This is a genomic window from Amycolatopsis orientalis DSM 40040 = KCTC 9412, from assembly GCF_000478275.1.
GTDB lineage: Bacteria > Actinomycetota > Actinomycetes > Mycobacteriales > Pseudonocardiaceae > Amycolatopsis > Amycolatopsis orientalis.
On sequence record NZ_ASJB01000017.1, the window covers coordinates 168,606 to 251,719 of the forward strand.

Genomic DNA, 83,114 nt, shown 5'->3' on the forward strand with positions numbered 1-83,114 from the left:
AGCGCCGTCTCGGGACGACCTCGCGCGCGCCGCGCTGGGCGATCGCCTACAAGTATCCGCCGGAAGAGGCGATCACCACCCTGCTGGACATCCAGGTCAACGTCGGCCGCACCGGGCGGGTCACCCCGTTCGCGGTGATGGAGCCGGTGAAGGTGGCCGGGTCGACGGTGTCGATGGCGACGTTGCACAACCAGGAAGAGGTCAAGCGCAAGGGCGTGCTGATCGGGGACAAGGTCGTGATCCGCAAGGCGGGCGACGTCATCCCCGAGGTGCTCGGCCCGGTGGCCGACGCGCGCACCGGCGAAGAGCGTGAGTTCATCATGCCGTTGCGCTGCCCCAACTGCGACACCGAACTGGCGTACCAGAAGGAGGGCGACATCGACATCCGTTGCCCGAATTCACGGTCCTGTCCCGCGCAGTTGCGGGAGCGGCTGTTCCACCTGGCCGGCCGGGGCGCGTTCGACATCGAGGTACTCGGCTACGAGGCCGCCGTCGCGCTGCTGGACGCCGGTGTCGTGCACGACGAAGGCGACATCTTCGATCTGGACGAGGAAAAGCTGCTCCAGGTGGACCTGTTCCGCACCAAGGCGGGCGAGTTGTCGGCCAACGGGCGCAAACTGCTGGACAACCTGGAGACGGTGAAGGACCGTCCACTGTGGAAGGTCATCGTCGGCCTGTCGATCCGGCACGTCGGCCCGACGGCGGCGCAGGCGCTCGCCCGCGAATTCGGCTCGCTGGAACGGATCGAGAACTCCTCGGAGGAGGAACTCTCCAGCGTCGACGGCGTCGGCCCGACCATCGCGCGCGCCGCGGTGGAGTGGTTCGCCGTCGACTGGCACCGCGAGATCGTCGAGAAGTGGCGCGCGGCGGGCGTGCGGATGGAGGAGGAGCGCGACGAGTCCATCCCGCGCAACCTCGAAGGCCTGTCGATCGTCGTCACCGGTTCGCTGAACGACTACTCCCGTGACGAGGCCAAGGAGTTCATCATGGTCCGCGGCGGCAAGGCGGCCGGTTCGGTGTCGAAGAAGACGGCGTTCGTCGTCGTCGGCGACGCGCCGGGGACGAAGTACGACAAGGCCGTCCAGCTGAAGGTGCCGGTGCTCGATGAGAACGGCTTCCGGGTGCTGCTGGAGAGCGGCCCCGAGGCCGCCGCCGAACTGGCGCTGCCGACCGACGAGGAGGACAGCGGTGAGTGACCTGGAGATCCGGCCCGCGCGCGTCGGCGAACTGAAGGCGGTCGGGGAACTCACCCTGGCCGCGTACTCCGCGGACCGGGTACTCGTCGAGGGCGTCGGCTACGCGGCCGAACTCCTCGACGCCGCCCGGCGCGCCGAGCTGGCCGAACTGCTCGTCGCGGTGGACGGCGACGGCACCCTGGTCGGCACGGTCACCATCGCGCGGCCGGGGACAGCGTTCGCCGAGCTGTCCCGCGAAGGCGAACTGGAGTTCCGCATGCTCGGCGTGCTGCCGTCGGCCACCGGGCGCGGTATCGGCGAGGCGCTGACCAGGGCGGTCATCGAGCGGGCGCGGGAGCTGGGCGTGGACCGGGTGGTGCTGTGCAGCATGGTCACGATGGAGCGGGCGCACCGGCTTTACGAGCGGCTCGGTTTCACGCGGCTGCCCGAACGGGACTGGGAGCCGCATCCCGGCGTCACGTTGGTCGCCTTCGGCCTGGAACTCGGCGTATGAGCCGGACCAACATCGATATCGACGACGAGTTGGTCGCCGCCGTGATGCAGCGCTATGGGTTCAAGACCAAGAAGGACGCGGTGGATTTCGCGTTGCGGAGAGCGGCGCCGGTGATCACCACCGCCGACATCCTGGCGCTGGAAGGGATCGGCCGCGAAGCGGATCTGGACGAGGTACGCGATGCCTCGTGAACAAACGCTGCCTGATCGACAGCTCGGTGTGGATCGATTCCTTCGCAAGTGGGGCGACGCGCGCGCGGGATCTGGTCGTCGAGCTTGCCGCGCAGCCGAAGATGATCGTCACCTCTGAGCCCATCGTGATGGAACTGCTCGCGGGAGCGAACGCCGAGGCGATCTTCGACTCGTGAGCCGCTCTGCCCGACGCGCCATGAAAGGTCCTTTCCTTGCAAAATTTGCAAGGAAAGGACCTTTCATGGCGCGTGTGTGAGGGGTTCAGGTAGTTGGCAGCGCGAACTACCGCATTCAGAGGACGAAACGCGAGGGTCAGCTGTCCAGCACGACGGCGACGATCCCCGCGAAGTGCGCCAACCGCGCCACCTCGGCGGCGCGGAAGTTCGGCCCACCCGGCCGAGCGACCAAGAGCGCCTTCCCCGGCTTCCCCAGCGGGGTGGCCGCGAGTTCGGTCCCCAGTTCCTTCCACGTCTCCGGGATCCACGCCTCCTCCGCGTCGAGGATGGTGGCGCGTTCCAGCGGAAGCCACGGCAGATCGGTGATCGGCGTCTCGGGCGCGGCGTTGGACGACGCCAGCCGGACAGCGCCGGATTCGGCGTGTTCGACGACGACGGCCCAGCCCGCCCGGATGATCCGCGGCACACCTTCGGCGAGGATCTCCAGGCCCGAAGCGGGCTTCGCGGCGATCTCCTCGACCAGTTCGAGTTCGCGATGGGTGTCCAGCACCCCGGCGTACGGGCGGACGGCGTCGACCTCCACGCCGTCGACGCTTTCGGCGGCGGTGATCAGCGCGTCCGGCAGCCTGCCGGAGGGGATTTCGACGACGAGGTCGTCGACGGCGATTCCACCGCCGCGTTCGACCACGTCCACGCTCAGGATGTCGGCGCCGACGGTGCCGAGCGCGGTGGCGACCGCGCCGAGGGTCCCCGGGGTGTCCGGTAATTGGACCCGGATCAGGAACGACACACGCGCCCCTCTCGCCTCAGGCGTTCCAGCCTCGCCGTGGAACGCGCTACGCCGGGCGCCGATTGTGACAGACCGGACGACGTCGTGGGACCCGACGTCCGTGACACGGGATAACGAACCAGCCACTCCTTACCCGAAGCGCCCGCCCGAGCCGGAGTGCAGGCCGCGGGCATAACCCAGTCGAGTCCGCCGACGCCGCCACCATAGACTTGCAGCTTCCGACAGAACCCGCACAGCACACCCCGGGAGTCACCCGCGTGCCCAACATTTCCCGCGACGAGGTCGCGCACCTCGCCAAGCTGGCCAGGCTTGCCGTCACCGAAGAGGAGCTGGACGTCTTCGCAGGCCAGCTCGACCAGATCCTGGACTCGGTGGCCAAGGTGAGCGAGGTCGCAGGCGAGGACGTCCCGCCCACGTCGCACGCCGTGCCGCTGACCAACGTCTTCCGTGAGGACGTCGTCCGACCGGGGCTGACCCAGCAGCAGGCGCTGGCCGGTGCGCCGGCCGCCGAAGAGGGTCGTTTCCGGGTGCCGCGGATTCTGGGAGAAGAGCAGTGACCGAACTCATCAAGCTGACCGCCGCCGAGCTGGCGGACAAGATCCAGGCCCGTGAGGTCTCGGCGGTCGAGGTCGCCCAGGCGCATCTGGACCGGATCGCCGAGGTCGACGAGCACATCAACGCGTTCCTGCACGTGGACACCGAGGGCGCGCTCGCCGCGGCCCGCGCGGTGGACGCCGACGTCGCCGAGGGCAACGCGCCGAAGTCGCCGCTCGCCGGGGTGCCGCTGGCGCTCAAGGACGTGCTGACCACCAAGGGCATCCCCACCACCGTCGGTTCCAAGACGCTGGAGAACTGGATCCCGCCGTACGACGCCACCGTGACGCGCAAGCTGCGCGAGGCCGGGGTCGTGGTGCTCGGCAAGACCAACATGGACGAGTTCGCGATGGGCTCCTCCACGGAGAACTCCGCGTTCGGACCGACGCACAACCCGTGGGACCACGCCCGCATCCCGGGCGGTTCCGGCGGTGGCTCCTCCGCGTCCATCGCGGCGTTCGAGGCCGCGATCGCGATCGGCACCGACACCGGCGGCTCGATCCGCCAGCCCGGCGCCGTCACCGGCACCGTCGGCGTGAAGCCGACGTACGGCGCTGTCTCCCGCTACGGCCTCGTCGCCTTCTCGTCGTCGCTGGACCAGGCGGGCCCGTGCGCGCGGACGGTGCTCGACGCCGCCCTGCTGCACGAGGTCATCGCCGGTCACGACCCGATGGACTCGACCTCGATCGACGCGCCGGTCCCGCCGGTGGTCGCCGCGGCCCGCCAGGGCCTGACCGGTGACCTCAAGGGCGTCCGCGTCGGCGTGGTGAAGGAATTCGCCGGCGACGGCTACCAGGCCGGCGTGCTGCGGTCCTTCGAGGCCGCCGTCGAGCAGCTGCGTGCGCTCGGTGCCGAGGTCGTCGAGGTCTCGTGCCCGAACTTCACCTACGCGCTGCCCGCGTACTACCTGATCGCGCCGAGCGAGTGCTCGTCGAACCTCGCCCGGTTCGACGCCATGCGCTACGGCCTGCGCGTCTCCGACGACGGCGCGCACAGCGCCGAAGAGGTCATGTCGCTGACGCGGGAGAAGGGTTTCGGCCCCGAGGTCAAGCGCCGCATCATGCTCGGCACGTACGCGCTGTCCTCCGGGTACTACGACGCCTACTACGGCTCGGCGCAGAAGGTCCGCACGCTCATCACGCGCGACTTCGAGGCCGCGTACGAAAAGGTGGACGTGCTGGTCTCGCCGACCACGCCGACAACGGCGTTCAAGATCGGCGAGCGGGTCGACGACCCGATGGCGATGTACCTGGCGGATCTGTGCACCATCCCGTCGAACCTCGCGGGCAACGCCGCCATGAGCGTCCCGAGTGGACTGTCGCATGAGGACGGCCTGCCGGTCGGCCTGCAGATCATGGCCCCGGCGATGGCCGACGACAGGCTGTACCGCGTCGGCGCCGCCTACGAGGTCGCGCGCGACGCCGCCAACGGTGGCTCGCTGGTGCACGAGGTTCCGGAGCTGGGAAAGGCGTGACTTGCTGACACGCATCGAGATCGACGGCTTCAAGTCGTTCGATCACTTCGGGTTGGACTTGCCGCCGTTCCTCGTTGTGCTCGGCCAGAACGCCAGCGGTAAGTCCAACCTGTTCGATGCGATCCAGCTGCTGAGCCGCCTCGCGACAGCACCGCGAGTGAAGGAAGCCTTCAACGACCAGCGTGGAGATCTGCTGGAGCAGTTCCGACGGCGTGGCGACGGCACGTTTCTCGGAGCGATGACCTTGGCGGTCGAGCTGACGCTCGAGCCGTCCGTCGTCGATTCCTTCGGTGAACATGCGGACATCCGCCACACCCGGGTTCGTTATGAGCTGCAGATCGTGCTGATGCAAGATGATGAGTACGTCTCCCCGATGGTGGTTCACGAGGCGGCGTACCCGATCGGACGTGATCAGGACAGGACGCCCGATTCCGCCGGTGCGAACTATGACGACTTGACTTCACCGCTGCTGGAGACGGTCCTCGGTGACGCGGAACGTACCTTCGTCCTGCACCGGCAAGGGGAAAAAGCCAGGTTCATCCGTGCCGACTTGGCCTTGTCCACCGTCTTGTCCACCATTACCTCCGTGGTGGACTTTCCCTACTTGTTCGCCATCCGCAGGGAGTTCGAGTCCTGGCGCTTTCTGCAGCTCGACCCAGTCGCGCTGCGGATGCCGAGCAGGATCGGCCTGTCCGACGAGCAGCTCGCGCCAAGTGGGGCAAACCTCGCAGCGGTGCTTCGCCGAATTGAGCGAGCTACCCGTGACGACTTCGGCAGTGGGCTCGATGAGATCGCGGTCGATCTGGTTCAGGTGATCCAGGGATTCAGCGGGGTCGAGGTCAAGGAGAACAAGGCGGCCGGTCAGTGGGAGATCGAGCTGACCACTGGCGACGAAGGCAAGGTCAGCGCCCGGGTCGCCTCGGACGGGACGCTCCGAGTGCTGGCCCTGCTCGCCGCCTTGTACGACCCGGAGCACCATGGGTTGCTCTGCTTCGAGGAACCGGAAAACGGCATTTTTCCGCAGCGTTTGCGGAAACTCATGCATGTGCTCAAGGCGCTGACCGCCGAACCTGAGCCGGGTGAGCCGCTGACACAGGTGATCTTGACCAGTCATTCGCCCCTGATGCTGGCGGTCCTCGAACCGGCGGACATTGTGGTCATGGATTGGGTGTCGCGTGTCTCGCCAGGTGGACCCTCCAGCCGTGTTTCGCGGGTTCGTGTGCTCGCGGATCAGGCGGGTTCCGGGCTGGAGCCCGTGTCCCGGTTCGAGCAGTGGGAACTGCTGGCGATCACCAAAGACGAAGCCCGCCGGCTGCTGGAGGGCTGATGCGGCAGTTGCGCACCGTCGTCGCCGTTGAGGGAGCGACCGACGACACATTCTTCAGCCAGTTGCTCGCCCGCGCCCTCGAGGAGATCGGCCGGGAGCGGCCAGGCAAAGGTTTCGACGTCGACCGCCCCTTGGTCTTCGAACGCCAAGCCGATACCTGGCGGATGTTCGCTCAGCAGGTCCTGGATCAAACACCCCGGTTGAACCTGGTCTTCTTCCATTACGACGGATCGGCCAATCCGGATCGAGAAGCCGCGAAAAGCTGGGCTCCGATGATGGACGCATGGGGCAAGGCCGCGAGCGGCATGGACGCTGCTCCTTGCTTTGTGCCGCTGGTACCGGTTCGGGAGATGGAAAGCTGGGCGCTGGCCGACGTCACGCTGGTCAACGAGCTCGCCGGGGTCGACGTCACGACGACCGGCGTTTTCGAAGTGGACCTGCTGTCGAAGGTGGAGAAACTCACGAATCCCAAACGCACGCTGGCCGAGGCCCTGCGATCCGGCACGAGGCGAAAGCGCCGGAGCAGGTCTGTGCACGACTATCTCGACACGATCGCCAGGCGGATCGAACTCGACAGGCTTCGAGCGGTGCCGTCTTTTCAAGCTTGGCAAACCGACACCGAGACGGCGCTACGGCGGATCGGATTCATAGAATGACTTCCAGCGCGACAGTAGGAGGAAAGAAGTGACCGCCGTGGTTGAGTTGATGGACTACGCCGACGTCATCGAGCGGTTCGACCCGGTGCTGGGCCTCGAGGTGCACGTCGAGCTGAACACGAACACCAAGATGTTCTGCGGCTGTGCCAACGAGTTCGGCGGCGAGCCCAACACCAAGGTGTGCCCGACCTGCCTCGGCATGCCCGGTTCGCTGCCGGTCGTGAACGGCAAGGCCGTCGAGGGCGCCATCCGCATCGGCCTCGCGCTCAACTGCGAGATCGCCGAGTGGTGCCGGTTCGCCCGGAAGAACTACTTCTATCCGGACATGCCGAAGAACTTCCAGACCTCCCAGTACGACGAGCCGATCGCCTTCAACGGCTACCTCGACGTGACGCTGGACGACGGCGAGGTCGTGCGCGTGGAGATCGAGCGCGCGCACATGGAGGAGGACACCGGCAAGTCGCTGCACGTCGGCGGCGCCACCGGGCGGATCCACGGCGCCGAGCACTCGCTGCTCGACTACAACCGCGCCGGCGTGCCGCTGATCGAGATCGTCACCAAGACGATCGAGCACACCGGCGGCCGCGCCCCCGAGGTCGCCAGGGCGTACGTGAGCGCGCTGCGGGATCTGCTGAGCGCGCTGGACGTCTCCGACGTCCGCATGGACCAGGGTTCCCTGCGCTGCGACGCGAACGTGTCGCTGATGGCCAAGGACGCGACCGAGTTCGGCACGCGCACCGAGACCAAGAACGTCAACTCGCTGCGCAGCGTCGAGCGCGCCGTGCGGTACGAGATGACGCGCCAGGCGGCGATCCTCGCCGAGGGCGGCTCGATCAAGCAGGAGACGCGGCACTTCCAGGAGGCCGACGGCACCACGTCGCCCGGCCGCACCAAGGAGACCGCCGAGGACTACCGGTACTTCCCGGAGCCCGACCTGGTGCCGATCGCGCCGTCGCGCGAATGGGTCGAGGAACTGCGCAAGACCCTGCCGGAGATGCCGTCGGAGCGCCGCAAGCGCATCCAGCGTGAGTGGAACCTGACCGACGAGGCGCTGCGCGACCTGCTCAACGTCGGCGCGGTCGATCTGGTCGCCGCGACCGTCGAGGCGGGCGCGACGCCGGACGAGGCCCGCAGCTGGTGGGTGAACACGCTGGCGCAGGAGGCCAACTCCCGCGAGGTCGAACTGGCCGAGCTGGCGATCACCCCGGCGCAGCTGGCCGAGGTCATCGGGCTGGTGAAATCGGGCGAGCTGACCAACAAGCTGGCCAAGGAGGTCGTGCAGGGCGTCCTCGCCGGCGAGGGTTCGCCGTCCGAGGTCGTCGAGAAGCGCGGTCTGAAGGTCGTTTCCGATGACTCCGCGCTCATCGCGGCCGTCGACGAGGCGCTGGCCGCGCAGCCGGACGTCGCCGAGAAGATCCGCGGTGGCAAGGTGGCCGCGGCCGGGGCGATCGTCGGCGCGGTCATGAAGGCCACCAAGGGTCAGGCCGACGCGAAGCGTGTCCGCGAGCTGATCGTCGAGCGAGTCGGTGCCTGAGCTCGCACTCAAGAAGGTCACCTGGCGTGAGTGGCTCGGCCTCGCGGCCGGGCTGCTCGCGCTGGTGGCCCTGTTCCTGCCGTGGACGACGCTGACCGCGTCACGCCCGGAGATCGAGGACGCGCTGACGTCGTTGCCCGCCAACGATGTCACGCGAGACGCGTGGCACGCGGGATTTCTCGCCTGGGCGCCGCTCTTCCTGCTGTTCCTGTCCGGTCTCGCCGTCGTGCTGTTCGGCCGTGTCGACGCGGTCCGCCGGGCGGGTCTGCCGCATCTCTGGCTGATGGCGGCCATCGGCGCGCTCCTGCTGATGGTGCTCGGCTGGGTCACCCTCGACTGGCAGTTCGACGCCGACCAGCGGGGCATCCTCTCCGCGGCGGGTATCGAGATCGGGACCGGCCTCGGCCGCTACCTCGGCCTGCTCGCCGCCGTCGTTTCGGCCGTCGTCGCCTTCTTCGACGTCCGGCTCTTGCGCGCCGAAACCCGCACCCGCCGCTGACCAACCTTCCGCATTCAGTCCTCTGGATGCGGAAGGGTTCGTCGCACCTTGATATGTGACCTTTTGGTCACATATCATGAGCTCATGAACCGCACGCTGAAGACTCTCGTCACCGTCCTCGTCACGCTCCTTCTCGGCAGCGTGCTGACCGCGGCCCCGGCCGCCGCGAAGGAGCCGTGGCGAACACACGAAGGAACGATCGACGGCGCGAGATACCTGGTCAAAGTGCCGAAACGGTGGAACGGCACGCTGGTGCTGTACAGCCACGGGCTCTATGTGAAGGAATGGCCGCCGGAGCGGATCCAGCTGGCCACCCGGCCGGAGACCGAGGCTTGGCTGCTCGATCAGGGTTACGCGCTCGCCGCGTCGAACTACAAGGGCGTGTTCGGGTACGTGATCGAGGAGGCGCTGACCGACCAGGTCGCGTTGCTGGACTGGTTCCAGGCCAACGTGGGGAAGCCGCGGCGGACCATCACCAGCGGGATGTCCATGGGCGCGGTGATCTCGCTGAAGCTGGCCGAGGACAACCCCGGCCGTTTCGACGGCGTGCTGACGCAGTGCGGCGAATACGACGCGAACGGCACCTGGAACAGCGCGCTGGACATGCTCTTCGCCCTCAAGACCCTCCTGGCGCCGGACGCGGACATCGACCTGGTCAGGCCGCGCGATCCCGAAGCCGCCCAGGCCGCGCTGTCGGCGATCGTGGCGGAAGCACAGAAGACCGACTCGGGGCGCGCCCGGATCGCGCTGGCCGGGGCACTCGGCAACATCCCGGGCTGGGTCTTCGCGCATCAGCCGGAGCCGTCCGCGCCGTCGGACCGGCTCGCCCAGCAGGCGATGTGGGTCACCGCGGCCTACGTGAACGGATACGGCCCCGTGGCACGTGCCGAAATCGAGCGCCGGGCCGGCGGGAACCCGTCGTGGAACACCGGGATCGACTACCGCCGCATGCTCGACGGCTCCGCCCGGCGTGACCTGGTCCGGCACGCCTATCGGCAGGCCGGTGGCGTGGAGCTGGCGGCCGACCTCGACCGGCTCGCCGCGGCGCCGAGGATCTCCGCGGATCCGGCGGCGGAGGCCTATCTGCGGCGCCACGCCGTGGCCGCGGGCACCACGCCGTCACCCGTGCTGACCGTGCACACCACCGGTGACGGCGGCGCCGTTTCGGACCAGACCCGCTGGTACGCCGACCAGGTCCGCCGGAACGGTGATCCGGAGCGGCTGCGCCGGACCTACGTCGAGCGGGGCGGACACTGCTCGTTCAACGCCGCCGAGGAGATCGTCCTGCTGCGCACCCTGGTGTCCCGTGTGGACAGTGGGCGTTGGGCGTCCACCGGCCCGCGTCCGCTCAACGCCGCGGCGAACGGGCTCGGCCCCGAGTACCGGCTGGTCCCGGAGCTGTTCAGCGAGAACTTCGACGAGAAGCCGATGGCACCGGCGTTCGTGCGGTTCACCCCGCCGGAGTTCCCGCGGCCGACCACCTGACCACCCTTCCGCATTCAGTCCTCTGGATGCGCGGGGGAGGGCCACTCAGTCCTTGCCGCCGCCGTTGCCGCCGATGGTCGGCGAGATGAGGACCACGCGGTCGTCACTCGACACCGGTGCGCCGCCGTTCTTGTTGACGGTTCCGGCCACCGCGAGCTGCGGGCTGATCATGCTCATACCGGCCAGGCGGCCGAAGGTCTTCGGCGGCTTCCCGGTCTTGCCGTCCAGCGTGAGGCCGGGTTTGCCGGTCACCGCGCCGTCCGGGGTGACCGGCAGGTTCTGCAGGTTCCCCGCGATCGACGTCGTCACGTACAGATAGCCGACGGCGCCGACGAAGTCCGCGCAGCCCGCCACACCGGGCTTGTCGGTCCAGCTCCACGCCGGGGTGGTGAGCGGCTGGCCGGCAGTCAGGCGGTAGACGACGTCCTTGTCCGCCAGGCTGTCGGTCAGCCAAAGGCGGGAACCTGCCTGGTCGCGGCACAATCCGCCGGGGGAGTGCACACCGGTCGAGAAGACCGCCGAACCCGCCGTCGGGTTGCCCGGCGCCGGTTTGCCGGAGGTGTCGATGCGCAGGACCTTCCCGGCGAGCGACGCGGGATCGGCCGCCAGCCCGGGGTTGCCCGCGTCACCGGTGGCGACCAGGAGCGCGCCCTTGCCGTCGGTGCCGATCGCGCCGCGGTTGCCGGTGGCGCCCTTGGGAATGCCGGTCAGCACCGGTTTCGGCGCCTGTCCCTTCGCCAGCCGGACGACCCGGTTGTCGGTCGGGGTGGTGATGTAGGCGAAGACGAGCTGGTCCTCCGCGAAACCAGGGGACACCGCGAGCGAGGTGAGCCCGCCGTCGCCGGAGCCGTCCACGGGGATCGTCGCCCAGGCCGCCGGTTCCTTCTCCGCGGCCGCGAGCAGGATCCGGCCGCTCTTGCGCTCGCCGGCGAGGGCGCTGGGCGCGCTGCCGTCACCGGGAATCCCGGCGACGGCGGCGACGGTGTCCAGGCAGGTCGCGATGACCGACTTGTCGAAGTCCTTGCAGCCCTGCGGCGGCGGGACCGGTGTCGGGGGCTGGTTGGAGCCGCCGCTGCCGCGGCCTGGGCCGGAATCGCCCGCCTCGCCACCGGGGCCGACCTGCGGCGGGACCTCGGGGGACGGCGGGTTCACCGGGGTGAAGTTCTGCCCGGCTGCCGTATTGTCGAATTTGGCGCAGCCGGAAAGCAGAAGCGCGCCGCAGGCCAGCAGAGCCAGCGGCGAAGTCCATTTCCGCCGGTACCGGGTACGCACGGGCCCAGCCTAGGTGGGCACGCGTGAGCCACGGGTAAGAGCCAGTCGGCGGTGCTGCGACGCGATCGCGGACGCGGGTTCACCAACAGGTACTCGGAGGCACTGGATACCGTGGTGATCATGACCGTTACCGTCCTGGTGCCCGACGAAGAGGGTGTGGCCGCGCTTTCGGAGATCGAGGGCGTGCGTCCGGTGGTGTACCGCCGGGGAGAGCCCGCGCCCGCCGAAGCCGCCGAGGCCGAGGTCCTCGTGACCGGTGACCGGCCCAGCGAGGAACTCTGGCAGGCCCTGCCCAACGTCAAACTCGTGCAGTTGCTGGTGGCCGGTGCCGAGGACTGGATCGGCAAGATGCCGGACGGTGTCCTGCTGTCGACCTGCCGCGGTGCGCACGGCGGAAGTTCGGCCGAGTGGGTCGTCGCCGTCCTCCTGGCGATCTACCGCGGTCTCCACGATTTCTCCGACGGCCAGCGACAGCGCCGGTGGGAACGCCGGACCACCGACACCCTGCAGGGTAAGCGGGCGCTCATCGTCGGGGCAGGCGATCTCGGCAGGCATCTGCGCCGTCGGCTGGAGACGTTCGACGTGCGTTGCACGATGGTCGGCGCGACCGCCCGCGAGGGTGTGCACGGCGTCGCCGAACTTCCCGGCCTGCTGCCCGAGCACGACGTCACGGCCCTGATGGTGCCGCTCACCCAGCACACCCGCGGCCTGGTCGACGCGGAGTTCCTGGCCGCGATGCCGGACGGGGCGATCCTGGTCAACGTGTCCAGGGGGCCGGTCGTGGAGACCGACGCGCTCGTCGCGGAACTGGCTTCCGGCCGCCTTCGCGCCGCGCTCGACGTCACCGAGCCCGAGCCGCTGCCCGAGGACCATCCGCTCTGGGAGGTGCCGGGACTGCTGCTGACGCCGCATGTCGGCGGCGCGGTGAGCGGGGTGCGGCAGCGCGCCTACGCGGTGGTGGCCCGGGAACTGAGCCACTATCTGAGTGGAGAGCTACCGAAGAACCTGGTCCACGGCGAGTACTGAACAGGGGGTGACGGGCGTGGCGGATCTTCATGTCGGCTGCGCGATGTGGACGCACAAGGCGTGGGCCGGGCGGTTCCTGCCGCGATCGCTGCCCGCCGCGGAGCGGCTGCGGGCTTACGCCGGCTGGTGCAACGCGGTCGAGGGCAACACCACCTTCTACGCGACCCCGGCCCGGGACACCGTCGCGACGTGGGCGCGGCAGACCGGCCCCGGCTTCCGGTTCGTGGTCAAGCTGCCCAAGATCGTCACGCACGAGCGGCGGCTCGCCGGTGTCGAGACCGAGATGCGGGCGTTCCTGGACGCAGTCGAACCGCTCGGCGATCGGGCGGTCCTGTGGACCCAGTTGCCCGGCTCGTTCGGCCCGTCGGACGTGGACACGCTCGGCCGTTTCTTACGCCGTCTCCCCGCGGGCGTCCGGCGTGCCGTGGAGGTGCGCCATCCCGCCTTTTACAGCGACGCCCAGTCGACTTCGATGCTCGAGCGGACCCTTACCGCCGTGAGCACCGAGTGGGTGCCGTTCGACACCACGGTCTTCTTCCGGAGCCCGCCGGTCAGCGAGGCCGAACAGGACGCCTGGGCCAAGAAACCCCGGCTGCCGCGCCGGACGCGGGGGCTGACCGACCGGCCGATCGTCCGCTACCTGGGCCGGGACTCGGTCGAGGAGACCGTCGAAGGGTGGCGGCCGTGGACCGAGGTGGCCGCCGGATGGCTGCGCGAGGGCCGGTCGCCGACGATCTTCGTGCACACCCCCGACAACGACGACGCCCCGGCGCTCGCCCGCCGGTTCCACGACGACGTGCGGGCCCTGGTCCCCGGCCTCGACCCGCTGCCCGAGCCCGAACCGGTCGGACCGGCGACCCTGTTCTGAGTCGTCACGCCGGATCGCGCCGCGTCTCGGTCGCCTGACGGGCCTGTTTCCCCTACCCTTCGCGCGTGAGCGATGACTACCAGACCAGCATGATCTCGGACGTGGCCGACCCCGACGGGGGCCCGAACCCGGTGGAGACCAGGGGCGGGATCGATCTCGGTCTGCTCGTCCTGCGGGTCGTGCTCGGCGTGACCATGGGCGCGCACGGGCTCCAGCACCTCTTCGGCGCCTTCGGCGGGCCCGGGGTCGGCGGCTTCGCCAGGGTGCTCGGCAACTTCGGATACACCAGCCAGACCACGCTGCTTTCGTGGATCACCGGGATCAGCGAGGTGCTCGGCGGCGCGCTCGTCCTGGTGGGCCTGTTCACCCCGGTCGGTGCCGCCGCGCTGCTCGGGGTGTGCGCGAACATCGTGTACGTGAAGTTCGGCGGCGGGTTCTTCCAGAAGGAAGGGCAGGGCTTCGAGTTCGAACTCCTGCTGGCCGCGGCTTCGCTGACCGTCCTGCTCGCGGGCGCGGGGCGGATCTCGCTGGACGTCAACACCCCGTGGCGGAAGCGGCCGCTTTCGTTCGGGCTGATCGGGCTCCTGCTGACGGCCGCGGCTTCGGTCGTGGTGATCGTCCTCTGCCGCTGAGGGTTCCGAACGAGCCGCGTCCAGAGGACTAAATGCGCTCGTTCGGCCCACCGCGCGTGCTATGAAAGGTCCTTTCCTTGCAAAATTTGCAAGGAAAGGACCTTTCATAGCAGCCGGATGTACCGAGTACCGGCTTACTTGTTCGGGTCGCGCACGGCGCCGGTGTCGGCGGAAGTCGCCATCCGCGCGTAGGCCCGCAGCGCGGCGGTGATCGGCCGGTTCCGGGAGACCGGCTGCCAAGGCCGCTCGCTCGCCTCCATCTTCGCGCGCCGCTCGGCGAGGACGTCCGCGTCGACGAGCAGTTCGAGACGGCGCTCGTGGACGTCGAGCAGGATCCGGTCGCCGTTCTGGACCAGGCCGATCGCCCCGCCCGCGGCGGCCTCGGGGGAGATGTGCCCGACCGAGATGCCCGACGAACCGCCGGAGAACCGGCCGTCGGTGATCAGCGCGCATTTCTTGCCGAGGCCCGAGCCCTTGAGGAACGCGGTCGGGTGCAGCATCTCCTGCATCCCGGGGCCGCCCGCCGGGCCTTCGTAGCGGATCACCAGCACCTCACCGGGCTGGATCTCCTTCTTGAGGATGGCCGAAACCGCCTCTTCCTGGCTTTCCAGCACCCGCGCCGGGCCCTCGAAGTGCCAGAGTTCCTCGTCGATGCCCGCGGATTTGATGACCGCGCCGTTCTCGGCGAGGTTCCCGCGCAGGATCGCGAGCCCGCCGTCCTTGGTGTAGGCGTGCTCGACGTCGTGGATGCAGCCGCCCGCGGCGTCGGTGTCCAAAGAGGACCATCGGTTCTCGGTGGAGAACGCCTCCGTGGTCCGGACCCCGCCGGGGGCCGCGTGGAACAGCTCGATCGCCCGTGCCGACGGTTCCTTCGCGCGGATGTCCCAAGTGGACAGCCAGGACTCGAGGTCCGGCGAGTGCACGGAGTGGACGTCGGTGTTCAGCAGCCCGCCGCGGTACAGCTCGCCCAGGATGGCCGGGATGCCGCCGGCGCGGTGGACGTCCTCCATGTGGTAGTCCGAGTTCGGCGCGACCTTCGACAGGCACGGCACCCGGCGGCCGATGGCGTCGATGTCGTCGATGGTGAAGTCGACCTCGCCCTCCTGCGCGGCGGCGAGGATGTGCAGCACCGTGTTGGTCGAACCGCCCATCGCCATGTCGAGGGCCATCGCGTTCTCGAACGCCTTCTTCGACGCGATCGAGCGCGGGAGCGCGGATTCGTCGTCCTGTTCGTACCAGCGCTTGCAGAGTTCGACGACCGTGCGTCCCGCGTCCTCGAACAGCGCCCGGCGGGCGGCGTGCGTGGCGAGGGTGGAACCGTTGCCCGGCAGGGAGAGGCCGAGCGCCTCGGTCAGGCAGTTCATCGAGTTCGCGGTGAACATCCCCGAACACGAACCGCAGGTCGGGCAGGCCGAACGCTCCACAATGGACAGACCGTCCTCGTCGACCTCGCTGCTGGCCGACGCGGCGATCGCGGTGATCAGGTCGGTGGGCGCCTGCGCCACCCCGCCGACGACCACGGCCTTGCCCGCCTCCATCGGCCCGCCGGAGACGAACACCACCGGGATGTTCAGCCGCATGGCCGCGTTCAGCATGCCGGGGGTGATCTTGTCGCAGTTGGAGATGCAGACCAGCGCGTCGGCCTGGTGCGCGTTCACCATGTACTCGACGGAGTCCGCGATGATCTCGCGCGAGGGCAGCGAGTAGAGCATTCCGCTGTGCCCCATGGCGATCCCGTCGTCGACGGCGATCGTGTGGAACTCGCGGGCGACACCGCCCGCCTCCTTCACCGCGCCCGCCACGATCTCGCCGAGATCCTTGAGGTGCACGTGCCCCGGCACGAACTGGGTGTACGAGTTCGCGATGGCGACGATCGGCTTGCCGAAGTCGCTGTCGGTCATCCCGGTGGCGCGCCAGAGCGAGCGCGCGCCCGCCGCGTTGCGGCCGTGGGTGGTGGTCCGGGAACGGAGTTGAGGCACGGCTGACTCCAAGGTTGTGAGAGGGGACCAGGCGCTGCCGGGCGAACCGGCGCCAAACTGGTCCTACCAATCCTACTCCCCGGAACCCTCGCTCTTTTCCGGAGCCTTCTCCCCGGCCTCGGCGACGTCGTCCGTCAGCCCGGAAGGATCGGCCATCCGGCCCGCGCTGACCAGCGAGATCACCGGAAGATGGCGAGTGCGCACGGCGGGGAGGGCGACCTTGGTCTCGTCCTTCAGCACCGCCTGCACCTTCGCCTTGTCGGTGATGGCGAGGCCCTTGAGGGACGTCCAGGGCAAGTCCCGCCGCCCGAACATCGTGCGGACTTCCAGTCCCTTCGCCGTCGCTGTCGTGCGGGTCCGGATCACGAACACCGCCAGCGCGATCGGGAAGAGGTAGAGCCATTGGAGGTACGGCACGTCGCCGAACGCGACAGGCGTCACACAGACCACGAGGAAAGCGATCGCCAGCAACGCCGTGTTCGGGATCTTGAAGACGGCCTTGCGGTCCTCGTTCGCCTGTTCCCGCTGCTTTTCTTCTGCCACGTCAAAGATGGTGCACCGCCGCCTCGGAGGCCCCGAACGCGGGTCGCGCGACGCACCGATGGTGTCCAGTATGCGGAATCGCCGTCCCGCAGAGTTGACACTCTTGACGGCGACCGACTAGCTTCATTCTCGTGACAACGCAGACCGGCCTCGTACTTCCCAAGCGCGTCGACGCTTAGGGAAGTCTCCGCTGCGTCGACGCGCGACCCTCGTGCGACCACTCCGGTCGGCGGGGGTTTTTTGTTGCCTGGAACAATTTCAATCGCCGAACCAGCCAATGAATACCCGAACGAGTGACTAGACAAGACGAGGCAAACAGCGATGACCAGTGCCACCTCGCGAGCTGAAGCGAACTCCGGTACGCCCGGAGCCCGACCCAAGCCGGCGCCGCCTGCCGGGACCCCCGTGCGGGTCACCGGTGCGCAGTCGCTCGTCCGTTCGCTCGAGGCGGTGGGCGCCGAAGTCGTGTTCGGTATTCCCGGCGGCACCATTCTCCCGGCGTACGACCCGTTGCTCGACTCGACGAAGGTCCGCCACGTCCTGGTCCGCCACGAACAGGGCGCCGGCCACGCCGCCACCGGCTACGCGCAGGCCACCGGCAAGGTCGGGGTGTGCATGGCCACGTCGGGCCCCGGCGCCACCAACCTGGTCACCCCGCTGGCCGACGCGAACATGGACTCGGTCCCGGTGGTCGCCATCACCGGTCAGCAGTCCCGCGCGCTGATCGGCACGGACGCCTTCCAGGAAGCCGACATCTGCGGCATCACCATGCCGATCACCAAGCACAACTTCCTGGTCACCGACCCCATCGACATCCCGCGCACCATCGCGGAGGCCTTCCACCTCGCCTCGACCGGCCGCCCCGGCCCGGTCCTGGTGGACATCCCCAAGGATGTCCTCCAGGAGATGACCTCCTTCTCGTGGCCGACGGAGATGCGGCTGCCGGGCTACCGGCCCACGCTGCGCCCGCACGGCAAGCAGGTCCGCGAGGCCGCCCGCCTGATCAGCAAGTCGCGGCGCCCCGTCCTCTACGTCGGCGGTGGCGTGATCAAGGCCGACGCCTCGCGTCAGCTGATGGAACTGGCCGAGCTGACCGGGATCCCGGTCGTCACCACGCTGATGGCGCGCGGCGCGTTCCCCGACTCGCATCCGCAGCACCTCGGCATGCCGGGGATGCACGGTTCGGTCGCCGCCGTCGCCGCGATGCAGCGGGCGGATCTGCTGATCGCCCTCGGCGCCCGCTTCGACGACCGCGTCACCGGGCAGCTGTCCTCCTTCGCGCCGGACGCCGCCATCGTCCACGCCGACATCGACCCGGCGGAGATCTCCAAGAACCGCAAGGCGGACGTGCCGATCGTCGGCGACTGCGCGGAGATCATCACCGAGCTGATCGAGGCCGTCCGCGCCGAGACCGACAAGTCCGCGAAGCCGGATCTGAAGGATTGGTGGACCCAGGTCGGTTCCTGGCGTGACGACTACCCGGCCGGTTACGAATGGCCCGAGGACGGAACCCTTTCGCCGCAGTACGTCATCGAGCGCATCGGTTCGCTCGTCGGCCCGGACGCGGTCTACACCGCGGGCGTCGGCCAGCACCAGATGTGGGCCGCGCAGTTCGTGAAGTACGAGAACCCGCGCACCTGGATCAACTCCGGCGGGCTCGGCACGATGGGCTTCGCCGTCCCGGCCGCGATGGGCGCCAAATTCGGTGTCCCGGACAAGCAGGTCTGGGCGATCGACGGCGACGGCTGCTTCCAGATGACGAACCAGGAACTGGCCACCTGCGCCATCGAGGGCGCGCCGATCAAGGTCGCCGTCATCAACAACGGCAACCTGGGCATGGTCCGCCAGTGGCAGAACCTCTTCTACTCGGAGCGGTACTCCAACACCGATCTCGGTACCCACAAGCACCGCATCCCCGACTTCACCCTGCTCGCGGAGGCGCTCGGCTGCGCCGGGCTCCGCTGCGAGACCAAGGAGGACGTCGACGCCACCATCCGGCGCGCCATGGAGATCAACGACCGCCCCGTCGTGATCGATTTCGTGGTGGGGAAGGATGCCCAGGTGTGGCCCATGGTGGCCGCGGGCACCGGTAACGACGAAATCATGGCCGTGCGCGGAATCCGCCCGCTCTTCGACGACGACGAGGTCGCCGCCGCTGGTGAAATCGACGCAGCGGAGCTGAACGCGGCCACAGCTGAAGGAGACGCCCGATGAGCGTGCACACCCTGAGCGTTCTGGTCGAGAACAAACCCGGTGTCCTCGCACGGGTTTCCGGACTGTTCTCCCGGCGTGGTTTCAACATCGAATCCCTCGCCGTCGGGCCCACGGAGAATCCCGAGGTGTCCCGGATGACGATCGTGGTCGCCGTTGAGGAGCTACCGCTCGAACAGGTGACCAAACAGCTCAACAAGTTGGTCAACGTCATCAAGATCGTGGAATTGGAAAAGTCCACAGCCGTGCAGCGTGAACTGCTGCTCGTCAAGGTCCGCGCCGACAACACCGTGCGCAGCCAGGTCCTCGAGACGGTTCAGCTCTTCCGCGCGAAAGTGGTGGATGTGTCCCCGGAGGCGCTCACCGTCGAAGCCACCGGCACTTCGGACAAGATCGGTGCCCTGCTGCGGATGCTGGAGCCCTATGGCATCCGCGAACTGGTCCAGTCCGGAATGGTCGCGGTCGGCCGGGGCGCCCGGTCCATCACCGCCACCTCCGCCCGTTAATCCATCCATGCCCCCGCCACCACCCTCAACGGAGAAGCTTCGCTTCGCTGAGCCCAATCTTTAAGTCAGTAAGTCAGGAAAGGAAGTAGTACCCCTCATGGCAGTGGAAATCTTTTACGACGACGACGCGGACCTTTCGATCATCCAGGGTCGCAAGGTCGCCGTGATCGGCTACGGCAGCCAGGGTCACGCGCACTCGCTGAGCCTGCGCGACTCCGGCGTCGACGTCCGCATCGGCCTGCCCGAGGGCTCGAAGTCGCGGGCCAAGGCCGAGGAGCAGGGTCTCCGCGTGCTCACCCCGGCCGAGGCCAGCGCCGAAGCCGACCTGATCATGATCCTCGCGCCGGACACCAAGCAGCGCGCCATCTACGAGAAGGACATCGAGCCGCACCTCAAGGACGGCGACGCGCTGTTCTTCGGCCACGGCTTCAACATCCGCTACGACCTGATCAAGCCGCCCGCGAACGTCGACGTCGCCATGGTCGCCCCGAAGGGCCCGGGCCACCTGGTCCGCCGTCAGTTCGTCGACGGCAAGGGCGTCCCGGCGCTCATCGCGGTCGAGCAGGACGCCTCCGGCAACGCCCAGGCGCTCGCGCTGTCCTACGCCGCCGCCATCGGTGGCGCCCGCGCGGGGGTCATCAAGACGACCTTCACCGAAGAGACCGAGACCGACCTCTTCGGCGAGCAGGCCGTTCTCTGCGGTGGCGCCTCCGCGCTGGTGCAGACCGGTTTCGAGGTGCTCACCGAGGCGGGCTACGCCCCGGAGATCGCCTACTTCGAGGTGCTGCACGAGCTGAAGCTGATCGTCGACCTCATGTACGAGGGCGGCATCGCGCGTCAGCGCTACTCGATCTCCGACACCGCCGAGTACGGCGACCTGACCCGCGGCCCGCGCGTCATCTCGCCGGCGGTCAAGGAGGAGATGAAGAAGATCCTCGGTGAGATCCAGGACGGCACGTTCGCCCGCGAATGGGTCGCCGAGGACGAGGCCGGACGGCCGAACTTCACCAAGCTCGAGGAGCAGGGCAACCAGCACCCGATCGAGGAGACCGGCAAGAAGCTGCGCGACCTGATGTCGTGGGTGGACCGGCCGATCACCGAAACCGCCTAGTCGTCACCGCGAAGGGGCCCTTCATCGTGAAGGGCCCCTTCGTTTTGCGCAGCGGAAAGCGATACTGTGGGCACCATGAGTGAGCAGCCGGTGGACGACAAGGCCCATATCCGGCACGAACTGGATATGAGCGACGCGAAGTGGATCCGGGCGGAACCGGAAGGCGCGGACCTCGACGACTGCGTCGAGTACGCCTTCGTGCCGCACACCGACGGCGTCACCTACACCGCGATGCGCCAGTCCTCGAATCCGGACGGCACCGTCCTGGTGTTCACGCCCGCCGAATGGGACGCCTTCGTGAAAGGCGTCCGGGACGGCGAATTCAACCTCCCCGGCTGAAGCGCGCCACGGCTCAAACGAGGGCGAACAGTTCCTTCAGGCGTCCGCCGGCGGCCGCGACGGCGATATGGTCGGCGTAGTCACGGGATTCGACGATCAGCCCGTCGCGTACGCGCAGTACGAAGATGCTGGAAACGCGGAATTCCGGGCTGCCGCCCGCTGTGCCCTGATAGTCGAACTCGCCGATCACCACTTCGGGGTCGAGGGTTTCGTGGATCACCAGATCACGGACCTGGAAGCGGACGTCGTGCTTCGCGCCGAACGTGAAATGCTCGCGCAGGTCTTCCCGCGTCTCCAGTGTCTTCGCCCCGGGCAGGAACGGGTGCGTGACATGGGTCTTCTCGGCGTACAGATCCGGTAGCCCGGCCCAATCGCCGTCCGCGACACCGTAGACGAGCCGCTCGAAGACGCCGCGCGGGCTCTTCGGATCCGCCGTCGAGGCAGGCCGCGGCGGGACCGGTGTCAGCTCCCGTTCCGCGGTTTCGAAGCTCTTCTCCAGTTCCTCCAGGCCATCGCGCGCCGCGGTGAGGCGCAGGTAGTCGTGATAGTCCCGCGAGTGGGCGATGAGTCCGTCGCGCACGCGGAGGACCTGGACATTGGCGATGTCGAGGGACTTCCCGGTGTCGAGCACCTCGCCGACGTTGCGGTACTCGGCGATGATCACCTCCGGGTCGGTTGTCCCGTGAATCAGGACATCGGCCCGCTCCATGCGGACGTTGAATCCTCCTGAGAAGATCTTCCGCAGCGTCTCGCGACCTTCGAACCGGGACGGCACGGGCGGGCGCTGGGGATTCTCGACGACGGCGTCTTCCGCGTAGAGCTCGAACAGTTCGTCCCACCGTCGGGCGGTGACGAGTTCGGAAAGCTCGTCGAAGACGTCGCGGGGTGTGGTCATGGATCCTCCCAGTCAGACAAAACGGAGTCTGTAGTCCGCCTTGACGATACGGACTACGGACTCCACTTGTCTACCTGGGTTCCGCTGGCTGGAGGACGGGTTCTGGGGCATGTCCCCAATCCTGTGTTGATCAAGCTGCGCAACCAGGTGACCCCCCCGCGACGATGAAGGAATTGGGACACTCAACGTCCCAATTCCTTCATCGTCGGCCTGCGCCATGACGAAGAGGTGCCTGACCCGCACGATGCCGACTTTGCCGGTGCCCTGGCGCTGGACGTAGTGAAGGGGTCCTTCATGTACCTGGGGAGCGCTTGATCGTGATGCGGGATGTCCCGCGTGATGTCCGCCCCAGGACGGTGAGTCACAACGGGGACCAAATGGCGAAGGCAGGGGTGGCTGGGGCCGACGCGACCTACGTCCGGAAGCCATCAGAGGACTAAACGCGGAGACCGGCCAACCTGAATCGCCACGCATGACCCGCCGCCGCACGAAGCCTTACCGCCGGGTCACTCCGCGACGGCGAGTACGACCTTGCCTGTGGTCCGGCCCGCGGCCACGAGTTCTTGCGCCTTCGCCGCCTCTTCCAGCGAGAACACGGTGTCGATCGTCGGCTTGAGCCGTCCGCTTTCGACGAGGTCCGTCAGTGCCAGCAGGCCGGTGCGGTCCGGCTCGGCGAGGGTGAACGCGGTGGTGACGCCCGCGGCCGCGGCCAGTTCGGGCAGCCGCTCGTCGTTGGTGCGGGTCAGCTGGATCAGCCTCCCGCCGCGGCGAAGCGTCTTGAGCGACCGCGGCCCGTACTCCAGGCCGATCGTGTCGAGGACGACGTCGACGTCACGGACCTCCTCGGCGAAATCCGCGGTGCGGTAGTCGATGAGTTCGTCCGCGCCGAGGCCGTGCAGGAAATCGTGCTTGGCCGCGCTGGCCGTGCCGATCACGTACGCCCCGCGTGCCTTGGCGATCTGGACCGCGAGGTGGCCGACCCCGCCCGCCGCCGCGTGGATCAGGATCCGTTGTCCCGGCTGGATGTCCGCCGTGTCGACGAGGCTCTGCCAGACGGTGAGCCCCGCGAGCGGGACCGCGGCCGCGTGCACGTGGTCCAAAGTGGACGGTTTGCGCGCGAAATGGCGGCTCGGCGCGGCGACGTACTCGGCGTAGGCCCCGGCCTGGAACGGGAACGACGGCATGCCGAAGACCTCGTCGCCGGGGGAGAACAGGGACGCGCCCGCGCCGACCTCCTCGACCACGCCGGAAACGTCCCAGCCGAGGATGAACGGCGGGTCGCCCATCGGGCCGATCCCGCCGGTCTCGCGGGTCTTCCAGTCGACCGGGTTGACGCCGGCGGCGTGCACCCGGACCAGGATCTGGGTCGGGCCGGGGACGGGTTTCTCGACGTCGACGAGTTCGAGGACTTCGGGGCCGCCGAGGCGGTTCTGGCTGATCGCTCGCATGGGTCCATTGTTCGGCGAGCGTCGTACTTCCGGCGAGGCTCGGGAGAGCCAAGCGTCGTCAGGATCGGGACAGCTGCAACGCCTCGTGAGTGGTAATGACGGTTCTAACCGCCATTACCACTCACGAGGCCCAAGATCTCCCGCTGCCCGAAATGCTCGGCCCAGCCCACGGCCGACGACGAGTACAACGAGTCTTCGAGCGAAGGATCCGCCCCGGCCGCCAGCAGGGCCCGAACGGCGTCCACATGCCCGCCCTGCACGGCCAGATGCAGCGCCGTGACGCCCTCGCCGTGGGAAAGCGCGCCGAAGGTGCCCTGACGGTTCACGTCCGCGCCCAGTTCCGCGAGCGTCCCGATCACCTCGGCCTTCCCCTGGGCGGCGGCCCAGGTCAGCGCGGTCCCGCGGTAGACGTCGGCATCCACCTTCGCGCCGCGCTCCACCAGCGTCCGCACCGCGTCGGAGCGGTCGTTCCGCGCGGCCCACGCGAGCGCCTCGTCGACGATCTCGGCGGGATCGTCACTCGGCCGCCATTCCGGGAAACCGCTGTGCGGCCGGTGGAATTCGCGATGCGCGCCCGCCGCCGGGGAGAGCGTGCCGTCCGGCGCGAGCACCGTGTCGAGCAGGCCGGCCCGGCCGAGACCGGCGGCGACGCGCAGGTTGCCGGGGGCGAGGTCACGCGCGGCCAGCAGTTCCGCCGCCTCGCGATGGCCCCAGAACAGCGCGACCACGAGCGGCGTCCCGCCGTCGCCGCGGGCCGGGACGCCGACCGGGGCGCCCGCGTCGAGCAGCATCGTGACCAGCAGCTGCGAGCCGACGTACCCGGCCTGGTGCAACGCCGTCCAGCCGTGCACGTTGGCCGACGCCGGATCGGCCCCGTGGTCGAGCAGGATCCGGCACAGCCGCTCGTCACGGGTCGCGGCGGCCATGCCGAGCAGGTCGTTCCCGTTCTTCCCGTGCGCGTGGACGAGGGTGGGCAGGTCGCCGATCAGGCGCGCGAGCCCGGCGAGGTCTCGCGCGTCGATCAGTTGCCGTGCCTGTTCGAAGGCGAGTTCAGCCGGTGACGTCACGCTTCCGCACGCTACCGCCCACCCCCGACAGAATCCGCCATTCCGCCAGTGGGATCCGGTCGTCCCCGGTCAGCACCTGAAGGCAGACGTGGTCGGCGCCCGCGTCCAGATGGGCCTGGATCCGCGCGGAGATCGCTTCTTCGCCCACGGCGACCAACGCGTCCACGAGTGCGTCCGAGCCGTAATCCTCCTCGGTGAAGCCGAACCGCCGCAGGTTCGCCTGATGGTGGGCCGCCAGTTCCAGGTACATCGACACGTGCTGGCGTGCGAGTTCCCGGTCCGAACCCAGTACGACCGCCTGCTCGACGGCCAGGAAAGCCGACGGTCCCATGACCTCCCGCGCCCGCGCGGTGTGCTCGACCGGGACGAAGTACGGATGTGCCCCGTCGGCGCGTTCCGCCGCCAGGGCGAGCATCTTCGGTCCCAGCGCGGCCAGCAGCCGCCGATGCGGGGAGTCCGGTGTGGACAGTTCGGCAGCGTCCATGCCGTCGAGGTAGCCGCGCATGGCTTCCAGTGGTTTCGTACCCCGCCGGTGCCCGCCCAGCCCGAGGACGAACCGGCCGGGATAGGCCTCGGCGAGAGTCCGCCCGGCGGCCGCGGCGGTGGCCGGTTCGCGCTGGTCGAACCGCGCGATCCCGGTGGCGACCTTCAGCCGGGAGGTCGCCGCCAGCAGCAGACCCGCCTGCGTGAAGGCCTCGCGTCCCAGGTACTCCCCGAACCACAACGTGTCGAACCCCAGCTCTTCGACCTCCGAGGCGGCGTCGCGGACTTCGCCGATTTCCTTGCCGTCGAACGAGAATGTCCAGATCCCGACGCTCATCGCGTCACCGCCGTCAAGGCAGGGGCGAGCCGTTCCAGCTGGTCCACGACGGCAGCGAGGTCGTCCCCTTGGGGAGTGACGAGCACGGTATCTGCGCCGGCGTCGACGAGTTCCTTGATCCGCCGAGCGATCCTCTCCTCGTCACCCCAGGCGACCAGCCCGTCCACAAGCCGGTCGCTGACGCCGTCGATGTCCGCGTCGGTATAGCCCAGTCGCTTCCAGCCCTTGAAGTAGTGCGGGACGTCGTACCGCTTCATCAACGCGATGTCGTTCGCGACATTCGCTCGCGCCTGCTCCCGGTTGCCGAGCAGGACCGAATGGGTCGGGATGAGCAGCTTGTCCGGTCCGAGGATCTCGCGGGAGTACGGCGTGTGCTCGAAGGGCTGGGCGAACGGATGCGCTCCGTCTGTCAGGTCCCGGGCGAGTCCGAGCATCTTCGGGCCGACGGCGGCGAGGATCCGCGGGAACGGCACGGGCGCCGGGAACTCGGCCGCGGCCTCGTCCATTTTCGCGAGGTACTCACGGGTCTGTTCGAGGGGCCGGTAGTCCGCCCCGGACTTCGCGGCCTGGAAAGCGTGCCCGATCCCGACGCCGAGGACGAACCGGCCGGGAAAGGCGTGCGCGAGCGTCCGCGCGCCGCTGTGGGCGGTGCGTCCGGTGCGCGACCAGATATTGGCGATCCCGGTGCCGATCACCACCCGCGCGGTGGACGCGAGCGTGATGCCGCTGTGCGCGAACAGCTCCCGGCTGCCGGGACCTTCACCGGCCCACACCGTGCGATAGCCCAGCTCTTCCAGCCGCCGGATCGCCGCCAGTTCCTCCTCGGGGGCCGGATGGGCCATGCCGAGCGGTAGCCAGACGCCCACCGGCCCCAGCCGGTCCCGGGTCTCTTCGATCAGGTTCATTCTTGTCACTCCAGCTAACATGAGGCAGCCTCCGGTTATATCGCCGACTATACGGAGGCTGCCTCCGATTTGTCGAGACTAGGCTCGGGAGCGCGATGGACACCGACAAGAAGCCGATGCGGGCGGACGCCCGGCGCAACTACGAGCGCCTACTCGAAGAGGCGAAGCATGCCTTCGCCGCGCACGGGGTCGAGGCCTCGCTGGAGGAGGTCGCACGCCGGGCCGGTGTCGGAATCGGGACGCTTTACCGGCACTTCCCCACGCGGGAAGCCCTGATCGAGACGGTGCTCCGTGAAGGGTTCGACACGCAGGCCGCGGTGGCCCGTGAACTCCTGGACTCCCCGGAGCCGCTGAACGCGCTGAAGGCCTGGCTCACCGGGATGGGCGAGCAGTCGGCGCGCTACCGCGGGCTGCCCGAGCTGATGGTCGACGTCCTCAACGACGAGACGTCGCCGCTGTACGCCTCCTGTCACACCATGCGTGATCAGGTGTCCCAGCTGGTGGAACGTGCGAAGGCCGCGGGGGAGCTTCGGGCGGACGTCACAGTCAGCGAAATCCTGGTGGTGCTGCACGCGCTTTCCTGGGCCAGCGAACACCTTTCGGGTGACAACCGCCTCGAACGGCTCCTCGATCTCGTTTTCGCCGGATTACGGGCGAGTTAACAATCCCCTGTCACCAGGTCTAAACTGCGGCGCAACCGGGCACAACGGCGTGACCGTCAACAGTGAGTCGCAGGCACAGACCAGATAGTGGGAGCCGTATCGTGACCAAGCCGAACAAGCCCGTCGTCCTCATCGCCGAGAAGCTCGCGCCTTCCGTGCTGAGTGTCTTCTCCGATGAGGTCGAGGTCCAGCATGTGGACGGCACGGACCGCCCCGCGCTGCTCGAAGCCGTGAAGACGGCGGACGCGCTGCTCGTGCGGTCCGCCACCAAGGTCGACGCCGAGGTCCTCGCCGCCACCACCTCGCTCAAGGTGGTCGCCCGCGCCGGCGTCGGACTGGACAACGTCGAGGTCCCCGCCGCCACCGAACGCGGTGTGCTGGTGGTCAACGCGCCGACGTCGAACATCGTCTCCGCCGCCGAGCACGCGGTCGCGCTGCTGCTCGCGGTCGCCCGCCGCGTCCCGGCCGCCGACCAGAGCCTCCAGGGCGGCGCGTGGAAGCGCAGCGCCTACTCCGGCGTCGAGATCCAGGGCAAGACCATCGGCGTGGTCGGCCTCGGCAAGATCGGCCAGCTGTTCGCGCAGCGGCTCGCCGCCTTCGATACCAAGCTCATCGCGTACGACCCCTACGTCTCGGCCGCCCGCGCCGCGCAGCTCGGCATCGAGCTGGTCACGCTGGACGAGCTGCTGGAGCGCGCCGACGCGATCTCCATCCACCTCCCGAAGACCCCGGAGACCAAGGGCCTGATCGGCGCCGAGGCGCTCAAGAAGGTCAAGCCGGGTGTCATCATCGTCAACGCCGCGCGCGGTGGCCTGATCGACGAGCAGGCACTGGCGGACGCGGTCAGCTCCGGCCACGTCGGCGGCGCCGGTATCGACGTGTTCGTCACCGAGCCCACCACCGAGAGCCCGCTGTTCGGCCTGCCGAACGTCGTCGTCACGCCGCACCTGGGCGCGTCGACCGCCGAGGCGCAGGACCGCGCGGGCACCGACGTCGCGAAGTCCGTGCTGCTGGCGCTGCGCGGCGATTTCGTGCCGGACGCGGTGAACGTCGCGGGCGGCGGCACGGTCGGCGAGCACGTGCGGCCGTACCTCTCGCTCACCCAGAAGCTCGGCACGGTGCTGACCGCGCTCAACCCGAAGGCCCCGGCCTCGGTGACCGTCGTGGTCAAGGGCGAGTTGTCCACTGAGGACGTCAGCGTGCTGCCGCTCGCGGCCGAGCGCGGCGTGTTCTCCGGCGTCGTCGAGGACCAGGTCACCTTCGTGAACGCGCCGCGGGTGGCGGAGGAACTGGGTGTCCAGGTCGAACTGGTCATCGAGCCCGAAAGCCCCAAGTTCCGCAGCCTGGTCACCGTCCGCGCGGTCTACCCCGACGGCGCGACCCTTTCGGTGTCCGGTTCGGTCACCGGCAAGGACGAGGTCGAGAAGCTGGTCGAGGTCAACGGCCGTCACTTCGACCTGCGCGCCGAGGGCAACGTGCTGCTGCTCGAGTACCCGGACCGCCCGGGCATCATGGGCCGCGTCGGCACGCTGCTCGGCGAGGCGGGCATCAACATCGAGGCCGCGCAGATCAGCCAGACCACCGACGGCGCGGACGCGGTCATGCTGCTGCGCGTGGACCGCTCGGTGGACTCGCACCTGCTGGAGCCGATCGGCGCCACCGTGGGCGCGCACACCATCCGCGCGGTGTCTCTTTGATCGCGCGCTGACGTAAACGTGCCGAAGGGGCGCCGTTTCGTACACAACTCGCGTTGTGTGCGGAGGGCGCCCCTTCATCACGTTTCCGTGGGCCTCCGGCCCAAAAGAGGGCGCGCGACGGGTGAAGTCTCCGTCGGGCGCGGTGCGCCCTTTGGGAGACCCTTGGGCTGAGTCGGCTCTGGTCGCGTTGAGAGTCGCGATTAGTCGACCAACTGCGGTCGTTGTCGGTGCAGGGTTCGCGAACGCGAGCAAGATTCAATAACGGTGAAAAATGCCTACTGAAGTCGGGCGGATGGGCCGATAGGTTCTTGCGGCGAGGCCGAACCATCGCGTCGTCAAGGGCACGGCGCGGCGCCGGGGCTCACCGTCGGGGGTGTGTTCGAGCGGCAGGCAGGTTCCGAGTCAAGGCCTCGAGTGAGGGCACATACTCATGAACAGATCCCGCGTTCCCCGATGGGCCATCCGCTCATCGGCCGCGGTCTTCGCCGCACTGCTCGCGACATCCGTGACCGGGGCCACCGCCTCCGCGCAGGATGTCCCCCTCGCGGACGGTGTCAAGCCGGCGAAGATCGACCGTAACGGATTCCAGGGCAAGGTCGAACCGAAGCTCAAGGCCGCTCAGGGCCAGATCACCGCCTTCGTCGAACTGGCCAAGCAGCCCGCCGTCGACGCCTTCAACGCCGAGCAGAACAAGGGCGCCGGCAAGGAGAAGGCCAAGCAGGCCGCGAAGGTCGCCAAGGCCGACGCCGCCGCCACGGTGAACTCGGTCGTCGGCCAGCTCAAGGCCGCCGACGCCGGCACCCAGCTGGTCACCCAGACCGCCAACGCGGTCGCGGGCGCGGTCGTCACGGCCGACGCGGCGAAGATCCGCGAGCTGGCGAAGCGCCCGGACGTCGTCTCGGTCAAGAAGGTGGTGCCGAAGACCCGCACCAACTCCAGCGCGGTCCAACTGACCAACACGCTCGCCTCGTGGCAGCAGACCGGCCGCTACGGCGACGGCATCCGCGTCGGCGTGATCGACGACGGCATCGACTACACCCACGCCGACTTCGGCGGTCCGGGCACCGCCGAGGCGTACAAGGCGATCAACCGCGACCAGGCCACCCCGGCGTTCCCGACCGACAAGGTCGTCGGCGGCGTGGACCTCGTCGGCGACGCCTACGACTCGGGCAGCGACGACCCGGCCCTCAAGATCCCGAAGCCGGACCCCAACCCGCTCGCCTGCGGCCACCACGGCACGCACGTCGCGGGCACGGTCGCCGGATTCGGTGTGGACGAAGCCGGGAAGACCTTCACCGGTGACTACAAGAAGCTGAACAAGAAGAAGCTCGAAGCGATGCAGATCGGCCCGGGCACCGCGCCCAAGGCCTTGCTGTACGCGATCAAGGTCTTCGGCTGCGACGGCTCGACCAACGTCACCTCACAGGCGCTGGACTGGTCGCTCGACCCGGACGGTGACGGCGACTTCACCGACCACCTCGACGTGGTCAACCTGTCGCTGGGCGGCGACTTCGCCACCCCGGACGACCCGGACTCGCTGTTCGTGCGCAAGATCGCCGCGAACAACGTCGTCCCGGTGTTCTCCGCGGGCAACGGCGGCGACCTCAACGACGTCGGTGGCGCGCCGGGCAACACGCCCGAGGCGCTGACCGTCGCCAGCAGCCGTGACGCGTCCGTCCTGCGCGACGCCGTCGAGGCCGTCGCTCCCGACGGCGTCAAGGGTGCGAAGACCGGGCAGTTCAGCCAGAACTACGCGACCTACGAGACGCTCGACGTCACCGCGCCGGTGGTCACCATCTCCGCCGAGAACGCCGCCGGCTGCAAGCCGTACTCCGCGGCGGACAAGGCGAAGGCCGCGGGCAAGATCGTCCTGCTCGAATGGGACGACAACGACGCGACCCGCGCCTGTGGTTCGGGCGCCCGCTCGAACAACGCGCAGGCGGCCGGCGCCAAGGGCGCGCTGTTCACCTCGACGCTGGAGCACTTCTCGGCCGGGATCGCCGGTAACGCGGCCCTGCCGACCTTCCAGTTCACCGGCAGCGCGACCGCTTCGATCCGCCCGGCGGCCACCGCCGGCACGCTGCAGATCCGCATGACCGGCAAGGGCCGCGTGTCCGTGCCGACCTTCGATCAGTCCATTGTGGATACCCCGAGCTCGTTCACCTCGCGTGGCGGGCGTGGCCCGGCCGTCAAGCCGGACGTCGCGGCGCCCGGTGACTCGATCTCGTCCGCGCTGTCAGGCAGCGGAGCGGGCCGTCTGGTCATCTCCGGGACGTCGATGGCGGCTCCGCACACCTCGGGTATCACCGCCCTGATCCGTCAGGCGCACCCGGACTGGTCGGTCGAGGAAGTCAAGGCCTCGGTCATCAACACCGCCGGTCACGACATCCATGACGCTTCGGGCCGGGTCTACGGTCCGCAGCGCGTCGGCAGCGGCCGGATCGACGCGAAGGCCGCGCTGGACAACCAGGTCCTGGCCTACGTCGTCGACAACCCCGGCTTCGTCACGGTCAACTTCGGCACCGTGGAAGCGGGCGGCCCGGTCACCCTGACCAAGACGGTCAAGGTGGTCAACAAGGGCATCAAGCCGGTCGAGTACTCGGTGGGCTACGAAGCCGTGAACTCGCTCCCCGGTGTCGAGTACACAGTGGACAAGCCGACCGTGAAGCTGAGCCCGCGCGGTGTCGCGCTGGTGAAGGTGACCCTGAAGATCGCCGACCCCAAGGCGCTCCGCAAGGTCATGGACCCGACCATGATGGCGACCCAGGTCGGCCTCGCCCGGCAGTTCGTGGCGGACGCCTCCGGCCGGATCGCGTTCACGCCGAAGAGCGGCACCACCGTTCCGCTGCGGCTCTCGGTGTACTCCGCGCCGAAGCCCGTCTCGTCCATCAACACCCCGGGCAACGTGAACTTCGGCGCGGGCCAGGACCAGGCCGTGCTGAACCTGACCGGCAAGGGCGTGGACCAGGGCACCGGCCCGCAGCGGTACCGCTCGCTGATCAGCGTGCTCGAACTGCAGGCGGAATCCCCGCAGCTGCCCGAGTGCGACGGCGACGTCACCACCGACTGCACGCTGAACCAGACCGCCAAGGGCGGCGACCTGCGCTACGTCGGCGCGGCGTCGACGGCTCCGCTGGCCAAGGCGCAGGGCACGCCCGAGAACGCGCTGCTGGCCTTCGGTCTCACCACCTGGAGCGACCTGGCGAACATGGGCAGCAACACCTCGCCGTTCGTGGACATCGACACCACGGGCGACGGGCAGCCGGACTTCGAGACCTACGTGACCAAGGTGACGTCCACCGACGTCCTCGTGGCGGTCACCGTGGCGCTCAAGCCGGGCTTCCCGCAGGTGGACATCCAGCCGGTCAACGGCCAGCTCGGCGACGTCGACACGAACGTGTACGACACCAACGTCGTCGTGCTGCCGGTGAGCATCGCGGCACTGGGCATCGACCCGAACGCCGCGTCGCACAAGATCAGCTACACCGTCGGGACCTCCGGGTTCTACGCGGCGCCGGGTGCGGGCTCGTCGACGATCGACTACGTCGGCACGCCGCTTTCGTTCGACGCCTTGGCTCCCGCGTACTCGGTCCAGGGCGGTGGCGACTCCGCGCTGGGCTACGTCGCGAAGCCGGGCACGGCGCTGGTGGTCAACCGCAACGCGGCCGCGCAGGACACCGTCCTGGGCCTGCTGGCGATCGAGCACCACAACGCCTCGGGCAACCGGGCGAACGTGGTGAAGATCCAGGCGAACGCCGGTGGCGGCAACGCCGGTGTCGACCGGCCGGGCAACGGCGGCAGGCACACCGGACGTCAGCCGATCGGGGTCGGCTGATCCACGGTGCGGTAATCCGCGTTCGATGAGGTGAGGGACGCCCTGGCGGCAGGCATTTCGCCAGGGCGTCCCTTCTTGTTTTCACCCTTTCGGCTGTCTCGCTCTGTGGGAGGTTCCGGCATAAGGGTGGTGCGGCTACGGCTACCGGGCTACAGCCGGTAACCTTCCGCTGCTGGCGTTTTCTTGCGGATGGGCCATCCGGACTGCCGGTGGCCTGGTCTACGGAGGTGTGTGGATGCGGCTCGCGGTGATCCCAGGAGACGGGATCGGGCCCGAAGTGGTCTCCGAGGCGCTCAAGGTGCTCGGTGAGGTCGTCCCGGCGGCGGAGATCACGAACTACGACCTCGGCGCCGCCCGGTGGCACTCCACCGGCGAGCTGCTCCCGGAGTCCGTACTCGGTGAACTCCGGCAGCACGACGCGATCCTGCTGGGCGCGGTGGGCGACCCGACGGTGCCGAGCGGCATTCTGGAGCGCGGGCTGCTGCTGCGTCTCCGGTTCGAGCTCGACCACCATGTGAACCTCCGCCCCGCGCGGTTGTACCCGGGTGTGCGCGGCCCGCTCGCCGACTCGGGCGAGATCGACATGGTCGTCGTGCGCGAAGGCACCGAAGGCCCGTACGCGGGCAACGGTGGCTTGCTGCGCAAGGACACCGAGCACGAGATCGCGACGGAGGTCAGCGTCAACACGGCGTTCGGCGTCCGGCGCGTCGTGACCGACGCGTTCAACCGGGCCGAGGCCCGGCCGCGTAAGCACCTGACGCTGCTGCACAAGACGAACGTGCTGGAGTACGCGGGTTCGCTGTGGTCGCGGATCGTCGAAGAGGTCTCGCTGGAGCACCCGGAGGTGACGGTCGCTTACTCCCATGTGGACGCCGCGACCATCCACCTGGTGACCGACCCGTCCCGGTTCGACGTCGTGGTGACGGACAACCTGTTCGGCGACATCATCACCGACCTCGCGGCGGCGGTGACCGGCGGCATCGGGCTCGCGGCGAGCGGGAACCTCGACATCACGCGGCGGAACCCGAGCATGTTCGAGCCGGTGCACGGCAGCGCCCCGGACATCGCGGGGCAGGGTCTCGCCGACCCGACCGCCGCGGTGCTTTCGGTCGCGTTGCTGCTGGACCACTTGGGACAGAAGGAAGCGGCGCGGCGGATCGAGGCCTCGGTGGCCTTCGACCTCGCCACCCGCGACCAGGCGTCGCCCGGTGCGACGCACGCGATCGGTGACCGGCTGGCGGCGCTCGTGTCGTCCAACGTGCGCACGGTCACGCAGTAACGACCGCTCGACTTCGGCCGGAAGGCCTGAAGGAGCCGAAGGGGCCCTTCACCGCATGCGACGCGGTGAAGGGCCCCTTCGTCGCATGTGATGAGGGGAAAGCGTCCTTCAGCTCCCGCCCGCCGCTCCCAGCACGTGGGAATACCAGCCCGGCTTGTGGACGCCCGGGCGGAGCGTGTGCCATGATGCGTTCGTGACCTCCTGCACCATCATTATCGCCGAGCGCGCCGGATAACAGCTCCACAAGAGCCCCCGGCGCGCAACCTCTCGCACCCATGCGGGAGGTTTTTTTGTTGCCTGAACACGTTTCGCCACCACCATGAGGAGTTCCCCGTGACTCGCACGGAGCCCGCCGACACCCCGCTCGGCGACGCATTCCACCTCTACGACACGACGTTGCGCGACGGCGCGCAGCGTGAGGGGATCTCCTACTCCGTCACGGACAAACTGGCGGTGGCGAGGCTGCTCGACGACCTCGGGGTCGGGTTCATCGAAGGCGGATGGCCGGGCGCGCTGCCCAAGGACACGGAATTCTTCGCCCGCGCCGCTTCCGGCGAAGTGAAACTCCGTCACGCCGCGCTCGTGGCCTTCGGGGCGACGCGGAAGGCGGGTACGAAGGCGGAGCAGGACACGCAGGTGCGGGCCCTGCTCGACTCCCAGGCACCGGTGATCACGCTGGTGGCCAAATCGGACCTTCGTCATATCGAGCGCGCGTTGCGGGTCGATGTCGACGAAGCCTGCGCGATGGTGCGGGACACCGTCGCGTTCCTTGTCGGCGAAGGACGTCGCGTCTTCCTTGACGCGGAACACTTTTTCGACGGCTACGCGTTTTCCCCGGACACCGCTCTGAAGGTGCTCGACGCGGGGGTGAACGCCGGTGCCGACGTCGCCGTGCTGTGTGACACCAACGGCGGCCAGTTGCCGCTCGGCCTCGCGGAAACCGTCCGCGAGGTCAAGGAAAGGACGGGATTCCGGCTCGGAATCCATTGTCAGGACGACACTTCCTGCGCGGTGGCGAACTCCGTCGCCGCCGTGCAGGCCGGCGTGACGCACGTCCAGTGCACCGCCAATGGTTACGGCGAACGGGCGGGTAACGCCGATCTGTTCGCCGTGACGGGAAATCTGGTGGCCAAGCTCGGCATGGAGGTGCTCCCGACCGGAGGCGCCGCCGAGCTCACCCGGGTCTCCCATGCTCTTGCCGAAATCGCGAACATCGCCCCCTACACCCACCAGGCTTATGTGGGGGCGTCGGCCTTCGCCCACAAGGCGGGACTGCACGCGAGCGCGATCAAGGTGGATCCGTTGCTGTACAACCACATCGATCCAGCTTCGGTCGGCAATGACATGCGGGTACTGGTCACCGAGATGGCCGGCAGGGCCAGCCTGGAGCTCAAGGGACGTGAGCTCGGGGTCGACCTTGCCGGCCAGCCCGAAGCGCTGACGAGCGCCATCCGCAAGGTGAAGCAGCTCGAATCCGAGGGCTGGTCCTTCGAAGCCGCGGACGCCTCACTGGAACTGTTGCTGCGGCGGGAGGCTGACGGCCCGCAAAGCGATGTCCTCGACGAACCGCCGTTCGAACTCGAGTCGTACCGGGTCGTACTGGACCACCGCTCCGACGGCGAGGTCGTCTCGGAGGCGACGGTGAAGGTGCACGTCGCCGGGCGGCGCGTGATCGCCACCGCCGAAGGCAACGGTCCCGTGCACGCGCTCGACGCCGCCCTGCGCGAGGCACTCAGCCCGCATCTGTCCTGGTTGGACAGTGTCGAGCTGGCCGATTACAAGGTGCGGATCCTGCCCGGGCATCCGGGCACCGACGCCGTCACGCGCGTGCTCGTCGAGACCAGCGACGGTGAACGGGAATGGACCACGGTCGGCGTGCACGGCAACATCGTCGAGGCGAGCTGGCTCGCGCTGTGCGACGCGCTCGTGCACAAGTCACTCACCCAAGCGTGAGCGCGGCATGCGATCGAGTGGCGACAGTAGGTGAAAATCCGCCTGTCGGCGGTGTTTGACGATCACGCTCCGCCGCTAACCTGAACGGTGGCCTGCAAGGGGACAGGTACCGTCTCGCCTGCGACCCGGTCGAGCGTGCCTGCCGAGGATCGGGGGCACATGTGGCGTCGTGGGATGACCGGCTGCCGGCGGAAACCGATTTCGCGCGGCTGACGTGGGTGAAGAGTTCATACAGCAACGACGACAAGGACTGTGTCGAGGTCGCCGTCGCGCGTGCCATGGTCTTCGTCCGGGATTCGAAGGCCCCGGAACCGATGCTCGGCTTCGCCCCTGTCGCTTGGAAAACCTTCATCGACGGCTCGCTCGGCAGCTGAATCGGTTTCGCCCTCTGGCGGCCCCTCCTTGTCCGGTGGGGCCGCTTCGTCGTGTCCTGGGGTGAACCGGAACTCATGCAGGTAGCTGCATGCGATGCGGCATAGTGCAGCTCACTTTATGGCAGGTCGCGGTATGCGCCGGTCAATGTGACTCTGGTCATAAAGAATGGTACCGTTCTGCCAGGTGGCAGATTGCGAGAACTCAGGAGGACTGTAAATCATGACGAGGGCCCAAACTCCGGTGACCAGCCAGCGGCGCCTGCTGGCGGCTGTGCGGGAGGCCCGCGACACGCTGAGGCTCACGCAGAAGGAGGTCGCGGAGGCACTCGACTGGTCGGTTTCGAAGATCATCCGGATCGAGAACGGCTCGGTGGGCCTGTCCACGACCGATCTGAAGGCCCTGCTCTTGCACTACGGCATCACTGACCGGGATCGCGTCGAGACCTACGTCCGGCTGGCGAGGGAAAGCAAGCAGCCCGGTTGGTGGGACGAGTACCGGCGGGCGTTCAAACCGGAGTTCGTCCGGTTCCTGGGGCTGGAGGCCTCGGCGGTGACCGTCCGGCAGTTCCAGCTGCTCCTCGTGCCCGGGCTGCTCCAGGCCCCCGAGTACATCCGATCCCTGATGGAGAAGGGGCGGAACACACCGGAAGAGACCGAACGTGGAATCGAAGTCCGCCTCATCCGGCAGCGCCGACTGAAGGACCTTGAATTCACGCACCACTTCATCATCGACGAGTCGGTGCTGTACCGACGGGTCACCGACGTGGACGGCTGGCGGAAGCAGCTCGCGCACCTGCGGGAAGTGGCCGAGCAGCCCAACGTCACCTTGCAGGTGTTCCCGTTCACGGCGGGCTACCTGCGGGGCCTGCGGAGCTCGTTCCAGCTCATGGAGCTGTCCGACCAGATGAACGACTACTTCCTCACCGTCGAGCAACCCTCGGGCGACGTCTACTTCGACGAAGCCGCCGGGGCCGACAAGAGCGAAGAGTATCTGAAGATCTTCTACCAGCTCGAAGAGGCGGCCCTGCCGCCGGAAGAGACCCCGCGCATGATCGACAAGGCGCTGGCGAGGCTGGAGGAAGAATGAGATAGCCCGAACGTGAAAGGGCGGCTTCTGCTGGCACAGAAGCCGCCCGAGTGGCAATACCCACAGGACTCACCGCGTAGCGAGGCGTGGACGTACTGCCGGATCGTCAGCATACGACCTCATCGCCTCCGGAGGCTGCCCCCGTCCCGGTGGCCGTCGGCGTTCACCTGTCCGAGCGGACCGGGAACACCGCGGCGCCGAAGGACCCTGCGGGCCGCGAATGGCCTTGTCCGACGAAGCGGCAGGACGTCGCCTCGTTCCAGGAGGATCCAGATGAGGGTCTTTATCAGCTATGCCCACGACACCGAGGGCAGGAAGGTCGCTCAAGCGCTGGCCGAAGCCCTGCGGAAGCGCGGGGTCGACGTTCTCTGGGACCGGGATCTCCCCGAGGGGAATCCCGTCTCCCTGCCGGAGTGGATAGTCACCTCGGTGACGGCCTATCCGGTGCTCTGTGTCTTGTCACCCGATTACGTGCTGAGGTTCGGCGCCGGTGACGGCACGGCCGCGCGCAAGGGTGTCCTGTTCGAAAGCCGGGTCCTGCAGCGCAGGATCTACGACCACACCGAGTCGGGTGGCTGCCCGGTCATCCCGGTCGCCGATCTCGGCTTTTCCGCCGATCTCGCCCCCGTCGTGCTGAAGAACCTGGTGATCTCCCGGTTCGACGCGGACACCGAGGACGGCCTGGAGCAGATCGTCCGCCGGTTGCTCGCCTTGGGCCCGGTGCCGCCGGTGACACGGCCGCCGGTCCCGCCGCCCGAAGTCGGCGAGGAGCTGGCGCTCGTGCAGGACCTCGAGGCGGCCGCGCCGTCCTCGGCCGCGGGGCCCGCGCTGGTGCACGACTGGCTCGGCGTCGTCGCCGACTTGAGCCGTACGGATCTCGTCCGTGCGCTGCCCGCGGTCGAGCGGATCGTCAAGGCCGCGGGGGACGCGGAGGCGATGAGACGGGTGGCCGAATGCTGCCTGCGGGCGCTGCCCGACGGCACGCTCGTGGCCGACGACCGGCGGACCAGGGCCTGGCTGCTCCTGCACTGTCAGGCCTGGTATCTGCACCGCATGCACCAACTCGCCGCGGCCATGTCCACTGTGGACGAAGGCATCCGGCTGGCCAAGGAGTGCGGTGACGGCTGGATGGTCGCCTTCGGCAAGCGGCTGCTGGCGACCCTGCACGGCGAGCTGGCCGAGGTCTCCCGGGCGGACGCCCGCAGGCACCACCTGGTCCAGGCGGTGGACTGTGCCAAGGCCGCGAGCGCGATGTTCCACGCGCTGGATCCCGCCGGCGACGAATACGGGGCCTGCCGCACCGTCCTCGCCTGTGTCTGGTTCACCCAGTACCGCCTCGACCGGCGGCGCTCGGCCTTGAAACGGGCGAACAAGCTGGCGGGCCAGGCCGTCACCTATCTTCCCCAGGACCGCACCCGCGAGTATCACGAACTCCTGATCCTCCGGGTCCGGATCTCCATCGCCCGCGGTGAACTCCCCAGGGCGAGGGAGCTGGTGGACAAGGCGCTCACGTCGCTGGCCTGCCATGCCGACGACGGCGCCTCCTACACCGAACTCCTCGGTTCCGCGCATCTGGCCCGGGCCGAACTGAGGCTGAAGGAGGGCGGCCGCGACGCTCCGGTGAACGCGGCGAGGGACGTCAGCCTGGCGTTGAAGTTCTTCGACGAGATCTCGCTTCCCTACGCCTCCGCGACCTGCCGGTGGCTGCTGGCCAGCCTCCTCCCGGAGACGGCCGGGGTCGAACGCGGCGACGTCCGGATCTGCGAGCGGCTCTTCGCCGACCCCCGGGTCCGGCTGCGCGGCCTGGAGGAGCGGAGCCGCCGGATCGGCGAATGCGTCGGCGGCCGCTGGACCCGGCGCTCCGAATGGAAGGAGATCGCCCGCAAACTGCGCAGCCAGGTCTGAGCGGGGCCTCGGTTCACGAAGGCAGCTCGGCCAGCCGCTCCCGGACCCGCTCCGCGTCGGGGAGGCGGTGCTGGGCGACGTAAAGCTCGTAGGCCCGCTTGAAGTACTCCGCCGCTTCGTCGAGCTTGCCGCTGGAGAACTGGATTTCCGCGAGGTGCTCGATCACCTCCGCGGCGAAGAACCTGTTGTCCTGCCTCAGACTGAGTTCCAGCGCACGCAGGTAGAAGCGCTCCGCCTCGCGGGGAAGTCCGGCGCCACCGGCGATGGAACCCAGGTTGTCCAGGGTCACCGCGACACCGCTGCCGTTGCCGTGTCTTTCGTGCAGGGACAGGGCGGTGGTCGCGTACTCGCGGGCCCGCTCGTACTCGCCCAGTTCCGCGTACTGCCGGGCGACCGCGTTCAGCGCGTGCGCCTCGCCCACCTGGTTACCCGCCCGCCGGTAGAGGTCGAGCGCCTGTTCGGCATGCCACAGGGTGTTTTCGTGATCCGCCCGCCGCGCGTGGGCGCGGGCGAGGTCATGGTGGGTATGCGCCTGTTCCTCGGGCCCGGCCGCCCCGGCCAGCGCACGGACCAGCCAGGTCAGCGCCTCCTCCAGCTCACCCGCCCTGGTGCAGGCCCGGCCCAGCTGCCGCTGCGCGAGGACGCGCATCACCGGTGAATCCAGCCGCTCGGCCGCGTCGACGCCCAGCCGCGAGGTCTCGACGTTGTCGTGGATCAAGCCTTGCCGGTGCTGGTAGGTGTCGAGGGCCCGGGCGAACCACCACACCCGCTCCGGGAGATCTTCGGCGGCCGCCAGTCGCTGCATCGCGGGCAGGGTGCGGTGCTCGGCGGCGAACCACTCCAGCGCGGCCGCCTCACCGGCGAATTCGAGGGGTTTGACCCCGCGTTCGGGTACGGGCTCGGCGAGTCTGGCGCGATGCGGGTAGAGCAGGCGATCGGCGTGCAACGCGCTGTGGAGGTAGAAGTCCACCGCGCGCCGCCTCGCCCCGATGAGCTCGGCCGTCGGATCGAGTCGCTCGGCGAGTTCGCCCGCGTACCGGTGCACGAGGTCGTGCATCCGGTAGCGCTTCGGAAGGTGTTGGTGCAGAAGGCTTTTGAGGTCGAGGGAGCGCAGCAGGGCTGTCGTCCGCGCGGTACCCAACGCCAGCAGGCTCGCGACGGCGGCCTCGTCGAATTCAGGCTGTGGCAGCAGGCCGAGCAGCCGGAACCCGCCGGCCTCGTCGAGTCCCAGGCCGCGATACGACCACGAAAGGACGGTCCGCAGGTCGGCCGATCCGTCACCGGCGTCGAAGGCGTCCAGCCGGTTGCCGAAGCCACGCAGTTCCTCGGCCGTCACGGCCAGGGGCAGGTCCGGCCTGCTCGCCGAGCGCGCGGCGATCAGCGACACGGCCAGCGGCAGCCCCGCCGCATGGGCGAGCAGGAGATCCACCGCCTCCGGTTCGGCCAGCACCCGGTCCGCGCCGACCTGGTGCGCGAGCAGGTCACGGGCCTCCGGCTTCGACAGCGCGCCGAGCCGGAGCGACGTCGCGCCGCGCAGCCGGAGGCCTGCCAGGTTCGTCCTGCTGGTCACCAGGACCGCGCAGGTGCGCGTGCCGGGCAGCAGCGGCGCCACCTGGGCGAGGTCCGCGGCGTTGTCGAGGACGATGAGCGTCCGTTTCCCGGCCAGGACGCTGCGGTAGAGCGCCGAGGCGGAGCGTTCGTCCGTCGGGAGCGCGGCGGGCGCGACCCCGAAGGCCCCGAGGAAGGAGTGCAGCACCGACAGCGCGGACGGCGGTTCGGCGGGCCGGTCGAACCCGCCGAGGTCGGTGTAGAGCTGGCCGTCGGGGAACCGGTTCAGGTGATGGTGCGCCCAGTGCAGCGCGAGGGTCGATTTCCCCACCCCGCCCGGCCCTTCGATGACCACGACGGACGCCGGATCGGCGAGCGGGCCCAGCGTCTCGGTCAGGACGGCGGTCTCCCGCTCGCGGCCGACCAGCCACGGCGGCGGGAAGGGCAGCTGCCGCGGGACGATCACCGGGTTCGGGGGATACGCGTCGGCGGTCATCTCGCGGCCTTCCCTCGCCCGGCGTGCCTCGGCCTGCCTTCCGATGGTCGCGCTTGCCGGGCGGGCACACAGCACCTGGACGGGTGCACTTTCGGTGGCTTTCGGTGTATCCACTCGGAGCCGGTCGTGATCGGCACCCGTAAGGTGGAGGGCGTGCGTCTAGCTCGAATTGCTCATCCCGGTGGTGTCGCGTTCGCTTCGATCGAAGGGGACGGCGACGACGCCCAGGTACTGGAAATCGCCGAGCACCCCTTCGGCAACCCCAACTTCACCGGCAAGCGCTGGCCGCTCGCCGACGTCCGGCTGCTCGCGCCGATCCTCCCGTCGAAGGTGATCGCGGTCGGCCGCAACTACGCCAAACACGCCGCCGAGTTCGGCAACGAGGTCCCGGCGGACCCGATGCTGTTCATCAAGCCGTCGACCACGGTGATCGGCCCGCACGCGCCCATCCGCCGTCCCGACGGCATCGGCCGCGTCGATTTCGAGGGTGAACTGGCGATCGTCATCGGTCAGCCGGTGAAGAACGTGCCCGCCGCCCGCGCGGCGAGCGTGATCCTCGGCTACACCGTCGCGAACGACGTCAGCGCGCGTGACCTGCAGAAGGCCGACGGCCAGTGGGGCCGGGCGAAGGGTTTCGACACCTTCTGCCCGCTCGGGCCGTGGATCGAGACCTCGATCGACGCCGCCGACCTCGCGCTCCGGTCCGAGGTGGACGGTGTGCTGAAACAGGACGGCCGTACTTCGGACCTGGTGCACAAGATCCCCGAGCTGGTCGAGTTCGTGTCCGGGGTGATGACGCTGCTGCCCGGCGACGTCATCCTGACCGGGACTCCCGAGGGCGTCGGCCCGATCGAGGACGGCCAGTCGGTTTCGATCACCATCGACGGTATCGGCACCCTGACGAACCCGGTGCAGGCCGTCTAGCCTCACGTGCCATGAAAGGTCCTTTCCTTGCGAATTTCGCAAGGAAAGGACCTTTCATGGCGTTCGGGGCACTCAGCTCCCGGCCGGCTCCATCGCCCGCCGCGCGAAGGCCGGGGCGTGCTCGGGCCGCAGACCGAGCCCCAGCAGCCGGGCGGGGAAGTAGGACAGCACCGGGAAGCGGCGGAACAGCTTCACCATCGGCGCGGGCGGGCCGTTGCGCCTGCCCTCCATGACCGGCCGCATGACGTTCTTGTGCAGCATCCGTTGCAGCCCCTGCACCAGCATCGTCGGCGCGAGACGGCGCCTGCGCACCTTCGCCAGGTCGGCCACCGACGGCCTGCCCCGGCGCAGCGGTTCGGCGAGCAGGGTGGCGGCCGCGACCGCGTCCTGCACCGCGAGGTTGATGCCGACCCCGCCGACCGGCGACATCGCGTGTGCCGCGTCACCGATGCACAGCAGCCCGTCAAGATGCCATTTCCGCAGCAGGTTCAGCTTGACGTCGAGGAATTTGATGTCGTCGGTCGTCTTCAGTTCGTCCACGCGATCGGCGAATTCGGGGCAGACGTCGGCCACGTTCTCCCGGAACCAATCGATGCCCTTGGTCCGCAGGTCCTCGCCCTTGGGGCCGAGGTAGGCGACCTGGAAGTAGCCCTTCCTCGGCAGCGGCACGGCGAACCGGCGATTCCGCATCCTCGGGGTCAGCCCGCCCTCCATCTCGCCCTCTCTCCGCGAGATCCGGAACCACCACGCGTCGAAGGGGGTGTTGTACTCCTTCGGCACCAGCCCGGCTTCCCGCCGGGCCAGCGACCAGCGGCCGTCGGCGGCGATCACCAGGTCGGCGCGTAGTTCGCCGGTCTTCCCTTCGACGTCGCGGTAGCGGACGCCGGTCACCCGGCCCCCTTCCCGGATCAGCCCGGTCATCTCGGTGCTCTGCCGCAGCGTGAACGCGGATTCCTTCGCGCCCGCGTCGGCGAGCAGGTCCAGGAAGTCCCACTGCGGGACCATCGCGACGAAGGGATGCGCCACCTTCAGCCGGGTCAGGTCGGCCAGCCGCATCATCGTGCCGTCTTCGGCCGGGAAGCCGGCGTAGGAGATCTGGCTGTGCGGCAGGCTGAGGAATTTCTCGCCGAGCCCCAGCTCGTCGAGCAACGTCAACGTCGACGGGTGCACGGTGTCGCCGCGGAAGTCCCGCAGGAAGTCCTTGTGCTTCTCCAGCACTGTGACCTCGACCCCGGCCCTGGCCAGCAGCAACCCGGCGACCATCCCCGCGGGGCCACCGCCGACGATCACGCAGCTCGTGTGTTCGTGCATTCGTCCCACCCCTTCGAACCCTTATTCATCACTTGTTGAATAAGCTCAGCATGCACCTGCCCCGCCGTCGTGTCAAGCGCCATCCGGACAGATCCGCCGACGAGGTCACCGTCCGGCCGCGGTGACCCGTGAGCGACCCGGTGTGACTGTCCAAACAGGACTCGGTCGCGCCGGAACGGTCCTCGAAGGACGGTCGAAGGGGAGGTGCGGGGCGTGTGCCCATGTGGACGGTCCGGGTTTCAAGTCCCGCAAGGCTTTCGCCGCCGTCACGGGGCGTGTGACACGGCGAGCCGGAAGTGTCGCCGAACGGTGACCTTTCACTCGGTCGCCCGTCGTTCGGCGTTGCCTGGTAACTAAAACACGTCATCTCACCAACTGGGAGTAGACTGCCCGCGCCGGAACAGACCAGCCTTAATCACCTCATCGGCAGAGTCGCGATCGCGCTGAGTGCCCTAGCCTCACTTGGTGGATTTCGCTCTCGTGCCCCGGACCCCGTCACGAACCACCCCGACCGTGCCGGACGAGGCCCCTTGGGAGCCCCCGGAGTTGCGGCTGGTGTGTCTCGACATCGACGACACCTTGATCGACTGCACGGCGGCGATCCGGCTCAGCCTGCGCGCTCTCACCGGCCAAAACGACCTTTGGCCACTGTGGGATCTCATCACCGAAGAGCATGTCGCGCTGGTGGTCGCGGGCGAAATCGATTACGCGACGATGCATCACAAGCGTACTGAATGCTTCCTCGCGGAGATCGGCATTCTGGCCGACGAAGACCAGGTCACCGGCTTCGAAAGACGTCGTCGTGAAATCCTCACCCGTTCGTGGCAATTGTTCGAAGATGTCCTCCCATGCCTGGAATGGCTGCGGGCCGCCGGTGTCCTGGTGGCGGCCGTCACGAACGCGTCGGGCACGCATCAGCGCAAGAAGATCGCCGATCTCGGTCTCGCCCGGTTCTTCGACCATGTGGCGATCGCCGGTGAACTCGGAGTAGCCAAACCGGACCCGGCGATGTTCCACTCGGTCTGCCTCGGTCTCGGCTGCGACCCGGCGCAAGCCGTCCACGTCGGGGACAAGCTCGACACCGACGCCATCGGCGCCCGTGACGCCGGCCTGGGCGCCGTCTGGCTCGATCGGGACGGCATCGCCGAGCGCGCCCCGGCGGGCGTGCACACCATCTCCGGCCTCGATGAGCTGCCTGAGCTGCTCGTTTCCGAGTTCGCGAAGCTCGGTGTCCCTGCTCAGCGCGCTACGGCGACCCCCGCTTTCACGGTGCGGAACAGCGTGCTCTAGTATTCTTTCTCGTGCGGCACCGAGCCGGTCAAGATCGGAACGGTACCTCACTGGGGTATGGTGTAATTGGCAGCACGACTGGTTCTGGTCCAGTTAGTCTAGGTTCGAGTCCTGGTACCCCAGCTGGAGAAACTCTCCGGAGTGAAACACAGAGTGACCCCCCTGCGAAGGTGGGAAACCCGGTCTGGTAAGTTTCTCCGCAGCAACACAGCAGGTGAACAACTGAAAATCTCCTCCCAGAGGAGAAATTTCCTAGCCCCCGTCGTCTAGCGGCCTAGGACGCCGGCCTCTCACGCCGGTAGCGTGGGTTCGAATCCCATCGGGGGTACGTACAGCTACCACGCAAAGAGCGTCGATCATTCCGATCGGCGCTTTTTGCTATTTCAGTAGCCGACATGGCGTCTGTGATCCTTTCTCCTGCTTCCGCTATCGCGGGCACTTGATCTGCTGGCAGTTTAACCCCGATCGTCACGACATCGCCGAGGCCGTTCAGCTGCACGGTGAGCTGTGTCACCTCGAATAGCGTCTGAAGCAGGGCCTGCGGAGCCCTGGCCAAGTTGACCCGCAAGTAGGGGACGGCGTCCAGAAGGCTGAGGTCCGAGGGTGTGGGTGGTGCTGGAGTCTCGATGTCTTGCGCGTCCAGCTGAACCATCTCGGCTTGAACGGTGTTCTTGTTCGCCGCCAGTTCGTTGTAGTTCTGCCTCAGCGCCTTCGCGAACGGGTCGTCGGGTGCGCCGTCTTGGGCTTGGCGGAGCAGGGCGTCCTGTTTGCGTTCGATCTCGACAAGCTGTCGTTGTAGACGCTCTCGGTCCTCCTCCCGTGCTCGTGCGGCAGTGTCGTCCACAGTGGCCAGATCGGCTTCCAGAATGGACGTACGGTCAGGACCGAAGATGCGTTCGGCGAAGAAGCGCCCGACGGCATCCAGGAGTTCGTCTTCGCGGATGCGGACCGCGGTGGGCAGATCGGCATGAGGGTCGGCGACGCCGCGGTTGTTCTTGCGGGGCCAGCACAGGTAGTAGGTCGGGCGCCCCTTCCGGAAGTCCCCGATCATACGTCGCCCGCAGCTGTGGACGACCCGTCCGCGGAACAGGTACGTGCGATTGGTCTGAGGGTGCTGGTTGGTGGTCCCGTCGGCCCGCGAACCGCGTCGTGCCGTCCGACGGCCGGTGAGTTCGTCGAACATCCACTTGGGCGCCAGCGGTTCGTGAACAGGCTTGGGGGACCAGACCCACTTGTACGGCTCGTTGACCTTGCCGCGTCGCGACTTCGTGGCTCGGCGGTTGAAGACCTGGTAGCCGGTGTACTTGGGGTTGGTCGTGATGCCGTGCACCGAGCTTTTGCCCCAGAAGCCGCGAGTGCGTGCCTTGCTGGGCGCGGTTGGTGGCGGGTAACGCTCGAGATCGGCGTTCAGCAGGTCCGCGATGGTCGCGCAGCCGAGACCGTCGTAGTACCGCCAGTGGAAGATCTGCGTGACGGTCTCGGCGCACCGGCCGTCCGGTTCGAGACGAGACTTGGTCTTGCCCTTGTCGGCCTTCGTCGGGTTGGGGTGCGGAAGCACCTTGGCCTTGTAGCCGTACGGTGGCTTGCCGATGTTCCAACCGTCTCGGACGTGTGTGCAGAGCCCGCCCCAGGACTGTTCCAGGGTGTTGAGGACCTCATACTCGGCGATGGACTGGTTGATACGGCGCTGGAGGACGCGCTGCGCGCGGCTGCCGGACAAGGTGATCGGCTCGTTCGACGCGAAAAGCGGCACATCCGCGCGCTCAAGTTCACGCTCGATGGACAGTCCCTCGAACGCCCGGCGCGCGACACGGGAAATCCCCTCGCAGATGACCACGTCGAACGCCCGTGTGTGCGCAGGTGCTTCCTTGAGCAGGTCGCTCACGCCACCTGCTCGAGGGACCGGGATGTCGAAGCGCTCATAGTCTGTACCGCGGCCTCGGTTGTCCAGGGCAAGCCGGCCGGACTCGACGTCGTAGAAGTGGGCCACGATCACCCATGAGTCGGGTATCGCTGCCTTGCAATTGGCGAGCTGGCGCAGCATCGACTGGCGAGGATCCTGCAGATCCTCGGTGGATGTCCGGCCGAGGAAGGCCACCCGGACTTCGTCGCGGAGCAAGGCGGCGGGCATGCCCAGGGGCGATACGGCGTAGTCGGACAGCCCGGAAGGCCCGGAGACGTAACTGCCGGGGACCGGGGGATTGTTCGCTTGCTCGAAGGTCGTCATGTCGGCGGTTCGTCCTTGGGGCTTGCTTGGCCGGATTGGTGCGCGGCCCACCGGATTAGCTCGCTTATCGCGGCGTTGAGCCGTCCGCGAAGACGATCGCCCTGGCTACCGGAAACCGTTGTGACGTAAGCAGAGTAGCGGCGATCGCCAGATCTGAGGCGTTGATCGTAACACCAAACTAGCCTGCCGCATGGCCCTTCGGGCGGCTCAGGAACGACCGCGCTGTCCCCAGAAGTATTCATCCAGTCCATCCCGAACTGCCGAGACCTGCCTCAGTCAACGGCGAGACTTCGCCGCCGCAGAGAGACGGAACGACGAATCGAAAGAGATCGACCGAGACATGTATTTTCGGTCGCCGCTCGAATTCACCGATCGGTCGACGTCCAGGTTTACGCCGCGCAAGACGCCTATCGAGACTGGCCGAGACCTCGTCTCGTTCGGCTGGAAGAGCAGCGAGACCCAGCGGTGGATCTCGTCTCGCGAAGTTGGGCCGAGGTCGCCCTCTCCGTTGGCGGCCCTAGCACGGAAGTGTTCGGCGCACTCCGATCAGGTGAAGGTCGGCTTGCCCCAGAGCCGGGGCAAGGATCTGAGCCAGGGAAAGGGCGAGGGGTGGCTTCGAGCCTCGTGGCGATCTTGCCGCCACTCGAAGGGCCACCGCGATGTCCGCCACCTCCAACCCGCTCACCGCGCTCCAACGCCAGCTCGCTGACCCGAAGTCGCGCTCGCGATTCGACACCGCCCTCTGTTCCTGGGCGGCGCAGGATCCGGCGTTGGCAGACCTTGGTGCTCACGAGCGGCTTTCGGAAGTCCTCGCCAGCCGTGACTACGCGCGTCACGACGAAGTTCTGTACGCGCTGTTGCAGCGGGCTGCGCTCGCCGGAGCCGAAGGGGTCGTCGCCGGGGAAGTCGTGCTGAACGCCATGTTGCCCGCGGTGCCGGGCATCGTTGGACGCGTCATCCGGGCGAGCCGGGCTGCCATCGGCACTTTCGGAGCCCGCCGCGGCATAACGGGAGGCGGAGTCTCGGCGAACGAAGCCAATGCCGATGTCCAGGCCGCGGTCATCGGTCACCTCTGGGAGCAGATTCGCTGCTACCCACTTCGACGACGACACCACGTCGCGGCCAACCTGGTCTTCGACACCCAGAGGGCCGCGCTGCGCGCACTCGGTGTTGACATCACGCAGGCCGCCGCCGAGGTCGTGACCATGGACGGCGTTGCGGCGAACCAGCCGTTGGTCGAGAAGGACGCGTCGGAGGAGTTGCTGGAGCTGCTGTCGTGGGCGGTCGAGCAGCGATGGCTCGACGAACAGGAAGCGGCGATCCTGAGCGCTCGGTACTTCGGGGAGCAGATGGGCCGGGACGGGGTCGCGACCGACCGGCAGCTTGGGGCGCTGTTCGGCGTGAGCCAGCCGACGGCGACGCGGAGGCGGAATCGAGCGCTCGGCGCGTTGGCTGAGGCTGGAAGCCGCCATCGCCGGCTACCTCCGCTGGCGCAACCGTCACTGCCACCCCTAACGCCACTTCGCCGTCAACTCCACAACCCGCCGCCCCAATTACCTACCCAACGTTGCTTGATGCGGCACAAGGAGGCTTTCACCGATCAGGGCCATGTCGCCTCCTGTTTCGGACAGTGCCAGCAGCGTCGGCGGAAGGTCTTCCCGGATCTTGCGTACTTTGTCCGGGCTTGCCCCTGCCACCACCGTGACTTGCGCCCCCAAGTCCAGCGCCACCTCCGCGTCCTCTTCGTCGTAAATCTCGAACACCGGGGTCATCCGCAATGCTTCGGCGAGTGCCGCGAACTGGGCCAACTGCACCGGCTCGGCCAGCGCCGGCAGCAAGGTGACGGCGTCCGCGCCGAAGGCCCGCGCCTCCCAAACCTGATACTCGGCGACGACCAGATCGCGCTGTAGCACCGGAGCATCCGTCGCGGAGCGAACGTCCAGCAAATCCGCGAACAGGTCCCCATCCTGATCCGACCACGTGCGAACAGCGACCGCTGGACATCCGTGGGCCGCTGCCACCCGAGCTTTCTCTGCTGAATTGACTTCGCAGACCGCCGATCGCCGGTGCGATTGGCAGATCTGCCGGAAGTTCCGGCTCGGCTGGCTGTCCCCGGCCAGCGCCCGGATGCTGGCGATACCGCAAGCACGACGCCGGGCGTGAGTCCGTGCTTTCGCCTTGCTCGAGCAGTGAGGCATTTTCATCGGTAATCCTTCCTCTGTCGGTGCTCGTGTCCCAGGGCATCGATGATCTGCTCGGCGACGTGCGCCATGCCTGCTGCTCCGAGCGTCACTACGAGGTCGCCGGGCCGGGCGAACCCGGTAACCGCGCGAGCCGCGGCCGCGGGCGTACGCGCCATGCACTTGTCCTTGTCGGGGAGATCTACCAGCGTGGTCAGTGCCTCCGCTGGGACGATGCCGTCAAAGGCCTCGTCCGAGTCGAAGACCGGCAGAACGACCACTTTGTCGGCAGCGCTCAACGCGGCGGCGAGCTCGCCCTTGAACGCGTCGACCCGGTACTGCCGGCACGGTTCGACGACCGCGACGAGACGGCCGTTCGTCGCGGTACTCCGCAGCGCGGTGAGAGAAGCTCGAATGGACGTGTGATGACATGCGTAGTCGTCGTAGACCCGTATACCGGCCGGTGAGCCCTTCAGCTCGAACCGCCTGGACACCCCGGAGTATTGCGTGATCCCGAGGACAGCACCTGCCTCGGAAGCACCCATGCACATCGAGGTCAGCATCGCGGCTGCGGCGTTCATTGCCATGTGCCTGCCGGGGACCGGTACCGTGACTTCAGTTCTGTTGCCATCGCGATATCGGGCGACGCCGCGCACAGCGGTGGGCAGCTCGCGCTCGATCCGCATCGACAGGTCGGCAGATGCGCTCTCGCCGAAGGTGTACACCGGAATTCTCTTGGCACGGAGATCGACAGCGACCTGCTGCGAGTTCTCGTCGTCGGCCGGCAGCACCACGAAGCCTCGTTCGCCGACCTTGGACGCGAACTGGGTGAACGCTTGCCGCAGACCGTGGATGTCTTTGTAGACGTTGAGATGGTCGGTGTCGATATTCGTGATCACGACCACGTCGGGTCGATAGGCGAGGAATGATCCGTCGCTTTCGTCAGCCTCGAAGACGACGGCGCGTGTATCGCCGCGCCCAGCGCCTGACTCTCCGCCGAGTTGTCCGCCGATGACGTAGTCGGGGGAAAGTCCCGCCCCGTGGAGTGCGCTGATCAGCATGGCCGCGGTGGAGGTCTTGCCGTGCGTTCCGGTGACGGCAACCGAGAGCCGCCCCTTCAACAGTTCGGCGAGCGCGGCCGACCGGTGCAGCACCCGAATGCCGCGTTTCATGGCAGCCCGAAGCTCGACATTGGTGGGCGAGACAGCAGTGGAGTAGACGACGGTGTCGACGTCCTTGACGTTCTTCTCGCTATGAACGGAGTAGATTGTGCAGCCCAGTTCTCGTAGCCGCTGCAACTCGAACCGATCCTCGATTTCACTCCCGCTCACCTGCAGCCCGCGCAGGCGGAAGGCTTCCGCCACACTGGCCATGCCGACACCGCCGCAGCCGACCAAATGGACCCTGCCCAGCGCTGCGAGATCGGTGGGACTCTTTTCCGGATAGCCGGTTTCCTGTGCAGAGATGTTCACCCCACCGAGAGTACTGGTGTCTCTTTCATTGGCGTGTCCGTATTTCGTCACCGTCGTGTCATCGCCCGGTTCGGACGAATGGGTTAACCTGGCAATTCACGACGGATCGGTGAACATTTCAACCAATGAGTCGTGAAATATTGTTCCGGTTGCCCGTAGTGCACCGGGATAAAGAAGGTCGCGGGAGCGTCGCAAGCATTGACGGCGCAGATGCTGCGTCGAATGTAGGCGGATGGTCCCCCGTTACCTTCTTCGTAGCTCTTGATCAAGGAGTTCGTGGTCGCCAGGCCCGGCATGACTTATGCCCCAGTCGAACCCATGCTCCGGGGAGTGTCACCGGGTTTGGTGGCATCGAGGGGCCGCTGGATCGGCGACCCCGCCGCGGTGCGCGGTCGTCCAAGGTAAGCACGCCGTCGACGCCCGTCCGTCGGCGTCCACCGCGGCAGCCGGCCCCGCACCTGCGCCCTCCAGCGACGCTGTCATATGCGTCGACTGACGCGGACTCTCGACGAGTGGGAACACTGTGGAGGCCTGACAACGCCTCTTCGCGGGCGCTGGGGCGTCTCGCCGCGCGTTACGCGGCAGGTTGCGGTCAAACCTTGGCTTCGTTCGTCGGGGTGACGGCCAGCACGGCGTCGCGGAATGCCCTACCACGCTCCATATAGTTCGCGAAGAGGTCGAACGACGCTGCCGCGGGCGCCAGCAGCACCACGTCGCCGCGGTGCGCCATCGCGCCGGCCTCGCGCACCACCATTGCCATGTCCCGTGCGTTTCCCCCGACCAGCATCCGGACGGGAACGTCGGGCGCGTGTCGTGCTATCGCTGTAGCGATCGCCTCTTGATCCTCCCCGATGAGCACTGCTCCGCGCAGCCGGTGCGCGGTCTCAGCGACGAGGCTGTCCACTGACGCGCCTTTAAGCTGGCCTCCAGCCACCCACACCACGCGCTCGTGGGCGCGAAGTGAAGCCAGCGCCGCGTGCGGATTGGTGGCCTTGGAATCATCGATGTACCGTACGCCTCCGACCTCGGCCACAAACTCCGCGCGGTGTGGGGCGGGCCGGAACTCCGCCAGCCCCGCGCTCACGGCTCGCGTTGTCACGCCGTAAGCGCGGGCGACGGCGGCAGCGGCCAGCGCATCGAGCAGCCCGGACTGGCCGGGCGGGCGTATGTCGGCGACCTTGGCCAGCTGCTCGTCTACGCCAAAGGCCCGGTCCACCAATACGCCGTCCCGCACGCCGAGCTGTCCCGGTGCGGGATCGGCAAGGGTGAAGCCAACTCTGCGACGGGCAGGTGCCCGGGCCAGCAGGTCGGCCACCAAGTGGTCATCGACTCCACCTACGGCGATGGAGCCGGTCAAGGCACGTGCCTTGGCCGCGGAGTAGGCGGCCATGTCGCCGTGCCAGTCCAGATGGTCCTCTGCCAGGTTGAGCAGCGCCCCGACCGCCGGCCGAACGGAGGGTGACCAGTGCAACTGGAGACTCGACGCCTCCACGGCCAGTACCCGGTGCCCGGCACCTACCACCTCCACCACCGGCAACCCGATGTTGCCGCACGCGATCGCTTCAAGGCCGGCGGCCCGCAGGATCGCCTCCAACATGCCCACCGTCGTGGTCTTGCCGTTGGTACCGGTCACCACCAACCAAGTCGGAGGGGCGGCCAATCTCGCGGCGATACGCCAGGCCAGTTCGACTTCGCCGATCACCTCGATGCCGCGCGCGACAGCTGCGGTGAAAAGCGGGCTGTCGAGCCGCCAGCCCGGACTGGTGACCATCAGTTCCGTTCCCTCTGGGGGCTCGGTGAGTCCGGCAGCAAGGTCGACGCCTGGGATGTCGGCAAGGGTGGCAAGCCGATGGGCAGCGTCGTCGGTAACGGTGATCCGCGCACCGGCCGCGGTCAGCACACGTGCGACCGACCGGCCAGTGACGCCCGCACCGGCTACCAATACTGCCCGGCCTGCCAACCATCGGACATCTGCCGGTCGCCTGCGCGGCCAGGAGAGTGATTCGCTGTCGACGTTCTCGGCGGGGGCCGGTACTCGCGGACGAGAATCCTGATTCATTGCGCTTTCCTCGCGGTATCGTCAATCAGGCTTCTGTGGAGCCGAATGGCCTCGTCAAGCCTGAAGCGTTGCCGGCTGCGGCAACGCCGCCGATCCGGCCTGCGTGATCGGCTCGATAATGTCGAGAACGATCGCCGCTGCCCCAAGCTGTCCTGCGACGACACGTGGGTTGCCTTGTATTTCCGCTACCGGGCAGGGATCGCCTCCTCGAATCGATCCCGGGCTTGGTCGTGGGAGGCCCCGAATGCTCGAAGCGCAGACGCCGGTGCGCGTGTTCGGAATGCCGACATGAGGGTGTTTGGTGGCGCACCACAGTATTCTACTCCGTCCGTATCCGCCCGAAAACCTCGGAATCAAACTCATCGCCGATGAACTATTACCTAAAGTGCGAGTGAAAAATTACATCGGACCCTAGCGTGAGAACGATTTTCTGGTGCCCAAGGTGGCGCCTTCGGGACGCACGCGACCCGGCTGAATTAAGTTTCTGCTACATTCGAACAGGACTACATGTTGGCGTTGACGTCTTCTGCGGGTGACGTCGGGGAAGATCTGGCTGAGGAGATCGGCGCGCACCCTGCGCGAGCGCCGACTTGGTTAAGTCGGGCTGATTTCTGTCTCGTCTCACCGGTTGGTGCCTGTCGAATCAACTACTCGGCGGACCAACCTTGGATCACTACTATGCACACGGGAGTCTCATCATGCGCCGCACCAGGCGGGCGCCTTCCCGGTCAATTACGGAGAGGCATCGCATCGTCAATGCGAAACCCGGCAGGGCCGTGCCCTATGCCGCCACAGGCTCGAACAGGCGCTACATGGTGGTACGACTGGTGTTTGTGGCGGCGATCTTCGTCGTTGGCGCGAGGCTGGTGCAGGTGCAGGTGTTCGAGGCGGATACGCTCTCGGCAGCCGCCGAACGACAACGTACCGCAGTCACCGACATTCCCGCCCCACGCGGGTCCATTTTGGACCGCAACGGCGCGAAGCTCGCGTTCAGCGTGGAGACTCAGACACTTTCGGTGAACCTCAAAGTGCTGCACAAGAGGATGGACGAGTTCGCCGCGAAGCATCCCGCGAGCGGGCGGAACTTCGAGAACGAGGTCGCTGGGGCGGCGAAGTACATCGCCGCGAAGCTGCCCAGCGTGATCAGTGAACAGCAGCTGCTCACGCTGTTCCACAAGCCTGCGGCGTTCACCTATCTGCTACACGACATCGAGCCTTCGGTGGCGACGGATATCGTCAAGAAGTACACGTGGATCCAGACGGAGAAGCGCGCCAGGCGGGAGTACCCAGGCGACTCGCTGGCCTCGAACGTTGTCGGACTGGCGAATTGGCGCATGGAAGGCCCGGACGTGTCCAAGCACAACATCCACGGCGTGGCCGGGCTGGAGGCTGCGCGAGACGGTGACCTCGCCGGGACTCCGGGACGCCGGGTAGCGAACACGCGGAACGGCAACGACAACCTAGTCATCCCCGGTACAGAACGGGACATCCAGGCGGCGATCCCGGGATCGAGTCTGGAGCTGACCATCGATTCCGACGTCCAGTACGAGCTGCAGCAGAAGCTGGGCGCCTATGTCACGCAGTCACGCGCCAAGGGAGGCCAGGCCATAGTCATGGACGCGAAGACCGGCGAGGTCTACGCACTGGCCGACGCGAAAACGTTCAACCCCAACGACTCGTCGACGCGGCAGGACGCGGAGAATCTCAACAATCGGCCGGTCACCACACCGTTCGAACCCGGCTCTGTGAACAAGATTGTCACCGCGACCGCGGCAATCGATTCCGGCATGGCCACCCCGACGTCGACCCTCAAGGTCCCCGGCGCACTGAAGGTCGCCAACCAAACGATATTCGACGCGTGGAACCACGGCACGCAGACGTTCACCACGACCGGCGTCTTCGCGAAGTCATCCAACGTCGGGACAATGCTGCTGGCGCGGAAGGTCGGCGAGGAACGCTGGCTCGACCTGGCGAAGAAGTTCGGCGTCGGTCAGAAGACCGGGATCGGCCTGCCCGGCGAGAGCGGCGGGTACGTGCCGCCGCGCAAGGAGTGGCACACCTCGACCTTCGGCAATCTGCCGATCGGGCAAGGCCTGTCGATGACCGTCGTGCAGATGACCGGGATGTACCAGGCCATCGCCAATGACGGGCTCCGCGTGGAACCGCGGATCGTCAAGGCGAAGGTCAGTCCGGACGGGACGGTGGTGCCGGAACCGGCGCCGAAAACCGTACAGGTCGTCAGCCCGCAGACCGCGAAGACAGTGCGTGACATGATGCGCGCGGTCGTACAGAACGGCAAGGGCCAGAACAGCGGCACCGCGCCCAGCGCGGCCGTCACCGGCTACCAGATCTCCGGCAAGACCGGCACCGGCCAGCAGGTCGACCCGAAGACGAAAGCGTACAGCGACACGCTGAACAACATCACCTTCGCGGGGATCTTTCCCGCCGACCACCCTCGATTCGTGGTGGGAATCCGCCTCGACGCGCCGGATTCCACCTTGCCATCCGGGAGCTCGGCAGGTCCACTGTTCCACTCGATCGCATCCTATTTGAGCCGACGGTACCAGATTCCGCTCTCCGACGGCCCTGCTCCGGTGGTCCCCCTGGTCATAGAGTGACTGAGCTGATATCCCTAGGTAACTGTTCAGGCTATTCTGATTCCTGTTGGCGGCCAGGGGTTTCCGGTGATCGTGCCGCGGAGTGCGGTGAGGGATGTGGATGTGGTTCTCGCGCAGGGTGGAGATCTAGGCGTGGACGTGGAGCCAGGTGTGGGCGCCGTGTCGGGTGCGCCAGCCGCCGGAGTCTTCATCTGGGCTTTGATCACGAGTAGGTCGCGTTCGGCTCGGCTATTGGTGAACGGGACGGCGAGGTCGTGTGCGAAGCGCAGCACGTCGTGCTGGTAGTCACGTAGACCTACCAGCAAGCGGCGGGCTTTGCCTTTGTGGCCTTTCCCGGGCGGGTGCAGGAACAGGCCGACGTTGACCGTGCGGATGAATCGTGAGAGCAAGAGGGTCCGCGATGTCGGATGAGATGGCGGTCAGGCTGGCGTCGGGGGCCGAAGCCTGTGAACAGCGAAGGCGTATCGCCCTTGACCGCTGTCGGCGCCGATCAGTGTGGACAGGACCTGACATGCGTGACCCCGGCCACTGTGACCGCCGATCGTGGTCGTGTGTTGCTCATGTCTCTCCTCCTGCTCCCCTCTTCGTGGCGCTGTCGGCCATGGATGAAAGGCGCGTGCGAGCAGCCGGTTTCCCTCACGGCTTCCTCACGGTGCCATGCGCCTGCCAGCCATGAAAGGGAAAGTATCCACGCAATACTCCGTATCAGACGGACTCCGCGTCACCGTGAGACATACCGGCTGCACGAGCACTGATCGCGCTGTTCAGCTCCGCCGGGAGCAAGCCGTCGTTGTCCGTAACCTCGGCTCCGTCCGGTTGTCCCAGTTTACTCGGGGAGTTCTCTCATTTTCGGAACCGGACCGTTCCCGACGTGCCGAAACCATTGCTCTGTCTTCCGAAAGCTGGGGCGGCACGCACCCTGTGTACATCAAACCGGGAACGGCCCAGTCTGCAGGTGTCTTGCCGCACCCTGTCTAGAACTGACCTAGCTGATCAAGAATTCGTCACCATGGCCTAGTGAGAATTTACACTTATGTCGGCGCGGTGCTCATGTTGCAGGCTTAACGACCCGATGTCCCTGGTATGTGATGGTTTCCCAGTCGCGAGCATTGGCGAGAGCTGTGTTCGGCAGATCCTCCACCTTCGAGGGGTGGCTGGCTGATGCTCGAGATACGGAGGTGTGCATCATCGTGATGGCAAAAGCCAACGCCGTCGTTCAGTGGGAGTGCCGGACACGCATCTACGCCGGTCATGATGCATGGAAACTAGTCGCATCGGAGCAGCAGCCTTCATGGTCGCGAAGTGTTCTGGTTCTCGGCAGCGGATTCGCCGCCGCCAACTTCCGACTCGTGGAGGAGGTGCGGCGCAGACTCGATGTCCCGATGGGTAAGACCCAACTGGTCCAAGCGCCTGCGACGGTAGAGCAGGTCGAGTCGCTCGTCACACTGCTGGCGGGTAGCGATGCGGAGACCGTTGTAGCCATCGGCGGGACCGCCACGCTGGACGTTACGAAGATTGCCTGTCACGAGTTCGCCGACGACCGGACCCTGACAACGATCCGTGCACGCGGTACGCGACAGGGTGTGATCACGCTGCCCTTCGGCTCGCCTGGGCGAGTTCGACAGGTTCTCGTGCCGACGACGATCGGTCCTGCCGCCGAGATCCGTCCGTACGCCGCGGTGCAGCTTCGCGGCCAACAGCGCCTCATCTACGGCGCCGGACTCCAGCCCCTGTTGGCGGTCATCGACAGCGAGTTCACCGACTCACTGCCGCAGCACGCTCTTCTGGGTGGAATCCTGGCTTCCTTGATCCGATTCGTGGATCCGCACATCGATGGGAGCAGCCATGGCCTGCTGACGGTCGCGGCAATCAGGAACGCTGTGAGTGTGCTGGTATCACTGGGAAACCGGGCGCAAGATAATGGTCTAGCGGCGTCCGATCGGCTACGCGCCAGTTATCTGAATGCCGCACAGACTGGGCTGACGTTCGCGGAACGGCATCCTTATGTCAGCACGACCTGCGCCATCGCAGCTGAGATGACCGGAGCGCTGAAGCTTCGTCCGGTCACCGCTATGGCTGCAGTGCTGCCGCACCTCTGGCGGCGAATCGAGAACGGTGACAGCCGATTCGGCGACGGCGGTCGACTGCGGCAGGCCTGGGGTTGGATACGCGCTGCCGGATACCCGGATCTGCCTGATGATCCAGCTGAGGGTATCGCCGAGCTGATTAGGTTCTGGGGCATTGATATCGGCGTCCCAAGAGGTGACCAGGCCGTGAACTTGGCCGCTTCGCGGACAGCCCGGTTCTGGGGCGGCAAGGCATCCCCGCTCGCTGGAGTATCGGTCGCAGATCTCAGGGACCTGATCTCCGACACGGTGTCCCGTGACGATGACTCTGCCGGGTCTGCAACCTGACGCGGTACGTTCGGCCGTCGCAGGGGGTAACGGCTGCTCCCCCCTTCAGGTCAGGGTGGACGTTTCACTCGGTGAAGGCGTCGGACCACCGTGGAAGACTCGCCGGAGTAGGTCGTTTCATCAAAAGAAGGCATCGCCAGGGGGAACATTCAATTCTTCACTGTTCGACCATTAATTTGAGTACGCCCCATTCGGGGGGCAATCGTCAGATTTCTTGTCGCGTCCGTCAGTCTTGGTCATAGTAATCCGTGATCCCCACAGTGAGGGGGCTGTCGAATACAGGGCGGAAGACTACAGATGACGAACAAGGAACGGAAGCATCGAGGTCTGAGGCCTCTCGCGCGTGCCGCAGTACTCACCACGCTTAGCGCCGCGCTAGTGGGCGGGGTTGTCACGCCGGGGATCGCGGCGGCCGGCAACGACAGCTGGGTGCCGCTGGCGAGCACGCCGGGTACGCCGGAACGCATGCACTTCACGGTAGACAGGGAAAGGGGCGTCACCTACCCCGGTGAACGGACCACGGTCGCAGTCGAATGGGACCTCTGGAACATTTGGAACCAGTTCCAGGCTGACAAGGCCGGAAATGGGACCTTCAGCTTCTGGCAGGATCTGGTAAAGGTGGGTGCCTGGCAGACAGCGAGTCTGACGCTGAACGGCATGCCGTGCGCCAGCTTCGGTGACCGGAACGATGGAACCGGCGAGCAGAAGTTCCAGCTTGCGAAGGAGTCGGGCGGCACCAACGTCGATCCCGTCGACGTGGGCGGTTTGGTCGCCATGATCCGAAATACACTGTCCGACGTAATCAACGGCGTGGTCACCCAAGACGTCGTTCCGGATATCTTCAAATCGAAGGTTCGCGCGACGTGCGAATTCACCGTGCCGAAGAGCCCAGGCGACAAGATCGTCGTCGGCGGAGACGTGGGTATGAGGAACCTCTTCGGCATCGTGCGATCGAATCAGAATGGACGCGCCGTTCTGCCTGTGGAGCTGCCCGCGGCGCCGGGCAAGCCGACGATCACGGCTGTCGGCCCCAACCTGGAGGTTCGAGAAGGTGGCAACCTGACCGGGACCGCCGACGCAGGGGCCGTCGTGCAGTTCAAGGTGAACGGCACTGTCTTCCCCGAACCCAGCGTGCGCGCGGACGCGCAAGGAACATGGAAACTGAAGCTGCCGGCCGACGTGAAAGCCGGTCAGGGATATCAGATCCAGGCAGTCGCCCAGAAGGACGGCGGCGGCCTCACCTCCGAGTCGGATCCGAAGTGGGTCAACGTCAAGTCCGACGACGCACCAGCCCCGGTCGTGGAGAAGCCGGTGATCACCTCGCCCGCGGGTGACGTGCGGCCAGGTGATGAGCTGAAGGTCACAGGTACCGAGGGTAGCGAGCTTACCGTCGTAGACCAGAACGGCAAAAAGATCGCCGGTCCTGTCGAGGTCAAGGAAGGAAAGGCCGTGATCAAGCTGCCGGCCGACCTGGCAGATGGCAGCCAGATCAAGGTGGTCGCGAAGCCGAAGGACGGCAACGGTCTCCCCGTGGAGTCCGACCCGAAGTCCGTCCGGATCGAAAAGCCGGAGTTCTACCAGAACGTGACGCCTACGGCGAAGCCAGGCGCGGAGGACTACCTCGACGTCAACTTCGAGCCGAAGAACGGCGACCTGCTCAGCATCGCGAACAAGACCTTGACCTTGAAGGCGCCGGACGGCTTCACCTTCAAGGACCACGTGTCCTATGTAGTCGTGGGGAAAGACCGCGGTCAAGGTGCCTTTGACTGGATCGGCGACCGGGTAAAGAAGAACGACGACGGCACCATTGTTGTGACCCTGCCGCCGGCCGAGGAGATCAAGGCGACCTTTGGGGATGACATCAAAGCGTTCAAGATCTCCGTTACGACCATCGCCCTGGCAGGTGACAGTGCGGCACCAGGAGACAAGACCGACGGCGAAGCCAAGCTTGAAGGATTCCCCCCGGTAAAGTTGAAGGGTACTATTATCAAGCCGTAACAGGACGAATCTCTGCCTGAGATAAGTTCATCTTGTTTAAGTATTTCACCGACGCGGCCGGGGCAGTTGGCTTCCGGCCGCGTCGGCGAAACTGCAGAGACGGGTCAATCTCGTAAACAGTCCATTGCGGACAAGGCTCTACTTTCGTGGCTGGTCCTGCCGGCCGGCTCTCATTCAGAAATCCTCAGGAGAGATCATGCCTGCACTGGGTAACCCAGTGGCGGCCCAGGCCGGAGACCTGGAGCAGCCACAGCCAGTCGACCGAGTTCTGTCCCCGGCGGCGGCCATCGCGGCAGCCGGCGGACGCCTGCTGGTCGACGTTGTCGACGATCTTGCGAAGACCGGCGGATCGGGCGAGCTTCACCAGCTCTTCGCTTTGACGCCGGGCAATTCGGCGACTGAGCTGGCAGTGGACGAAGATGGCACCGATGCCCCGAAGGTGTTCGATCAGCCAGAGCAGGCTTGGATCGCCTTTCGCGAAGGTGTGCCGGGCACCAGGCTGCTCGCGGTCGGGGACCAGCTGAGCCGTGTGATCGCAGTCGTCCAGTCGAGTGACGATGTCGACTTTCGTCCGGTAGACGCCGAATCCGTGACTGGCGCCGGAGCCCCAGATGCGTTACGCGTCTGGAGGGAGTACCTGGATCGCCAACCCGATGACTTGGACGGCGCGCCCGGGGAAGTGCAGGGACGAGGCATGTGGCGCCTCGCCTATGCAATGCTGGGTGCGGTGGCGATGGTCCTGGCATTCCTGTTCGTCCGGGTGACGATGGACGATTCGTTCATTACCTGGAGATACGGTCAGAACTTAGTGAAGCACGGCATCTGGAATTGGAACAGTGAGGGACCTCTGGTAGAGGCGTATACGAACCCTCTGTACGCGGCCCTGTCGATAGTTCCAGCGCTGCTGGGGGTTTCAGCCGAGCTGTTCTTCAAGGTGCTGGCGGTCTGTATCGCGGTCCTCTATATTGTCGTAATTCTCCGGGCCCGGTTGCCGAGGGCGCAGGAATTCGTCTTGTTGGCGGTGGCGCTGGCCACCCCGATCTTCCATCTCCAGCTCTTCATGGGGTTGGAGACAGTGTCCTTCGCACTGTCGATCGGCTGGCTGTTCGCGATCGTCTATCGAAGGGGGGCGTTGGGAACCGGCGGGTTCGTACTGGCCGGCGTGGTGGCACTCAGCAGGCCGGAAGGCATCGTGCTGGCCGCCGTGGCGATCGCCTGTTCGTTGCTTGTCGACCGCAGCACGGCCAACCGGCACGGTGCGTACGCCGTGCTTGGCGGCTGGGCCCTCTATTGGGGCGCCCGATGGTGGTACTTCGGTTCCTTTTTCCCCAACACGTTCTACAAGAAGACCGGTGGAGACGAACCACTACTGATCAGGATTATGCAGGTTCTGCCAGTGGCCGGACCGATCGTGTTGCCCGTCCTTATCGGCCTGGTGTTGGGCTTCGCGATGTATCGCAGGGTCACTGGAATCTCGCTGTTGTCCCGGACCGAGATGCTGCGGGACGCGGTGCCGGTGATACTGGCGGTCGTCTCCGGTGCCGTGGTGCTCGGGGTGTACCGGCAGTCTGATCTGGTGATGGACATCGGTCACCGATTCTGGTGGCAGTTGTTGTTGCCCGTGGTGCTGGTGGTGTTGAGCAGGCCAGTTCGCTTGGCGTCCGATTCCGACGTGCCGGAGACGGGGAGGCAGCGCGGTATGGCGCTGGCAGCGGTCGCCGTGGCGACCGGCGCCGTGCTTGCGTGGGAACCTGGGCAGATTTCGGCTGGCATCGCCATCGGGACCGGGGTTGTCGTGATCGCGGTGGTGGGAGGCGCCGTGCGCAAGATCGTCGCGGCCACCGCGCTCGCAGCGGTGGGATTCTCGACGGTAATCGGTTTCGGTGAGGCCACGGAGATGACCAGCATGCTGGCCTATCGATACCGCTTGGCGGCGGCGCACGAAGCAGTCGGCAAGGCCATCCGCGAAACTCGCCTACCCGACGGTGCGCTCGCGGTAGCGGACGCCGGGGTGCTGCCCTACCAGGCCGATCGCCGCGCTATCGATATCGGTGGGCTTGCGACGAGCGAGTCGGTCGATGGCACCCTCGACAGTGCCTTTTTGGAGAAGCAGAACCTGCAGCTCGCGATCCTTCTGTCCAGTTCGGATGACGCTGGATCGGCGTGGAGCACTGATGCCGCCCAGTCGGTCAGGTCCTATGTGACCGATCCCGGGCGCGACTTCTGGTCGGCGCCGGCGGCTGAGTTCGCGCCGAACTATTACCTGAACTACTGGATCGGACCGGAGTGGCGGAAGAGTGATCTGTCGCAGCGGCTCAACGAGGTGTTCCAGAGGTCTTGGGCGCGGAACGACAGGTCTGACACGGACATCGTCATGGACAACCTGTGGAACTTCTCGGTCCTGAGTAGGTAGTGATCATGTTCAGCACAGTAATCGAGGTCTTCACCTACATCAGTAGCGCTGTGTTCATCACGTACGTATGCGCGATCGTGGTGCCATTCGTGAACCGGAGGAAGTATGCCGAAGGCAACGCCGACGAGTTCGAGTGGCACATCTTCGTTCCGTGTCGAGACGAGGAAGCCGTTATCGGTGACACGATCTTTCGGCTGCGGGCGACTTTTCCCGACGCACACGTATGGGTCATCGACGACGACTCGCACGATGGCACCGCGCGAGTGGTGACCGCGCTCATGTACGCCGCGGGTGACCCCGATCCACAGCTCCATTTGGTGCGCAGGCGCCCTCCACAAGCGCGCACCGGGAAAGGCGACGCGCTCAACGCCGCCTACCAGGAACTCGACGCCTGGCTGGGCAAGCATCTGTCCCGGGAGAAGATCATCGTCGGCGTCGTCGACGCGGACGGGGTGCTCGCCCCGAACTGCCTTGACGTGTGCGCCGCTGATCACCTGTTCGGCAATGGCGCTGTGGGTGCCGTACAGATCGAGGTCCAAATGCTGAACCAGAACGTCGAACCGGACTGGCCAAGCCGCCCTAAGCGATGGGCTGCGCTGAAACTCGTCCAACTACAGGACATGGAGTTCCGTACCGCGATCTCTGCCGTCCAGCATTCGCGGGCATACGCCGGGACGGTGGCGATGGGCGGTAACGGCCAGTTCACGCGGATGTCCGCGTTGCACAGCATCGCACGGGGAACCGGCCAGCCCTGGCGTGGCCTGCTACTGGAGGACTACGAACTCGGGCTGCACCTGCTGATGGCCGGCTGGCGTACGGCTGCCACCTCGGACACCCATGTCTCCCAAGAGGGTCTGTACAGCCTACGCCGATTCATCACCCAGAGAACCCGTTGGGGTCAGGGAACGATGCAATGCATCCGCTACCTCCCCGCGGTCTGGCGGTCGTCATATTTCGGAGCGGTCGGTGTCGCCGAAGTTGGCTACTACCTGGTCCAACCTTGGCTGCAACTGGTTGGCATAGCCGTTTACCCCATTCCCTTCATGCTCCTGCTCTGGCAGGTGATCAGTGACCCATCTGCAAAGGTGACCGCGGTGAGCGGAGGCGGCTGGCTGATGCTGGTGCTGTTCGCGGTGCTGGCCACAGGCCCCTTCGTGATCTGGGGCTTCATCTACCAGTTCCAATGTCGCCGACAACGCGGTCTTTTCACGGGGCTGGGTATGGGCCTTGGGTTCGCGCTGTATGTCTGCACCTTCTACGTGACGTCCTTGCGCGCGGTCTGGCGGATCATCCGCGGGCAGCATGGCTGGGCCAAGACCCGGCGCAACGCCGAGGCGGTAAGCGGTCGGGAAATCGCCATCGAAGTTTGATCGAGTATCGCAGTGTTTCAAATATCCAGCTATTTAACAGTGAAAGAAGGAAGCAAATGTACAAGCCTGGAATCGGCGGCGTCACTGGTGGAGTGGGCGGGCTCGCAGTGACCGGCGCCAATTTGAGCTGGTGGATCTCGCTCGCCGTGGCGTCCATCATCGCCGGCACGCTGATCGCGTTGTTCGCCCACCGTCGCAGGCGACTGTCCCGAGAGGACGGAAACTGATCATGCCACACGAGATCTTGCTGTTCGCGGGAACGAGGCCGGAAGCGATCAAGGTCGCGCCGGTCGCGCTGGCGGCTTCGAGGGCCGGCTTCTTGACCACGCTGGTCGCGACCGGACAACATCCCGACATGGTGGAACAGGGGCTGGCTCCATTCGGCCTGTTCCCTGATGTCGAACTGAAGCTCTCCCGAGTGGATGGATCGTTGAGCGAGTTGTGCGCGCTGATGATGCCCGCCGTGGACAAGCTGCTAGCCGACCGAAGTCCGGACGTGGTGCTGGTGCAAGGGGATACCGCGACCGCTTTGATCTGCGCGCTCGCAGCGTTCTGGCGGCGGATTCCGGTAGTCCACCTGGAAGCCGGATTGCGCACCGGGGACCTGTCCTCACCTTTTCCAGAGGAAGCGAACCGGCAACTGGTATCCCGCATCGCCTCACTACATCTCGCGCCAACACCGGCAGCGGCCAAGGCACTCGTGGCGGAAGGCGTTCCCCCTGAGCTGGTCGAAATCACCGGCAATACCGTGGTGGACGCGGCACGATACGTCGCAGCTCAGGATATGCCGCCCCGCGACCAGGGGCTCGAGGCAGCCGGAAACGCCGCCGGTCCCTTGGTGCTGGTGACGGTGCATCGCCGGGAGTCCTGGGGGCATGGCATCGCGCATGTCCTCGATGCGGTGCGTCGTATCACCCAGGAGTTCCCAGACGCCACCGTCGCGTTGCCCGCCCATCCCAATCCCAATGTCCGCACGCAGGTGGAGCTAACTCTCGGCGACTGTCCCAACGTCACGATCACTGAGCCGCTCGACTATCCGGACCTGATCTGGACGTTGAGCAGGTCGGCACTCGTGATCACCGACTCCGGGGGCATCCAGGAGGAGGCACCGACCTTCCGGGTGCCTGTGCTGGTCGTGCGCGAGACGACGGAACGTCGCGAGGCAGTGGAGGCGGGTCTCGCGTACTTGGTCGGTACCGAGTGCCAGCGAATCGTCGCGGCGGCCCGGGGCATTCTGAAGGGCAGGAGCAGGCTTCCGAATGTCGCCAACCCATTCGGTGCGGGTGACGCCGCGTACCGCTCGATCGACGCGATCGGCCGAATGCTTGATGTGAATACCCAAAAGGTGATCGGCGACCCGACCGCCACGGCCTCCTGGGCATCGTGGAACACGCAGCAATCGGTCGGCCTGCCGTGACGACCACGAGCCGAGCATCACCGCACCGACCGGTCCGACACAGTGCACGCGCACCGGTGATATGGCGGGTCATCGGCTTCACTGGGGAGTTGTTGGCAATCCTCGGCCTGGTCCTCGGCGGCTTTCTCGCATACCAGAAATGGGGAAAGCTGAGGGAGGTCGAGGATACCCAGGTGAGCCTTGGCCAGCAACTCTCCGAGTCCTGGCAGCAGGAACCTCCTGCGGGGGAGCGGACCGTTCCCGAGGGAAGTCCGCTGACTCACCTCTCGATTCCCCGCCTTGGCTTGCGATGGACAGTTGTCGAAGGCACGGACCAGCGGAGCCTCCGAGCGGCACCCGGTCACTACCGGGGTAGCCAATTGCCTGGTGCACTCGGGAACTTCGCGGTCGCGGCACACCGGAGTCCCGGATTGTTCTGGGATTTGGACAAAGTCCAACCGGGTGACGAGATACTTATTGAAGACAAGAGCGCACGGTATGTGTACCTAGCCGAGAGAACTAGCATCACGAGCCCAGGGGATTCCGCGGTTCTCGCAGCGGTTCCTGGCGAGCCCGGCGCAGCGCCCAGCGCTGCGCAGGTCACCCTGACAACATGTAATCCAAAATGGGACAACTACGAGCGGCTGATTGTAGTCGGACGGCTTCACTCAACGGCCCCGAAGACTCCAAGTTCGACTGCGGGGGCACCGGGAGGCACTTCGTGATCAGGTTCGTGTGGCAGCTACTTCCAGGTCCTCACGCGATTCGGCTGGTGATATTGGTCGGTGTGCTGATCGCGATCGCGGCGACGCTCTGGTATGGGGTATTTCCCCTGCTTTCCGATCTGATTCCACTCGGAGAGCCAACCGTGGGGTAAAGGGCGAGCGGCTGAGGAGTATCTATGGTGGGTCGCCGGCGAAGGTAACCAGTCGAACGTCTTTGCGATGGCCAGGGTGGAGCGTCGGCGAATGCCAAACGCGCGTGAGCATGAGCCTCGGAGTGGTGAACTGGCAGGCTCCGTAGCCCGTCTCGACGGGTAGCGATTCGTGCTCGAAGGTGTGCTCGCTGTCCTATTGGTGGCAGCCAGACCAGAGTGGTCAGGGTCTTGGACGAGGTCGGCTCGGATTGAGGTCTGACGGCCTCGCTCGTTCATAATTATGAACACTAGCCGAGTATGAGTTATTGAATGTAATGATTGTCGATTGGCGTGATTGTTTGTAATCTGCTTGCAGATGATGTTCGATAGCTTGACTTTCGAGTCGGTCGCACAATGTGGTGGGAGTGGCGAATGCTGTTGAGGCGCATGGTCCGGTATGCATTGATAATAATTGTTCTGTTAATGAACTGGGGTGCTCACGCGGTCGGCGCGAGTGAACTCACTTCGTCGTCTCAGGCGTGTTCTGAGCCTGGAATAAGATGGCAGCGGGCCACACCTGCGAGCGTGGGCTTGAATCAGACCGAGATCGACAAGGCGATCGAGTTCGCGAAAGCGAATAGTTCCGAAACCGTGCGAGTGTATCGGAACGGTTGCCTTGTCGCGGAAAATTCAGACGTGCCAGAGGATGCGTATCAGAAGGCGCAGAGTTGGTCGGTGGCCAAGTCGGTGACTTCCTTGGCCTTCGGTCGGGCGTGGACACTGGGCTTGATCAGTCCGGACGATCCGATCGGTGCTCTCTTCCCTGAGGCGGATATCCAGCATGGTGCATTGACGATGCGGCATCTGCTCACCATGACAGCCGGAAACGATCAGCAAGTCATGCGAGATTTCAACACCACCCTCCTCGACCGGATTGTCGACGGCCTGACCACAAGTCTGATCGATGAACCCGGCAAACGTTGGAATTACTGGCAGTCGGGTGTTGCACTGGTCGCCGAGGCGATAGGGCGTGCGGCTCGGGTAGATTTTCAGGTCTTTTTGCAAGAGCAATTGTTTACACCGATCGGCATCGACCCTGGAACGTGGTCCTGGGGACGAGATTACAGGGGTCATACTCTGGGGTTCTATGATCTGCACATGACTGCCGATGCTTACGGCCGGCTCGGTGAGCTCATGCGCCGTGGTGGCATTTGGAACAGTAATCAAGTCTTGTCGAATGACTATGTAAAGCTCGCGTTGCAGCCGATAGAAGCATATCCATGCTATGGATTCCTGATTTGGCGTACTGCCGTCAAGGAATGTAACAACGAGAATATGCTCGGCCTTCCGGAGGACATGTTTCAATACGCGGGCATGAAGGGGCAGTTGGTCACGGTTTTCCCATCTCAGGGGGTGGTTACGGTACGTACTGGCGGCAGCGGTTTCGGCGCCAGTAGTGTCAGTGGTTCCGGTAGCGGCGGTGCGGCCGAGCGAAGGTTTCACGACCTCGTTCTTGGCGCGATCGAGGATGATCCCGTTGCGACACCGACCCTCTCGTCCAGGCCAGACATCAAGCACCAGTTGTACGGGTCCGAGTTCATCTGGCCGGAGTTCGGTGGCGCCCTGCGTTCCTATTTGCAGGCTGGACTCCCACCTGCCGGGCCATGGCGGTCCCGCGCGACAGTGATTGGAGCTGGCAAAGTCACACCTGATGGTCGTAGCGTCTATGTCGAGCTGAAATGTCCACTGTTGGTAAATGGCGCCTCGCCGTCGTGTGAGGGCAAGGTGAACCTGGACCGCAGCACGGAGCGGTCGTATAACATAGGCGCTGGTGAAAGAACCGAGATCTGGTTTCCGGTCGACCCGCCGGTGACGAGCGAGGTTCAGCTCGCGGTGCGCGCTCGCACCTTCGACGCGACCGATAAAGGAACGATCTCGACAAGCCTGCTCACGGTGAGGCCGTCGTGAGCCGCAGATTCCCGAAGAAGCGGACAGCTCTCGTCGCAGTGAGCGCTATCGTCGGTTCGGCTGGCGCGCTAGGTTTCGGGGTCGGGTGGTATTACAGCGGCGAGATCCTGAGCACATCCGATGGCGGTCAAGTGTCGTACGACCAGATGGTGCTCGGGTCCACCGCAGATACGGTCATCTTGGCGGCCTCCGAAGCTACCGCTCGTCCTGGCACGTTCAACCTACTGTGGAAGGCCGGTTCGCACGCCGAGGTGGGTGCGGTCGTCCGCAATGACTCCGAGCGAGTCGAGCGAACACTCCTGTCGGGCACTCCGCCTCCGGATGGGACCGAGGTGGCTGTGGCCAACCGAGTGCCGACGGCCGACCCGGCCACGATCGGCCTGACCTTCGAGGAAGTCCAGATTCCGACCGAGCTCGGTGAGGCGCCAGCCTGGTACGTCCCAGGTCGGGGTGACACCTGGGCAATCGAAGTACACGGCCGGATCCATACGCCGGATGCTCGTAGCGAAGGTCTCCGGGCGATGACTACCCTGCACCGTCTAGGGCTGCCTATCCTGGACATTACCTATCGCAACGACTATAATGCGCCCGCCTCGCCCGATGGCTTCAGTCATCTGGGCGAGTCCGAGTGGCGCGACCTCGAGGCGGCGATGGAGTTCGCCAGGGTTAGAGGTGCGCGTGCCTTCGTCCTGATCGGATGGTCTATGGGTGGGATGGTCGTGACCCAGCTGCTCACGAACTCGAAGCTTGCTGATTCCGTGGTCGCGGTGGCATTGGACTCGCCCGCCCTCGATCTGCATGCGGCGGTCAACCTGGAGGCCGCTCGTCGCGGAGTGCCGACGTTCCTTTCGCCTCTAGCGGAGGCCTTTGTCGACGCTCGGGCGGGGGTCGACTTCAGCAAGATGAAGCCAATTGACCATCCGCCGCGGGTCAGGCCACCGACTCTGTTGATTCACGGTGACAAAGACTCCGTCGTGCCTGTCGAGGGTTCCCGTGCCCTCGCGGGCGCGGCGGGACGGCTAAATTGGCCTATCCAGTACGAGGAGTTTGCCGACGCTGAGCACACCGGCTCCTGGAACGTCGACCAGAGTCGTTACGAGCGTTTACTCTCGACCTTCTTGGCTGATTTCGGCCCTTTCGCTAGCCGCTAAAGATGGCACTGTGAAAGCCTCTTCAAGTCTGGGTTCTATCGGTCGGTAAGTGGGTTCGCCGGATGCGGTATGGCGATTACGTCACTCCCGTGCCGTTGACTGGATATACTATTAGCCATGGCAGTTTGGTTGCCGCCGCCCTACGTGATGTTGTCGAATATGGCACTGGAGATCGAGCGTGCGCAAGCAAGTGGCACAATCCCCGAACGCGTGATAGGAAATGCTGAGGATTCGAAGTTGCCCGCCACCGATTCATAGCCAGCCTCGCTGAGCGGCTATACGTACGGACTCAGTGGCGTTTCTCGCTGAGAGCTTGCCGATAGCCCTGGTGATGTGGTTGCGTACCGTTCCTTCGGCAAGGTACAGCTTCCGCGCGATCTCGGGAGGAGGTGTGCCATCTGCGACAAATCCGAGAATCTCTCGCTCGCGTGCGGTCAACGGGTTGTCGCCGACTGACAGCGCGTTGGACATCAACTCCGGAGAAATGATGCGCTGACCGGCGTGGATGTGGCGTATCGCTGTGATCAACTCGCGGCTCGACACTCCTTTCGGGAGGAACCCGTTCACCTCCAGGGTGAGTGCTTCTCGCACCGTTCCCGGTTTGTCCAATGAGGTCAAAAGCAGGATCCGCGCGGTGGGGTAGCGGTCCCTGAGTCGAGCCACCACCGTAAGTCCGTTAACATCTGGGAGCCCGATGTCGAGGAGCACCACGTGCGGGTCGGTGGTGGCGACCAGGTCGAGCACTTCGTCACCCCGCTCAGTGGTGCCGACTACCTTGATGTCGTTCTCCAGCGACAGCAAAGCGACCAGGGCTTCCCTGAGCACCCGTTGATCTTCCACGATCAGAATTCTGATCATGCTACCGTCCCCTCCTGTCAGCCGGATCCTCGCGAGTCCAGTTACAGTGAACGATCGTGCAGTGGCCCCGGACTGCTGGGCCGGGTGGTTCGTTGAACCTTGCGGCGACCTCGAGCCCCGTGGGCGTCCACAGTCGATCACTCTTCCATAGTGCTGCGAGAACTGCACCAGGTCGTGTGTAGTTCGCTTAGTTGCAGAGTAGGTATCATGGTGGCGAGGTTGGCGTCTTGGGTCACGGTTCCACCCGATCGGGCACCTCGCGTCTTATGGCGTGTCGTCCCTGGGGCAATTCTGCCGGCCTGAGACCACGCACAAAGGCCATGTTGTTCACGGCACTGTAAATGTACAGGTGAATATGAACGTGGGCCAGGTGAAATTTTACACAATGTCGGGACTTTGACCTGATCGGCATCTGTTTGATCTATGTCGCGCAGGCAGCATCTTCTGTGTGTGCATAGGCTGAGCGTCGATCAGGTGCGGACCGGGAATGACTCTGTCGTTAACGAGAATCTGCCGGCCGGCTCCGCAGTGCCTCATGTCCCGTCGGCCGTGTCTCGCCGTGTCTCGTTGGCTCACCCGGTCGGGGGTTTTACCTCGGAGCGCCGACGCGCCTAGTGAACTTTTTCATGCCGGAGCGTATCATCGCTGGATGAGTCGCCTTCGCGTCGAGTTTGGGGAACGTCGTGTACCGCTCGTCTCTGGTTAAAGGTTGGCGTAGGCGTACCTGGTCCAACAGCTTCCCCAGCCAGGCGGCCATTGTGGGCATTGTCCTGGCCTCGCAGGTCTTTCCAGTGACCCAGTTGACAATCGGGCTCTACGGGTGGACGCGAGCAGTTCTGACGCTTGTGGTCCTCCTGCTCATGCTCGGCGTTCTGCTTTTGGCCTTGACGGAGAAGGCGGCCGCTGGCAATCGGTGGCTGCAGGTGTCTTTGATCGGTGCTCAGATCCTGCTGCTGGCCGTTGTAAAGATGTGGTTGTATCCGTACGCTCATCCTCTCGAACTCATGGTGGGATGGCTATTCCTGTTGCTGTGGCCAGGTCTTCGTCCATGGCTTGGATATATCGCAGTCCTTGTTGTCTACTGCTTCAATTACGTCAATGGACTGGACGCGCCAGAGCATCATATTTTTATCATTGATATCAATCATATGTCGACCTTGAGTGTGGTTGCTTTTACCACACTTATGTGGTTCGTCGTCGGAGTCGCCGTACATGCGCTAGCTGGTGTCATTGCTTTAACTCGTGAGCTGCACGCAGCCCGCACCGAGGTGGCACGTCTCAGTGCGGCCGAAGAACGTCGTAAGATGTCTCAGCTCCTCCACGACGAGGTCGGCCATACGATGGTCGCGATCATGCTCCGCACCGAACTCGCGCAACGACTCATGTCGACGGCTCAGGAGCGCGCGAATGTGGAACTGTGCGGCGTCTACGATGCAGCCAAAAAGACGCTGCAAAACATACGCGCAATCGCGCACAACAATCTCGGTACTGAATTCGAGCGTGAACTGTGTGGTGCGATGAACCTGCTGAAAACGGCGGGTGTAAATTGTGATCTGCACACCACTGTGGCGCCATTAGGGCCGGCGGCCGAGATCCTTGCCTGGAACCTCCGCGAAGCGACGACGAACATCCTGAAACACAGTAACGCAACTACCTGTGAGATCGTCCTGCGGGACGATGGTAAGCAATATCACCTTAGCATCCGTAACAACTGCAGTAGGCAAAGTGAGAGTACCGGCGGCGGCTCGGGTCTTGCCATGATCCACGAGCGGACCGCAAGGGAGGGCGGAAAGGTAACCGTGGATCGGACCGGAGACGTATTTACGCTCGCCTTGTCCGTTCCTCATGGCCTAGTGGGTAAAAGGGTGCAGACTTCGTCGGCTGATCCGAGGGAGACAACGTCGTGAACGCGGGCGGAATGTGTTTCTGTCGCGACGAGGACGCTTGATGACGTACCGGCACCTGATTGGACTCAGATGCAGCTTGCCCTGGGCCGTGGGGTATTCGGTGATGTCGATCATCTGCTTGACGTTCGGCCGCCAGCGGTGATAAACCGGCGCGCCGGATCCGTTGCGCTCTGGCGGCCCAGCCTAGTTGAGTATATCCCGTCTTATCGCGTGCGACGAAGGAATACAAGCGCGGCGTTGTCGGACGGACAACGATTCCGGGATCAGCAGGATTGACCCGAAGTAGGTGCCGGCAGGCAAGGTGATGTCGAGATCGTCCACATTGGCCGCTACGGTCAGGGTGAATCCCGCATCTTCGAGTGATGCTCGCAGGCGATCGGCTTTCGCGTCGATGTGCAGGACGCGAGGGTCCTGTGCCATGAGTACAGGACCTGCGCGAGATGGCTTCGGTTCGGCGTGCAGATCCGGAGCGCGTGACGCGACGTCGATCACCTGTCGTCCGAGTCGGGAGAGATCTACGGCAAGTAGTACTAGATGTAATAGTACCTACTGGCGAGGGATGCAGCCGAGACCCGGCGAGTGCCGCCGGGCGCGGCGGCAGCGAATCAGCCCTGCGGGAGCGGGCCTTGCATTTCGCGGATCTCGGCCTCCTGAGCGTCGATGATCTTCTGGGCTAGTGCCTTGGCGTCGGCGTTGGAACCCTTGGCGAGTTCGGTCTTCGCCATGTCGACCGCGCCCTGGTGGTGCCTGATCATCATGCCGAGCCACATCTTGTCGAAGTCGGCACCCTTGGCCTGCTCGTTCCTTCATTTCGGCCTCGGTCATCATGCCGGACATCGAGCCGTGATCCGTCGTCGGCGCGCTGGGGGTCGCCGACATCGAACCGTGGTCCATGGGCATGCTCGGACTCGCCGCGGGGCTCGCGCCCTAGGCGGTCAGCCAGCCCTGCATCTGCTGGGCGAACGCGACGTCATCCGCGTTGTGTCCAGCCTGCTGACCGGCCGACGGAGCCGCCGACGAGTTGTGATCCATACTGGACATTCCGGCGTCGTTGCCGCTGCAGCCCGCGAGAACAAGTGCGGCGGCCATGGCGACACCGCTGACGATCAATGATTTGCGTATGGTGAATACATCCTTGTTTGTCTTGCTGAAATGAGTGTGATCGACGAAAGCGGTCCATCACACGCGCAATACGCACAAGGAGTTCAAGATCAGTCGGCCTTGCCGGTCCGGAGGTCTGGACGGTGCCGGCGGGGCGTGAGGGCCGGCTGGTTCGGCTGCCAGGTGCACCGGATCGGCTCGGCGTAACCGGAAAAGCAGTCCCAGCCCGGCGATCAGGGCGCCGATCGCACCGAGTACGGCGAGGCACAGGTGCAGAAAGCCGTGGTCGTCGTGCGGTGAGGTGGGATGGCTGCCGTCCTGCTTGGCGACTGTTCCTTCACCGTGTCCAGACTGGTGACCTGCGCCGCCGGGGACATCTCCGGCATGCCGGTCGACGTCGTGAGGTGATGCATCGTGGTGAGGCAAAAGGCGAGCACGCCCAGCAGGACAACCCGCTGAGTTCTGCTGAGCGCGCTCGCCGTCATGACCCAAGGTTACCCATCTGCTTCGGCATTGGCGCCGTCATGGCTTTCACACCGTCACCGGGGTGAGGCGTTCGGCGTTGTCGAGGGCGCGCAGGCACCAGGCGCAACCGGCGCCGATCACGGCGAGGGTGGCCCATGGTGCCGCTGGGACACCGGCATTTCTCGCGACGTCCAAGGCAGTCCCGGTGAGGAGGTTGCCGAGGAGGATGCCCACGCCGACCACGGTGTTGTAAAGCCCATAGTGCGTCGCGACCAGCTTGCCGCCGGACAGGGCGACGATCGTGTCCATTTCGAACGGGAAGACCACGATGGTCCCGAGTGCCAGCAGGGCCGCGGACAGAATGAGCGATACCCAGCTCACCGCCGGATCGCCCGTCGCGCCCGCGGTGAGCATGGGCGGCAGAAACGCCGCCCCCATGAACAGGAGACCGACCGCGAGACATCGTCCCGGTCCCCACCGATGCCGGCACCACGCGGTGATCCGCAGCTGTCCGGCGATCGCCAGTCCGCCGGACACCGCGAACAGCAGCGCCACCAGTGTGGTGCCCGCCACTCCGGGCCCGCCGACCCGGCGAGCCTCGAGGGGGAGTGCGAGATAGACCTGGAACGACAGCACGTACGAGCCGATCATCGCGAGCGCGAACAGCACGAACGAGCGATTGCCGAACGCGGTCGCCCAGTCCTGCCGGATCGAGGTCCGCGCGGCAGGGTCGCTCTTGGCGCGCGAACGAGGGGGCAGGGACCGGATCTGCAGCACGGTCAGGACCGCGAACACCGCGGCTGCCACGAGGCAGGTCACCTGGAAGGCGACGCTCGTCAGGACGAGTCCGACCACTGGGCCCAGCAGGATGCCGGCCTGGTAGAACACGTTGAACAACGCGAAGGCTTCGACCCGCCGCTCTTCACCGGCGTCTTCGGCGAGGTAGGCCCGCACCGCGGGATTGAACAGCGCGCCCGCGAACCCGGTGGCCGCCGAGGCGATGATCAGGGCCGGAACCGAATCGACCAGGCCGAGCAGGGCGAACCCGCCCGTTCGGAGCGCGCATCCGGCGACGATCAGCGGCTTGTAACCGAGCCTGTCGGCCAGCGTGCCACCAATGAGGAACATCCCCTGCTGGGAGAAGTTCCGTACGCCCAGGATCAGCCCCACTGCCCAGCCTGCCAGCGCCAGATTCGCCGACAGGTGCCCGGCGAGATAAGGCATCAGCATGTAGAAGCCCAGGTTGATGGTGAACTGGTTCAGCATCAACAGCTGGGAAGGCCGGTCAAACGACCGGAACTTGACGGCCAGATCCTTCACGCCCGCACTCCGGACGGGTCGACGACGTGCGCGCACCGTGTCCACCGCTCGACGACCTGCGCGGCGGGATCGTCGACGACATCGGGCTCAGCCGCGGGGACCTGCCCGAGCAGGTCGTTCGCAGCGCAGTAGTCGTCGTTGTAGACGGTGTCGAAGTAGCGGTGAGGGCCGTCGGGGAAGATCGTGACGATCCGCGTGTCGACCTCTTCCGTCCTCGCCAGCCAACCGGCTACGAGCGCTACCGCTCCGACGCTCCAGCCCCCGGTCGCGTGGTGTGACGCGGCGAGACGACGGCAGTTCCACACCGCCTCGGCCGGGGCGACCCAGTGGACCTCGTCGAAGCCGCCGTAATCCACATTGCGGGGGTAGATGCTGGATCCGAGCCCTCGCATCAGCCGTGGGCGCGCCGGCTGCCCGAAGATCGTGGACCCGACGGTGTCGACACCGATGACCTTCAACTGCGGGTAGTGCGTGCGCAGGACTCGCGAAACGCCTGCCGAATGGCCGCCGGTACCGACCGAGCACACCAGGATGTCGACGCGGTCGAGCTGCGCCACCAGCTCGAGCGCGAGCGGCGCGTAGGCGTCCACGTTGTCCGGGTTGTTGTACTGGTCGGGGCAATACGCGCCGGGTTCTTCGGCGAGGAGCTGCCGCACTCGTTCCCGGCGTGCCTGCTGCCAGCCCCCGCTGGGGTGCGGGGTGGTGACGAGCTCGACGCGAGCTCCGTGAGCGGCCAGCATCCGGTGCACGATCGGCTCGAGGCCCGGGTCGGTGACCACGGTGACCGGATGGCCGTAGACGATCCCGGCGAGCGCCAAGCCGAGCCCCAGTGTTCCGCTTGTCGACTCGACGATCCGCGCTCCCGGAGCCAGGTCGCCCCGTTCCCGTGCCCGGGAAATCATGTGCAGGGCCGGGCGGTCTTTCATGCCGCCGGGATTGAATCCTTCGAGCTTCGCCCAGAAGCCGCGGCCGGGCTCGGTATCCGGCTCATCGATCCACAGCACCGGGGTATTGCCCACAGCACTCGCCGGATTCCGGCCGTGTGTGATGGTCCGTTGGCCCGGGAGGATGTTCCCGGGCAGGGTCGAGCCGTCGGCGGACAAGGGTGTCCTCATCGAGATCTCTTTCACTGAATCGTCGCGAGGCGCGACGATTGGACGGACGTGAACGGCTGAGGTGTTCAGCCCGATCACGTTCGCGTGACACAGATCTCGATAAGTAAGGCGCGCCCGGGTCTGCAAGGATCCCGCCCCGCGCTCTCAAAGCCGGAGCAGTGGACCGATGACCGGAATAATCCGGTAAACGAATTCTCGGGAGGGATCGCCGACCACGTGGTATCCGTCGCTCCTCGCGTACCGCGGTTAATGACGTCCGTGGTCTCAGGTTGCTTGTGCGCGTGGTGGTCCGGCTCGCAGTCGTCGGTCGGCGGTGCATGCGTCGCGAGGCTGGTGGTGACATGCTCGTCCGCGTGGGCGTGTGCTTGCGGGAAACATTGCCCCAGCTGCAGAGAGAGAAGGCAAAAGAGCAGAGCGATGAGCCACAGCATGGACATCACTCTGCGACGCGGCGTAGTCGGATAGCCCCTCACAGTTATCGAACCGTATCAGCAAAGAACTCGCTTCTGCCACCTTTGGGCGCGCTGGTTCTGCTATTCGTGAAGAATTCACTCGGTTTCGCGGCCGACTACTACCGTAGGTAGTTGAGGCCGCATGGTATTTGAACACACTGTGATCGAATGCGGATCGGGTCACCATGGCGTTCCGGGATCCGGGAAAGTCGGCACTCGACCGACGGCACGTTGTTTGGTTTTGCGATTAATCGCTTCGGTGAGGTGAAAAAGGCGGGTGCGGAGTCATGTGGGACCCCGCACGCGCCTGCTCGCGCCGTCAACGGGGAGGGGCGGCGCGAGCGGCGTGGAATGCTTCGAGAGCGCCCTATCATGGGTGATACTAATTTCGCTAGTAGTTGCTTGGCAAGCCTGCTGCCCATGTTCAGTCGTGGCGGAGGAGACCGTCCAGGGTGACTTGGACAAGTCGCCGGATCGTGCGCCGTCGGCGATCAGTGCCTGGATGAAACCCTTGAGATGCTCTTTTGGCGTGTTCGACGTGCTCGCCCTGGTGGAGCAAGGCGGACAGTTCGGTGCCGTGGTGTTCGTGGGAGATCAGGTCGTAGGTCTCCAGTGCAGCGGTGAGGCGGCCCAGCGGTTCGGCGGCGCGATCTTTCACCGCGGTGAGCAGGCTCAGGTGGCGGGAGATCTGGCGCTGGCGCCAGGCGATCAGGCCACGTTCTCCGGCCAGTGTGGCAGCGGTGTCCAAGGCCGCGTCCGGCACCGCTTGCCGGTGCGTCTCGACCGACTCGATCCAGAGCTTGGGCACTTGATCAGCTTACCTGTGACCTGGGATACGGCTGCGCACGCTGCTTCGGTTTGCGCTGTCCGTAACGAGTCAGGCCCTGTGGTTTTGCAGACGGCCACGACGGTGGTCACCAGCAGAATCAGGATCGCGGCGGCGTCGACGATCGGTTGGACCCGCATTCCGGACAACGGCTCCAGTGGCAGGGAGGGCAGCGCGGCTGTTGTCGCGATGTGGCCGATCACCTGCGTGTGCACCAGCAGGACGATCGTGGCCAAAGTGGTGAGCAGAAGTTCGATCGTCACCCAGTAGCGCCGCAGCAGTCTCCATGCGGTTCCCCGGGACTGGACTAGCTCGGAGAGTGGGGCGGCGAAGCTCAGAGGCACGATCACGAATTTCGACACCATCTCTGTCGCGAGATAGGCCGGCGCGTGCCGGATGGCTGCCGCTCGGAGGCCGAGGCACGGATCGGGAGCTATCGTCGGCTAAGACGAGGCGGGGTCCACTCCCGACCCGTGCGACGACCAGATTTCCATGTCCGTGCCTGGACGAACAGTGCAAAGAATCACGACAAGCGTGATCATTTCGTGCTTGATTGCCAAGGTCGCAACGCTTCCCAGGCGACGGGAACAGTGCGCGTAGTTTCGGCCGAGTATGCCAATTCATCATCGGAGGCACCTGAAGTATTACACGAAACTGCACGATGATCTCGCCGATCAACCAGGTGGAACATACATTTAGAGCCGCCGCTCAAGCGCCTTGGAGAAACACGTATGCATAGTCGTGCAAACTTACACGTACCGCAGCTTGCACCGTCAAAGACCAAGCCGATCACAGTCGCATTGCTGGATCGGATTCCGCTGGTTCATCTGTCAGTTAAGGTTCTCGTCGCTGGCGTCGACGACCTGTGCTGGACGTGGTCCTCCACGAACCGCGAGGCGGCGTCCCGCGAGGCGGCGACCCGCCGCCCGGACATCCTGCTGATCGAGTCGGGAATCGCGGTCGGCTGGGCCAGGCACACAGCCGGCGCTACGTCGAAGCTGGCCGGCACCGTGGTCGCACTGGTCGGCGCAGTGGATCACGTCGATCGGCTTGCCGACGTAGGTATCCGGCATATGATTCCGCGCACAGTGCATCCGAAAGATTTCGCCAACTTGGTGAGGCGTGCACACTGCGGGGATCCGCTAATTCCGGCGGAGATGCGCACTCCGTCGGGCAACGATCCATGTGCTCCGCAAGTCGACTGGACTCCGGCGTCTTTGACCGAACAGCAGCTGAGAGTATTACAGCTTATCGGCGGCGGCCTCAATAACAACGAGATCGCCAAACGATTGTCAGTATCGCAAGAGACTGTCCGCACTCACACGAAGAACATCTACCGTACACTACATGTCAGGAACAGAGCGCACGCGATTACTGTCGCATATGCGCAGGGGATCATGCGTCCAGTGCTGCGGTGACCTTGCTTCTCGCCGCCGGCGGAACCTATTGATCGCCCGTTGTAAAGTGCAAGAGGAATGCAGATGTCGAATGACCGGTCGGTGTTGGTGCATTGGGTGACTCGCGAGTTGGCTGTCGATCGCGATGGTGCACCTGAATCTGTGGCTTGCACCGGTGTCGAGTTCACCTACTGGATCGACGATCAGGTTCTCGGCACAACTTGGGTTCCTGTCAGCGAGGCGCCCAATTTTGCTGATGATGAAAAGCTGATCATGGCACTGCATAAATCATGGCGCTGGTCACACGGGTGTGCCTCGTAAGTCGCTTGCACTTGTTCCGTGGAGGACAATACCTGCGGATCCGACGGTGAGCGACCTCGCGCGGGTCTGGCTCGGCATGTCGCATCGGGCGCCACTCACTGGGCGCGTAGGTTCACCCTGTAGGGGTTTCGTCCTCGCGAAGCTGCGCCGACGGATGTAGTCTCGCTCGTTGTGACAAAGCCTCACCGACTGCTGCTTCTGTGGATACTCTGCACATCGAGTTTGTGGAAGGCTGTGTACCGATCGGCACTGGCCAAGGATGGCGCAGACGTAACTGGTCGAGTACTTCCCAAATTGGGCCACCATTGTGGGTACTGCGTTGACTGGTCGGCCGCCTGCTCCTGAATTGGCGGCACGTCAACGCCGGGTTTCCGCTGACTTTTCGACATAACGGAGGACCGCGAGGCGTCGACGCGCCTCGCGGTCCAGGTGCGGTCCACTCTCCCGAGTCTCCTGCTGATCAACAAGACCGGGTGTCAATCATCTCCGTCAGTTTAGGTCGACACGTGAGCCCACGGAGCGAAAACGACAATCTTCACGGTCGGCGCCTCGCCCTCCCTCGCGTATCGCTCGAAGAACTGTGCACCCCATTTCCCATCCGTCTTCACGAGGCCGAATAGCGTAATGACGCTACCATTCTTCTCGGCTCGCCCCATCAGAAAATCGGTCGCCTCCTTTCCTGCCTTATCGAGGTCGTCAGTGAAGTCGAGCAGTAGCTTTTGGTCGCCTCCCAATACAGGGATGGACTCAACGGGATGAGGCTCCTTGAAGGTCTGCCCCGGGACGACATCCGCGTGTGCCGCCGGTTGGGCGGTCAGTAGCGCGCCAGCTGCGATGATCGCAGAAATTACGGTTCGACGAAGCAAGTTCCGACTAATCATTGAAAGCATCTCTCAAACCCATATCCTAGCGTGCGGCGAATCGGCTTCTGCTGGTTAGTCTAAGATCAGAACAATCCTTGGGGCAACCTAGCGCGGAACGAAGTTCAGTTTTTCACTCTACGAAGGGAATTACTCCATTCTCTTGAGTCTGCCGGGCCTCGGAGGCGCTGCCGCTTTACGTGCCGAACGTCAGGTCGACGCCTCTCCCGGAGCTGTCGGGATCAAGGCCGCCACGGGTGCTCGGGTCATCCGTCGGCGCCCCGTTGGCCACGGCGCCCTGGGTCCCGGCCGGTGGCGGGGTACTCGACAGCACGACGCGCTCGACCCGCTCTGGGGCGTTCCGGACGATCGCGTCCACCTCCAGGTGATGACCTCTCTCCCACAACAACTTGAATTCAGCGGGGCGGGCGGTCTCCGAAGACGGCGTTAGAGCGATTGTCTCGGTACTGTGGCCCAGTACCTTCTCGTCGTACGCCACACGGCCGCCATCAGACGCGCCCAGGATTTCACCGCTGTAGTACCAGCCACTTCCGCAACCGGTTCCGGCCACACCGCGAACCGCCACCACAGCGACTGCGATCGTGCGCATGCGCGGGAACGAACGTTTCACGACGGCCTCACCGTGACTAATCCTTCGTGGATAGCTTCCTTCGTCGGTATGGTTGTGAGTGCGCGCACGAGACGTGAGCCGACGCCCGTCGGTCACCGGTTGGTCGAGCGGGAACCAAACATCAGCCTTCTCGCCGCGTGCGGCAAAATGCGGTCGGTGCCGTGATCCAGGCTTGCGATCCCCCTTTGCGCAGAGCTACCGGTTTAGCCCACCGGAGGACACTTGAGCTCGAGATAGGCGTTAAGACCGTTCGGCGACACCTTGGCGGACCCGATGATCACTGCGCGGGAGCGCCACGGTCCAGCAGTTCCCCGCAACGGACTCCCAGGGCTCGATGCGACGGTATTCGCGACCGGACATGGCGGCCTACGCCACGCGAACGACCGCACCAAGGCTGGCACGGTCAAGCCGGGGGAGACCTACACCATGAACATTCCGCTCTACACCGTCGATCACGTTGTCCCGGCCGGCCATCGGCTTGGGGTAGTCATCGCGGGATCGGACGATTACGTCCCAGGAGGCGACGGTCGGTACACGGTCTCGCTCGGGCAGACCTCGTTGGGCGTTCCGATCGTCGGCGGCCAGGTGAACGCCGACGCGCCGGAGAATACCGCGGCCCTCGCCCGCGTGGCGCAGCGGGAAGGCGTCCGGCCGAGGCAGCTGCTCGATCTGCCGATGGCGAGGTGAGATGTGGGCTGCAGGGGCGACCCGTGGCGTGAGCACCAGGGTGACCCCAAGGGCGGGGAGGCCCAGTCCCAGCGCGATCCGGTTCGCCGGCGCGAGATCCGGTTGCGGCCAGCGATCGGCGCTCGCTGGCGGCCACACCGCCGCGCCGGATTCTGGAGCCGGGCCCGGCCAGCCAGCGCACGAGGACGTGCACTCGCTCACGCTTGGTGTCGTAGCCCACGATCGGTGCTACATGGCAGGCGGCCGCCAGGCCATTGGCGGCGCCGTCGTCCGTGCGGATGGCCAGGTCGAGATCCTGGCAGACGATTCCGGGTCGGCATAGTTGAATGTCTGCGGCTTGGCTTGGCCGGTGGTGGTGTCACGGGAGATGCCGAGGGGATTGCGCCAGTGGGCGAGTTCGTTCAGCCACTGGGCGAACTGGTGCATCCGCTTGTATGCGGCGGCGGTCTCGAAAGGGCTGACAACAGAGGCTGAGTCCTATTTGCGGCCGCAGTAGCCGCCGGAGCCGACGCTGACCTGGACCCGGCACAGCGCTGCGACCGCGTCCTGCCGGTGGATCTCACAGGAGCCGACAGAGGCGCACCAACTAGTGAACATTTCGAGCACGGCCTCGCTGGCCGCGGCCGGGGCGGCGAGAAACCGCCTGCGGTATGCCGCAGCGTCCATCGTCTCGTCCAGTGCCGATGCGCGTACGTGCCTGCCGAACCGTGCCGGATACCTCAGGCCTAACAGGGTGCCGTGGAGGAATTCATAGATCTTGGTCTGGTCAACGCTTAGGACTTGGCGGAGATAGTCGCAGGTCCCGAGCGCTGTCGTTGTTGCTCAGAAGGCCAGCATGTATAGAGCCAGAATCTGTCGCGCACGCTGCGCGCGACAGTGCGCAGGTGAGCGGAGCCGGGTTGGCCGGGCCGAATGAAAGGCTCGCCATCATCCCGCCGTCGGGCGGCCGGCCGCCTCGTTCTGGCTACACCCGTGCCGTCGCAGTCTCACCATACAGACGAGACCAGTCCACCGGCACGATGTTCTTCCGCACTCTACGCCAATTGGCCACGTTGTCGCGTCGGCAGGGTTCCCAGGCCTGAGCCGAAGAAGCCGGTCGTGTCGGAATGCTCGGGTTGGGAAGCTCCGACACGACCGGCTCAGGTGGCCACATTCACGACGGGGGCGCGAGGACGCGAGACGGGACCTGCTCGATCCTCCTACTTCGGGAGGATGCCAGGTCATAATGGTGTGATCGGGATCCCGATCGCGTGGTGTGGCCGCCGTTGCCGAGGGTCGTCTACCCGGCGGCCCACCAGCCGTTCGTGGCGGGAACGAACAATCGGTGCAGCGTGCTTGATGCCGGTTTTGCCCACCGCGTTCACCGCGGCATTTGAGCTTGCCCGGGTTAGGCAGACAGTTGGGCGTGAGCTGTTTCATAGGCTATCGGAGTTTGGTAGCCGCGTGAAGAGTGAAGTCTTCTTGTGTTGTAGAACGTGATGTATCTGAGTAGTATCCAGCGCGCTTCGGCGTTTGTTCTTGGCTGCGGATATGGATGAAGCGCCTCGTTCTTAAATGATCCGAACCAGGATTCCATGGCCGCGTTGTCAAGAGCGCTGTGGTTTTGCCCTATAGAAGGAATCATTTGCGCTTTCCGTGCGATGGTGAGCCAGGTTTCGGAGGTGAATTGGTATCCGCGGTCACTGTGGATAATGCAGTGCGGTGGCGGTTTTCGGAGTGCGATCGCGTCGCGTAGTGCGGTGTAGGCGGTGTTCGGGGTTTCGTGGCCGGCGGCGGCCCAGCTGATCACGCGGCGGCTGTGTGCATCGATGATGACCGCCGCTCGCAGGTACCCCTGCCCGGTTTTGATCATGGTGAGGTCGGTGAACCACAACATGTTCGGGCGTGGCCGGTCGAAGATCCGGCGTACTCGATCTTTGATCTCCGGGCGCCTGATCGGTGGCGCGGCACGCGGCTTGGTCTTGCGTCTTCCTCGGATGGCGCGGATGTCGTTCTCCCGCATCAGCCGGGCCACCCGATGTCTGCCCACGCGTACGTCGGCTCGGATGAGTTCTTGATGGATTCGCGGCGAACCGTAGGAACCAAGTTCGGCGTGCAGCTTGGTGATCTGCTCCAGCAGTACGCGATCTTCGACCGCACGCGGTGAGGGCGGCCCCGTCAGCCGGCGTTTCCAGTCGTAGAACCCCGACCGAGAGACATCCAGCACTCGGCACATCAGCGCGATCGATCTCGATGGGTTGCGGGCCTTCTCCGCATGAATCCAGCCATAAAGCGCTACTGGTCCTTGCGGCGTGCGAAGAAGGCCAGAGCTTTTCCCAGGATCTCCAGCTCCTCCTCTTTTTCCTTCAACTTCCGCTTCAACTTGACGATTTCGGCCTTATCGGATGATTTCGGAGCATAGGAATCATCGGTGGCCTCAGCAACTTCGGGCAACAACTTCCCTTCGTCGTTCGCGGCCTTCCTCACCCAGTTCGCAACTGTGGTCGGCGACAGATCAAACTCCGCGCCAATCTCGGTGAAAGTCCGCCCACCACGACGGAACAGATCCACTACCTGATCCCTGAACTCCTCAGAAAACCTTCTGGACACCAGGACACCTCTCCGTGGTCGCTAAGACCACTCTGACGGTGTCCGCCGGACCGGGGCAAGCTCAA

71 protein-coding genes, 2 tRNA genes and 1 pseudogene (1 of these 74 only partly in view) are annotated in these 83,114 nt (G+C 65.9%); 47 read left to right on the plus strand and 27 right to left on the minus strand.

Features of this window, described 5'->3' with window-relative positions:
• The 4 genes in view from ligA to L324_RS05765 are tightly spaced (each overlapping or abutting the next) and all read left to right on the plus strand, a layout consistent with a single transcriptional unit that may run on beyond the window.
• Positions 1 to 1,196 carry the 3' portion of an NAD-dependent DNA ligase LigA gene (gene ligA / locus L324_RS05750; protein ID WP_438938439.1) on the plus strand. The gene continues 982 nt to the left of window position 1, outside the view, so 1,196 of the gene's 2,178 nt are visible here — the last part of the coding sequence; its start codon lies off the left edge, out of view; it ends in the stop codon at positions 1,194 to 1,196.
• Positions 1,189 to 1,689 carry a GNAT family N-acetyltransferase gene (locus tag L324_RS05755; RefSeq protein ID WP_037304769.1) on the plus strand — a complete coding sequence of 167 codons (501 nt, stop codon included), beginning with the start codon at positions 1,189 to 1,191 and terminating at the stop codon, positions 1,687 to 1,689. Before ligA ends, L324_RS05755 begins: the two co-directional genes overlap by 8 nt.
• On the plus strand, positions 1,686 to 1,880 hold the full coding sequence (locus L324_RS05760) for a type II toxin-antitoxin system VapB family antitoxin (protein ID WP_037304770.1): 195 nt from the start codon (positions 1,686 to 1,688) through the stop codon (positions 1,878 to 1,880). The genes L324_RS05755 and L324_RS05760 overlap by 4 nt, the downstream gene beginning before the upstream one ends.
• Positions 1,877 to 2,056 carry a PIN domain-containing protein gene (locus L324_RS05765; protein ID WP_037304771.1) on the plus strand — a complete coding sequence of 60 codons (180 nt, stop codon included), beginning with the start codon at positions 1,877 to 1,879 and terminating at the stop codon, positions 2,054 to 2,056. Before L324_RS05760 ends, L324_RS05765 begins: the two co-directional genes overlap by 4 nt.
• Before the next feature lie 136 nt (positions 2,057 to 2,192).
• Here L324_RS05765 and L324_RS05770 read toward each other — a convergent pair whose 3' ends face one another.
• Positions 2,193 to 2,846: an ACT domain-containing protein gene (locus tag L324_RS05770; protein WP_037304773.1), complete on the minus strand. Its 654-nt coding sequence runs from the start codon at positions 2,844 to 2,846 to the stop codon at positions 2,193 to 2,195.
• A 257-nt stretch (positions 2,847 to 3,103) separates the two neighbouring features.
• On the opposite strand from L324_RS05770, the gene gatC reads away from it, so the two are divergent.
• The 7 genes from gatC (at position 3,104) to L324_RS05805 (ending at position 10,415) form a co-directional block, all read left to right on the plus strand.
• Positions 3,104 to 3,403: an Asp-tRNA(Asn)/Glu-tRNA(Gln) amidotransferase subunit GatC gene (gene gatC, locus L324_RS05775; protein ID WP_037304775.1), complete on the plus strand. Its 300-nt coding sequence runs from the start codon at positions 3,104 to 3,106 to the stop codon at positions 3,401 to 3,403.
• Positions 3,400 to 4,914, plus strand: coding sequence for an Asp-tRNA(Asn)/Glu-tRNA(Gln) amidotransferase subunit GatA (gene gatA / locus L324_RS05780; protein ID WP_037304776.1), 1,515 nt, complete (start codon positions 3,400 to 3,402; stop codon positions 4,912 to 4,914). Before gatC ends, gatA begins: the two co-directional genes overlap by 4 nt.
• Position 4,915: 1 nt before the next feature.
• On the plus strand, positions 4,916 to 6,241 hold the full coding sequence (locus L324_RS05785; protein ID WP_037304777.1) for an AAA family ATPase: 1,326 nt from the start codon (positions 4,916 to 4,918) through the stop codon (positions 6,239 to 6,241).
• Positions 6,241 to 6,897, plus strand: coding sequence for a DUF4276 family protein (locus L324_RS05790; protein WP_037304778.1), 657 nt, complete (start codon positions 6,241 to 6,243; stop codon positions 6,895 to 6,897). The genes L324_RS05785 and L324_RS05790 overlap by 1 nt, the downstream gene beginning before the upstream one ends.
• 28 nt (positions 6,898 to 6,925) lie before the next feature.
• Positions 6,926 to 8,431 carry an Asp-tRNA(Asn)/Glu-tRNA(Gln) amidotransferase subunit GatB gene (gene gatB / locus L324_RS05795; protein WP_037304780.1) on the plus strand — a complete coding sequence of 502 codons (1,506 nt, stop codon included), beginning with the start codon at positions 6,926 to 6,928 and terminating at the stop codon, positions 8,429 to 8,431.
• Positions 8,424 to 8,930 carry a hypothetical protein gene (locus L324_RS05800; protein ID WP_037304781.1) on the plus strand — a complete coding sequence of 169 codons (507 nt, stop codon included), beginning with the start codon at positions 8,424 to 8,426 and terminating at the stop codon, positions 8,928 to 8,930. Before gatB ends, L324_RS05800 begins: the two co-directional genes overlap by 8 nt.
• Positions 8,931 to 9,014: 84 nt before the next feature.
• On the plus strand, positions 9,015 to 10,415 hold the full coding sequence (locus tag L324_RS05805; RefSeq protein WP_051173653.1) for a DUF6351 family protein: 1,401 nt from the start codon (positions 9,015 to 9,017) through the stop codon (positions 10,413 to 10,415).
• Positions 10,416 to 10,460: 45 nt separating this feature from the next.
• On the opposite strand, the gene L324_RS05810 is transcribed toward L324_RS05805, so the two are convergent.
• Complete coding sequence (locus L324_RS05810) at positions 10,461 to 11,687, minus strand: PQQ-dependent sugar dehydrogenase (protein WP_037304782.1); 1,227 nt, start codon at positions 11,685 to 11,687, stop codon at positions 10,461 to 10,463.
• Between the two features lie 120 nt (positions 11,688 to 11,807).
• On the opposite strand from L324_RS05810, the gene L324_RS05815 reads away from it, so the two are divergent.
• The 3 genes from L324_RS05815 (at position 11,808) to L324_RS05825 (ending at position 14,213) form a co-directional block, all read left to right on the plus strand.
• The gene (locus tag L324_RS05815; RefSeq protein ID WP_037304885.1) at positions 11,808 to 12,713 is read left to right on the plus strand and encodes a 2-hydroxyacid dehydrogenase; all 906 of its coding nucleotides are present in this window, start codon (positions 11,808 to 11,810) and stop codon (positions 12,711 to 12,713) included.
• Positions 12,714 to 12,729: 16 nt separating this feature from the next.
• The gene (locus tag L324_RS05820) at positions 12,730 to 13,581 is read left to right on the plus strand and encodes a DUF72 domain-containing protein (RefSeq protein WP_499698302.1); all 852 of its coding nucleotides are present in this window, start codon (positions 12,730 to 12,732) and stop codon (positions 13,579 to 13,581) included.
• Positions 13,582 to 13,670: 89 nt separating this feature from the next.
• Positions 13,671 to 14,213 carry a DoxX family protein gene (locus L324_RS05825; RefSeq protein ID WP_037304888.1) on the plus strand — a complete coding sequence of 181 codons (543 nt, stop codon included), beginning with the start codon at positions 13,671 to 13,673 and terminating at the stop codon, positions 14,211 to 14,213.
• A 134-nt stretch (positions 14,214 to 14,347) separates the two neighbouring features.
• Here the strand turns inward: L324_RS05825 and ilvD are convergent, their stop codons facing one another.
• Both ilvD and L324_RS05835 read right to left on the minus strand, forming a co-directional pair.
• Positions 14,348 to 16,192 carry a dihydroxy-acid dehydratase gene (gene ilvD, locus L324_RS05830; protein ID WP_037304783.1) on the minus strand — a complete coding sequence of 615 codons (1,845 nt, stop codon included), beginning with the start codon at positions 16,190 to 16,192 and terminating at the stop codon, positions 14,348 to 14,350.
• Between the two features lie 72 nt (positions 16,193 to 16,264).
• Positions 16,265 to 16,735 carry a PH domain-containing protein gene (locus L324_RS05835; RefSeq protein WP_037304784.1) on the minus strand — a complete coding sequence of 157 codons (471 nt, stop codon included), beginning with the start codon at positions 16,733 to 16,735 and terminating at the stop codon, positions 16,265 to 16,267.
• A 321-nt stretch (positions 16,736 to 17,056) separates the two neighbouring features.
• Here L324_RS05835 and L324_RS05840 point away from each other — a divergent pair, with 321 nt between their 5' ends.
• From L324_RS05840 to L324_RS05855, 4 genes are all read left to right on the plus strand, one after another.
• Positions 17,057 to 18,949: an acetolactate synthase large subunit gene (locus tag L324_RS05840; protein WP_037304785.1), complete on the plus strand. Its 1,893-nt coding sequence runs from the start codon at positions 17,057 to 17,059 to the stop codon at positions 18,947 to 18,949.
• Positions 18,946 to 19,452: an acetolactate synthase small subunit gene (gene ilvN / locus L324_RS05845; RefSeq protein ID WP_034315713.1), complete on the plus strand. Its 507-nt coding sequence runs from the start codon at positions 18,946 to 18,948 to the stop codon at positions 19,450 to 19,452. The genes L324_RS05840 and ilvN overlap by 4 nt, the downstream gene beginning before the upstream one ends.
• A gap of 97 nt (positions 19,453 to 19,549) precedes the next feature.
• The gene (gene ilvC, locus L324_RS05850; protein ID WP_037304787.1) at positions 19,550 to 20,563 is read left to right on the plus strand and encodes a ketol-acid reductoisomerase; all 1,014 of its coding nucleotides are present in this window, start codon (positions 19,550 to 19,552) and stop codon (positions 20,561 to 20,563) included.
• Between the two features lie 75 nt (positions 20,564 to 20,638).
• Positions 20,639 to 20,902 carry a DUF397 domain-containing protein gene (locus tag L324_RS05855; RefSeq protein WP_037304889.1) on the plus strand — a complete coding sequence of 88 codons (264 nt, stop codon included), beginning with the start codon at positions 20,639 to 20,641 and terminating at the stop codon, positions 20,900 to 20,902.
• A gap of 13 nt (positions 20,903 to 20,915) precedes the next feature.
• On the opposite strand, the gene L324_RS05860 is transcribed toward L324_RS05855, so the two are convergent.
• The 5 genes from L324_RS05860 to L324_RS05880 form a co-directional block, all read right to left on the minus strand.
• Positions 20,916 to 21,797, minus strand: a complete 882-nt coding sequence (locus L324_RS05860) for a nuclear transport factor 2 family protein (RefSeq protein ID WP_037304788.1) — start codon at positions 21,795 to 21,797, stop codon at positions 20,916 to 20,918.
• 506 nt (positions 21,798 to 22,303) lie between these two features.
• Complete coding sequence (locus L324_RS05865) at positions 22,304 to 23,245, minus strand: NADP-dependent oxidoreductase (protein ID WP_037304790.1); 942 nt, start codon at positions 23,243 to 23,245, stop codon at positions 22,304 to 22,306.
• A 104-nt stretch (positions 23,246 to 23,349) separates the two neighbouring features.
• Positions 23,350 to 24,312, minus strand: coding sequence for an ankyrin repeat domain-containing protein (locus tag L324_RS05870; protein WP_037304792.1), 963 nt, complete (start codon positions 24,310 to 24,312; stop codon positions 23,350 to 23,352).
• Positions 24,296 to 25,132, minus strand: coding sequence for a TIGR03620 family F420-dependent LLM class oxidoreductase (locus tag L324_RS05875; protein WP_037304793.1), 837 nt, complete (start codon positions 25,130 to 25,132; stop codon positions 24,296 to 24,298). Before L324_RS05875 ends, L324_RS05870 begins: the two co-directional genes overlap by 17 nt.
• Positions 25,129 to 26,037 carry a TIGR03620 family F420-dependent LLM class oxidoreductase gene (locus tag L324_RS05880; protein WP_037304794.1) on the minus strand — a complete coding sequence of 303 codons (909 nt, stop codon included), beginning with the start codon at positions 26,035 to 26,037 and terminating at the stop codon, positions 25,129 to 25,131. The genes L324_RS05875 and L324_RS05880 overlap by 4 nt, the downstream gene beginning before the upstream one ends.
• A gap of 95 nt (positions 26,038 to 26,132) precedes the next feature.
• Between L324_RS05880 and L324_RS05885 the strand changes: the two genes are divergently transcribed.
• From L324_RS05885 to L324_RS05920, 8 genes are all read left to right on the plus strand, one after another.
• The gene (locus tag L324_RS05885; RefSeq protein WP_037304796.1) at positions 26,133 to 26,699 is read left to right on the plus strand and encodes a TetR/AcrR family transcriptional regulator; all 567 of its coding nucleotides are present in this window, start codon (positions 26,133 to 26,135) and stop codon (positions 26,697 to 26,699) included.
• Positions 26,700 to 26,800: 101 nt separating this feature from the next.
• A complete protein-coding gene (gene serA / locus L324_RS05890) occupies positions 26,801 to 28,396 on the plus strand; it encodes a phosphoglycerate dehydrogenase (protein WP_037304797.1) in 1,596 nt (531 codons plus the stop codon).
• Between the two features lie 430 nt (positions 28,397 to 28,826).
• Positions 28,827 to 32,231, plus strand: coding sequence for a S8 family serine peptidase (locus L324_RS05895; protein WP_037304800.1), 3,405 nt, complete (start codon positions 28,827 to 28,829; stop codon positions 32,229 to 32,231).
• Positions 32,232 to 32,466: 235 nt separating this feature from the next.
• Complete coding sequence (locus tag L324_RS05900; protein WP_037304890.1) at positions 32,467 to 33,510, plus strand: 3-isopropylmalate dehydrogenase; 1,044 nt, start codon at positions 32,467 to 32,469, stop codon at positions 33,508 to 33,510.
• Between the two features lie 333 nt (positions 33,511 to 33,843).
• Entirely contained in the window at positions 33,844 to 35,463 is a 1,620-nt protein-coding gene (gene cimA, locus L324_RS05905) for a citramalate synthase (protein WP_037304801.1), read from the plus strand.
• Positions 35,464 to 35,624: 161 nt separating this feature from the next.
• Positions 35,625 to 35,837, plus strand: a complete 213-nt coding sequence (locus L324_RS05910) for a DUF397 domain-containing protein (RefSeq protein WP_235783409.1) — start codon at positions 35,625 to 35,627, stop codon at positions 35,835 to 35,837.
• A 220-nt stretch (positions 35,838 to 36,057) separates the two neighbouring features.
• A complete protein-coding gene (locus tag L324_RS05915; RefSeq protein ID WP_081736198.1) occupies positions 36,058 to 36,924 on the plus strand; it encodes a helix-turn-helix domain-containing protein in 867 nt (288 codons plus the stop codon).
• Between the two features lie 273 nt (positions 36,925 to 37,197).
• Positions 37,198 to 38,829 carry a toll/interleukin-1 receptor domain-containing protein gene (locus tag L324_RS05920; RefSeq protein ID WP_037304802.1) on the plus strand — a complete coding sequence of 544 codons (1,632 nt, stop codon included), beginning with the start codon at positions 37,198 to 37,200 and terminating at the stop codon, positions 38,827 to 38,829.
• A 13-nt stretch (positions 38,830 to 38,842) separates the two neighbouring features.
• On the opposite strand, the gene L324_RS05925 is transcribed toward L324_RS05920, so the two are convergent.
• Positions 38,843 to 40,873, minus strand: a complete 2,031-nt coding sequence (locus L324_RS05925; protein WP_037304804.1) for an ATP-binding protein — start codon at positions 40,871 to 40,873, stop codon at positions 38,843 to 38,845.
• A 153-nt stretch (positions 40,874 to 41,026) separates the two neighbouring features.
• Here L324_RS05925 and L324_RS05930 point away from each other — a divergent pair, with 153 nt between their 5' ends.
• Positions 41,027 to 41,797 carry a fumarylacetoacetate hydrolase family protein gene (locus L324_RS05930; protein WP_037304895.1) on the plus strand — a complete coding sequence of 257 codons (771 nt, stop codon included), beginning with the start codon at positions 41,027 to 41,029 and terminating at the stop codon, positions 41,795 to 41,797.
• A gap of 72 nt (positions 41,798 to 41,869) precedes the next feature.
• Here L324_RS05930 and L324_RS05935 read toward each other — a convergent pair whose 3' ends face one another.
• Positions 41,870 to 43,108 carry an FAD-dependent oxidoreductase gene (locus L324_RS05935; RefSeq protein ID WP_037304805.1) on the minus strand — a complete coding sequence of 413 codons (1,239 nt, stop codon included), beginning with the start codon at positions 43,106 to 43,108 and terminating at the stop codon, positions 41,870 to 41,872.
• A gap of 555 nt (positions 43,109 to 43,663) precedes the next feature.
• Between L324_RS05935 and L324_RS05940 the strand changes: the two genes are divergently transcribed.
• The 3 genes from L324_RS05940 to L324_RS05950 all read left to right on the plus strand — a co-directional run bounded on the left by L324_RS05940 (position 43,664) and on the right by L324_RS05950 (position 44,726).
• The gene (locus L324_RS05940) at positions 43,664 to 44,398 is read left to right on the plus strand and encodes an HAD family hydrolase (protein ID WP_037304897.1); all 735 of its coding nucleotides are present in this window, start codon (positions 43,664 to 43,666) and stop codon (positions 44,396 to 44,398) included.
• A 51-nt stretch (positions 44,399 to 44,449) separates the two neighbouring features.
• Positions 44,450 to 44,521, plus strand: a tRNA-Gln gene (locus L324_RS05945).
• Positions 44,522 to 44,653: 132 nt separating this feature from the next.
• Positions 44,654 to 44,726 (plus strand) — tRNA-Glu (locus tag L324_RS05950).
• Between the two features lie 885 nt (positions 44,727 to 45,611).
• Here the strand turns inward: L324_RS05950 and L324_RS44385 are convergent.
• Positions 45,612 to 45,956: pseudogene (locus L324_RS44385) on the minus strand (recombinase family protein); the annotation flags it as partial.
• Here L324_RS44385 and L324_RS44390 point away from each other — a divergent pair.
• Positions 45,855 to 46,400 carry a hypothetical protein gene (locus L324_RS44390; protein ID WP_235783410.1) on the plus strand — a complete coding sequence of 182 codons (546 nt, stop codon included), beginning with the start codon at positions 45,855 to 45,857 and terminating at the stop codon, positions 46,398 to 46,400. The pseudogene L324_RS44385 and the gene L324_RS44390 overlap by 102 nt on opposite strands.
• Before the next feature lie 1,778 nt (positions 46,401 to 48,178).
• Here L324_RS44390 and L324_RS44065 read toward each other — a convergent pair.
• Positions 48,179 to 48,646: a hypothetical protein gene (locus L324_RS44065; protein ID WP_369094784.1), complete on the minus strand. Its 468-nt coding sequence runs from the start codon at positions 48,644 to 48,646 to the stop codon at positions 48,179 to 48,181.
• Between the two features lie 19 nt (positions 48,647 to 48,665).
• On the opposite strand from L324_RS44065, the gene L324_RS43840 reads away from it, so the two are divergent.
• Positions 48,666 to 48,788 (plus strand): hypothetical protein, encoded by a 123-nt coding sequence (locus L324_RS43840; protein ID WP_268871849.1) that lies wholly within the window; start codon positions 48,666 to 48,668, stop codon positions 48,786 to 48,788.
• Positions 48,789 to 48,825: 37 nt separating this feature from the next.
• Here the strand turns inward: L324_RS43840 and murC are convergent, their stop codons facing one another.
• Both murC and murD read right to left on the minus strand, forming a co-directional pair.
• Positions 48,826 to 50,277, minus strand: a complete 1,452-nt coding sequence (gene murC, locus L324_RS05960; RefSeq protein WP_051173655.1) for a UDP-N-acetylmuramate--L-alanine ligase — start codon at positions 50,275 to 50,277, stop codon at positions 48,826 to 48,828.
• 592 nt (positions 50,278 to 50,869) lie between these two features.
• Positions 50,870 to 52,237, minus strand: a complete 1,368-nt coding sequence (murD, locus tag L324_RS05965; protein WP_037304807.1) for a UDP-N-acetylmuramoyl-L-alanine--D-glutamate ligase — start codon at positions 52,235 to 52,237, stop codon at positions 50,870 to 50,872.
• 797 nt (positions 52,238 to 53,034) lie between these two features.
• Between murD and L324_RS05970 the strand changes: the two genes are divergently transcribed.
• The 10 genes from L324_RS05970 (at position 53,035) to L324_RS06005 (ending at position 68,520) form a co-directional block, all read left to right on the plus strand.
• Positions 53,035 to 54,954 (plus strand): peptidoglycan D,D-transpeptidase FtsI family protein, encoded by a 1,920-nt coding sequence (locus L324_RS05970; RefSeq protein WP_081736200.1) that lies wholly within the window; start codon positions 53,035 to 53,037, stop codon positions 54,952 to 54,954.
• Between the two features lie 1,178 nt (positions 54,955 to 56,132).
• Complete coding sequence (locus L324_RS05975; RefSeq protein ID WP_161780821.1) at positions 56,133 to 57,368, plus strand: iron-containing alcohol dehydrogenase; 1,236 nt, start codon at positions 56,133 to 56,135, stop codon at positions 57,366 to 57,368.
• Positions 57,369 to 57,665: 297 nt separating this feature from the next.
• On the plus strand, positions 57,666 to 59,366 hold the full coding sequence (locus tag L324_RS05980) for a hypothetical protein (RefSeq protein ID WP_152546703.1): 1,701 nt from the start codon (positions 57,666 to 57,668) through the stop codon (positions 59,364 to 59,366).
• Between the two features lie 196 nt (positions 59,367 to 59,562).
• A complete protein-coding gene (locus L324_RS05985; RefSeq protein ID WP_152546704.1) occupies positions 59,563 to 61,779 on the plus strand; it encodes a DUF8728 domain-containing protein in 2,217 nt (738 codons plus the stop codon).
• A 5-nt stretch (positions 61,780 to 61,784) separates the two neighbouring features.
• A complete protein-coding gene (locus tag L324_RS05990; RefSeq protein ID WP_051173668.1) occupies positions 61,785 to 63,149 on the plus strand; it encodes an XrtP-associated glycosyltransferase in 1,365 nt (454 codons plus the stop codon).
• Between the two features lie 56 nt (positions 63,150 to 63,205).
• Positions 63,206 to 63,376, plus strand: a complete 171-nt coding sequence (locus L324_RS42095) for an LAVTG motif-containing sortase-dependent surface protein (RefSeq protein WP_152546705.1) — start codon at positions 63,206 to 63,208, stop codon at positions 63,374 to 63,376.
• Between the two features lie 2 nt (positions 63,377 to 63,378).
• A complete protein-coding gene (wecB, locus tag L324_RS05995) occupies positions 63,379 to 64,566 on the plus strand; it encodes a non-hydrolyzing UDP-N-acetylglucosamine 2-epimerase (RefSeq protein ID WP_051173658.1) in 1,188 nt (395 codons plus the stop codon).
• A 56-nt stretch (positions 64,567 to 64,622) separates the two neighbouring features.
• Positions 64,623 to 65,270 (plus strand): class E sortase, encoded by a 648-nt coding sequence (locus L324_RS44070; RefSeq protein WP_161780822.1) that lies wholly within the window; start codon positions 64,623 to 64,625, stop codon positions 65,268 to 65,270.
• A gap of 716 nt (positions 65,271 to 65,986) precedes the next feature.
• Positions 65,987 to 67,369, plus strand: a complete 1,383-nt coding sequence (locus L324_RS06000; protein WP_037304814.1) for a serine hydrolase domain-containing protein — start codon at positions 65,987 to 65,989, stop codon at positions 67,367 to 67,369.
• Positions 67,366 to 68,520, plus strand: coding sequence for an alpha/beta hydrolase family protein (locus L324_RS06005; protein ID WP_037304815.1), 1,155 nt, complete (start codon positions 67,366 to 67,368; stop codon positions 68,518 to 68,520). The genes L324_RS06000 and L324_RS06005 overlap by 4 nt, the downstream gene beginning before the upstream one ends.
• A 252-nt stretch (positions 68,521 to 68,772) precedes the next feature.
• Here L324_RS06005 and L324_RS06010 read toward each other — a convergent pair whose 3' ends face one another.
• Positions 68,773 to 69,378, minus strand: a complete 606-nt coding sequence (locus L324_RS06010) for a response regulator transcription factor (RefSeq protein WP_037304817.1) — start codon at positions 69,376 to 69,378, stop codon at positions 68,773 to 68,775.
• A 758-nt stretch (positions 69,379 to 70,136) separates the two neighbouring features.
• Here L324_RS06010 and L324_RS41365 point away from each other — a divergent pair.
• Positions 70,137 to 71,285 (plus strand): sensor histidine kinase, encoded by a 1,149-nt coding sequence (locus L324_RS41365; protein ID WP_152546706.1) that lies wholly within the window; start codon positions 70,137 to 70,139, stop codon positions 71,283 to 71,285.
• 183 nt (positions 71,286 to 71,468) lie between these two features.
• Here L324_RS41365 and L324_RS42100 read toward each other — a convergent pair whose 3' ends face one another.
• From L324_RS42100 to L324_RS06035, 6 genes are all read right to left on the minus strand, one after another.
• Entirely contained in the window at positions 71,469 to 71,777 is a 309-nt protein-coding gene (locus tag L324_RS42100) for a hypothetical protein (protein ID WP_152546707.1), read from the minus strand.
• A 113-nt stretch (positions 71,778 to 71,890) separates the two neighbouring features.
• Positions 71,891 to 72,043, minus strand: coding sequence for a DUF305 domain-containing protein (locus tag L324_RS44225; protein WP_438938440.1), 153 nt, complete (start codon positions 72,041 to 72,043; stop codon positions 71,891 to 71,893).
• A 169-nt stretch (positions 72,044 to 72,212) separates the two neighbouring features.
• Positions 72,213 to 72,374, minus strand: a complete 162-nt coding sequence (locus L324_RS42680) for a hypothetical protein (protein ID WP_161780823.1) — start codon at positions 72,372 to 72,374, stop codon at positions 72,213 to 72,215.
• A gap of 245 nt (positions 72,375 to 72,619) precedes the next feature.
• On the minus strand, positions 72,620 to 72,871 hold the full coding sequence (locus L324_RS06025) for a hypothetical protein (protein ID WP_037304820.1): 252 nt from the start codon (positions 72,869 to 72,871) through the stop codon (positions 72,620 to 72,622).
• A gap of 46 nt (positions 72,872 to 72,917) precedes the next feature.
• Positions 72,918 to 74,171, minus strand: a complete 1,254-nt coding sequence (locus tag L324_RS06030; RefSeq protein WP_037304821.1) for an MFS transporter — start codon at positions 74,169 to 74,171, stop codon at positions 72,918 to 72,920.
• Entirely contained in the window at positions 74,168 to 75,286 is a 1,119-nt protein-coding gene (locus L324_RS06035) for a PLP-dependent cysteine synthase family protein (RefSeq protein ID WP_081736211.1), read from the minus strand. The genes L324_RS06030 and L324_RS06035 overlap by 4 nt, the downstream gene beginning before the upstream one ends.
• An 882-nt stretch (positions 75,287 to 76,168) precedes the next feature.
• Between L324_RS06035 and L324_RS42105 the strand changes: the two genes are divergently transcribed.
• From L324_RS42105 to L324_RS42110, 3 genes are all read left to right on the plus strand, one after another.
• Positions 76,169 to 76,834: a hypothetical protein gene (locus tag L324_RS42105; RefSeq protein ID WP_152546708.1), complete on the plus strand. Its 666-nt coding sequence runs from the start codon at positions 76,169 to 76,171 to the stop codon at positions 76,832 to 76,834.
• 530 nt (positions 76,835 to 77,364) lie between these two features.
• Positions 77,365 to 77,982 (plus strand): helix-turn-helix transcriptional regulator, encoded by a 618-nt coding sequence (locus tag L324_RS41380; RefSeq protein ID WP_235783412.1) that lies wholly within the window; start codon positions 77,365 to 77,367, stop codon positions 77,980 to 77,982.
• A 63-nt stretch (positions 77,983 to 78,045) separates the two neighbouring features.
• Entirely contained in the window at positions 78,046 to 78,282 is a 237-nt protein-coding gene (locus L324_RS42110) for a hypothetical protein (RefSeq protein ID WP_152546709.1), read from the plus strand.
• Positions 78,283 to 78,776: 494 nt separating this feature from the next.
• On the opposite strand, the gene L324_RS42115 is transcribed toward L324_RS42110, so the two are convergent.
• Together L324_RS42115 and L324_RS06060 are read right to left on the minus strand one after the other, a co-directional pair.
• The gene (locus L324_RS42115; protein ID WP_152546710.1) at positions 78,777 to 79,172 is read right to left on the minus strand and encodes a hypothetical protein; all 396 of its coding nucleotides are present in this window, start codon (positions 79,170 to 79,172) and stop codon (positions 78,777 to 78,779) included.
• Positions 79,173 to 79,338: 166 nt separating this feature from the next.
• Entirely contained in the window at positions 79,339 to 79,773 is a 435-nt protein-coding gene (locus L324_RS06060; RefSeq protein WP_161780824.1) for a DUF8805 domain-containing protein, read from the minus strand.
• A gap of 273 nt (positions 79,774 to 80,046) precedes the next feature.
• On the opposite strand from L324_RS06060, the gene L324_RS41385 reads away from it, so the two are divergent.
• Positions 80,047 to 80,460 (plus strand): CocE/NonD family hydrolase C-terminal non-catalytic domain-containing protein, encoded by a 414-nt coding sequence (locus tag L324_RS41385; protein WP_081736206.1) that lies wholly within the window; start codon positions 80,047 to 80,049, stop codon positions 80,458 to 80,460.
• Between the two features lie 477 nt (positions 80,461 to 80,937).
• Here the strand turns inward: L324_RS41385 and L324_RS06070 are convergent, their stop codons facing one another.
• From L324_RS06070 to L324_RS06075, 3 genes are all read right to left on the minus strand, one after another.
• Complete coding sequence (locus L324_RS06070) at positions 80,938 to 81,126, minus strand: hypothetical protein (RefSeq protein ID WP_037304830.1); 189 nt, start codon at positions 81,124 to 81,126, stop codon at positions 80,938 to 80,940.
• A 721-nt stretch (positions 81,127 to 81,847) separates the two neighbouring features.
• On the minus strand, positions 81,848 to 82,720 hold the full coding sequence (locus tag L324_RS41390; protein WP_152546712.1) for an IS3 family transposase: 873 nt from the start codon (positions 82,718 to 82,720) through the stop codon (positions 81,848 to 81,850).
• Between the two features lie 14 nt (positions 82,721 to 82,734).
• Entirely contained in the window at positions 82,735 to 83,049 is a 315-nt protein-coding gene (locus L324_RS06075; protein WP_037304832.1) for a transposase, read from the minus strand.
• Between the last annotated feature and the right edge of the window lie 65 nt (positions 83,050 to 83,114).

Bases quoted from the DNA above. Each gene is read 5' to 3' on its own strand.
- L324_RS42115 (WP_152546710.1), bottom strand. From the start codon at position 79,172: ATGCTTTCAATGATTAGTCGGAACTTGCTTCGTCGAACCGTAATTTCT.
- wecB (WP_051173658.1), top strand. From the start codon at position 63,379: ATGCCACACGAGATCTTGCTGTTCGCGGGAACGAGGCCGGAAGCGATC.
- L324_RS06035 (WP_081736211.1), bottom strand. From the start codon at position 75,286: ATGAGGACACCCTTGTCCGCCGACGGCTCGACCCTGCCCGGGAACATC.
- L324_RS42680 (WP_161780823.1), bottom strand. From the start codon at position 72,374: ATGGCCGCCGCACTTGTTCTCGCGGGCTGCAGCGGCAACGACGCCGGA.
- L324_RS05825 (WP_037304888.1), top strand. From the start codon at position 13,671: ATGATCTCGGACGTGGCCGACCCCGACGGGGGCCCGAACCCGGTGGAG.
- L324_RS05840 (WP_037304785.1), top strand. From the start codon at position 17,057: ATGACCAGTGCCACCTCGCGAGCTGAAGCGAACTCCGGTACGCCCGGA.
- L324_RS06010 (WP_037304817.1), bottom strand. From the start codon at position 69,378: ATGATCAGAATTCTGATCGTGGAAGATCAACGGGTGCTCAGGGAAGCC.
- L324_RS41385 (WP_081736206.1), top strand. From the start codon at position 80,047: ATGATCACTGCGCGGGAGCGCCACGGTCCAGCAGTTCCCCGCAACGGA.
- L324_RS44225 (WP_438938440.1), bottom strand. From the start codon at position 72,043: ATGATGATCAGGCACCACCAGGGCGCGGTCGACATGGCGAAGACCGAA.
- L324_RS05925 (WP_037304804.1), bottom strand. From the start codon at position 40,873: ATGACCGCCGACGCGTATCCCCCGAACCCGGTGATCGTCCCGCGGCAG.
- L324_RS06025 (WP_037304820.1), bottom strand. From the start codon at position 72,871: ATGACGGCGAGCGCGCTCAGCAGAACTCAGCGGGTTGTCCTGCTGGGC.
- L324_RS06070 (WP_037304830.1), bottom strand. From the start codon at position 81,126: ATGGACGCTGCGGCATACCGCAGGCGGTTTCTCGCCGCCCCGGCCGCG.
- L324_RS05990 (WP_051173668.1), top strand. From the start codon at position 61,785: ATGTTCAGCACAGTAATCGAGGTCTTCACCTACATCAGTAGCGCTGTG.
- L324_RS05985 (WP_152546704.1), top strand. From the start codon at position 59,563: ATGCCTGCACTGGGTAACCCAGTGGCGGCCCAGGCCGGAGACCTGGAG.
- L324_RS42095 (WP_152546705.1), top strand. From the start codon at position 63,206: ATGTACAAGCCTGGAATCGGCGGCGTCACTGGTGGAGTGGGCGGGCTC.
- L324_RS42110 (WP_152546709.1), top strand. From the start codon at position 78,046: ATGTCGAATGACCGGTCGGTGTTGGTGCATTGGGTGACTCGCGAGTTG.
- L324_RS05815 (WP_037304885.1), top strand. From the start codon at position 11,808: ATGACCGTTACCGTCCTGGTGCCCGACGAAGAGGGTGTGGCCGCGCTT.
- L324_RS05900 (WP_037304890.1), top strand. From the start codon at position 32,467: ATGCGGCTCGCGGTGATCCCAGGAGACGGGATCGGGCCCGAAGTGGTC.
- L324_RS05875 (WP_037304793.1), bottom strand. From the start codon at position 25,132: ATGAGCGTCGGGATCTGGACATTCTCGTTCGACGGCAAGGAAATCGGC.
- L324_RS05855 (WP_037304889.1), top strand. From the start codon at position 20,639: ATGAGTGAGCAGCCGGTGGACGACAAGGCCCATATCCGGCACGAACTG.
- L324_RS05935 (WP_037304805.1), bottom strand. From the start codon at position 43,108: ATGCACGAACACACGAGCTGCGTGATCGTCGGCGGTGGCCCCGCGGGG.
- L324_RS05885 (WP_037304796.1), top strand. From the start codon at position 26,133: ATGGACACCGACAAGAAGCCGATGCGGGCGGACGCCCGGCGCAACTAC.
- L324_RS05760 (WP_037304770.1), top strand. From the start codon at position 1,686: ATGAGCCGGACCAACATCGATATCGACGACGAGTTGGTCGCCGCCGTG.
- L324_RS05790 (WP_037304778.1), top strand. From the start codon at position 6,241: ATGCGGCAGTTGCGCACCGTCGTCGCCGTTGAGGGAGCGACCGACGAC.
- L324_RS05920 (WP_037304802.1), top strand. From the start codon at position 37,198: ATGAGGGTCTTTATCAGCTATGCCCACGACACCGAGGGCAGGAAGGTC.
- L324_RS05880 (WP_037304794.1), bottom strand. From the start codon at position 26,037: ATGAACCTGATCGAAGAGACCCGGGACCGGCTGGGGCCGGTGGGCGTC.
- ilvC (WP_037304787.1), top strand. From the start codon at position 19,550: ATGGCAGTGGAAATCTTTTACGACGACGACGCGGACCTTTCGATCATC.
- L324_RS05895 (WP_037304800.1), top strand. From the start codon at position 28,827: ATGAACAGATCCCGCGTTCCCCGATGGGCCATCCGCTCATCGGCCGCG.
- ilvN (WP_034315713.1), top strand. From the start codon at position 18,946: ATGAGCGTGCACACCCTGAGCGTTCTGGTCGAGAACAAACCCGGTGTC.
- L324_RS05970 (WP_081736200.1), top strand. From the start codon at position 53,035: ATGCGCCGCACCAGGCGGGCGCCTTCCCGGTCAATTACGGAGAGGCAT.
- L324_RS05980 (WP_152546703.1), top strand. From the start codon at position 57,666: ATGACGAACAAGGAACGGAAGCATCGAGGTCTGAGGCCTCTCGCGCGT.
- L324_RS05805 (WP_051173653.1), top strand. From the start codon at position 9,015: ATGAACCGCACGCTGAAGACTCTCGTCACCGTCCTCGTCACGCTCCTT.
- L324_RS05860 (WP_037304788.1), bottom strand. From the start codon at position 21,797: ATGACCACACCCCGCGACGTCTTCGACGAGCTTTCCGAACTCGTCACC.
- L324_RS05915 (WP_081736198.1), top strand. From the start codon at position 36,058: ATGACGAGGGCCCAAACTCCGGTGACCAGCCAGCGGCGCCTGCTGGCG.
- L324_RS05865 (WP_037304790.1), bottom strand. From the start codon at position 23,245: ATGCGAGCGATCAGCCAGAACCGCCTCGGCGGCCCCGAAGTCCTCGAA.